This is a genomic window from Arthrobacter agilis, assembly GCF_006494655.1.
GTDB classification, from domain to species: Bacteria; Actinomycetota; Actinomycetes; order Actinomycetales; family Micrococcaceae; genus Arthrobacter_D; species Arthrobacter_D agilis.
In genome coordinates this window covers 1-114,734 of the sequence record NZ_VHIM01000008.1, presented here as the reverse complement: position 1 = coordinate 114,734, position 114,734 = coordinate 1, and the positions used below count along the sequence as shown (strand labels likewise).

Genomic DNA, 114,734 nt, shown 5'->3' with positions numbered 1-114,734 from the left:
CTTGGTCAGGAACGCCTTGTCGGAGGCCAGGTCGCGGAAGACGACGGACTGGTACTTGGGGTGGATATCAGACTTCACAGGACTACCTTCTCTGGTTGCCTGGATTTTGCCAGGCACGGGTATACGAAAGAGTGGCGGATGCGCCAGCTGTCCATACTAGCGCAGCAGTCAGCACGGCACTAAACCGCGGGCGGTCGCGTCCGCCCCGTGGGCGCGTAACGGCACTCCCAGAAAGCGACGGCGGCTGCTGCGGCGACATTCAGCGAGTCGACCCCGCCGTGCATCGGGATGGTCAGGGCGACGTCCGCCGCGTCGAGGGCGCCCGGGCTCAGTCCGTCACCCTCCGTGCCGAGGAGCAGTGCCAGCCGCTCGTGGTCACGTCCGGGGAAGTCGCCCATCGCCACTGCGCCCGGGACGAGCGCCAGGGCTGCGACGGTGAAGCCGGCCCCGCGGATCGCCGCCAGGTCGTCCGGCCAGGACGTGAGTCTCACCCATGGCACCTGGAGGACGCTCCCCATGCTCACGCGGACCGCCCTCCGGTACAGCGGGTCGGCGCTGCGCGGGCTGACCAGGACGGCGTCGACCCCGAGTGCCGCCGCAGAGCGGAAGACCGCGCCGAGATTCGTGTGATCCACCATGTCCTCGATGATCGCGATACGGCGGGCGCCGGCGAGCACGCCGGCGAGCGATCGCGCCGGCGGTCGGTTCATCGCTGCCAGGGCGCCTCGGTGGAGGTGGAAACCGGTGAGGGCCTCGAGGGTGTCCTCCGGCGCGACGAACGCGGGGGCGTCCGGGAACCGGCGGATGACGTCCGCAAGGTCCGGCACCCACTTGGGTGCCAGGAGGAAGGAGCGGGGAACATGCCCGGCGTCGATCGCGCGCCGCAGCACCTTGGAGCTCTCGGCGATGTACAGTCCCTCGGCGGGTTCCCTGACGAGCCGCAGCTGGACGTCGGTGAGGTTCCGGTAGTCGGACAGCTGTGGGTCGTCGACGGAGTCGAGGTGGACCAGCACCATCAGGGTCCCGGTTCCGGGCGCGGGCTGCGGGAACCGGGACTCACGCCCGCGCGACCGCGCTGTAGCGGCCGTTCTCCTCGGTGACCTTCAGCGCGACGTCGAACGCGGCAGACAGGTTCTCCTCGGTCAGGACACCGGCGATCAGTCCGGCAGCCACGATCCGGCCCTCCCGGAGCAGCAGTGCGTGCGTGAAGCCGGGCGGAACCTCCTCGAGGTGATGCGTGACGAGCACCATCGCGGGTGCATCCTCGTCCCGGGCGAGATCGGTGAGGCGCCGGACGAGGTCCTCCCGCCCGGCCAGGTCGAGCCCGGCGGCAGGTTCGTCGAGGAGCAGCAGTTCGGGGTCGGCCATGAGCGCGCGGGCGATCTGCACGCGCTTGCGCTCGCCCTCGCTCAGGGAGCCGAAGGGCCGGTTCATGAAACGCGACATCCCCCAGGTGTCGAGCAGGCGGAAGGCACGGCGTTCGTCGAGGCGCTCGTACTGCTCCCGCCACCGACCGGTGACGCCGTAGGACGCGGTGACGACAACGTTCAGCACGGTTTCGTGGTCGGGGACCTGCGATGCGAGCGCGGCGGAGGCGAGCCCGATGCGCGGGCGGAGTTCGAAGACGTCGACAGCACCCATGACCTCGTCCAGGATGCCGACGACACCGCGCGTGGGATGCAGGCGTGCGCCGGCGAGCTGCAGCAGCGTCGTCTTCCCTGCACCGTTCGGGCCCATGACCACCCAGCGCTCACCCTCGCTGACCTGCCAGTCGATCTCGTCGAGCAGCGTCTTGCCGCTCCTCACGAGGCTCACTCCCGCCAGTTCCAGAACGTCACTCATGGTCCTAGACACTAGGCTAAGGAGCGGCTTCGTGGCGAAACCGCCCGGCCGACGACGCCGCCAGCGGCGAGGACGGGAGTGGACGCATGACGGTCGAGGCCAGGGTGGTCGTCTACGCGTCGCGACTGGAGGACGATCACCGCGACCGGCTGGCGACGGCGCTGGGTCGCGTCGACGTCTCCGTCGACGGAGCCTCCTCGGTACGCACCGCGACCTATGAGGTCCTCACGCTGGACGTCCGTATCCCCGCTGGACCCGGCTCGGTCCGCAGGGCGCTCACGGACTGGGGAGCGTCCGCGGCGGTCGGCGCCGCCCTCGTGCCCCGGCGCGTCTACGCCCCCGGCCCCAAGCTGCTCATCATGGACGTCGACTCCACCCTCATCAAGCAGGAGGTCATCGAGTTGCTCGCCGCCCACGCCGGACGTGAGGCAGAGGTGAAGGCCGTGACCGATGCCGCCATGCGTGGCGAGCTCGATTTCGCCCAGTCCCTGCACCAGCGCGTCCGGGCGCTCGAGGGCCTCCCGGCATCGGTGATCGACGAGGTGGTCGAACGCATCGAACTCAGCGACGGGGCCGAGCAGCTGGTCGGGGCGTACCTCGATGCCGGGCATGCCGTCGGGGTCGTCTCCGGCGGGTTCTCGCAGGTCCTCGCCCCGCTCGCAGAGCGGCTCCGGCTGTCGTTCGGACACGCCAACCAGCTCGGCATCCACGGCGGGGTGCTCACCGGACGCGTCTCGGGTGCGGTCGTCGACCGTCGTGAGAAGGAACGCGTGCTGCGCTCCGAGGCCGCGCGCGCGGGCGTGGACCTCGCCTCGACCATCGCGGTGGGCGACGGCGCGAACGACCTGGACATGCTGGCGGCGGCGGGGCTCGGCGTCGCCTTCAACGCCAAACCGGCGGTACGCGCCGTCGCCCACGCGGCCCTCGACCTGCCCGACCTGGATGTCGTCCGGCACCTCGCCGGCCTCTAGGAGACCTGCGGACCGCCGGACGGAACGAACGGCGTGGCGTCAGCTCTTGGCGAGGAAGTCCTCCGCGCCCCCCACGTACTCCGTATGGCCCGTCGGCACGTCCGCCGTCGCCATCCGGACGATCTCCGTGGCGAACTCGGAGACGGAGTACAGGCGCCCTGCTTCCTGTCGGCGCGCCTCGATCGCACCCGGGGTCGCACGGTCCAGCAGGGTCGCCGTGACGGTTCCCTCGATCATGTCGCCGGAGACGACGACGAGCGAGATTCCCTTCTCGGTCAGGCTCGGAATGAGCTCGCGGAGGGCGTCCTCACCGGCTCGCTTGCTGCGGGCGACCGGTTCGTAGGCGTCCATCGTCCGGACCTTCTCGATGAAGTGCGCCTGGTGGCTGGTGATGAACACCACGCGCGAACCGGCCGGCATGACGTCCGTCGCGGCGGTGAGCATGGCGACCTGGGCGTCGCGGTTGAGTCGCAGGGCGTAGTCCTCGCCCATCGACGTCTCCATGCCGCCGGACGCGTTGAGCACCAGCAGGTTCAGGGTGCCGAGACCCGATGCGGCGTCGACGAGCGCGGCCGGGCCCTCCGGCGTGGTGAGGTCGGCGCCGACCGCGACGGCCCTGCCGCCGGCCGCCTCGATGCCCGCGACCACCTTGGTGGCGCGGGGTGCCTTCTGCCTGTAGTTGACGACGACAGCGGCGCCCTGCGCTGCGAGCTGCTGCGCGACGTCGGCGCCGATGCCGCGTGACGAGCCGGTGACGATTGCTGTGGTTCCCTCGAGGGTGGCCATGATGCTCCTTCTGGTGTAAGGGACGTCGGGTGGTGCGGGGTGCTGCAGGGCGAGGTCAGTGGCCCATGCCGAGTCCGCCGTCGACCGGGATGACCGCCCCGGAGATGTAGCCGGCGTGCTCACCGGCGAGCCATGACACGACGCCGGCCACTTCCTCCGGCGAGGCGAAGCGACCCGCGGGGATGGTCGCGAGGTAGCTCTTACGGGTCTCCTCGGTCAGTTCCGCGGTCATGTCGGTGTCGATGAACCCCGGGGCTACCACGTTCGCCGTGATGCCACGCGAGCCGAGCTCGCGGGTCAACGAGCGTGCGATGCCGATGAGTCCCGACTTCGACGCCGAGTAGTTGATCTGGCCGGGCGCGCCGTAGAGGCCGGTGACGCTCGAGATGAGGATCACCCTGCCGCGCTTCAGGCGGATCATCCCGCGGGAGGCCCGCTTCACCACGCGGAAGGCGCCCGTCAGGTTGGTGTCGATCACGTCCGTGAAGTCGCTCTCCGACATGCGCATGAGCAGGGTGTCGCGGGTGATGCCGGCGTTGGCCACGAGGACCTCGACGGGTCCGTGCTCGGCCTCCACGCGGGTGAAGGCCGCATCGATCTGGTCCTCACTGGTCACATCGGCCCGTACTCCCAGCATTCCCTCCGGAACCTCGCCACTTCGGTAGGTGATGGCAACCTTGTCGCCGTTGGCTACGAATACCTTGGCGATGGCCAATCCGATCCCGCGGTTCCCTCCGGTGATGAGGACGCTCCGGCCGGTAGCCGTCGTCGTGCTGTCCGTATCAGGTGCCAAGGGGAAACTCCTCTGTCTGCGAGCCGAAAGGGGGCCCAGCTGTCCATGCCGACGACCACGGGGCCGATGAGTCGGGGCGGTCACGTATCAACGGGACGCTGTCCGCGGCTCCTCGTCAAACTATCCCGACGATCCTAGCGGCGCATCCCCCGACTTCGGGAACGAAGCCGGAAGTGGGATAATAGAAGCAGTCTCTTTGGAGTGTGATGAGTAAACAATCGAAGCACAACACAGACGTCCACAGCATCTCAGACGCTCGTGAATCACACAGCGACGAAATGCGTACCAGAATGATCCGCTACACCGTCTCGATGAGCATCCGCCTCGTCTGCTTCATCCTCGTGTTCGTGGTCCCCTACGGCTGGCTGTCCTGGGTCATGATTGCGGGAGCGGTGTTCCTGCCCTATTTCGCGGTCATCGTGGCCAACGGCGGGAGCGACACGAGCAACATCCGGCACAGCGACGCGCTGATCGATCGCGCGCCGGTCCGGGAGATCGAGGCGAGGGTGGCCGACGCGGATCCCGCCGACCCCGAGGACGACATCCTGAGCGGCGAGATCATCGACGACACCCCTCCGACCGCGCACCACGGTTCGTGGGCGGCCGGATCAGGGAGACCGGGTGCGAATGCCTGACGCACCGCTCGGCGGACCCGCGGTCGGTTCGACTGCGGGTCTGAGCCTGTTCGGGACCATTCCGGACCAGGGAGCGGCGCCGATCTGCTCACGCAAGGGGTGCCGAGCCGGGGCGGCGTGGCGGCTGCTGTGGAACAATCCGAGGATCCATACGCCGGACCGCCGAAAGGTGTGGGCGTCCTGCCCCGACCACGTCGAGTGGTTCGAGGAGTACCTGAGGGATCGCGGTCTCTGGAAGGAGACGCGTCCCCTGACCGATGAGAACAGTGACGAGAACACCGGTGGGAGCATCGGCGGGATGACCGGGGAGGCCCAGTAGGTGTACCGCTTCCTCTTCTCCGCGCGATGGTTCGGCTGGCTCGTCATGGTGATCGTCATCGCGGCGGGCTGCGTCGGGCTGGGGCGCTGGCAGCTCGACCGCCGCGAAGCCGTGGTCGAGAACATCCACCGCATCGAGGCGAACTACGACGCGACCCCCCAGCGGTACGTGCCGGGAAGTTTTGTTCTCGACGGCTACGACCCGGCGACGGAGTGGACGCCCATCACGTTCGTCGGCACCTACGACGTCGAGAACCAGGTGATCGCGCGCAACCGGCCGCTCAGTGGTCAGCCCGGGTACGAGGTCCTTACTCCCCTGCGGCTCGAGGACGGAAGCGCCGTGATCATCGACCGCGGCTGGCTGCCGATCGGCAACGACGAGGCGGGGCGTCCGGACGACATTCCCGAGCCCCCTCCGGGGGAGGTCGAGGTGACCGCCAGGGTCAAGCCCGGCGAGCCCGCGGTCAAGCGCGGAGCGCCCGAGGGCCAGGTGGCGTCGATCGACCTCACTGCGCTCTCGGACCGACTGGACTACGCGCTGCAGGACGCGGCCTACGGCCTGCTCGCGCTCGAACGTCCGGCCGCCGCCGAGACACCCCTCGCGGCCCCGAAACCATCGATCGACGAGGGCCCGCACCTGTCCTATTCCCTGCAGTGGTTCGCCTTCGGCGTGCTCGCCTTCGTGGGACTCGGCTACGCGGCGCGCGAGCAGCGCAGGGCCAACGCCGAGCAGGCCGGCACTGCTGTGAGACGCCCCGGACGGCAGCGCCGTCGTCCGTCCTCGGAGGAGGAGGAGGACGCGATCCTTGACGCCCGGGGGATCCGCTGAGCGCGGCGCTCACTGTCGCCTGCTCAGTCTCGCGCTCCGGCAGGCTGGTCGATCAGCTCGGGGAGTCTCCGCCGGACCAGCCCAGGGCCCGCCGGTGCGCTGCGGGCAGCGAGGCGACGACGAGGTCGTAGGAGTCCTCGATGAGGTCGGCGACCGTCGCGGCGGTCAGGGCGCCGTCGAGCCGGACGCCGTTCCAGTGTTTCTTGTCGAGGTGCCACGCGCCGGTGATCTCCGGGTGCGCTGCGCGCAGGGGGATCACGAGGGCCGGTTCGCACTTGAGGGAGACCGACGGCGGGACGGCGTCGACGCCTGCGAAGGCGAAGACCTTCCCCGCTCCGGGGCCGGCGATCCGCTCCGGGATCCTCACGCGGAACGTGGCGGTTTCGGGGCCGAAAGGATAGTCCTCATAGGCGCCGGGAAGGGCGAGGCAGGCCCGCCGGAGCCAGTCGAAGTCCACCGCTTCCGCCCTCTCTCCCGACGCCGGGACACCCCTTCGGACACCGGAACATTCCTTCGGACACCGGGCGCACCCCGCACGGTCAGGCGAGGGTGACGAGCTCCAGGTAGTCCTGGTTCCACAGGTCCTCGACACCGTCCGGCAGCAGGACCACCCGTTCCGGGTCGAGGGCGTCCACTGCGCCCTCGTCGTGGCTGACCATCACCACAGCGCCACTGTAGTTCTTCAGTGCGCCGAGGATCTCCGCGCGGCTCGCGGGGTCGAGGTTGTTGGTCGGCTCGTCGAGTAGCAGGACGTTCGCCGACGACGCGACGATCGTGGCCAGTGCCAGCCGTGTCTTCTCGCCACCGGACAGGACACCGGCAGGCTTGTCGACGTCGTCGCCCGAGAAGAGGAACGAGCCGAGGATGCCGCGCACTTCGGCGTCCTGCATGTCCGGGGCGGAGGACTTCATGTTCTCGAGGACGGAGCGCTGCGTGTCCAGCGTCTCGTGCTCCTGCGCGTAGTACCCGACTTTCAGGCCGTGGCCGGCGATCACCTTGCCCGTGTCCGGTGCATCGACGCCGGCGAGCATGCGCAGCAGCGTCGTCTTCCCGGCACCGTTGAGGCCGAGGATCACGACCTTCGACCCCCGGTCGATCGCGAGGTCCACGTCGGTGAAGATCTCGAGCGAACCGTAGGACTTGCTGAGTCCCTCGGCCGTCATGGGTGTCTTGCCGCAGGGTGAGGGCTCGGGGAAGCGGAGGGCTGCCACGCGGTCCGAGGCGCGGACGGCGTCGAGCCCGCCGAGGAGGCGTTCGGCGCGCTTGGCCATGTTCTGCGCCGCGACGGCCTTCGAGGCCTTGGCCCGCATCTTGTTGGCCTGGTCCATGAGGACCTGGGCCTTCTTCTCCGCGTTGGCCCGCTCGCGCTTGCGCGCCCGCTCGTCGGTCTCGCGCTGGAGCTGGAAGCGCTTCCAGCCCATGTTGTAGATGTCGATCGTGCCGCGGTTGGCGTCGAGCTGGAACACCTTGTTCACGGTGGCCTCGAGCAGTTCCACGTCGTGGCTGATGACGATCAGACCACCCTGGTGGTTCTTCAGGAAGTCGCGCAGCCAGGTGATCGAATCGGCGTCGAGGTGGTTGGTGGGCTCGTCGAGCAGCATCGTCTCCGCGCCGGAGAACAGGATGCGCGCGAGCTCCACGCGACGGCGCTGGCCGCCGGAGAGGGTCTTCAGCGGCTGGTTCAGGATGCGTTCGGGCAGGGCCAGGTTCGACGAGATCGCAGCGGCCTCGGCCTCGGCTGCGTACCCGCCGCCCGCGAGGAACGCCGCCTCGATGCGGTCGTAGCGCGCCATGGCCTTGTTCCGCACGGAGGTCTTCTCGCTGGCCATGTCCTCCTGGGCTTCGCGGAGTTCGGTCACGACGGCGTCGAGATTCCGCGCCGACAGGATGCGGTCCCGGGCGAGCTGCTCCATGTTCGGCGTGCGGGGGTCCTGGGGGAGATAGCCGATATCGCCCGAGCGCGTCACGGTGCCGCCGGCCGGCAGGGACTCCCCCGCCAGGACCTTCGTGAGGGTCGTCTTGCCCGCACCATTGCGGCCGACGAGCCCGATCTTGTCGCCCCTGTCCACCCGGAAGGAGACCTCGTCCATGAGCAGGCGTGCGCCGGCGCGCAGCTCGAGGTTCGATACGTTGATCACGGTGAGGCCTTTCGATGGTGCCTGAGACGGCGTTTTGTTGTAGGAATCCCACAAGGGTTCCCCTGGTGACCGGCGCTAGTCTCGGTACAGAAGCAGTTGCGGCTGGAGGAAATCGACAAGCCACCGGACGAACCGGTGCACCTCCGGCCTGCTGGAGGAGTGTGCGATGCAGCCGACCGGAGAGACCACCACCGAATCGATCGGCGATCGCCGACCGTCCTCTCGCACGCGGTGGGATGCCACCGATCTGTCGCTGGTCGCGGTCTTCGCCGCCCTCATTGCCGCCCTTGCAATCGTACCCGGTATACCGGTGGGCCCGCTCGGCGTGCCCATCACCCTGCAGACCCTCGGCGTGATGCTCGCCGGCGTCGTCCTGGGACCGGCCCGTGGAACCGCCGCCGTGCTGCTGTACCTGGCCGCCGGACTGATCGGCCTGCCGGTCTTCAGCGGGTTCAGCGGCGGCTTCGGCGTGCTCGCCGGGCCCTCCGCGGGCTACCTGCTCGCCTTCCCGCTCGCAGCGCTGGTGGCCGGAGCCTTCGCCCGGCTGATCCTGCGCGGATCGGCCCGGTTCCGCACGGGCCTGCTGTTCCTCGGCTGTCTCGCCGCGAGCCTGCTCACCATCCATCCGCTGGGCATCGCGGGTCTCATGGTCAATGCCGGCCTGCCCCTCCGCGAGGCGGTCATCGTCGACGCCGCCTATCTGCCCGGCGACGTCGTCAAGAACGTCCTGGCCGCGATCCTCGCGGTATCCGTGCACCGTGCTTTCCCCCGGCTCCTCGGCGGGCGAGGCCGATGAGCCGCGCGGCGCCCGCGGTGATCGAGTTCACCGCCGCGGAAGTCCGGTCGGACAGCGGCCCGGAGCTCATCCTCGGCCCGATCACCCTGACACTGGCCGAGCGCCGCGTGTCGGTCATCGGGGCCAACGGCTCCGGCAAGTCGACGCTCCTGCGCCTCGTCAACGGATTGAGGGAGCCGACGGACGGGGCGGTGACGGTCCTCGGGAGCGACACCCGCTCGGAGGGTCGCGCCGTACGCCGCCTGGTCGGGTTCGTCTTCACCGACCCGCTCTCCCAGCTCGTCATGCCGACCGGCCGGGAGGACGTGGAACTCTCCCTTCGCGCGCGGCGGCTCCCCGCCCGTGAGCGGCGGCGCCGGGCCGAGGAGGTTCTCGACCGATTCGGTGTGGGCCACCTCGCGGATCGCAGCATCTACGACCTCTCGGGTGGTGAGCGGCAGATCCTCGCCCTGGCGGTCGTCCTCGCCGTCGACCCGCGCGTTCTCGTGGCCGACGAGCCGACCACCCTGCTCGACCTGCGCAACGACGCCCGCGTCCGATCGCTCATCGGACGCCTCGACCAGCAGGTCGTCTTCACGACCCACAATCTCGAGTTCGCCCTCGAGGCCGATCGGACGCTCGTCATCGACCGCGGTCGTGTCGTCTTCGACGGCGTTCCCGCGGAGGCCGTCGCCCACTACCGCGCGCTGGCGGCCCGATCCGCGGAGGATCAGCGGTCCCACTCCCCGGAACCCCGGTGAGGGGCTTCGGAAGCACCCTCGGGCTGTTCGTACCGGGCCGGGGTTTCCTCTACCGGATGCCGCTCGCGCCGAAAGCCACGGCCTCACTGGCCTGCGCCCTCGCCGTCGTGGTCTGGCGGACACCGCTCGTCGCCGTGATCGCGCTCGCGATCGCGATCGGCGCCCTGACCGTCGGTGCGCGCATACCGCCCGCACGGATCGTCCGGATGCTGGCGCCGGCGGCCCCCGTCCTGGTGATCCTCGCCGTGTACCAGGGCATCACCCAGGGCTGGGTGCGCGCCTTCGCCGTCGTCGGTGGCATCACCGCCTGCCTGCTGGCGGCACGGGCCGTGACGCTCACGACGCCGGTCCAGGTGCTGCTCGACGGCGTCGCGCGGCTCGCACGGCCGTTCCGACGTGTGGGGGCGGACCCGGAACGCTTCGCCCTGGCCCTGTCGATCATGCTGCGGAGCATCCCCTACCTCGCGGGGATGTTCGTCGACATCCGCGACGCGGCACGTGCGCGCTGGCTCCAGCGGAGTATGCGAGTGGCCGTCACCCCCCTCGTGGTCGGAGCGGTCGCCTACGCCCAGCGGACCGGCGAGGCCCTCGCCGCGCGTGGCCTCGGCGAGCACGACGACGGCGCCCGTGACGGAGCCGGTGACGGTGTCGGTGTCGGCGGAGCCGCAGGGGACAACGCGAGAGGCGACGCTGGTACCAGCGCCACCGAGCCGTCTTGACGGAACCCCGAGGAGCCCCCGCGCGACGACCCCCGGCGCGACGAAGGGCGGCCCCGGCTGTCACCGGAACCGCCCCTGTCGAACACCTAGGCCCTGCACCGGCCCGCCTGGGCTCAGCCGGTATGGCTCAGATGTTGAAGCCGAGCGCCCGCATCTGGTCGCGGCCGTCCTCGGTGATCTTCTCCGGACCCCACGGCGGCATCCAGACCCAGTTCAGGCGCCATTCGTCGACGACGCCGTCCAGGGCCTGGCCCACCTGCTCCTCGAGCACGTCGGTCAGGGGGCAGGCCGCCGTCGTGAGCGTCATGTCGATCAGGAGGGCGCCGTCCTCCGCGTAGGTCAGGCCGTACAGGAGCCCGAGGTCCACGATGTTCACGCCCAGCTCCGGGTCGATCACATCGCGGAGTGCTTCCTCGATGTCCTCCAGCGCGGTCGGCGCCTGCTGTACATCACTCATCGCACGTGTTCCTTTCGAACGGTGTTCCACGGCGACACCCGCAGGTGCCGGCACTCGTGGTGGTCCTAGGCCTCGACCGTGGTCTGCGCCGTGAATCGATCGTAGCCCTCTTCCTCCAGGCGGTCGGCGAGTTCCGGCCCGCCCTGCTCGGCGATGCGTCCGGCGACGAACACGTGCACGAAGTCGGGCTTGATGTAGCGGAGGATCCGCGTGTAGTGCGTGATGAGCAGCGTGCCCATCTCGCCCTTCGAATGCTCGCGGTTCACGCCCTCCGACACGACCTTGAGCGCGTCGACGTCGAGGCCGGAGTCGGTCTCGTCGAGGATGGCGAACCGGGGACGGAAGAGCTCGAGCTGCAGGATCTCGACGCGCTTCTTCTCGCCGCCCGAGAAGCCCTCGTTGACGTTGCGCTGGGCGAAGTCGGCGTCGATGCGCAACGCGGACATGGCCGTCTTGACGTCCTTGGTCCAGTGGCGCAGGCTCGGGGCCTCGCCGTCGAGCGCGGTCTTGGCCGTGCGCAGGAAGTTCGTCATGGTGACGCCGGGGACCTCGACGGGGTACTGCATCGCGAGGAAGAGTCCGGCGCGCGCCCGCTCGTCGACGCTCATGGACAGCACGTCCTCACCGTCGAGGGTGATGGAGCCGCTGTCGACGGTGTAGCGGGGGTGGCCGGCGATGGTCGACGCTAGGGTCGACTTCCCCGAACCGTTCGGGCCCATGATCGCGTGCGTCTCGCCGGTGTTGATCGTCAGCGTGACGCCCTTGAGGATCGGGATGACGCCCTGCTCCGTGTCGATGCTGACGTGCAGGTCCTTGATTTCGAGTGTGGACATCGTGTTCGTTCTCCTTCGCCTGGCTGTCCAGGAAGAGTGCAGGATGAGTGCAGGAAGTGGGTGCGGGGCCCGTCAGCCGAACTGCGGCGCGGGCGCTCCGTTGGTGACCGTCGTGACGTCGACGTAGACGTTGCCCTCGTGGACCTCGAGTGCGAAGACCGGTACGGGTTCGTACGCCGGCAGCTGCAGCGGAGCCCCGCTGCGGAGATCGAACTGGGAGCCGTGCCCCCAGCACTCGATCGCGCACCCTTCGACGTCGCCCTCGGAGAGCGAGATGTCCGCATGGGAACAGGTGTCCCCCAGGGCGTGGATCTCCCCGTCCGAGTCACGCACGACGGCGACGGGGTAGTCGTCGATCAGGACGCGCAGCGCCTGCTTGACCTGGATGTCGTCGACACTGCAGATCAGCTCGCCGTTCGGTTCCGCAGCCATCAGAGGTTGCCCGCCGCGAGCTCGCGCTCGACGGACTCCGACAGGCGCTCCTCGAGGGACGGCACCTTGATCTGCTGGATGACCTCGTTCAGGAACCCGCGCACCACGAGACGGCGGGCCGCCTTCTCGGGGATGCCGCGCGCCATCAGGTAGAAGAGGTGCTCGTCGTCGAAACGGCCCGTGGCGCTGGCGTGGCCGGCACCCTCGATCAGGCCCGTCTCGATCTCCAGGTTCGGCACCGAGTCCGAGCGCGCGCCGTCCGTGAGGATCAGGTTGCGGTTGGTCTCGTAGGTGTCCGTACCCTCGGCGGCCTTGCGGATGAGGACGTCGCCCACCCAGACGGTGTGCGCGTCGTCGCCCTGCAGTGCCCCCTTGTAGGTGACCCGGGACTTGCAGTTGGGCACGGCGTGGTCCACGAGGAGGCGCTGCTCCAGGTGCTGGCCTGCATCCGCGAAGTACAGCCCGTACATCTCCACCTCGGCACCGGGCGCGGTGAAGATCGACGACGGCGTGAGGCGCACGAGGTCGCCGCCGAGGCTGACGACCACATGCTTGTAGCGGGCGTCGCGGCCCACCTTGGCCTGCTGCGAGGAGACGTGCACGGCGTCGTCGTCCCATTCCTGGACGCTGACGACCGTCAGTTCCGCGCCGTCGCCGACCACGATCTCGACGTTCTGCGCCAGCGTTGCCGAACCCTGGTGGTCGAGCACGACGACGGCCTTCGAGAAGGCCTTCGCCTCGATGAGGAGGTGCTGGGCTGCCGCCTCCGCGTGCGCTCCCCTGACGCTGACCATCACCTCGCCGTCGGCCACCGTCTCCTTCGGGATCGTGATCACCGTGGCGTCGCCGAAGGCGTTCCACGCTGCCGCGGACACGCGGTCCTCGGGGGTAGCCGAGGCACCCAGCCGGACGTCGTCGCGACCCACGGTCTCGACCGTGACATTGCCGGCACCCGTGACCTCGACGGCCGGTGCGGTACCGGAGAGTGCCTCGGTGTGCAGGCCGCGCAGCCGCTTCAACGGCGTGAAGCGCCAGTCCTCCTCGAGGCCCGTGAGGGTCGGGAAGTCCGCGATGTCGAAGGACCTGCGCCGCTCGCCTCGGGAGGCCTCCGGGATCACGGGCGCGTTGCCGTGGCTGTGCTTCTTGAAGCCCAGCTGCTCCGTGCCGTCGTCTCCTCCGGGGAGGCGCTCGCCTTCCTCGGTGAAGCCGTCGATCACGGCGCGTTCCCCGGAGGGAGCCCCGAGTCGGGCCTTCTCGTCGAGTTCGCCGAGCTCGCCGTCGAGAGGGGTGTCGGGTGATATTTCCGTGTGGGTGGTCTCAGCCATTGCTAGCCTACGGCCCCTTCCATCTGCAGTTCGATCAGGCGGTTCAGCTCGAGGGCGTACTCCATGGGCAGTTCACGCGCGATCGGCTCGATGAAGCCGCGCACGATCATGGCCATGGCCTCGTCCTCGGGCAGGCCGCGGGACATCAGGTAGAACAGCTGCTCCTCGCTGACGCGGGAGACCGTCGCCTCGTGTCCCATGGTGACGTCGTCCTCGCGGATGTCCACGTACGGGTAGGTGTCCGAGCGCGAGATGGTGTCCACGAGCAGCGCGTCGCAGCGCACAGTGTTGGCCGAGTGCTTGGCACCGTCGCGGACCTGGACGAGCCCACGGTAGGCGGCACGACCACCACCGCGGGCCACGGACTTCGAGATGATGGAGGACTTCGTGTTCGGGGCGATGTGCACCATCTTCGACCCGGTGTCCTGGTGCTGCCCCTCGCCGGCGAAGGCGATGGAGAGCGTCTCACCCTTGGCGTGCTCGCCGACGAGGTACACGGCCGGGTACTTCATGGTGACCTTCGACCCGATGTTGCCGTCGATCCACTCCATGGTGGCGCCCTCGTGGGCGATGGCCCGCTTGGTGACGAGGTTGTACACGTTGTTCGACCAGTTCTGGATGGTGGTGTAGCGGACGCGTGCGCCCTTCTTCACCACGATCTCGACGACGGCCGAGTGCAGGGAGTCCGAGGTGTAGATCGGGGCCGTGCAGCCCTCGATGTAGTGCACGTAGGAATCCTCGTCCGCGATGATGAGCGTGCGCTCGAACTGGCCCATGTTCTCCGTGTTGATGCGGAAATAGGCCTGGAGCGGGATCTCGACGTGGACGCCCTTCGGGACGTAGACGAAGGAGCCGCCGGACCAGACGGCCGTGTTCAGCGACGCGAACTTGTTGTCGCCGACCGGGATGATGGTGCCAAAGTACTCCTTGAAGATCTCCGGATGCTCGCGCAGCGCGGTGTCCGTGTCGAGGAAGAGGACGCCCTGGCGCTCGAGGTCCTCGCGCAGCTGGTGGTACACCACCTCGGACTCGTACTGGGCGGCGACGCCGGAGACGAGACGGGCGCGCTCCGCCTCGGGGATGCCGAGCTTCTCGTAGGTGTTGCGGATGTCCTCGGGGAGGTCCTCCCACGTGTTGGCCTGCTTCTCCGTGGAGCGCACGAAGTACTTGATGTTGTCGAAGTCGATGCCGGAGAGATCTGCACCCCACGCCGGCATGGGCTTGCGGTCGAAGTACTTGAGGCCCTTCAGGCGGAGATCGAGCATCCATTCGGGCTCGTTCTTCTTCGCGGAGATGTCGCGGACGACTTCCTCGCTCAGGCCACGGCGGGCGTTGTCGCTCGCCTCGTTCTTGTCGGCCCAGCCGTACTGGTAGGTACCGATGCCCTCGAGCTCCGGGTTTTTCTCCAGGATGTCGCTGATCACCGACTCCGGCACTGCCGACGCGGCTGGCTTGCGGTCTACTTGATCCGTCATCACGGCCTTCCTTGCTGATGGATAGAAGAGGTTGCTGGATGGCTGGGCGGTGCGACACCCGGCGGAGCCGCAGGAGCGGCGTCACCGGGAGCGTCCGGGGTGACCGGTGCGGCTGGTGCCGCCGTCGTCCGTCCCAGGGGAATGTGGGTGGTGCAGACGTGCCCGCCGGCTGCCAGCGTGGAGAGGCGCCTGACGTCGACGCCGAGCAACCGCGAGAAGACTCGGGTCTCCTGCTCGCAGAAGGCGGGGAAGGCCGACGCCAGCTCCTGGATGGGACAGTGCCCCTGGCACAGCTGGACGCTCAGCATGACCGGCCGGCCGGGCTGCGCCTGCACGGAGGGGAAGGGGGACGCGACCGGGGTGTGCAGAGGCCGGGGAGCACGGGGTGGGCGTGGGCCGACGGTCTTCGTCGACCCGACGAAGCCATCGGCGCTGAGTGCGGCTGCAAGGGCCCCCGCCCGATCCTCGAGTTCCGGGCCTGCCGCCTCGACGATCGGCCGGTAGCGCTCCTCCATGCCGGAGAATCGCGTCCGCGCGAATTCCTCGATGGCTGCGGGACCCGCTGCCTCGCCGAGCTGTACCAGCGCCGCGGTGGCGATGTCGAGGTAGTCGTTGCCCATCCTGGCCTGCCCGCGCTGGCTCAGGACATAGCGTCTAGCCGGCCGGCCCGCTCCCGCGGCGGAGCTGCGCGCGCGCTTGACCTCGATGAGACCGTCGCCGGAGAGCGCGTCGAGGTGCCGCCGCATCGCCGCGGGAGTGAAACCGAGCGTGTCCCCGAGTTCGGCCGCGCTCACCGGTCCCCGCTCGAGCACTGCGGCGAGGACGCGGTCCCGCGTCCGCTCGTCAGGATCGGGTGAGACGATCTGCGCCGTACGGTCGGGAGTGGCTGGGCGGGGGGAAACGCTCACTGTCCACTCCTCACGTCGGTCACCAAATACACAACACAATCATGACCTAATGTATTCCGCCCCACCACTTAGGCGAGGCTACCCATCGGGGCCGCCCCAGTGACTACTACCTGGCGTAGAATAAGAGTGTGTCGCCCACTGCCCCCGCCCTCGAGATCGACGGCCTGATCAAGGACTTCGGTCCCGTCGGAGCCCTCGACGGCCGCATGGTCCGCGTGCTCGACGGCGTCGGGCTGCGAGCGTCGCACGGCGCGGTCACGGTGCTCCTCGGCGCCAACGGCGCCGGGAAGACCACCACGCTCGAATGCGCCCAGGGCCTGCAGCGGGCGGACGGCGGTACGGTACGCCTCCTGGGCGAGGACCCCTCCCGCGCGTCTCCGCAGCTCCGTGCCCGGGTCGGCGTGATGCTGCAGGACGGCGGGCTTCCGCCGTCGGTCAGGCCCCTGGCCCTCCTGCGCCACGTCGCGTCCATGTACAGCTCGCCGCTGCCGGTCGGGGCCCTCGCCGAGCGGCTGGGGATCGACGACTTCGGCGCGGTCTCCATCCGCAGGCTGTCCGGAGGCCAGAAGCAGCGACTCGCGCTCGCCTGCGCGCTCGTGGGACGCCCCGAGGTCGTGTTCCTCGACGAACCGAGCGCGGGCCTCGACCCACAGTCCCGCACCATCGTGTTCGACCTCATCCGCGAGCTGCGCGCGGACGGGCTCGCGGTCATCCTGACCACCCACCTCCTCGACGACGCCCAGCGACTCGCCGACTACGTCTACATCATCGAGGGTGGGCGCACCGTCGCCGAGGGCACCGTCGCGGAGCTGACGGCCGAGACGGACGCCGACGGCGTGCGCGAACTCCGCTTCGAGACCCTCCCCGGCCTCACGCTCCCACCAGATCTCCTGCCGCATCTCCACCAGCTCGAGGCCGAACCCGGCCACTACGTCCTCCGCGGCGTCCTGACGGCGAACGACGTGGCCCGGCTGGCAACGTGGTGGACGGACTGCGGTGTCATGCCGAGCACCATCGCCCTGGCGCCCCGCTCACTGGAGGACGTCTTCCTCGACATCTCGGGACGGAGCATCCGATGACGGCTGATCCGGCAACGCCCGGGGCGCCCGGCACCTCCGCGTCGGTGGCGCCGCACGCCGCAGGGAGCGGCCCGGCGACGGACGCCGCGGCGTCCCTCGCCGCCCGGGTCCTGCGGCACGGCAGGTACGAGGCCCTGGCCATGCTGCGCAACGGCGAGCAGCTGGTCCTCGCGATCGTCCTGCCGCTGCTCGCCCTCGTGGCCCTCGTCATCACTCCCCTGCTGGACGGCTTCGGCCCCAGCCGGATCGATGTCGCAGCACCCGGCGTCCTCGCCCTCTGCACCATGTCCACCGCCTTCACCGGGCAGGGGATCGCCACCGGCTTCGACCGACGCTACGGTGTGCTCCGGTTTCTCTCCACGACGCCCCTGGGCCGCTCCGGACTGATCCTCGGCAAAGCCGTCGCCGTCGCCGGGGTCCTCGGGGTCCAGCTCGTGGTGATCGGAGGCACCGCCGTGCTCCTGGGCTGGGAGCCGCGGACCGTCGGAATCCCGGGTGCGGCACTCCTGCTGCTCGTGGGGTCCGCGGCCTTCACCGCGCTGGGCCTCCTCGTGGCGGGCACCCTCCGCCCCGAGGCCACTCTGGCCGTCACCAACCTGGTGTGGATCCTCCTCGCCGCGGCCGGTGGCGTCATCCTCCCGGCGTCCGCACTTCCCGCCGCCGTCGAGCCGTTCGTCGCCGTCCTGCCGTCCGCCGCCCTGGGCGACGGACTGCGGAGCGCCCTTGTGGACGGCTCCCTCGATCCCGTCGCGTGCCTGGTGCTCCTCGCCTGGGCCACTGTCGCCAGTCTGGCCGCCATCCGCTGGTTCAAATGGAGCTGAAGTCATGACCTTTCCGCTGACCACCCGCCTGATGCAGGGCCTGCCCCGGGACACCACCCCGCTGGTCCGGCGCCTCGCCGTCGCGTCGCTCGTCTCGCAGATCGCGATCGTCGTCACCGGCGGTGCCGTGCGCCTGACGGCCTCCGGCCTCGGGTGTCCGGAGTGGCCGCGCTGCACGGCCGACTCGATCGTCACCACCCCGGAGATGGGCTTCCACGGGGTGATCGAGTTCGGGAACAGGCTGCTGACCTTCGTGCTCGTCATCATCGCCGTCGCCATGATCGTGTCCCTGCTCCGCCTGCGCCGCGGGCGGAAGGACCTGTTCCGGTTGTCGATCGGCCTGTTCCTGGGCATCCCGGCGCAGGCCGTGATCGGCGGCATCACCGTCTGGACCGGCCTCAACCCCTGGATCGTGGGACTGCACTTCATCGTCTCGATGGTCCTTGTGGCGCTGGCGACCGTCCTCGTCAACCGTGCCCGCCTGAGTGCGGCGCAGCACGCGCTCGGGCGTGCACCGGCCGCACCTCCGCTCCTCCGGCAGCTGCTCGTCACCTCCACGGTGCTGACCTCGATCGCGATCGTCCTCGGCGTGGTCGTGACGGGCTCCGGGCCGCACGCGGGCGATCACGGCGCCGCCCGCAACGGGCTGGACTCCGACCTCGTGACGCGGTTCCATGCGCTCCCGGTCTACCTGCTGGTCGCCACGGTCGCCCTCGCCCTCGTGGTCGTGTGGCGTTCGGGGGTCCACGCGAAACTCCGGAAGGCCCTCGTACTACTGGGCGCCGTAGTGCTGGTCCAGGGCGTCATCGGCTACACCCAGCACTTCCTGCACCTGCCCGTCGCACTCGTGGCCCTCCACATGCTCGGGGCGTCCCTGCTCATGGCCGCTGCGGTGCACGCCCAGTACACGGGAACCACACAGCGGACATTGCCCGGCACGACGCTCGATTCGAGGGTCCCGCAGACCGTCGCCTGACCCTCCTCGGTTGCCCTCCCCCGCATCGTTGCCCGGGCGGCGTTCGTGGGTAGTCCGGCGTTCATCGAGACTGTTCCGTCCGCCGGCAGCCCCTCGACCATCCCCGGCCGCGTGCGCCTCAGTCGTCGCCGAAGGTCGACTCGAGCACGTCCAGGAGCCGGCCGAGCTCGCGCAGTTCGGACCCGGGGCTGGGTAGCAGCGGGGGCCGCGGGTCGCCCGCGGCGATGCCGCAGGCCCGTGCCAGCAGGTGTAGGCCGCTGATCTTCCGAAGCCCGGCGACGTGGTCGACCAGAGGCGCCAGGACCTGGCGGACACGCTCCGTCTCCTGCCGGTCGCCCGCCACGACGGCGGACCTCAGGCGGGCGTAGTAGGCGGGGAGCAGTGCCGCCGGGCCGCTGTGCCAGGCATCCGCCCCGACCTCGCCCGTCATCATCAGCGCGTCCCCGCTGACACCGTGGCTGAAGCCCGCAGGCACGAGACCCGCCAGCTCGTCGTGGCGGGCGTTGAAGGTGGCCGCGTCGGGAGCCGTGTCCTTGAAGGCCACCACGCGGGGCACGGTTGCGAGTTCGGCGACCACGGGGAGGGAGTAGTCGAACTGGGTGGTACCGGGGTTGTTGTACAGGCAGACGGGCAGACCGGACTCGGCGCAGACGGCACGGACCTGGGCCATCACCTCGTCATCCGTGAGCGGGACATAGGAGACGGGCGAGAGGACGAGGCCAGCGGCACCCGCCGCCTCGGCGTCGACCGCGGCCTCCAGAACCTCGCGCGTACCCACCGCGCTGATGCCCACCGCGACCGGGACGCGCCCCGCGACCGTCTCGATCGCGGTCCTCGCGACGAGTCGCCGTTCCGCCCGGTCGAGGTAGGCGAAGCTTCCGGAGGATCCGAGGACGGTCAGCCCGTCGACCCCCGTCGGGACCAGTGCGTCGACGAGGCCGCGGAGTTCCTGGACGGCGACCGAGCCGTCGTCGAGGAAGGGGGTGATGGGGTAGGCGATCAGGCCGGTGAAGTCCATGCCTGCCAGCCTAGGGGCTCGCCCCTGTGTGCGCCCGCTACCGCCGCGACCGACGGACCCGCCGGCTGGGTGGGGCGGTGTCAGGAAAGGACGGCACTTCCGACGAACGGATCGACGGCCAGGGCGAGGAACAGCACCGTGAGGTAGCTGATGGAACCGTGGAAGACCTTCATCGCGGCCCTGTTGCTCAGCTCGCCGCGCTGCGCCAGCGCGTAGAGGCGGTGCGATTCGCGGATGAACCACGCCCCGCCCAGGAGAGCCGCGACGGAGTAGACCCAGCCGGCTCCGGCCGGGACGAGCAGCAGCGAACAGGCCACCATCGCCCAGGCGTAGAGGACCACCTGGACCGAGACGACCCGTGCACCGGCGATGGCCCCCAGCATCGGGACACGGGCGGCGTTGTAGTCATCGCTGTACTTCATCGACAGCGGCCAGTAGTGCGGCGGGGTCCAAAGGAAGATGATGAGGAACAGGACGACCGCGGGCCAGTCGACCGATCCGGTGACGGCGGCCCAGGCGATGAGGACGGGCATGCACCCCGCGGCGCCGCCCCAGACGATGTTCTGCGACGTCCGGCGCTTGAGCACGAGGGTGTAGACGACGACATACAGGAAGATCGCGGCGACACCGAGCAGACCCGCGAGCGGATTGGCCCCGAACCAGAGGACGGCGATCGCGACGATGCCGAGGATCCAGGAGAACACCAGCGCCTCACGGGGGGAGACCTCACCCGTGACCAGCGGCCGGTTCTCCGTCCTGTGCATCAGTTTGTCGATGTCCCGGTCGATGTAGCAGTTGAAGGCACCGGCACTTCCGGCCGCCAGCGCTCCGCCGATCATGGTCGCGAGGATCAGTCCCAGCGAGGGGAACCCGCCCTGGGCGAAGATCATGGTGGGCAGCGTGGTCACCAGGAGAAGCTCGATCACACGCGGCTTGGTCAGGGCGAGATACGCCCTGGCTTTGCGGCCGAGACCCGGACGGGCCTGCGGGGAACGTGCCGGAGCAGGAGCCTGCTGGGTCTTCACAAGGCAACACTTTCGTTTCTTCCGGAGTAAAAGACAATCTTCATCATACCCTTTTACGCTCTGTAGAAATTGGGGCGGATATCGACGTCTCGCCGGACGCCGGGCGCTCCACGGACCCGTGGACGACGTCGTGTTCCCCGCGGGCGGCGGTGTGCAGCCTGCCCGCGGTGGCTGCGCGCGTGGGGCGGCGCGCGGCGTCGACCGCGCAACGCATCCGCGGCTACCCGGCCGCAACCGGAAAACGTGACGGACGACATTCTTCGTCTCCCTCGCGTCGAGCCTGCGGGAAAGGGATAGTGTGGTTTCGAAAGCCCGCTGAAGATGCATGCCCGGAATCCGGACCAAAGGATCCGGTGCACGTGCCGTCGTCGAGCGGAGCCTTATGTGCAGTATTCAACGGCGAACGGCCAGGCCGACGGCATGCCAACAGGTACGCCCCGTCATCAGCTGGATGGCCGTTCCGGACAGAGAGGGGCCCGGAAACGTGCCACAGACGCAAGAGCAGGAACTGACCTGGACAGAGCTCGACCAGAAGGCCGTGGACACCGTCCGTGTCCTCGCGGCCGACGCGGTGGAGAAGGTGGGCAACGGCCACCCCGGTACCGCGATGAGCCTGGCGCCCGCGGCGTATCTCCTCTTCCAGAAGCTGATGCGGCACGACCCCTCCGACCCTGAGTGGACCGGCCGCGACCGCTTCGTCCTCTCCCCCGGCCACACGTCGCTCACCCTGTACATCCAGCTCTACCTGTCGGGCTACGGGCTGGAACTCGACGATCTGAAGGCGCTGCGGACGTGGGGATCGCTCACGCCGGGGCACCCCGAGTACCGCCACACCAAGGGCGTGGAGATCACCACCGGACCCCTCGGCCAGGGTCTCGCGACGTCCGTCGGCTTCGCCTACGGCCAGCGGCGCCAGCGCGGCATGTTCGACGCCGACGCCCCCGCAGGCACCAGTCCGTTCGACCACACCATCTGGGTGATCGCCTCCGACGGCGACCTCCAGGAGGGCGTGACCGCGGAAGCGTCCTCGCTCGCGGGCCACCAGGAACTCGGCAACCTCGTGGTCATCTACGACCAGAACCACATCTCCATCGAGGACGACACCGACATCGCGTTCTCCGAGGATGTCCTCAAGCGCTACGAGGCGTACGGCTGGCACGTCCAGCGCGTCGACTGGACGAAGACCGGCGAGTACGTGGAGGACGTCGCCGAGCTCTATTCCGCCCTGGTCGACGCCAAGAACGAGACCTCCAGGCCCTCGATCGTCGCGCTCCGCACCATCATCGGCTACCCGGCTCCCACCAAGCAGAACACGGGCAAGATCCACGGCTCGGCACTCGGCAAGGACGAGGTCGCGGCGGTCAAGGAAGCCCTGGGCTTCGACCCCGAGAAGCACTTCGACGTCGACCCCGAGGTGCTCGACCACGCCCGCGGTGTCGTGCAGCGCGGTTCCGACGCCCACGCCGAGTGGCAGAAGGGCTTCGACGCCTGGAAGTCCGGGCACGCGGACGAGGCGGCCCTGCTAGAGCGCATCCAGGCCCGTACCCTCCCCGAGGGCTGGGAATCGAGCCTGCCGAGCTTCGAGGCGGGCAAGGACGTCTCGACCCGCGCGGCGTCCGGCAAGGTCCTCACGGCGATCGGTCCCGTCCTCCCCGAACTCTGGGGCGGCAGCGCGGACCTCGCCGAGTCCAACAACACCACCATCGAGGGATCACCCTCCTTCATCCCGGAGAGCCGCCAGACGGACGCCTGGTCGGGCAACCCGTACGGTCGTGTCCTCCACTTCGGGATCCGCGAGCACGCCGCGGCGGCGATCGTCAACGGCATCGTGATGCACAGCAGCACGCGTGCCTTCTCGGGGACCTTCCTCATCTTCAGCGACTACCAGCGGCCGGCCGTCCGGCTCGGAGCGCTCATGGGCGTTCCCGCGATCTACGTGTGGACGCACGATTCCATCGGCCTCGGCGAGGACGGCCCCACCCACCAGCCCGTGGAGCAGCTCTCCTCGCTGCGCACCATCCCCGGACTCGACGTCGTGCGCCCCGGTGACGCGAACGAGGTCGCCATCGCATGGCGCACCATCCTCGAGAACACCGCCAACCCGGCCGGCATCGTCCTGACGCGCCAGAACATCCCGACCTACCAGCGGGGCGACGGCGCGGCCTCGGGCGAGACGTTCGGCTCGGCCGAGGGCGTGGCCAAGGGCGGGTACGTCCTCGCCGAAGCGAAGAGCGGCACTCCCGACGTGATCCTGATCGGCACGGGCTCCGAGGTCCAGCTCGCCGTCGAGGCTCGCGAGCAGCTCGAGTCGGAAGGTATCTCGGCGCGCGTCGTCTCGATGCCGTGCCTCGAATGGTTCAACGCCCAGGACGCCTCCTACCGTGACAGTGTGCTGCCGCGCACCGTGCGTGCCCGGGTCTCCGTCGAAGCAGGTGTCTCGCAGAGCTGGCACGGCCTGATCGGGGACGCCGGACGAAGCGTCTCCCTCGAGCACTTCGGGGCCTCCGCCGACTACAAGACGCTCTACCGCGAGTTCGGCATCACGACCGACGCCGTCGTCGCGGCCGCGAAGGACTCCCTCGAGGCCGCCGCAGCCGATCCGCTGGCGCCCAACGGCACCGCTGCCATGGCGTCCGGCCACCAGGCTACCGAGACCGGCGACCAGCAGTAGCCTGCACTCCCGCCCCCACACCAGCACCCACCAGCACTCATCCGCAGCAGCGGACAAGGAGCACATCATGACTACAACACCCACCGCCGATCTCTCGGCCGCCGGCGTCTCCATCTGGCTCGACGACCTCTCGCGGGAACTCCTCAACTCGGGAGGCTTCAAGCACCTCATCGAGGACTTGAACGTCGTCGGCGTGACCACGAACCCGAGCATCTTCGCCGCCGCCCTGAAGAACGGCGACTCGTACGCGACGCAGGTCGGTGCCCTCGCCGAGTCCGGCGCCGACGTCGACCAGGCGGTCTTCGACATCACGACCCACGACGTCGCCCAGGCCTGCGACCTCTTCGCCGAGGAGGCCAAGCGCACCGGCGGAGCCGACGGCCGGGTGTCCATCGAGGTGGACCCCCGCCTGTCCCGCGACACGGCGGGCACCATCGCGGAGGCCAAGCGCCTGCACGCCAAGGTGCAGCGGACCAACGTGCTCATCAAGATCCCCGCGACGGTCGAGGGCCTGGAGGCCATCTCCGAGACCCTCGCTGCCGGAATCAGCGTCAACGTCACCCTGATCTTCTCGCTCGAGCGCTACCGTGCAGTGATCAACGCCTTCATGATCGGGCTGGAGCAGGCGAAGGAGAACGGGCACGACCTCGCCAAGATCCAGTCGGTGGCGTCCTTCTTCGTCTCGCGCGTCGACGCGGAGATCGACGCGCGGCTCGACGCCATCGGCACCCAGGAGGCGACCGCGCTCAAGGGCAAGGCGGGTCTCGCCAACGCACGCCTCGCCTACCAGGTCTTCCAGGAGCAGTTCTCCTCGGAGCGGTGGCAGGTCCTCGAGGCGGCCGGGGCCCATGCCCAGCGTCCCCTCTGGGCCTCGACGGGCGTCAAGGATCCGAACCTGCCGGACACGCTCTACGTGGTAGGCCTCGTGGCGGGGAATGTCGTGAACACGATGCCGGAGAAGACGCTCGACGCCATGGCCGACCACGGCGTGGTCGAGGGCGACACCATCACCGGCGCCTACGACGAGTCCAACGAGGTCCTCGACAAGCTGGACGCCGTCGGGGTGTCCTACCAGGAGGTCGTCGACAAGCTGGAGACGGAGGGCCTCGACAAGTTCGTGGCCAGCTGGTCGGAGCTCCTCGAGACCGTCCAGACCGCCCTCGACGCAGCGAAGGGCTGATCCCATGGGCTCCTTCGCTCTGACCGCGTCCGGTGCGGCACTCGCCGCAGTCGACTCCGCAGTACCCGTACTCGTCGCCGATCGGTTCGCCTCGCGGCTCATGGCGAAGGACGCCACCCTGTGGGGTGCGGACGCCGAAGCCGAGGCCTCGATCAGGCTCGGCTGGCTCGACCTCTTCGAGGCCTCCCGCGCCCTCCTGCCGGAGATCGCCGGCCTGCGCGCGGACCTGAACGCCGAGGGCGTCGACCGCATCGTCTTGTGCGGCATGGGCGGCTCGTCGCTCGCGCCCGAGGTCATCACGCGGGAGGCCGGCGTGGAGCTGGTCGTCCTCGACGCCACCGACCCGCAGCAGGTGAGGTCCGCTCTCGAGGCGGACCTGCAGCGCACGGCCATCGTGGTCTCGTCGAAGTCCGGCTCCACGGTGGAGACCGATTCCCAGCGCCGCGTCTTCGAACAGGCCTTCACGGACGCGGGGATCGACGCGGCGTCCCGCATCGTCATCGTGACCGATCCGGGCTCACCCCTGGAAGAGGCCTCGAGGGCTGCCGGATACCGCAGGATCTTCACCGCGGACCCGGGCGTGGGTGGGCGCTACTCCGCCCTGACCGCCTTCGGCCTCGTTCCGTCCGGGCTCGCCGGCGCGGACATCGAGACGCTCCTGAACGACGCCGAGGACAGCGCCGAGTTCCTGGGCGACGACGACTCCGGCAACGTGGGGCTGCAGCTGGGGGCGGTCCTCGGCGGGACCGCACCGCTGCGCGACAAGATCGTGTTCGCCGACGCGGGATCCGGGCTTCCGGGATTCGCAGACTGGGCGGAACAGCTCATCGCGGAGTCCACCGGCAAACTCGGAACGGGCCTCCTCCCCGTCGTCGCGTCGACCGATGCCCCCGAGCTGGCCGACGTGGCCGACGACGTGCTCCCGGTGATCCTCGCCCCGTTCGACGAGGCACCGAGCGAGGAGTCGACCACGGGGACGCGGGTAACCGTCAGCGGGAGTCTCGGCAGCCAGATGTTCGTCTGGGAGTACGCGGTGACCGTGGCCGGCCGGCTGCTGGGCATCAACCCGTTCGACCAGCCCGATGTCGAGGCCGCGAAGAAGGCCGCCCGCGGCATGCTCGACGCCCAGCCCGAGCCCACCCCCGCCGCTTTCACGGACGGCGCCATCGAGGTACGGGGCGACGACGACCTGCTCGGCTCCTCGACGACGGTCCGCGACGCCCTCGAAGCACTGCTGGCCGCGATCCCGGCCACCGGGTACCTGTCCGTCCAGGCGTACCTGGACCGCCACGCACAGGCGGCGCTCGAGGGCGTCCGCGCGCCGCTCGCCGCAGCGACGGGCAGGCCCGTGACCTTCGGCTGGGGACCGCGGTTCCTGCACTCCACCGGCCAGTACCACAAGGGCGGCTCCCCCATCGGCGCCTACCTGCAGCTCACCGGCGCCAGCAGTACCGATCTCGCGATCCCGGACCGCCCCTTCACCTTCGGGGAACTCATCGCTGCGCAGGCGGCCGGCGACGCCCAGGTCCTCGGTGATCACGGTCGGCCGGTACTCCGCCTGCACCTCGCCGATCGGGCCGCAGGCGTCGCCCAACTGACGGACGTCGTCGCCTCCCTCGCTGCCGGCGACACCCGGCGCGGGAACGGCTGAGGATGGCTGACACAACGGCGACGCGGGGGGCCAACCCCCTGCGCGACACCCGCGACAGGCGGCTCAGCCGGATTGCCGGCCCCTCGTCCCTGGTCCTGTTCGGGGTCACCGGGGACCTGGCACGCAAGAAGCTGATGCCCGCCATCTACGACCTCGCGAACCGCGGGCTCCTCCCGCCGAGCTTCGGCCTGGTCGGCTTCGGCCGTCGGGACTGGAGCAACGAGGACTTCGTCGAGCAGGTCCGCGACTCGGTGACACAGCACGCGCGGACGCCGTTCAACGAGACCGTGTGGGAACAGCTGTCGGCCGGGATCCGCTTCGTCCAGGGTGAATTCGACGACGACGACGCCTTCAAGAACCTGAAGGAGTGCATCGAGGAACTCGACACGAATCGGGGAACTCGGGGCAACCACGCGTTCTATCTCTCCATCCCGCCGAACGCGTTCGAGGCGGTGTGCCAGAAGCTGTCGGAGCACGGCCTGGCGCAGCCCGAGGACGGCCAGTGGCGACGCGTCGTGATCGAGAAGCCCTTCGGCCACGATCTCGCCTCGGCACGCGAGCTCAACAGCATCGTGGAGGAGGTCTTCCCACCCGACGCCGTGTTCCGCATCGACCACTACCTCGGCAAGGAGACGGTCCAGAACATCCTGGCCCTGCGCTTCGCCAACCAGCTGTTCGAGCCTCTGTGGAACGCCAACTACGTGGACCACGTGCAGATCACCATGGCGGAGGACATCGGGATCGGCAGTCGGGCAGGGTACTACGACGGCGTGGGCGCGGCCCGTGACGTCATCCAGAACCACCTGCTGCAGCTCCTGGCGCTCACGGCCATGGAGGAGCCCATCTCCTTCGACGCCGACCACCTCCGGTCGGAGAAGGAGAAGGTCCTCGCGGCTGTCACGCTGCCGAGCGATCTCTCCGGTCGCTCCGCCCGCGGACAGTACGAGGCCGGCTGGCAGGGTGGTGAGCGGGTCAACGGGTTCCTCGAGGAGGACGGCATCCCCGACGACTCGACGACCGAGAGTTTCGCGGCGCTACGCCTCGACATCAACACGCGCCGCTGGTCCGGCGTCCCCTTCTATCTGCGGGCGGGCAAGCGCCTGGGCCGCAGGGTCACGGAGATCGCCGTCGTCTTCAAGCGCGCGCCGAACCTGCTGTTCCGTGACCACAACGAGGAGGACTTCGGCCAGAACGCCGTCGTGATCCGTGTGCAGCCGGACGAAGGCGTGACGATCCGGTTCGGGTCGAAGGTGCCTGGCACGCAGACCGAGGTCCGCGACGTCACCATGGACTTCGGGTACGGCCATTCCTTCACCGAGTCCAGCCCCGAAGCCTACGAGCGCCTCATCCTCGACGTGCTCCTCGGCGAGCCGCCCCTGTTCCCGCGGCAGGAGGAGGTGGAGCTGTCCTGGAAGATCCTCGACCCGTTCGAGGAGCACTGGGCCACCCTCGAGGGCCAGCCGGAGCCCTACGTCCCGGGCAGCTGGGGCCCGTCATCCGCCGACGCGCTGCTCGCAGCCGATGGACGCACCTGGAGAAGGCCATGATCGTCGACCTGCCCGACACCACCACCTCCAAGGTGTCCAAGGAACTGATGTCCATGCGTGAGCGCGGCGGCGTCGTCGCTCTCGGCCGGGTGCTGACACTCGTCGTGATCACCCGCTCGGGGTTCGAGGAGGAGGCCATCGACGCGGCGAACGAGGCGAGCCGGGAGCACCCCTGCCGCATCATCGTCTTGGCCGAGGGATCGGCCGACGGGTCCACGCGGCTCGACGGACAGATCCGCGTGGGCGGGGACGCCGGCGCGTCGGAGGTGATCGTCCTGCGGGGGTACGGCGAGCTGGCGGACGAGAGTGAATCGCTCGTGTCCGCTCTCCTCCTGCCGGATGCCCCGATCGTCGCGTGGTGGCCCCACGGGGTCCCGGACGCCGCGGCCCAGACGTCGATCGGCGGGATCGCGCACCGCCGCATCACCGACTCGGCCAACGAGGAGGATCCCACGGCGGCGCTCTTCAACATCCGGCGCACCTACACGGCCGGCGACACCGATCTGGCCTGGACCCGGCTCACGAACTGGCGCATCCAGCTGGCAGCCGTGCTGGACCAGGTGGAGGGCGACCAGCCCGTCACCGCCGTCACGGTCGAGGGTGCGTCCGATTCACCGAGCACGGTGCTGCTCGCTGCCTGGCTGACCCTGGCACTCGACGCCCCGGTCACCAACGTCGCGGGACCGGCCGGAACCGGCCTGAAACGCGTGCGCCTGACACGGAGCGGTGGCGACATCGAACTGCACCGCCCCGACCAGGACGTCGCCGAGCTCTACCAGCCGGACCAGCCCGTCCAGCGCATCTCGCTCCCCCGACGCGGATTGCGCGACTGCCTCGCGGAGGAACTGCGGCGGCTGGACCCGGACGAGGTCTTCGGCGAAGTCATCACGGAGGGCCTTGCCCGGACCAACCTGAGGAGTGTGCGAACGAGTGACCGCTGAACCGAAAGTCAGCATCCATCCTTCCCAGACGTCGCTCGCGGCAGCCGTCGCGGCACGTCTGATCACGCGGCTCGTGGACGTGCAGAGCGATCGCGGCACGGCCACGGTCGTCCTGACGGGTGGGTCCATCGGGACGGCAGCCCTGCAGGCGGTCGCCGAATCCCCGGCGCACACCGCGGTGGACTGGAGCAACGTGCATGTCTGGTGGGGGGACGAACGCTTCCTCGCCGGGGACGATCCGGAGCGCAACGCCGTCCAGGCACGCGCCGCCCTGCTCGATCGGGTCGGGGCGGATCGGACGAAGGTGCACGAGTTCGGCTCGACCGATGCGTTCTCCGACGAGAACGCCGCAGCGGTGGACTACGCGGAGCAGCTAGCGGCCCAGGCCCGGGCGGAAGCCGAGGCGGATCCGGACACGGTTCTTCCCGATGCCCGGCTTCCACGCTTCGACGTCCTCCTGCTGGGCGTGGGGCCGGATGCGCACATCGCCTCGCTCTTCCCCGAGATGGCCGGTATCCGGACCCGCGATGCCACCACGGTGGGCGTCGCCGATGCTCCGAAGCCGCCGCCGCAGCGTGTGTCCCTGACCCTCGAGGCGATCAACACGGCGCAGGAGGTCTGGTTGTCCGTCAGCGGCAGTGACAAGGCCGGCGCCGTCGGGCTGGCCCTCGCGGGGGCGGGTCACGTCCAGGTACCGGCAGCCGGCGCGCGCGGACGGCGGAAGACCCTCTGGCTCATCGACCAGGACGCCGCCCAGCAACTGCCCGGTCGACTGATCGACCACGAGGACGAGCCCGTGGCCTGAACCGGCCGTCATACCGCTCGGCACCGTACGACAGAGCCCCCGCTTCCAGGAGAAGCGGGGGCTCTGCTGTATGCGGAGAAGGTGGTGCGGGCGTCAGGAGTCCGCGAAGCGCTGGATGAGCCCGAGCGCCACGATGACGACACCCCACGCGAGTCCGAGGGCCACCGTGAACCGGTTGAGGTTACGCTCGGCGACGCCCGAGGAACCCATGCTCGAGGTCATGCCGCCGCCGAACATGTCCGACATACCGCCGCCACGGCCCTTGTGCAGGAGGATCAGCAGGGTCAGCAGGAGGCTGGTGATCCCGAGCAGGACGAGCAGGATGATACGAAGGATTTCCACGGGGCCCTTTCAAGGCTCGAGAGCCGCTCGTCAGGAGCGGTAGGCGCAGGAACTAGTCTGTCACCAGATGCTGTTCGAACCTGACAATACTAGCAAATTCGGACACGTCGAGGCTCGCACCGCCGACGAGGACGCCGTCCACATCACGTTCCTTGAGGATGCTCGCGGCGTTGGCGGCCTTGACCGACCCGCCGTACAGCAGGCGCGCCCCGGCCGCCGTCCCGGCGTCGAAGAGGCCTTCGAGTTCCGTGCGGATGGCGGCGCACATCTCCTGCGCGTCCTCCGGTCCGGCGACCTCTCCCGTGCCGATCGCCCAGACCGGCTCGTAGGCGATCACAAGGGTCGCGGCCTGCTCTGGGGAAAGCCCGGCGACACCCTTGCGCAGCTGCGCCAGCGTGTGGTCCACGTGCGTACCCGCCTGGCGGATCTCGAGTCCCTCGCCGACACAGAGGACGGGAACCAGTCCGTGGCGGTAGGCGGCGTGGACCTTGCGGTTGAGCAGCTCGTCGGATTCGTGGTGGATGGTGCGGCGCTCCGAGTGACCCACGAGCGCGTAGGTGCAGTCGAGTTTTCCGAGGAACTGGCCGGAGATGTCACCGGTGTAGGCTCCGGCGTCCTCGGGCGAGAGGTCCTGGCCGCCGTAGACGACCTCGAGGTTGTCGCCCTTCACCAGGGTCTGCACACCGCGGAGATCCGTGAACGGAGGGAAGACCGAGACCTCGACGCGGGAGAAGTCGTGTCCCGCGTCGTCGAGGGTCCAGGCGAGCTTCTGCAGGAAGGTGATGCCCTGCATGTGGTCGAGGTTCATCTTCCAGTTACCCGCGATGAGCGGTCGGCGGTCGAAGGTTCCGTTGGTCGAGGTGGTCATCTCTACTCCATCATGTTCGTGTCATGGCAGCGGGATCCGCGAGGTCCTGGCCCCGCGGATCCCGCCGGTGATCGGTCTACGGCCCGACGCCCTGCCGGACGGTGTCCGGCAGGGCGTCGGTGCTAGTCCCGCGCGAGCGCGGTCAGCCCGGGCAGTTCCTTGCCTTCGAGGTACTCGAGGCTTGCGCCGCCTCCGGTCGAGATATGGCCGAACTGCTCGTCGGTGAATCCGAGGCCGCGTACCGCGGCGGCCGAGTCTCCACCGCCCACCACCGTGAGGGCACCGGCCGCCTGCGCTTCGACGAGGGCCTGCGCCACGGCACGTGTACCACCGGCGAACGAATCGAATTCGAAGACACCCATGGGCCCGTTCCAGAACACGGTCCTCGCCTCGGCGATGTTCGCCGCGAAGTCGGCGCCGGTCGCCGGTCCGATGTCCAGGCCGAGGCCCGTGGAGCCGTAGGCTCCCGACTCCATGGCGTCCGCGGCGATGACGCTGTGGCCGGCGTCCGCGGCGAACTTCTCGGCGACGACGATGTCCGTCGGCAGGACGAACTGCGTCCCGTCGCGGGCGCCGCGCTCTAGGTAACCCCGGACGGTCTCGATCCGATCCTCCTCCAGCAGGCTCGCGCCCACCCGGTGCCCCTGGGCGGCGAGGAAGGTGAACACCATCCCGCCACCCACGAGGATGCGGTCGGCGGTGCCGATGAGGTTCTCGATCACGGCCAGCTTGTCCGAGACCTTCGATCCGCCGAGCACGACGACGAAGGGACGCTCCGGCTCCTTCGTCAGCTTCTCGAGGACCACGAGCTCTGCCCGTACCAGGTCGCCCTGGTAGGCGGGCAGGAGCCCTGCCACATCGAAGACGCTCGCGTGCTTGCGGTGGACCGCCCCGAAGGCGTCGTCGACGTACGCGCCGGCGTCTCCTGCGAGGTCCGCCAGTTCCTGCGCGAACGACCGGCGTTCCGCCTCGTCCTTGCTCGTCTCACGGGCATCGAAACGCACGTTCTCGAGAACGAGCACCTCACCCTCAGCGAGAGCCGCGGCCGCACTCCGCGCGCCCTCCCCCGTCGTGTCGGGGGCGAGCGCGACCGGGAAGTCGGCGAGGTCCCGCAGGACGTCGACGGCCGGCGCCAGCGAGTACTTCGCCTCGGGTGCGCCCTTGGGCCGGCCAAGGTGGGCCATGACGATCACGGCCGCGCCCGCCTCGGTCAGCTTGCGCAGGACGGGCAGGGACGCACGGACACGTCCGTCGTCGGTCACGGTCAGGGACGGGACCTCGCCCTCGAGGGGCACGTTGAGGTCCGAGCGCACGAGGATGCGGCGCCCCCTGACGCCTTCGGCGAGGAGATCGTCGAGCGATGCGTAAGCCACGGGCGGTCCGCCTAGGAGAGCTTGGCAGCGACGATTTCGGTCAGGTCGACCAGGCGGTTCGAGTAGCCCCACTCGTTGTCGTACCAGCCGACGACCTTCACCTGGTTGCCGATGACCTTGGTCAGGCCGGAGTCGAAGATGCAGGACGCCGGGTCCGTCACGATGTCCGAGGAGACGATGGGCGCTTCGGTGTAGGAGAGGTAGTCCTTGAGCGAACCGTCCGACGCGGCCGCCTTGAAGGCCGCGTTCACGTCCTCGACGCTGACCTCGCTGCCCACGGTGACGGTGAGGTCGGTCGCGGAGCCCGTGGGCACTGGCACGCGGACCGCGTAGCCGTCGAGCTTGCCCTTGAGTTCCGGCAGGACGAGGCCGATCGCCTTCGCCGCACCGGTGGAGGTGGGGACCATGTTGATGGCTGCGGCGCGTGCCCGGCGGAGGTCCTTGTGGGGGCCGTCCTGCAGGTTCTGGTCCGCGGTGTAGGCATGGATCGTCGTCATGAGGCCACGCTCGATCCCGAAGGAGTCGTTGAGGACCTTGGCGAGGGGGCCGAGGCAGTTCGTGGTGCAGGACGCGTTGGAGATGATGTGGTGGTTCTCGGGGTCGTAGTCGCCGTCGTTGACGCCGAGGACCACGGTGAGGTCCTCGTCCGAGGCGGGGGCCGAGATCAGGACCTTCTTGGCGCCGGCGTCGATGTGCTTCTGCGCGTCGGCGGCCTTGGTGAAGAATCCCGTGGACTCGATGACGATGTCGACGCCCAGGTCCTTCCAGGGCAGGTTCGCGGGATCGCGCTCGGCCAGCACCTTGACGCGCTTGCCGCCGACGACGAGGTCACCGCCGTCGACCTCGACGGAGGCCTTCAGACGCCCCGTGACGGAGTCGTACTTCAGCAGGTGGGCGAGGGCCTCGGGGCTCGTGAGGTCGTTGACGGCGACGATCTCGAGGTCGGCGCCCTGCTCCAGCGCCGCACGGAAGTAGTTGCGGCCGATGCGGCCGAAGCCATTGATTCCAACACGTGTAGTCACGGGTTTCCATCTCCTTCATAGGTGGTGCCGCCGGCCGTCCCTTCTCGGGTTGCACCGGCGACGAATACATCTTGTACCGGGCACCCCTTCGTGCCGACATGGATCGGGTCCTGCGGGCTCCCTGCGGAACCGTGTCCGTGCAGGAGCCGTGCCGGGATCGCTCCCTGCACGGCTCCAACCTTACTCAGCGCGGCGCTCGCGCACGTACTGATGACGCCGGTTGCTGCGGACGGGTACACGTGATGCCCCCGGCCGCGGTGTGCGTCGGTGGTGCTAGTGGCCGGGGGTGATGAGGGTGCTGGCCCCGCTGGTCGCCGCCTGGAAGCGGGACTGGACATCGGCCCAGTTCACCAGGTTCCACCACGCCTTGACGTAGTCGGGCTTCACGTTCACGTAGTCCAGGTAGAACGCGTGCTCCCACATGTCCAGCATCAGCAGCGGAATGGTCCCCACAGGCACGTTGCCCTGCTGGTCGTAGAGCTGCTCGATCACGATGTTCTTCCCCAGCGGCTCGTACGCCAGCACAGCCCACCCGGAGCCCTGCAGGGACGTCGCCGCCGCCGTGAAGTGGGCCTGGAACGCGTCGAAGGACCCGAACGCATCCGCCAGGGCCGCCGCGAGCTCACCCTCGGGCTTGTCGCCGCCCTCGGGAGACATGTTCTTCCAGAAGATGCTGTGGTTGACCACACCACCCACATGGAACGCGAGGTCCTTGGAGAGCTTCGGGATGGTCGCGAACGACCCCTTCTCCCGGGCCTCGGCGAGCTGCGCCAGGGCGTCATTGGCGCCCTTGACGTAGGTGGCCTGGTGCTTGGAGTGATGCAGCTCCATGATCCGGCCCGAGATGTGCGGCTCCAGGGCCGCGTAGTCGTAGTCAAGATCCGGCAGTACGTATTCGCTCACGTCATCCTCCATGTAGTGATCCCGTACCCGCTGTGCGCACGGGCCTTCCCAGGCTCCGGGCTGCGGGCGCCCCGCTCGCTCACTGCTCGATCACAAGCGGGCTTGCTGTTCCATCCTATGCACTTCTTCACTCGTCGAGCATGTCCGCGGTCACATTGGCGTCGGTCCCCGGGATCCCGATATCGGACGCTCTCTTGTCGGCCATCGCGAGCAGGCGGCGGATGCGCCCGGCGATGGCATCCTTCGTCATCGGCGGGTCCGCCAGCCGCCCCAGCTCGTCCAGGCTGGCCTGCTTGTGCGCCACCCTCAGCTCCCCGGCGTAGCGCAGGTGCTCCGGCACGGCTTCTCCGAGGATCTCCAGTGCTCGCTCCACACGGGCTCCGGCGGCGACGGCGGCCTGCGCCGACCGTCGCAGGTTCGCGTCGTCGAAGTTCGCGAGGCGGTTCGCCGTCGCCCGGACCTCCTTGCGCATCCGGCGCTCCTCCCAGACCATGAGGGCGTCGTGCGCTCCCATGCGGGTCAGGAGGGCCGCGATCGTGTCGCCGTCCCGGATGACCACGCGGTCGACGCCGCGCACCTCGCGGGCCTTCGCGGCGATGTCGATGCGGCGCGCAGCTCCGACCAGGGCCAACGCGGATTCGGGGCCGGGGCAGGTGACCTCGAGGGAGGAGGAGCGCCCCGGTTCCGTGAGGGACCCGTGGGCCAGGAAGGCTCCACGCCAGACCGCCTCGGCATCCGCCGTCGAACCGTTCACGACGGCGGAGGGCAGGCCTCGAACGGGTCTCCCCCGCGTGTCCAGCAGGCCGGTCTGGCGGGCGAGCGACTCGCCGTCCCGCACCACGCGCACCACGTACCGGTTGCCGCGCTTGAGGCCACCACCGGTGACCACGATGATCTCGCTGTTGTGGCCGTACACCTCGGCGATGGCAGCACGGAGCCGGCGGGCCGTCGAGGCGAGGTCCACTTCGGCCTCGATGACGATCCGGCCGGAGATGATGTGGAGTCCCCCGGCGAACCTCAGCAGCGCGGACACCTCGGCCTTGCGGACCGAGGACTTCTTGACGTCGAGGTGGGACAACTCCTCTTTGACGTCGGCGGTCAGGGCCACAGATACACTCCTAGTTCTCGCCGAACATGTCGTTGTACGACGTCGCCAGCCGCAACGGATCGTGGACGGGCTTACCGGTCGAAACTCCCACTGTACCGAAGACCGCGCGGCCGCCCATCCCCGCGACGGCCTTCTCGAAGGCGGCCCGATCCGCTACCACGGCGGGATCCACGAGGACGACGTCGACCGTGAGATCCGGTGCGTAGCGCGAGATCACGGTGAGGTGGTCGATCGCACTCATGCCCTGGGTCTCCTTCGTGTCGTTGCTCAGGTTCATGGTGAGGCAGCGCCGGGCGGACGTGCGGCAGAGGGCGTCCCGCAGTTCGGGGAGAAGCAGGTGGGGCAGCACGGAGGTGTACCAGGAGCCGGGCCCGAGGACCACCCAGTCGGCCAGTTCGATGGCCTCCAGCGCATCCTGGCAGGCGGGCGCTGCCGCCGGGAGCAACCGGACGTTGCTCACGTTGCCGCTCTCGGCCGCGACGGCGAGCTTGGCCTGACCGGAGATGGTCGTGACGCGCAACGAGCCGTCCACCTCGCTGAGGACGTCACCCTCGATGGTCAGCGGGACGCTGGCCATCGGTAGGACGCGCCCCCGCGCCCCGAGCAGCGCGCCGGCCCACTGCAGGCCGGCGACGGGGTCTCCCAGCAATTCCCACAGCGTCACGATGAGCAGGTTCCCCATGGCGTGATCGTCGAGCGACCCGTCGACGCCGGGCCGCGAGGCGAACCGGTGCTGCATCACGTCGCGCCAGGTGCGCCCCCAGTCGGTGTCGTCACACAGGGCCGCCAGGGCCATCCGGAGGTCCCCCGGCGGCAGCACCCCCAGCTCGTGGCGGAGCCGCCCGGAGGAACCGCCGTCGTCGGCCACGGTCACCACGGCGGTGAGGTCCTGCGTCAGGAGACGCAGTGCGGAGAGGGAGGCGGACAGGCCGTGGCCGCCTCCGAGGGCGACGACGGAGGGTCCGGCGCCCTGCCCCTCAGCTCCCCTGCGCGAGGCCGGCGGGATGAGGGGCAGAGGGCCGGAGAACAGCGCCATTACTCACGCCCGAGGTCGCGGTGGTGCGCGGTGACCTGCACGCCGGGCAGCTGCGCCAGGCGCTGGGCGATCTCCTCCGTCACGGCGACGGACCGGTGCTTGCCGCCCGTGCATCCGACGGCGATCGTCGCGTAGTGCTTGTTCTCCCGGCGGTAGCCGTCGAGGACGGGGACTAGCGCATGCACGTAGCGGTCGACGAAATCGCCCGCTCCCTGGGCGGCCAGGACGTAGTCGCGGACCGGTGCGTCGAGGCCCGTCTGCGGGCGGAGGACCGGGACCCAGTGCGGATTGGGGATGAAGCGCACGTCCGCGACATAGTTCGCGTCCACCGGCAGTCCGTACTTGAACCCGAAGCTCACGACGTTGAGGCGCAGCACGATGGGCCCGGACTCCGAGAACAGCTCGGTGACGCTGGTCGCGAGGGCATGGACATTGAGCTCGCTCGTGTCGATCACGATGTCCGAGGAGTGCTTCAGCTCGGTGAGGACCTCGCGCTCGGCGGCGATCCCGTCGAGGATCCGCCCGTCGGCCTGCAGGGGGTGCGGGCGCCGGCCCTGCTCGAACCTCCGCACGAGGACGGCGTCGTCGGCATCGAGGAAGAGCACCCGGTAGTTGACCCCGGCTGCCCGGAGGGCGGCGAGGGACGCCCGGATGTCGTTGAAAAGTTCCTTGCCCCGCACGTCGATGACCACCGCGAGTTTCGGGATGGATTGCGGGGTGCGCGCGACGAGTTCCGTCAGCGTGGACAGCATCTGCGGCGGCAGGTTCTCCACCACGTACCAGCCGTGGTCCTCGAGCGCGTTGGCGGCCGTGCTGCGGCCGGCGCCCGACATCCCGGTCACCACCAGCAGCTCGGACTCGGTGGGTTTGACCGGAGTCAGGCTCGTGGCCTCAGTCATCGTGGTGCATCCGTTCCGGCTGGACGGCGCGCCCGGCATGCCGGAACGCCCCTGTGTGCGGTAAGTGCTGTCTGAAGTGCGCGGCGCCTCTCGGCCCACGGACTTCAGCCTAGCTAATCATCGATGATCTCGCCCGTGGTCATGTTGACCGCAGGTACGGCGTCCGCCCCGGCGGCCAGCGACGAACGGATGGACTCCGCGAGGGCGGGGCCGACGCCGGGCACGGCGACCAGCTCGTCGAGGGACGCGGCCCGGATCTTCTTGACCGAACCGAACTGCTTCAGCAGGGCCTTGCGCTTGGCGGGTCCCAGCCCGGCGATCTCGTCCAGTGCGGACGCCGTCATCGATTTCCCGCGCTTCTGCCGATGGAACGTGATGGCGAACCGGTGGGCCTCGTCGCGGATCCGCTGCAGCATGAACAGCCCCTCCGATGCCCGCGGCAGGATCACGGGGAACTCGCTGTCCTGGATCCAGACCTCCTCCAGGCGCTTGGCGAGTCCGATCACGAAGACGTCGTCGATGTCGAGGTCCCGGAGCGCGCGGGCGGCCGCGGCGACCTGGGGAGGCCCGCCGTCCACGACCACGAGGCTGGGCGGGTAGGCGAAACGGTTCCGGCTGATCGTCGTCGTCGTATCCCGGAGGGGCGTTTCCTCTCCCGCGACGTCCGGATGGTCGAGCACGGAGCTCTCGTCCTCGACCGGGTCCACCTCGGGGTCGGGAGCGGCGGCATCGCGCGGCTCCCCGGCCGTCCCCGCGAGGTAGTTGCGGAAGCGCCGGTAGATGACGTCGTACATGGACGCGGTGTCGTCACGCGCGGCGTCGCCCGTGATGGAGAACTTGCGGTACTCGGACTTCCGGGGCAGTCCGTCCTCGACGACCACCATCGAGGCCACCACATGGGTGCCCTGGACGTGCGAGATGTCGAAGCATTCGATCCGCATCAGCGGCTGCGGGAGGTCGAGCGCCTCCTGGAGCTCCTGCAGCGCGGCGGAGCGCGTGGTGATGTCGCCGGCACGCCTGCTCTTGTGGAGCCGCAGCGCGTCCGCGGCATTCTGCTCCACCGTCCCCATCAGCGTGGCCTTGTCGCCGCGCTGCGGCACCCTGACGTCGACACGCGAGCCCCGGAGCCCGCGGAGCCACTCGAGCATCTGCTCGCCGTTGGCCGGCAGCACGGGCACGAGCACCTCACGCGGGATCTGCTCGTTGCTGCTGTTGCCCTCGCCGTAGACCTGCTGCAGGAGGTGCTCCACGAGATCCGGCGTGTCCATGTCCTCGACCTTCTCGACGACCCACCCACGCTGCCCCCGGATCCTGCCGCCGCGCACGTGGAAGACCTGCGCCGCGGCCTCCAGCTCGTCCTCCTTGATCGCGAAGATGTCGGCGTCCGTGTCCTCGCTGAGCACCACCGTGTTGCGCTCGAACACACGGCGGAGCGCGGCGATGTCGTCGCGGAGCCGTGCCGCCGACTCGTAGTCGAGTTCTGCGACGGCGTCCGCCATGCGCCGCTCGAGGCCCGCGATGAATTTCTTCGAGTCCCCCGCCATGAAGTCGCAGAAGTCGTGCGCCAGGGCCCTGTGGTCCTCGGGCGTGATCCGGCCGACGCAGGGCGCGGCACACTTGTCGATGTAGCCGAGCAGGCACGGTCGTCCTGTCCGCTCCGCGCGCTTGAACACGCCTGCGCTGCACGTGCGGACGGGGAACACCCTGATCATCGTGTCGACGGTCTCGCGGATGGCCTTGGCAGGATAGAACGGCCCGAAGTACCGGGTGTCCTTCTTCTTGTCGCCGCGCATGACCTGAACGCGCGGGTACTTCTCCCCCATCGTGACGGCGAGGTACGGGTAGGACTTGTCGTCACGGAACATGACGTTGAAGCGCGGATCGAATTCCTTGATCCACGTGTACTCCAGCTGGAGCGCCTCGAGCTCGCTGCCGACGACCGTCCACTCGACACTCGCCGCCGTGAACACCATCGTCCGCGTCTTCGCCAGCAGGCCCTGCGGGTTGGCGAAGTAGGAGTTGAGGCGCGAACGGAGGTTCTTCGCCTTACCGACGTAGATGACCCGGCCGTGTTCGTCACGGAAACGGTAGACCCCCGGATCGAGCGGGATCTCGCCGGTCTTCGGACGGTACGTCACTGGATTTGCCACGGCATCAATCCTAGGGCGGGCCGCCGACATGCCCTTCCCCCGGGGGCCCCGTCCGCTCAGCGCGGATCCCGCCGGCGCGCCGCTCCGGCGGCATCCGTCCACCACGGGCGACGACGAACGCCTACTCCACCGCGGGGCTCTGGTTGTAGTGGGTCGCCCGCTCCTGGCGGCTGAGCGCGGCGATGCTGTCCATGATGGCATCGGTGGCGTTCCGCCGGGCGGGCAGCGGATGTCCCGGTCCGGTCTTCGCGAAGACCAGCGGCCGCCCGATCCGCAGTGTGAAGTGCTGAGGTCGGATGCCCTTCTTCCCGGCAGGCTGCAGGGCCTCGGTCCCCACGAGGCCGACAGGCACCACGGGCGCCCCGGTGGTGAGGGCCAACCACCCGACCCCGGTCCTCCCGCGGTACAGCCGACCGTCGCGCGAGCGGGTCCCCTCCGGGTAGATGCCGACGCCGTCGCCTTCCTCCAGCAGATCCAGGAGTGTCTTCAGGGCGGCCACGCTCGCCGCCTGCTGTCCGCGTTCCACCGGGATGGAACCGACGCCCTCGAAGAAGGACCTCATCAGCGCTCCCTTGACCCCGGTCCCCCTGAAGTACTCGGCCTTGGCGAAGAACGCCACGGGCCTCGGCATCAGGGCCTGAATGAGCACGCTGTCGAGGAAGGAGAGATGATTCGACGCGACGATGAAGGGGCCTGCCGCGGGGACATGGCGGAGCCCCTCGACGGTGGGGCGGCAGAGACCGGCGATGAGCCCACGCGTTGTGCTGCGGGTCAGGTCATAGACCCCCACGGAGGACCTCCAGCAGCTCGTCCGCGGAGCGCACCACGATGGCGGCGCCGGCGTCGTCCAGTTCCCCGTCCGCCGCGAATCCCCAGGCCACCCCGATGCAGGGTATGCCGTTGGCGACCGCGCCCTCGACGTCGTGCCGCCGGTCACCCACCATCACGGCGTTCCCTGCGGCGCCGGGGTGGGCGTCGAGGGCGGCCCGGATGATGGGTTCCTTGCCACTGACGGTCGAGCTCTCATCGCGCGGGGACCCGTGGACGGACGCGAAGAGCCCCAGCAGACCCTGGGCGCGGAGGAGTTCCTCGGCGAGCCACTCGGGCTTCTGCGTCGCCACGGCGACCACGGCGCCCTCCGCAGCAAGTGCCCGGACGCACGCGGCCATTCCGGGATAGGGACGGCTCTGCGCCATGCCGGTGGAGACATACCCGGCGCGGTAGGTGGACATGACGTCGAGCACGCGGTCCGGCGGGACCCCGACCACCGAGGTCAGCGATGCGAGCAGTGATGGACCGACCATCGACTGAAGGGTCTCGTCGTCGGGCCGCTCGAAGCCGTGCGCAACGAGCGCAGCGCGGATGCCCCCGGTGATGGCCCCTGCCGGGTCGACAAGGGTGCCGTCGAGGTCGAACAGGATCAGCGAGTGCGAAGGAGCCACCGGGCAAGCTTGCCATAACGCCGTCGAGGGCATGCGCCATGCGTGCCCTCGACGGCGGATCGGCCGGAGGGGCGGCTAGCGCGCCGCCTTCTCGAAGATCTCCTTGAGGAAAGTCCCCGTGTAGCTGCGATCGCTCTTCGCGACCTGCTCGGGAGTTCCCGTCGCGATGATCTGTCCGCCGCCCGAACCGCCGTCCGGACCGAGGTCGATCACCCAGTCGGCGCTCTTGATGACGTCGAGGTTGTGCTCGATGGTGATCACCGTGTTGCCCTTGTCGACGAGCCCCTGGAGCACGAGCAGCAGCTTGCGGATGTCCTCGAAGTGCAGTCCGGTCGTCGGCTCGTCGAGCACGTAGATACTGCGCCCGTTGGACCGCTTCTGCAGCTCGCTCGCGAGCTTGACCCGCTGGGCCTCGCCACCGGACAGGGTGGTGGCGGGCTGCCCGAGGCGGACGTAGCCGAGACCCACCTCGACGAGGGTGTTGAGGTGTCGCGCGATCGGGCTGAAGGCGGCGAAGAAGTCCGCACCCTCCTCGATGGGCATGTCGAGGACGTCGGCGATGGTCTTGCCCTTGTAGTGCACCTCGAGCGTCTCGCGGTTGTACCGCGCGCCGTGGCACACCTCGCACGGGACGTAGACGTCGGGCAGGAAGTTCATCTCGATCTTCAGCGTGCCGTCGCCCGAGCACGCCTCGCAGCGCCCGCCCTTGACGTTGAACGAGAACCGTCCCGGCAGGTACCCGCGGACCTTCGCCTCCGTGGTCTCCGCGAAGAGCTTCCGGATGTTGTCGAACACGCCGGTGTAGGTCGCGGGGTTCGAGCGGGGTGTCCTCCCGATCGGGCTCTGGTCGACGTGGATGACCTTGTCCAGGTGCTCCAGCCCGTCGATGCGCTTGTGCCGCCCGGCCACCTGCTTGGCGCCGTTGAGCTTGTTCGCCAGCACCTTGTAGAGGATGTCGTTGACGAGGGTCGACTTGCCCGAGCCACTCACGCCCGTGACGGCGGTCAGGACGCCGAGGGGGATCGTCGCATCCAGGTTGGTCAGGTTGTGCTCGCGCGCACCGACGATCTTCAGCTGGCGCGAGCGGTCGATCTTGCGGCGCTTCTTCGGGATCTCGATCCTCCGGCGCCCCGAGAGGTAGTCGCCCGTCAGCGACCTCTCGTTGGTCAGGAGATCCTCGAGGAGGCCGGAGTGCACCACCTCGCCGCCGTGCTCGCCGGCGCCGGGTCCGATATCCACGATCCAGTCGGCCTCGGCGATGGTGTCCTCGTCGTGCTCGACGACGATCAGCGTGTTGCCGAGGTTCCGCAGCCGCGTCAGCGTCTCGATGAGCCGGCGGTTGTCGCGCTGGTGCAGGCCGATGGACGGCTCGTCGAGGACGTAGAGCACGCCGACCAGGCCGGAGCCGATCTGGGTGGCGAGGCGGATGCGCTGGGCCTCGCCACCGGACAGCGTGCCGGAAGCGCGCTCCAGGTTCAGGTACTCGAGTCCGACGTCGAGGAGGAACGTCAGGCGGGCCTGGATCTCCTTGAGCACCTGGTTCGCGATCTGCGCCTCGCGGCCGGTCAGGACGAGGTTGTCGAGGAAGTCGGCGCAGTCGCGCATCGGCATCGCCGAGACCTCGGCGATGGAGCGTCCGTTGATGAGCACCGAGAGTGACGCAGGGTTGAGCCGCGCTCCGCCGCAGGTGGGGCAGGGGATCTCCCGCATGTACTCCTCGTAGCGGTCCCTCGCGTGATCCGATTCCGTCTCGAGGTGCTTGCGGTGGATGTACTGGATGGCTCCTTCGAATCCCGTGCTGTACTTCCGCTCCCTGCCGAAACGGTTCTTGTACTGCACCACCACCTTGTGGTCCTTGCCGTACAGGGCGGCCTCGCGGGCACGGTCCGGCAGCTTCCGCCACGGGGTGGTGATGTCGAAGCTGAGCTCCGATGCCAGTCCCTCGAGGAGCCGCGTCCAGTACTCGAGGGTCGCCGTCCCCAGTGACCATGGGGCGATGGCCCCCTCGGCCAGGCTGAGGTCGGGGTTCGGGACCACGAGCTCCTCGTCGACCTCGAGCTTGGTACCGATACCCGTGCAGGCCGGGCAGGCGCCGAACGGGTTGTTGAAGGAGAAGGAGCGCGGCTCGATCTCGTCGATGGCGAGCGGGTGCTCGTTGGGGCACGCCAGGTGCTCCGAGAACGCGTGCAGGCGTTTCTCGTCGTCCTCCGGCAGGTCCACGAATTCGGCGAGCACCCGACCGTCGGCCAGCTTCAGGGCCGTCTCGACCGAGTCGGTGAGGCGCTGCTGGATGCCGCTCTTCACCACGAGGCGGTCGACGATGACCTCGATGGTGTGCTTGTACTGCTTGCCGAGTTTGGGCGGGTCGCTGAGCTGGATGAGCGTTCCGTCGACGCGGGCGCGCGAGTAGCCTTTCGCGGTCAACTCCTGGAAGAGGTCCACGAACTCGCCCTTGCGTGCGCGCACCACCGGAGCCAGGACCTGGAAGCGCGTGCCCTCGTCGAGTTCCAGCAGCTGGTCGACGATCTGCTGCGGGGTCTGCTTGGCCACGGGCTCGCCGCAGACCGGGCAGTGCGGGCGGCCGACACGTGCCCAGAGCAGGCGCATGTAGTCGTAGATCTCGGTGATCGTGCCGACCGTGGAGCGGGGATTCTTGCTCGTCGACTTCTGATCGATCGAGACCGCGGGTGAGAGACCCTCGATGAAGTCGACGTCGGGCTTGTCCACCTGCCCCAGGAACTGGCGTGCGTAGGCGGACAGCGACTCCACGTAGCGGCGCTGGCCTTCGGCGAAGATGGTGTCGAACGCGAGGGAGGACTTGCCCGAACCGGAGAGGCCCGTGAAGACGATCATGGCGTCGCGCGGGAGGTCCAGGTCGACGTTACGCAGGTTGTGCTCGCGAGCGCCCTTGACGATCAGTCGGGACAGGTCCTGGGGAGCGGGCTCAGGATCGTGGGCGTGCTGCTCGAGGGAATTTGCTGTAGACACCCGATAACTGTAGGGGAAAGAGTGTTCGAAGACATCTTCGAATCGACCCCCTTCCGCGCCGGGACGGCGCGGGCGGGTGACCCGTTCACGCTCGGCGCAACGCTGCCCGCACGAACGCGACCGCGTCGGCCTCGGACAGGCCCGCCGACTGCACGACGGCGGCGAACTCCGCCGCAGCATCGCCCACCCGGCGGCGGGCGTCGTCACCCCCGGCCGTGATGACCGTCCCCGCCCGACCGCGGGTCTCGACGACCCCCGCCTGCTCCAATTCGCGGTACGCCCGCGCCACCGTATTCGCGGCGATCCCGAAGTGGGCGGCGAGCGCCCGCACCGACGGAAGGCGGGTCCCGACGGCGGCCGAGCCGGAGTTGGCCGCGGAGAGGATGGCTTGCTTGATCTGCTCGAACGGCGGACGTCCGCCCGCCTCGTCCAGCCTCAGCCACCGGGGAATCTCCTGCTGCACGGTGTCGCCTCTCCACCCGGGATGGTCAGGGGCCTCCGGCCCCGTTCTCCCTGCACCCTACCGCCGTCGGACCCATCCCGGGCCCGGGGGCGGGCGAGACCGGCACCGGAGCCGCCCGGCCGGCCGGGCGGCTGCCTAGACTGGGCGCATGCACCAGCTCAGCGAACTGACCATCCGTTCCATCGCCGTGTCCGAGATGGACAACAACGTCTACCTCCTCACGTCCCGGACCTCGGGCGCGCAGGTCCTGATCGATGCGGCGGACGACGCTCCGGCGATCCTCGCCCTGCTCGCCGATGCGCAGGAGGACACGGACGCCGAGGCGCGCGTGGCCCTCATCGTCACCACCCACGCGCACTGGGACCACGTCCGGGCGCTGGCCGAGGTGAAAGACGCGACGCACGCCCGGACGGCGGCCGGCGCGGACGACGTCGCGGACATCGCCGTGCCCACCGACGTCCCCCTGCAGCACCACGACATCGGGTCCTTCGAGGGCTTCGAGCTGGAGGCGATCCATCTGCGGGGGCATACTCCCGGCTCCATCGCCCTGCTGTACCGCGACCCGCACGGTCCCGCCCACCTCTTCACCGGTGATTCGCTCTTCCCGGGTGGTGTGGGCAACACGCAGGGCGACCCGGACCGCTTCGCGTCGCTGATCGACGACGTCGAGACCCGCCTCTTCGACTATCTGCCCGACGACACCCTGGTGCACCCGGGTCATGGCGCCGGGACGACGCTCGGCGCCGAGCGCGGCTCGCTCCCCGAGTGGAAGCAGCGCGGCTGGTAGCCGACGCGGGTCGCGCTTCCGACCGCGGCGGCAGCGCGTCGGGTCGATCGATGCACGGTCCCAGCGGATGCTCCGGCGTGGCCCGTCCGGTCCTCCCGCTCGCGGGCGGGAGGCCGCCCACCGGTAGGCTGGTCGCATCATGAGGATCCAAGAGCACCTTCCCCGGCACGACGACGGCCGACTGACCGCGGACGCGGTCTATGAGGCCTTCACGGGGTGGGCCACCGGGCGCGGACTGGCCCTCTACCCGGCCCAGGACGAAGGGGCCATGGAGCTCGTCTCGGGGAACAACGTCATCCTCGCCACGCCCACGGGGTCCGGGAAGTCCCTCGTCGCCGTCGCCGCGCACCTGAAGTCCTTCGCCGAGGGCCGCACGAGCTACTACACCGCACCCATCAAGGCCCTCGTCTCCGAGAAGTTCTTCGCACTCTGCGAGATCTTCGGGCCCGAGAACGTTGGCATGATCACCGGCGATTCCGGCGTCAACCAGAACGCCCCCATCATCTGCTGCACCGCGGAGATCCTTGCGAACCTCGCCCTCAGGGAAGGCTCTGAGGCCGACGTCGACACCGTGGTCATGGACGAGTTCCATTTCTACTCCGACCCGCAGCGCGGTTGGGCGTGGCAGGTCCCGCTGCTCGAACTCCCCCAGGCCCAGTTCCTCCTGATGTCGGCAACCCTCGGCGACGTCTCCCGCTTCGAGAAGGACCTCACCGACCTGACAGGGCGCGCCACCGCGACCGTCACCTCTGTCGAACGGCCCATCCCGCTGCACTTCTACTACGTCGAGACACCCGTGCAGGAATCGCTCGAGGAACTGCTGTCCACGCGTCAGGCGCCGGTCTACGTGGTGCACTTCAGCCAGGCCGAGGCCATCGAGCGGGCCCAGAACCTCATGAGCATCACCATCTGCTCACGGGAGGAGAAGGACCGCATCGCCGAGCTGATCGCCACCTTCCGGTTCTCGGCGGGCTTCGGCAAGACCCTGAACCGCCTGGTCCGCCACGGTATCGGGGTGCACCACGCCGGCATGCTGCCGAAGTACCGGCGCCTCGTCGAGCAACTCGCCCAGGCCGGACTGCTCAAGGTCATCTGCGGGACGGACACGCTCGGCGTCGGCATCAACGTGCCCATCCGCACCGTGCTGCTGACCGCGCTCAGCAAGTACGACGGCGTTCGGACGCGCCTCCTGAACTCGCGTGAGTTCCACCAGATCTCGGGCCGCGCGGGCCGCGCCGGCTACGACACAGCGGGTACCGTCGTCGTCCAGGCCCCCGAGCACGTCGTCGAGAACGTGAAGGCGATGGCGAAGGCCGTGGGCAAGTTCGGCGACGACCAGAAGAAGCTGCGCCAGGTGGTCCGGAAGAAGCCGCCCCAGGGTTTCGTCTCCTGGGGCAAGCCCACCTACGAACGACTCGTCGAGAGCGTCCCCGATCCCCTGACGTCGTCGTTCTCCGTCAGCCACTCCATGCTGCTGAATCTGCTCGAGCGGCCCGGCGATCCGTTCGCCGCTGCGAAACGCCTGCTCACCGAGAACCACGAGACGCGCGCGGCCCAGCTGCACCTCATGCGGCGGGCCATCGGCATCTATCGCGAACTCGTCGCGGCGGGCATCGTGGAGAAGCTCACCGAGCCCGAGCCCGACGGCCGGACGGTCCGCCTCAAGGTGCACCTGCAGGCCAACTTCGCCCTCAACCAGCCGCTCTCCCCCTTCGCCCTCGCCAGCCTGGAGCTCCTCGACCCGGAGGCGCCGGGGTACGCGCTCGACGTCGTCTCGGTCATCGAGGCGACGCTCGAGAAACCCCGCCAGGTGCTGAACGCGCAGGAGAAGAAGGCGCGCGGAGAGGCCGTGGCCGCGATGAAGGCAGAGGGCATCGACTACGACGCCCGGATGGCCCGCCTTGACGAGGTGACCTATCCGAAGCCGCTCGAGGACCTGCTGCAGCAGGCGTTCGACGTCTACCGCTCCTCGGCACCGTGGCTCGGAGACTTCGAGCTCGCCCCCAAGTCCGTGGTGCGCGACATGTACGAACGGGCCATGAGTTTCGGCGAGTACGTGGCCTTCTACTCCCTGACCCGCTCCGAAGGCATCCTGCTGCGGTACCTCGCCGACTGCTACAAGGCACTGCGGCACACCGTCCCGGTGGAAGCCCTGCGGGAGGACCTCAGCGACACCATGGAGTGGCTCGGTGAGCTCGTCCGCCAGGTGGACAGCAGCCTGCTCGACGAATGGACGCAGCTCTCGGCCGGGATCGACGCGGGCGCGGCCGCCGCAGCCGCCGTCGACCTGCCGGAGGAACCGCCGTCGGTCACGTCCAACGAGCGCGCCTTCCGCGTCATGGTGCGCAACGAGATGTTCCAGCGGGTGAAGCTGTTCGCGGACGAGCAGGACGAGGCACTCGGCGCCCTCGACGCCGGCTCGGGCTGGACCGCGGATCGGTGGGCCGAGGCCCTCGACGGGTACTTCGCCGACTACGAGGACATCGACGACGGCCCGGAGGCCCGCGGGCCGGCACTCCTGCTCATCACGACGACCCCGGGAACGTGGCGCGTCCGCCAGATCCTCAAGGACCCCGAGGGCAATGGGGACTGGGGCATCAACGCGGAGGTGGATCTGACGGCGTCGGACGAGGCCGGAAGCCCGGTGATCCGCATCCTCGGCGTCGGAGCGCCCGCGGCCTGAGCGCCTGCACTCCCCTGTCCGTCCGTCGTCCGCAGGCTACCGCGTCTGCCGGGCCCGTGCATCTGGCTAGGCTTGCGTCATGACCATCCGCGAAGCACGACCGGCAGACGTCCCCGTGATCCTCCAGCTCATCCACGATCTCGCTCTCTACGAGAAGGAGCCCGACGCGGTCAGGAACACCGCGCCATCCCTTGAGCGCGCACTCTTCGGCGACCGACCCACCATCTACGCCCACGTGGCGGAGGAGCAGGGCGCGGTCCAGGGCTTCGCCCTCTGGTTCCTCAACTACTCGACCTGGGAGGGCGTCAACGGCATCTATCTGGAAGATCTGTACGTCCGCCCCGAAGCTCGCGGCGCCGGGCACGGCAAGGCCCTCCTGGCGAATCTCGCCCGCATCGCGGCGGACCGCGGATACGCGCGCGTCGAGTGGTCGGTCCTGGACTGGAACGAGCCGTCCATCCGCTTCTACGAGAGCCTCGGGGCGCGCCCCCAGTCGGGATGGAGCACGTTCCGCCTCACCGGCAGCGCGCTCAGCGACGTCGCGGCGCTCTGATGCGATCCTCCTCATCCCCCTCCGCGGGAACAGCACCGAGTGCGCCCGACCACGTCGCCGGCCCGACGGCGGTGATGCGGGGGCTGCGCGCAACCGGTCACGTCTTCCGGGTTCCGCTGGACCACGCGGAGCCCGGCTCGCCGCTCATCGAGGTGTTCGCGCGCGAGTACTCCTCGCTGGAGCACGACGACGACGCCGTCGCGCGCCTGCCGTGGCTCCTCTTCCTGCAGGGGGGCCCGGGCGGCAGGGGTGTCCGGGCGACACAGCTGAGCGGATGGATGAAGGCAGCAGCCAGGGAGTTCCGCATCCTCATGCTCGACCAGCGGGGCACCGGCCTGTCGACGCCCGCCGATGCCGCAACCCTCGGCCGGCTGCCGGACCCCGCGGACCAGGCCGACTACCTCGCCCACTTCCGGGCGGACTCGATCGTCGCGGATGCGGAGTTGATCCGCGACCGGCTCGGTAGCGGCCCCTGGACGGTCTTCGGCCAGAGCTACGGCGGCTTCTGCACCCTCACCTATCTGTCGCTCGCGCCGGAAGGGATCGAGAGGGCCCTCATCACGGGCGGCCTCGCGCCGCTGTCCGGTCCTCCCGATGACGTCTACCGCGCCACCTTCGCCCGGGTCGAGGCACGCAACCGTGAATACTTCTCCTGGTATCCCGGCGATCGCGACATCGTCACACGCATCGCCCGTCACCTCGACCGGGTCGAGGAGCACCTGCCCGCCGGCGAACGCCTGACCGCCCGGCGGTTCCAGATGATCGGTGCCTTCCTCGGCGGCAATACGAGGATTCATGCTCTCCACTATCTGCTCGAGGACGCCTTCGTGGACCTCGCAGGGGAGCCGCGGCTCTCGGCTACCTTCCTCGAGCAGGTGCAGGGCCTGGTGAGCCGCGCGGCGCAGCCGCTCTACGCCGTCATGCACGAGTCGATCTACTGCCAGGGCTTCGCGTCCGGGTGGGCCGCCGAACGGGTGCTGACCCAGTATCCCCAGTTCCTGCCGACTGCCGAGGAGCCCCTGCTCACCGGCGAGATGGTGTATCCCTGGTACTTCGAGGAGGATCCGGCGCTCCGCCCCCTGCAGCCCGTCGCGGAACTGCTGGCGAGGAGGGAGGATTGGGGCCCCCTGTACGACACCGACGTCCTGGCCACGAATGTGGTTCCCGTGGCCGCAGCGGTGTACCGGCACGACATCTACGTGGACCGCGAGTTGTCGCTCCGCACCGCGGCGGCGATCCGCAACCTCGAGGTGTGGGAGACGGACGAATTCCATCACGACGGCATCTCCGACGACGGTGAAGCGATCTTCGACCGTCTGCTCGGCATGACGCGTCGCTGACGGCCCCACGTGCCGCCCTGACACAGGAAGACCCCGCACGTCGTGCGGGGTCTTCCTGCATCATGCTGCGTAAGGGGTGTCGTCGCCGTCGGGCGATGCCACGTCGTGGGTCTAGTGGCGGCCTCGGCCCTTGGTCCCTGCGTCGTCGGCGGCCCGGTCGAGTTCCTCGTCCACCGCGGGATCGTCGGCGACCTCACCGGCTGCATCGGCCCGCGCAGCGGCATTGTCCGTCACGCGCGAGCGGACGAGGCTGGCGATCACGGCGATCACGATCGTCGCCAGGATAACGGCCAGGGACACGAACGTCGGGATCTCGGGAGCCCACTCGATGTGCTCGCCGCCATTGATGAACGGCAGTTCGTTGACGTGCATCGCGTGCAGGACCAGCTTCACGCCGATGAAGGCGAGGATCACGGACAGCGCGTGCTTCAGATAGATCAGGCGCGTCATCAGACCGCCCAGCAGGAAGTAGAGCTGCCGCAGGCCCATCAGGGCGAAGATGTTCGCGGTGAACACGATGAACGCACTCTGTGTCAGACCGAAGATGGCCGGGATCGAGTCGACCGCGAACAGGAGATCCGTCAGCCCGATCGTCACGAAGACGATGAGCATGGGGGTGAAGACCTTCTTGCCGTCGACGACGGTGCGGATCTTGTTCCCGTCGTAGGACTCGGACATCGGCAGCACCGACTTGAGCTTGGAGATCAGCTTGTTGTCGCCGGCGTGTTCCTCGTCCTCGCCCGAGTCGGTGGCCTGCTTGTAGGCCGTGTAGAGCAGGAAGGCGCCGAAGATGTAGAAGATCCAGCTGAAGTTCTCGATCACTGCCGCCCCGAGAGCGATGAAGATCCCCCGCAGGATCAGGGCGATGATGATGCCCACCATGAGGACTTCCTGCTGGTACTTCCGGGGCACCGAGAAGCGCGCCATGATGATGATGAAGACGAAGAGATTGTCGATGCTCAGGCTGTACTCGGTGATCCAGCCCGCGACGAACTGGCTTCCGTACTCCTGCCCGGTGAAGACGAACATGAGCGCCGCGAAGACGAGGGCGAGACCCACGTAGAACGCCACCCACAGTCCTGCCTCCTTCATGGAGGGCTCGTGGGGTCGCTTGACCACGAGCAGCAGGTCGAACAGCAGGATGATGCCGAGCACCACGAAGGTGCCGATCTCAAACGCTACGGGCAATTCGGGCATGGAGTACCTTCCGAAAGGTGCGGTCGATTTCCGTAAGTCTCTCCGCCGCGGCTCGAGCCGACTGACCGCTACGCCCGGCCGGGCGTCTGTGCCCCGCGTGTTGACGTTCGTAGCGCTTGGGATACTCCCTTACGTTCGGTCCATGCTACCTGCGCGGTTACGCGGTGGGTGACCCGAACCGCGCGGATGACGCTTGATGGATCCCCTTGACGCCGCGATCCTGCTCCCAGCGTCCGTCGACGGCTGGCGTTGCCGAGGGGGGTGAGCCCCAGCCCGACGCGGCGTGCCCTCCGGGGTACGTCGGCGTCAGGCGTGCCCGGCGGACTGCATCTGGCGCAGTTCCTTCTTCAGGTCTCCGACCTCGTCGCGCAGCCGGCCTGCCAGCTCGAACTGGAGTTCGCCGGCCGCCGCGTGCATCTGCTCCGTGAGCTGCTGGATGAGGTCCGCGAGATCCGACGCCGGAACGGACGCCAGTCCGTCATGCCTGCCGGCACCCTTCTGCGCGGTCCGGCCCTTCCCCGCCTGCTCGAGGAGGGCGCGGGTATCGGCGTCCTCCCGGTTGATGGTGTCCGTGATGTCCGCGATCCGCTTCCGGAGGGGGGTCGGGTCGATGCCGTGTTCCAGGTTGTGGGCCACCTGGATGGCCCGCCGCCGCGTGGTCTCGTCGATCGCCCGCTCCATCGAGTCCGTGATGCGGTCGGCGTACATGTGCACCTGGCCGGACACGTTGCGAGCCGCGCGACCGATCGTCTGGATGAGGGACGTGGAACTGCGGAGGAAGCCTTCCTTGTCCGCGTCGAGGATGCTCACGAGCGACACCTCGGGAAGATCGAGGCCCTCACGCAGGAGGTTAATCCCGACCAGCACGTCGAACGTCCCCATCCGGAGTTCCCGCAGCAGCTCGACACGCCGCAGCGTGTCGACGTCGGAGTGCAGGTACTCCACCTTCACGCCGTGTTCGAGGAGGTACCCCGTGAGGTCTTCCGCCATACGCTTGGTGAGGGTGGTGACGAGGACACGTTCGTTGAGCTCCGTGCGCTTCCGGATCTCGCCGAGGAGATCGTCGATCTGCCCCTTGGTCGGCTTGACGACCACCTCGGGATCGATCAGCCCCGTGGGACGGATGATCTGCTGCACGAACCCGTCGGACTTCCCCAGCTCGTACTTGCCGGGAGTCGCGGAGAGGTAGACGGTCTGGCCGATCCGTTCGAGGAACTCGTCCCACTTCAGGGGGCGGTTGTCCATGGCCGACGGCAGTCGGAACCCGTGGTCCACGAGGGTGCGCTTGCGGGAGGAGTCTCCCTCGTACATGGCACCGATCTGCGGGATCGTGACGTGGGACTCGTCGACGACGAGCAGGAAGTCGTCCGGGAAGTAGTCGAGCAGGCAGTGGGGAGCGGATGCGGGTCCGCGGCCGTCGATGTGCCGTGAGTAGTTCTCGATGCCGTTGCAGAATCCCATCTGCTGCATCATCTCGAGGTCGTAGGTGACGCGCATGCGGAGCCGCTGGGCCTCGACGAGCTTGTTCTGCGACTCGAGTTCGGCCAGCCGCTGCTGGAGTTCGTCCTCGATGTCCTTGATGGCCCGGGTCATCCGATCCTCGCCGGCCACGTAGTGCGAGGCCGGGAAGACGTACATCTCCTCCTCCTCGCGGATCACGGTGCCGGTCAGCGGATCGAGCGTGTAGATGTTCTCGACCTCGTCCCCGAAGAACTCGATGCGGAGGGCATGCTCCTCGTACATCGGGATGATCTCCACGGTGTCGCCGCGCACGCGGAAGGTCCCGCGGTGGAAGTCTATGTCGTTGCGGGTGTACTGCATGCCGACGAATCGGCGCAGCAGCTCGTCCCGGTTCATCTGGTCCCCCCGGCGCAGGGTGACCATCTTGTTGATGTACTCCTCCGGAGTACCGAGGCCGTAGATGCAGGACACGGTGGCGACCACGATGACGTCCCGGCGGGTCAGCAGGGCATTGGTCGCCGAGTGCCGCAGCCGCTCGACCTCCTCGTTGATGGAGGAGTCCTTCTCGATGAAGGTGTCGGTCTGCGGGACGTAGGCCTCGGGCTGGTAGTAGTCGTAGTAGGAGACGAAGTACTCGACCGCGTTGTTGGGGAGCAGCTCCCTGAACTCGTTGGCGAGCTGCGCAGCGAGGGTCTTGTTCTGCACCATCACGAGGGTGGGCCGCTGCACCTGCTCGATGAGCCAGGCCGTCGTGGCGCTCTTTCCCGTGCCGGTGGCTCCGAGCAGGACGACGTCCTTCTCACCGGCGTTGATGCGTTCGGCGAGCTCCTTGATAGCCGTGGGCTGATCGCCTGCCGGCGTGTACTCGCTGATGACCTCGAAAGGCGCCACGACACGCTTGATATCCTGCGCAAGACTCATGCTTCAACGGTAGTCCCTGGCAGTGACAGTTCGACGCCGTTCTCCTGGGGGCTGAACAGTCGCGGGGCCCGGGTCTCAGCCGCGGGCGACGGGGTCGGCCGTGGCAGTGGAATCGGCTGTGGAGAGGGTGACGGCAACCTCGACCGCGGGGTCGGCGGATCCGTGCAGGCTCAGCCCACGGTGCGTACCACCGTCCACACCAGCGTCGCCGTGAAGGTGCTGCGCTCCCGCCCGGGCACCCGCGCCCGTCCGAGCACCACGAGGCTCCGGCGGAAACCCTGCCGCCGAGACGGACTCGGCCACGGCTTCCGGGTCGTCCCCCGGAGCGAGCCGGACGACCAGGTGCGCCCTCACGACGTCGTCGTCCACGCCCGGCGCCGACGCCTCCGCGCCGTGGGAAGCGCCGTTCGAAGGTCCGACCACAAGGCCGTGCGAAGGGCCGTCGACAGGGCCGTTCGAAGGGGCGTCCACAGGGCCGTGCGAAGGGCCGTCCACAGGGCCGACCGCCTCGATGGTGCTGCCGGCTGGCAGGACGGCGGCAAGCTTCGCGGTCGTCCGTCCGCTCAGCCCACGAGTACCGGCGAGGCCCGAGGCATCACGCTCGGGCGTCAGGGGCGACGAATCCTGCCCGGGAGCCGACTCCACGCGGGGTGCGGCTACGGGTGTGCATCCGCCGTTCCGTGCGGCAGGCCTGCCCTCTGCCAGGTTGCGTGCGAAGGGAAGCACCCGCCCGCTCCACAGGGCTGCCGTCGCGGCGAGGAGGTCCTCCAGGGCGAGGTCGTTGACGAGCAGCGCGTCCGCTGCCGCCAGCCGCTCGGAGCGCGAGGCCTGGGCTGCGATGCGCTGGACCGCGTCACCACGATCCATGCCGCGGTGCCGGACCATGCGTTCGATCCGCAGCTCGTCCGGCGCATCGACGACGAGCACGAGGTGGAAGCGGGCGGCCTGCTGCGTCTCCACCAGGAGGGGGATGTCCTCGACGACGACGGCGTCCGCCGGCGCGGAGGCGATCTGGCGTGCCGCCTCCGCGCGGACGCGGGGATGGACGATGCCGTTCAGTCGCTCGCGCGCGGCGTCGTCGCCGAAGACGAGGCGACCGAGCACGGGCCTGTCGAGCGCACCATCGGGTCCGAGGACGCCGTTACCGAAGGCCCGGACCACCTCCTCGAGCCCCGCCGTCCCGGGCGCGACGACGTCGCGTGCGATTACATCCGCGTCCACGATCACCGCCCCGAGCCGTCCGAGTTCGGCGGCCACAGCGGACTTGCCGGCGGCGATCCCCCCTGTCAGTCCGATGCGCAGCATGAGGCCACCCTAGCCCGTCCTTCAGTCAGGCGGACCCGGCTGTCAAGACACCTGCTTCGCACGATCGGGGCTCGGGAATCGTCGCCCGCCGTGAATAAGCTAAGTGCACTTACCTTTTGGAGGAGGACCGTGTCCATCACCCTGCATGACCTTCGGGAAACCGCTGCTTCCACCTTCGGGTGGGAGGATCTCCGCTCCGGTCAGGAGCACGCCATGAAGGCTGTCCTCGAGGGCCGGAGCGTCCTGTGCGTGATGCCGACCGGGTCCGGGAAGTCGGCCATCTACCAGGTGCCCGCCGTGGCACTGCCCGGCGTCGCGGTCGTGATCTCCCCCCTCATCGCACTCCAGCACGATCAGGCCGACGCCATCAACGCCCGCGCGGGCGCCACCCGCGCCCACGTCATCAATTCGGGGATGCGGAAGAAGGACCTGCGGGCGGCGTGGGACGCTGCGGAGGATCCGGACGAGGCAACACGAGCGAAGTTTCTCTTCCTCGCTCCCGAACAGGTGGCCCGGGATGATGTCGCCGCCCGCCTGCGCTCCCTCGACGTGTCGTTCGTCGTGGTCGACGAGGCACACTGCGTCTCCTCGTGGGGTCATGATTTCCGCCCCGACTACCTGCAGCTCGGCCATCTGGTCCGGGACCTGCGCACCCCGGTGGTCGCCCTGACCGCGACGGCATCGCACCCCGTGCAGAAGGAGATCGTCGAGCGTCTCCACCTGAAAGATTCCCTCGTGATCGTCGAGGGTTTCGACCGTCCCTCCATCCACCTCCAGGTGCTCCAGCATGTCGAGGATGCGGAGAAGTACGAGGCCGTGCGCGAGCAGGTCCTCGGCCTGCCCGGACCCGGGCTCGTCTATGTCGCCACCAAGAAGGCTGCCGAGCGTCTCGCCTCGGACCTGCAGGAGAGTGGTCGGCGCGCCGACGCCTACCACGCCGGGCGGCGGGCGAAGGATCGGGAGGCCGTGCACGACGGGTTTCTCGACGGCTCGATCGACGTGGTGGTGGCGACGACCGCCTTCGGGATGGGGATCGACAAGCCGGATGTCCGGTTCGTGATCCACGCGGAGATCTCCGACTCGCTGGACAGCTACTACCAGGAGATCGGCCGCGGCGGACGGGACGGACTCCCGGCGCAGGCAGTCCTGCACTACCGCCCCGAGGATCTCTCCCTGCGCCGCTTCTTCGCCGCGAAAGCAGCCAGTCGCACCCAGCTCGGCGACCTGTTCCGTCTCATCAGCGCCCAGGAGAAACCCGTGAAGGCGAAGAAACTGAAGGAGCTCTCCGGTCTGTCGTCACGCAGGCTGACAGGTCTGCTCAACCTGCTCGTCGCGGGTGGATGCATCGGCGACGGCGTCAAGGGCTACCGGGCGCGGACCATGCGCGTGGATGAGGCGGTGGAGCGCGCCGTGGAGCAGGCCGAGATCCGGGAGCGGATCGACGAGTCCCGCGTCGACATGGCTCGTCGATATGCGGAAACGAGGGGCTGCCGCCGCCAGTTCCTCCTCTCGTACTTCGGCGAGGAACTCTCCGCCCCCTGCGGCAACTGCGATACGTGCGAGCGGTCGCGCTCGGTGGGTTCACCCGGGCCGGGAGCGACGGCGGAGGAACACGTCCCGTTCGCGGTCGACACAGCCGTCGACCACGTGGAGTGGGGACGGGGCACCGTGATGGGCTACGAGGAGGGAATCGTGACCGTCCTGTTCGATACCGCCGGCTACAAGACCCTCTCCACAGCACTCGTCGAGGAGAAGGACCTCCTCACCGCGAGCCGGCTCCCGGCGTAGCGGCGCGGGTCCCGGGCAGACCCACGCCGCTACGACTCGTACCCGCGACTCGCACCCGCCGCAGGCTACCTCGGCTGGGCGGGGTTGGTCGGGACTCCCTGGGACGGCGGATTGACGGGCGGGCCGGATGTCGCCGGGCTGACCGGTGAGCCGCCGGATGTCTGCGCCACCTCGGGCCGCGACGTGCCTGCGGCCTCCGACACCCGCGCGCCGCCCCGGACGGCCTCCAGCCGCTGCTGCAGGACCAGCTTCACGGGAAGACGATCGCCATGTGCTTCCTCGTAGTCGATCAGCGTCCGGAGACCGGCCTCGTCGAGCCCGGTGATCCTCGTCGGCAGGGTACCGAGGGGTATGTGGTCGTAGTCGGGAAGCGGCAGGGCGTCGTGGTCTGACGATCCGGTCATGGCGAGTCCTCCTGAGGTCGATCGATACGCTTGGTGATTCCACCCTAGGGAGCGCGGGACCCTGGCGGCAAGGACGTTCTCGCGCCGTCGTCGTCCTGTCAAACGCCTCTTCCCGCGTGATCGTGACGGCCCTTCGAGCCTGTTGTCGAGGCCCTGGCCGGTCCCGGTTGGAGCGATACCCAGAAGCCTCCGCTGTGTATCCTGATACTTTGTACCCGATCGCCATGATCCCGTTGCCGAGGCTGTGACTGTGACTTCACCGATGGAAGACCTGACGGTCGTCTTCGCCAGACTGAAGGGCCTCCTGTTGACGGAGGCGAAGGCAGGCCTGGCCGTCGAGGACCTCGCCGAAGCGATCAAGAAGTCGATTCCGGGCTCCCTCGGCGCAGGCGTCTCGCTGATGGACGACCAGGGACGCCGGCGAAGCACCGGCTACACCGACGACGTCGTGGCGGCTGCGGACGAACTGCAGTACGAACTGGGGCAGGGTCCCTGCCTCACCGCGTGGGCGGCGGAATCGACGGTGCAGATCGACGACGTCCAGGCGGACGAGCGGTGGCCGTTGTGGCGACAGGCCGTCGCGGACCTCCCACTGCGCTCCACGCTGAGTACGGCGCTGCTCCACGACGGGACGAGTATCGGGGCGCTGAAGATCTACTCGCCCCTGCCCGCGGCGTTCTCCGCCCAGGACCGCAAGCAACTCATCCTGCTCGCGACGCCCGCTGCCACCCTTCTCGGCAGTGCCCAGCCGGAGAGCGCCCCTGCCGCCGCCAACCGGGCCCTGCAGGAAGCGCTCGGGACACGCGACCTCATCCACACGGCGAGGGGCATCCTGATGGAGCGTCACGGACTGGACGCGGAGGGGTCGATGCGGCGGATGCTCTCCGAGGCGTCGTCGACGCCGATGGATCTACGATCGGTTGCCCTCAGCGTCATCAACGGCACCGCCGGTAGCTCGCACTAAGGCCTAGCCCGTGGAGAACCAGCCGGATCACGAATATCAGCGAACGCACCTCCTCCGTGCGATCCGCCATGCCCAGATCGAGGCGAGCGAACTGTGGCTGCACTACTTCGGTCTCGGTGGGGACGCCGGGGAGTACGAGGTGGAGGCGTACCTCCACGGCTCCTTCACCCTTCCGCCCCTCCAGCGGGATCTGCTGGCGCACGCAGCCAACGAACTGATCGACCGGTTGCCGCCTCCTCCCCGGGCCCCCTACAGCACGGACCCGGCCGGCGGCAGCGAGGCTCTCACCGAGGACAACCCGGTGCCGGCGCGGGCCGCGCGGCCCGAGGACGCCGCCGCCGATACACCGCTCGACTGGCTGTTCACCGACACCGACGGGCAGGCCGATGCAGGCAGCACCGACGCCGACGACGGGCCGCGCGAGTCGTGAGCCCCTGTTCCGGTCCGTCCGACCGCCTCGGCGCCTAGGATGGAGCGGGTGACACCGCTGAACCTCGATCTCCTCCGCCGCCGGCCCGACGTCGAAGCTCCGGAACTGGTGGCCGTGGATGCCGCGGACCGCCTGCTGCTCGATCTCGCCGCGGAGGCGCTGCGACGACCCGGGCGCATCGTAACCCTCAACGACTCCTACGGAGCGCTCACGCTCGGCGCCGCGGCCGCCTCGGGTCGGGAGGTCCGGGCATTCCAGGACGGGCTGGTCAATGAACGCGCGCTCGCCGCGAATGCCGCCGACCTGCACCTGGCCGGAGCATATCGCTCCTGCGCGCTGGGACCCGAACTGTTCGATGGCGTCACCACCGTGCTGATGCGGCTTCCCCGTTCACTCGACGAACTCGACGAACAGGCCCGCCTCATCTCAGCCCATGCCCAGCCGGACGTGCAGGTCCTCGCCGCAGGGCGGCTCAAGCACATGTCAGTGTCGATGAATGCCGTCCTCGCCAGGTCCTTCGGCTCGGTCACCGCCAGCCTCGCCCGGCAGAAGTCCCGGGTGCTCGTCGCAGCGGAGCCGCACCCCGTCACCGCCTCCTCCGGTCCGAGCACCGCACGCTACGACGTCGGCCTGGAGCGCCCGCTCGAACTGCATGCCTTCGCGGCGACCTTCGGCGGCGCGTCGCTCGATCCCGGGACCCGCCTGCTCCTGCCCCACCTGCGGGGTATCGAGCAGCGACCGGCGGGCAGTGCCGGCAGGAACGCCGACATCGTCGATCTCGGCTGCGGCAACGGAGCCATTGCGACGTACCTGGCCCTCGGTCGACCGGACGTGCGGATACACGCCACCGACCAGTCCGCCTCCGCCGTCGCCTCCACACGCGCCACGGCGCTGGCGAACGGCGTCGCGGACCGCGTGGCCGTCGACAGGGATGACGCGCTCTCGGCCGTACCGGACGCATCCGCGCAGGTGATCGTCCTCAACCCTCCGTTCCACATCGGCAGCACGGTCCACGAAGGAACCGCCCACCGTCTGTTCGATGCCTGCGCGAGGGTCCTCGCTCCGGGTGGCGAACTCTGGACGGTGTGGAACAGCCACCTCCGCTACCGGCCGGTCCTCGAGCGCACCATCGGACCGACCCGCCAACTCGACCGCACCAGCCGCTTCACCGTGACGGTCTCGACCAGGCGATAGACCCGCCGCGCACACCCGGTCTCCCCGAGCCCGCCACGCACACGCCGCACACACCCGGTCTCCCCGAGCCCGCCGCGCACTCCCGGTCTTCCCGAGTCGGCCGTGCACGGGCATCAGTGCTCGCCCCGACACGCAAAAGGCCCCCATCCGAAGATGAGGGCCTTTTCGACGATGCTGAGGTGGCTTACGCCCCGGTCAGCTTCTCGCGGAGTGCTGCGAGTGCCTCGTCGGACGCGAGGGTTCCCGAACCGGAGTCCGTGACCACGGGGTCGGACGAGTAGCTGGTCGAGGTGGACTCGGCCGGCTCGCTCGCGGCAGCGGCGTCGTCGGACGCGTGCTGCACGACCTGCTTCTTGTGCGATTCCCAGCGGGACTGTGCCTCGGCGTACTGGGCTTCCCAGGCAGCACGCTGCGTCTCGTAGCCCTCGAGCCATTCGTTCGACTCGGGGTCGAAGCCCTCGGGGTACTTGTAGTTGCCCTCTTCGTCGTACTCGGCGGCCATGCCGTAGAGCGCGGGATCGAACTCGGTGCTGTCCGCGTCGACGCCCTCGTTGGCCTGCTTGAGGCTGAGGGAGATCCGGCGGCGCTCGAGGTCGATGTCGATGACCTTGACGAAGAGCTCGTCGCCGACCGAGACGACCTGCTCTGCGAGTTCGACGTGGCGGACTGCCAGCTCCGAGATGTGGACCAGGCCCTCGATGCCGTCCTCGACGCGAACGAACGCGCCGAACGGAACCAGCTTGGTGACCTTACCCGGGACAACCTGGCCCAGCGCGTGCGTGCGGGCGAAGGTCTGCCAGGGATCTTCCTGCGTGGCCTTGAGGGAGAGCGAGACACGCTCGCGGTCCAGGTCGACCTCGAGAACCTCGACGGTGACTTCCTGGCCGACCTCGACAACCTCGGACGGGTGGTCGATGTGCTTCCAGGACAGCTCGGAGACGTGGACGAGACCGTCGACGCCACCGAGGTCCACGAATGCACCGAAGTTGACGATCGAGGAGACGACGCCCGGGCGGACCTGGCCCTTCTCCAGCTTGTTGAGGAACGTCGAGCGCACCTCGGACTGGGTCTGCTCGAGCCACGCACGACGCGACAGCACGACGTTGTTGCGGTTCTTGTCGAGCTCGATGATCTTCGCTTCGATCTGCTGGCCGATGTACGGTGCCAGGTCGCGGACGCGACGCATCTCGACGAGGGACGCGGGCAGGAAGCCGCGCAGGCCGATGTCGAGGATGAGACCACCCTTGACCACCTCGATGACGGTGCCGGTGACGACGCCGTCCTCTTCCTTGACCTTCTCGATGTCACCCCAGGCGCGCTCGTACTGAGCCCGCTTCTTGGAGAGGATCAGTCGGCCTTCTTTGTCTTCCTTGGTGAGCACCAGGGCCTCGACCTGATCGCCCACGGAGACGACGTCCCCGGGATCGACGTCGTGCTTGATGGAAAGCTCGCGGGAAGGAATGACACCCTCGGTCTTGTAACCGATGTCGAGCAGGACCTCGTCGCGATCGACCTTGACGACGGTACCCTCGACGAGATCGCCGTCGTTGAAGTACTTGATGGTCGCGTCGATAGCTGCGAGGAAGTCCTCAGCGGTGCCGATGTCGTTGATCGCGACCTGCGGGGCACCTTGCTTCTCGGTGGTGGTGATGGTCATGTAGTTGGGACTCCGTTGTGGATGATGAAGTGTTCCGGTCATGGCGAACACCACGGTTCCAGCGGGGCCGGGCGTGGGTCCGTCTGTCCGGATGTGGACGAAATGGACAGAATCTCGGAAGATTCACGAGTGGTAGTGCCCTGCAGAGGACGTCGGCTTGCACCGGAACCCGCACGAGCGCACTACGCGCCTCCCTAGTCTAGCCTCGGCCCCTGACACCGTCAAAGCACATCGCGGATTTCCGCGCCATGCCGCACGCGGCGGGCGAGCCGCGACGGAGCAGCATCGGAGTGTCAGAAATGCGTGATGCAGTACGGTTCCTGCGGCAGTCCGAACAGCGTGTCGAGCAGGTCGACGGCGTCGTCCGCGTGTGCGGTCAGAGCACCGGCCGCGGCGAGCGCGGAAGCCTGGACTCCCCCGAGGTACAGCGATCCGAGCGCGTTCACGGTGAGCGTCGCGTCGGGCGCGGCGGCAGTGTCCACGTGCTCGACCTGCGCCACGCCGTCGACGACGGTCAGGACGAAGGAGCCGCCGGCGATCCCGAGCGGGTCCAGCACGTCCAGGACGATGCGGCCGCTGCCCCGGTAGGACCGCGCCCCGAGTGCTGCCGGTACGTCGAGCATGCGGACCCAGAGGACGTCGTCCGTCCCCTTGACGCTGTAGCACCGCCTGTCGCGGAGCGACCAGGGCAGCGCGTCGTCGCGTCGGGCCCCATCCCATGTGACCACCTGAACGAGGTCGAGCGACCCGAGATAGCGCCACAGCTCGAGGTAGGCGGAGGGTGTGGAGGCCACGAGATCGACGATCTTCATGGTGTAGGGCGTGGTCTCCCAGCCGGCGAAGCGGTAGGAGACGTACCCGGCCGGTGTACCCGTCGCGTCGTAGTGCACTGCGAACCGGACGTTGCGGTCCTCGATGGGCCGCTCCCTTCCCCACTCGCCCGAGGCGCGGCGCGGGTAGGCGTACTGACGGTCGACTGAACCGAAGGTCGAGGCGTGGAAGCCGTCGAAGATCTGCTGGGCGAGACGGACGGCGTGCTCCCGGGCCACGAGCGTCGTCGTGCCTGTTCGCGGTGCGGTCACCTCGAACCGCTCACGGACATCCACCTCGACACTCTGCGTGAAGGTCGCGCAGCCGAACCCGAAACGACCGTAGATCGTGGCCTCGGATGCGGTCAGGATGGCCAGCGGGAGCCCCCGTTCCGCCGCCTCACCGAGGTCCCTCGTCATCATGGAGCGCAGGATGCCGTTGCGCCGGTGGCTCGACCGCACCGTGACCGCCGTGATCTGGTGGGCCTCGACCAGTCCCGCTCCCACATTGAGCGAATGCACCATGGTGCCGTAGGTGGCCACGGGGTGGTCCGCACCGAGGGCTTCGGCTGGCTGGGCGCGGTCGTGGACGCCCCAGAGCACTCGCTGGTCCGCCCGGTACGCCGCAAGGTACGTCGGGATGTCCTCGGGATCGAAGGTGCCCTCGTGGAATCCGATCCCCTCGGCATCGAGCCACTTGGTGAAGCGGCCGTCCGCCGTGGCGTCCTCATCTGCCGCAGGCGTGAAGATCTCGGTGTGCAGGTCCGGTGCGGTGTCGTAGCTCACCCGACCACACTAGTCGGGGCTGTCCCGCGTGTACCAGAACCGCCACCCGGGCCGGCCGGCGGTCAGCACGACGCCGGCGCCCTTCGGCGGTCGGTACGACACTTGTGCCTGGACGCGGTCGGTACGACACCGGCGCCTCGAAGTGGGCGGCACGACACCGGGGCCCTTCGGCGGTCGGCCCGACGTCGGCGCCTGGATGCCGGGACCCACACCCGTACGCCTCTGTGGACAGGAGGAACCGACTTGTCCTCCACAATCTCCTACAGACGAGCGAATAGTACATATGTTCGATAAAATTGGTGTATGGCCATCTCCCCGATCGAGAGCTCCGTCCGGACACCGGGTTCAGCAGACTCGGCCTGCGTCGCGCTCGCCGAATGCAGCCGTCAGGCGAGCCGCGACGACCTCCTCATGTCCGAGCCGGAGGCGCTGCAATTCGTCCTCGACGTCGAACGGGCCTCGAAGATCGTCGACCAGCTGCAGATTCGAGCAGCCCGGCTGGCCGAGGATCTCGTCGCTTCCGCCCAGCAGGAATCCGGGCCTGGTGAGACTGCGGTGCGGGGTGCATCGACGAGCCTTGGCTTCCGGGACTGCGCGGACTTCCTGCGCGCGACCCTGGGCATCAGCCGGGCCGAAGCCAGACGTAGGCTGGATCTCGCCGAGGTGCTGCTGCCGACCGTGTCTCCGACCGGCGCCCCCGTGCCGCCCCGCCTGGAGACTCTGGGTGCCGCAGCAGGCGCCTGAGTCGTCAGTGGCCGGGCCGCGACCGTCGTCTGCCAGGCGCTGCAGCGGGTGCGGTCGTTCGCGACCCCGCAGCAGCTCGAATCGATGGAGTGTCACCTCACAAGGCAGGCCGTGGAATCCGACGAGGACATCCTCCGGGTGCTCGCCCGACGGTGGGAGAGCGTCCTCGATCAGGATGGCCAGGAACCCTCCGAAAAGGTGCTGCGCGCACGACAGGGCGTCTTCCTCAGGGGCCGACGCCACGGGCTGCACATGCTGGAGATCGGCGCGACCGACGAGCAGTTCGAGCACCTGGCCACCGTCATGAACGCCACCGCGAACCCTCGCATCGGGACGACCCGCCCCCTCGATTCCGATGCCGCCGCTGGTGGTGGCCCGGGCCGCGTGAAGATGTCCGTCGGTGATCCGGAGGGGCCGACGAGGGCTCAGGCACTTCTCGACGGCCTTGTCACAGCCTGCAGGATCGCCCTGACCACGGCGGCCCTCCCCGCTACCGGCGGTCATCGCCCCCAGGTGATGGTGACGATCGACTACAAGGACCTGATCAGTGATATCCAGAGTGCCGGCCATGTCCATCAGGCCGGGCATGGCATCTTCTCCGGCCAGCTCAGCGCCAGGACGATCAGGCGGATGGCGTGCGATGCCGACCTCATCCCTCTCGTACTCGGCAGCGCAGGTCAGGTTCTCGACGTCGGGCGAGCCCAACGGTTCTTTCCTCCGCACCTGCGCCGGGCACTCGTCGCCAGGGACAAGGGCTGCGCTTTCCCGGACTGCTCCATCCCGGCCAGCTGGTGCGAAGCCCACCACGTCAATCCGTGGTCCCGAGGCGGACGAACGAGCATCGGCAACGGAGTGCTGCTGTGTTCGAGACATCACCACGTCATCCATCAGGGCGCGTGGGCCGTCGAGACACGACGGGGCATTCCCTGGTTCCGTGCCCCTGAAAATACCGGCCGGGCCGGTAAGGCGCGAAGGAACAGCTACTGGCAGGCCGGACGAATCGTCCGTGAAGAACAATCGGACAAGCAGTCCGGCGAGAACGATGCGGGCCCGGGCTGAGGCCATGGACCATGTCACGGGAACCCCTCACGAGAGGCACGCGCCCTGCCCTTGCCGACCCGGGCAGGTGCACCGGGTCAGCCACCGCCCGGACATGATGGACCACCACATCCTCGAGACCGCAGGAGAGCGCGCTACCGCACGATCAGTGCGCGGCGTCGTGCCAGCTGGCTCCCGTACCCACGGACACGTCGAGGGGAACGGAGAGATCCGCGGCACCCGCCATCTGTTCACGGACCAGCGCCTCGACCTCCGCCGTCTCGCCCTTGGCGATCTCGAGGACCAGCTCGTCATGCACCTGCAGCAGCATGCGGGAGCGAAGACCGCGCTGGGTCAGCGCCTCGTCCACGCCGAGCATCGCCTTCTTGATGATGTCGGCGGCCGAACCCTGGATCGGCGCGTTCAGCGCAGCACGCTCCGCCATCTCCCGCAGCTGCCGGTTGTCGCTGGAGAGATCCGGCAGGTAGCGGCGCCGTCCCTCGATGGTGGAGGTGAAGCCGTCCTTCCTGGCCTGCTCGACGATGCCGCGCAGGTAGTCACGCACCGCGCCGAAGCGCTCGAAGTAGTCGCGCATGAGCGTCCGCGCCTCGTCCACCGAGATCGCGAGCTGCTTCGACAGTCCGAAGGAGCTGAGGCCGTAGACCAGGCCGTAGGACATGGCCTTCACTTTGGATCGCATGGCGTTCGTGACGTCTTCGGGCGCGACACCGAAGATGTGCGAACCCACGAAGCGGTGGAGGTCCTCCCCTTCGAGGAACGCCGAGATGAGGCCCTCGTCGCCGGACAGGTGGGCCATGATGCGCATCTCGATCTGCGAGTAGTCGGCCGTCATCAACGTCTCGTACGGATTTCCGTCCCGGCCGTGACCGACCACGAACACCTCGCGGATCCGGCGCCCCTCGTCGGAGCGGACCGGGATGTTCTGCAGGTTCGGGTTGGTCGAGGACAGCCGTCCGGTCGCCGCGACGGTCTGCAGGTAGGTGGTGTGGATGCGGCCGTCGTCGCCCACGGCCTTCCGCAGCCCTTCGACGGTCTGCCGAAGCTTCGTCGCGTCACGGTAGGCGAGCAGCTGCTCGAGGAATGGATGCCCGGTCTTGGTGATGAGGTCCGTCAGGGCGTCCGCGTCGGTGGAGTACCCGGTCTTGATCTTCTTGGTCCTGGGAAGTTCGAGTTCGTCGAAGAGGACGGTCTGCAGCTGCTTGGGCGACCCGAGGTTGATCTCCTTGCCGATGATCCGATAGGCCTCGGAACCGGCGGCACTAATGGTCTTCGAGAAGTCGTCGAGGAGGCGCTCCAGTCCCTCGACCGAGACGGCGACACCGGTGAGCTCCATGCGGGCGAGGACCTCCGCGAGCGGGAGTTCGAGGCCGCCGAGCAGCTGGTTGGCGCCGCGCTCCACGAGTTGTCCGGCGAAGTGCTCGCTCAGCTGCAGGGCTGCGTAGGCGGCGACGACGGCGGGCGAGGCGACGTCGTTGCCCCCGAGGTCGAGCGCCTGCTGGCCGGAGGAGTCGTTCGCGGACGCCGTGATGGAGAGACGGAGATGGTACTGCGCGAGGTCGGCCAGCTCGTAGCTGCGGCGATCGGGCTGGATCAGGTAGCCGGAGATCGCGGTGTCGTCGACCTCTCCGGCGAGGTGGAGGCCGCGGGCGGAGATCAGCTTGAACACGGTCTTGAAATCGTGGACGATCTTCGGCGCGTCAGTACTGGCCAGCCAGTCCCCCAGGACCTTCTCGGCGTCCGCGTCGAGTGGCTCGAGCGGGATGAAGGCGGCAGCCGAGGACGTCACGACGGCGATCCCGACGACGTCGGTGGTCCCCCCAGTCGTCTCGGTCGCGAGGGCGACGGACGCCTGCGCCTGGTTGGTCCCCGCAAACCACTGCGTCAGCTCGCCGGCTTCCTCGAGCAGCACATGCGGCGGGGCACTCTGCTCGTCACTCTCCTCCTCCGACTCCTCCTCGCCGAAGAGGTCGAACAGGCGCTTGCGCAACGTGTTGAACTGCAGCGAGTCGAAGAGGTCCTCGATCGCGGAACGGTCGGGATGCTGCGACACCATGGCATCGAGATCCACCGGGAGGTCGAGGTCGGTGAGCAGGCGGTTCAGGCGGCGGTTGCGCTTCACGTCCTCGATGTTTGCCCGGAGCGAGTCGCCGACCTTGCCACCGATCTTGTCGAGGTTCTCCAGAATGCCTTCGAGCCCGCCGTACAGCTTGATCCACTTCGCCGCGGTCTTCGGACCGACGCCCGGCACCCCCGGGAGATTGTCCGCACTCTCCCCCACCAGGGCGGCGAGGTCCGAGTACTGGTGCGGCGGCACGAAGTACTTCTCCTCGATGGCTTCCGCGTCCATCTGCGGGATGTTCGTGACGCCCTGCTTGGGGTAGAGCACCGTGACGCGGTCGTTCACGAGCTGGAACGCATCACGGTCCCCGCTGACGACCTGCACGTCCCAGTCCGCACCGGCAGCCTGGTAGGCGAGGGTCGCGAGGATGTCGTCCGCCTCGTACCCGTCGAGCGAGATGGTGGGGATGCGCATGGCCTCCATCACCTTGATGATCAGGTCCACCTGCCCGTGGAACTCCTCCGGGGTCTTGGAACGGCCACCCTTGTACTCCGTGTACTCCTCCGAACGGAAGGTCGGCGTGTCGAGGTCGAAGGCAACGGCCACGTGACTCGGCTTCTGGTCCTTGATGAGGTTGATCAGCATGGCGGTGAAGCCGTACACAGCATTGGTGTGCTGGCCGGTGTCCGTCGAGAAGTTCTCGGGCGGGAGCGCATAGAACGCCCGGAAGGCCATCGAATGGCCGTCGATCACCAGGAGCCTGTTGCGTGACCCGTCGGCGCGGCGGCCACCGCGCCCCTGCTGCTCCGGCGAGGGTTCGGACCCTTCGGGCGTATCGTCGGTCGACGACGCCATGGTCAGGGTGGCAGCAGGTTTGGTTGTTTCACTCACAGGTGCCAGCCTAGTTGCCATGACAGACAACCGCACTCGCGCCGACGCCCTTCAGCACCCCTCCGAGGAGCGCCTGGCCGAGCTCGTGGCCGCCGGCGTGCCGACAGAGATGCACGGCTGGCTGGGGCGGTACGGGGTGGGCGCCCTGACGGTCAAGATGGGCATCGTCTTCCAGGAGATGAGTGCGGAACGCATGGTCGCGACCATGCCCGTCGACGGGAATCAGCAGGTAGCGGGGATCCTGCACGGCGGTGCGCACGTGGTCCTCGCCGAGACTCTCGGCTCCTTCGCCGCCGGCCTCCATGCGGGACCCGGCCGGCAGGCGGTCGGTATCGAGGTGGGCGCGACCCACCACCGCAGTATCGACACAGGGCTCGTCACCGGGACCGCGACGGCCATCCATCTCGGACGCACTCTCACCACCCACGAGGTCGTGATGACCGACGAGCAAGGCCGGCGGCTCTCGACGGCCCGCATCACCAACTTAATCCGCGACGTCCGGCAGTAGCGAACCGCTCTGCCCGGGGACAGCCCGGGAGCAGGTCAGGATCTGATTGCAAGCGTTCTTTCCGCGTGCACGCCCCGTTGCCGGCGTTTCCGGCGGATCCCTACGGTGATACGTCTAGGAAGATCACTCGAGCATCGGACGGAGCCATCATGACTGACAGATCACTCAGGACCACGGCCGCCCTCCTCGCCGCAGGAGCCCTCTTCCTCGGCGGGTGCGATCTCGGTAACCAGGACGGCGACACCTCGGAGACCGACACGGGGAACTACGACGACAACAACGGGATCGACACGGACCTCGGGGACGACTCCCGCGGGCAGGAACTCGAGGACGATCCCGACGGGGAGGACGACTAGTGGACGGACGTGCAGCGGCCCTCCGCCGGTCGGCGCTGCGGGGAGTCGCAGCAGGCCTGGCGGGAACCGCCGCGATGACTGCCGGCGAGCTGGTCGAGCAGCGCCTGAGCGGTCGGCTGGATTCGCACGTCCCCGGGCGCACGCTGCGGATCCTCCTCGGCAGGCCGGCGGACCAGGACCGGGCCTATCCGGTGTGGAACCACGTCATGCACTGGCTCACTGGCGCTACTCTCGGTGCCCTGCGCGGACTCTGGTCGGTGACGGGGCTGCGCGGACTGCCGGCCTCGGGCGCGCACGCGCTCGTCCGGCTGGCCTTCGACCATACCCTGGAGAACGCGACCGGCGCGGGAGCAGCTCCGGCTCTCTGGCCGGCCGGCAAGAAGGGCGTCGACTACGCGCACAAAGCCGTCTACGCCGGTGTCACCCCGAGCCGGCAGTGCCCCGAGTCGACACGGCGCTGCGAGGTAATTCGGCGCTGCGAGTCATACCTCGGCAGCCGCTGTGCCCTCCTTGAGATGTCGCCTCAGCTCGGCCGGACGGAAGGGCTTCCTCAGGTAACGGTCGGCCCCTGCCTCGAACCCTCGCTTCTCGTCCGACGGGTCGGTCCGTGCGGTGAGCATCACGATGAACGTCGCCGAGAATCGGCGGATCCGCTGCGCCACCTCGAAGCCGTCGATGTCCGGCAGCCCGACATCCAGGGTGACCACGTCCGGCATCAGGCGCCGCACCATCTCGACACCCGCGAGGCCGGCCGGCGCGGTGTGGACGCGATAGCCGGAACCCGTGAGCACGGTGTGCAGGAGGTCGCGCACGTCGTCGTCGTCCTCGATGACCACTGCGGTGCGGGAGTGGTCGGAAAGAGACATGGCACGAGCTTACTCCGGCACGTCGTCCTGATGCCTAGGACTCAGGCTGCACCAGCGCCTCGACAGGCTCCGCTCCTCCGGCGGGTTGCACCGTCACGGCACTGATCGTGTCCGGGATGTCGGGGAAGCCACCGATCATCAGGAGGTCGGTCGTGCTCCCGGGTACCGCTGCCCCGCTGTACTCCTCGACGAGTCCCACCACCTCGGGGTTCGGCTCGCCGTTGTTCGCCGCTGCACCCCACTCCTCGATCACCGTGGCAGCTGCCCTGAACTCCAACTCCTGGCCCTCGGGCGTGGAGACCGTGACGGCGTCGATCTCCAGGGGCAGGCCATCGTCCGGGTTCTGCACCGTCACGCGCGCGTAGGTCACGTCGTCCTCGGCCAGCTCCGTCCGGAGGTCTTCGACGTCCTGCGGGCCCTCGGCCGGGAGGACGATGTCTCCCGTCGCATCGTCGAGAACGAAGGTGAAGACCCCGCTGGCCGCGTCGGCGAGCCCGTCCACCGAGGGAGCGTCCGATGGCGCCGCCTGCGTCGTCTCCGCCGGATCGGGCGTGGGGCCGGGCTGCTCAGGACCCGTGGCAGGATTGCCGCCGCATCCCGTCAGCAGGAGCAGCGCCAGGATCGATGGTAGGACGGTCTTCTTCATGGTTCTCCCAACTGCCGGTCACGGACCGGCGCGGCGTCAGGCCCGGCTCGTGCCGGGGCGCGGCAACGTTCCCTCCTGTTCTACCAGCGCGCGATGCGCCCGCGGCGGGTGGACTGCGCCCCCGGCTGCCGTTGACAGGCCTGTTCAGTCGCGGGTACGCGCACGGCTCGGCTGTACGCGCGGGGGCTCTCCGGGCATCTTGGGGAAGTCGGGTGGGAAGGGTAGCTCGCCGAGACCCTGTTCCACATCGCGCTCCCACCAGGCCTGCAGCACGTCGATACCGCCCGGCGCGGCGTGCAGGTCCGCCCACGGATCTCCGATCGTCCGCAGGCGGTCTGGCACGGTGACCACGGTGAAGGCTGCCGGGTCGACGTCGTCAAGCTCCTCCCAGGTGACGGGGCAGGACACGGGGGCGTGCGGCAGGGCCCTCGGGCTGTAGGCGCCCGCCATCGTGCGGTCCCGGTTCGCCTGGTTGTAGTCGACAAAGATCCGTTCGCCGCGTTCCTCCTTCCACCACGCGGTGGTCACGCGGTCCGGCATCCGGCGCTCGAGCTCCCTGGCAGCCGCGATCACGGCATGGCGCACATCGAGGAACTCGTGCATAGCGTCGATCGGGGAGAAGACGTGGAGCCCGCGGTTCCCCGAGGTCTTCACGAAGCAGGTGAGTCCCGCCTCCGCGAGGACGGAGCGCAAGGCATGGGCAGCGGCGACGACGTCGGCGAATGCCGTTCCGGGCTGCGGGTCGAGGTCGATCCGCAGTTCGTCGGGCAGGTCCGGGGCATCGGCTTTCGAGGCCCACGGATGGAAAACCACCGTGTTCATCTGTGCGGCCCAGACGATCGACGCCGGCTCGTCCAGCACGAGCTGCGGGTGCGAGCGACCGCTGGGATAGGTGACGGTGACGCTCCGGACATAGTCGGGCGCACCCTTCGGCGGGTTCTTGCTGAAGAAGGATTCCCCCTCCACGTCGCCACCGAAGCGCTGCAGCGAGACGGGTCGCCGGCCGTTGGCTCGGAGGAAGGCGGGGGCGACGTCGATGAAGTAGCGGGCGAGATCGAGCTTCGTCAGTCCGAGGTCCGGCCAGAGCACCCTCGAGGGGCTGGACAGGCGGACCGACCGCGAACCTTCCGGTCCGTCGACGTCGAGAATCATCGCTTCGCTGGCCATGGCCTCACAGTACCTGCGCGCGGGCGCTGCGGTCAGGTACCGGGGGCGGAGGATGCGGCATCCGGAGTCCCCGGCCTCTGACCAGGCCTTTGATGTGCCCGAAGTGGGACTCGAACCCACACACCTCTCGATACTGCATTTTGAGTGCAGCGCGTCTGCCAATTCCGCCATTCGGGCCGTACCCGCCACGGCTGGAAGGATGAAGCCGGACTTCCGCCCTCCGCCGGTGCGCGAAACCACTCTACATGCCGATAGGCTGTTTCCGGGACCGGAGGCACAGCCTCAGGGGACCCACCGGAACGCCGTCATCATCAAGGAGCAACAGTGTCTGAATCCACCGAAACCACGCCCGCCGGACCCGCTCGCCGGGTCATCGTGGCCGAGGACGAGACGCTCATCCGACTCGATATCATCGAGATCCTGCGCGGCGAGGGCTACGACGTCGTGGCGGAGGCGGACAACGGTGAGAAGGCCGTGGCCCTTGCGACCGAGCACAAGCCCGATCTCGTCCTCATGGACGTCAAGATGCCCGTCATGGACGGCATCACCGCGGCCGAGCAGATCGTGAAGGCGCGGATCGCCCCCGTGGTCCTCCTCACGGCCTTCAGCCAGAAGGAACTCATCGAGCGCGCCCGCGACGCCGGCGCCATGGCCTACGTGGTCAAGCCCTTCACCCCCGCGGACCTCATTCCCGCGATCGAGATCGCGATGTCGCGGCATGAGGAGATCAAGGCCCTCGAGGCCGAGGTGTCCGATCTGCAGGAGCAGTTCGCGACCCGCAAGCTGGTGGAGCGTGCCAAGAGCCTCCTGACCACCAAGATGGGGCTGACCGAGCCCGAGGCCTTCCGCTGGATCCAGAAGACCTCGATGGACCGCCGCCTCAGCATGCGCGAGGTCGCCGAGACGATCATCAACCAGGTCAACTGACGCAGGACCGCTTCCGGGTCCCGCCCGCAGCCGACAGACGAGAAGACCCCCACCCGATCGGGTGGGGGTCTTCTCGTTCAGGCGTGGACCGCTACTTCTTCTTGACCGGCCAGGGGCCGACGCCCTCCTTGATGAAGGAGGTGTGGCCGTCCGGCAGTTGGCCCGCGTCGGTGATGTCGCCGACACGGTGCACCTTGATGGAGTTGGTGGAGCCGGCCTGTCCGGGAGGGGAACCGGCGGCGATGACCACGAGGTCGTCCACCTCCACGAGTCCCTGCTCGAAGAGTACGCGGTCCACCTGGGACGTCATCTGGTCCGTATGCTCGACGAACTCCACGAGCTTCGGCTGGATACCCCAGATGAGCGACATCGCGTTGAGGGTCGACTGCACGGGGGTGAAGGCGAAGACGGGCTTCTTCGGGCGGAGGCGGGACAGCCGGCGTGCGGAGTCACCGGACTGCGTGAACGTGCAGATGTACTTGGCATCGAGCTGGTCCGAGATCTCGACGGCTGCGCGGGTGATCGCGCCGCCGCGGGTCTTCGGCTTGCTGCCGAGCGGCGGCACGCGCTCGAGGCCGTGGCGCTCGGTGGACTCGATGATGTCCGCCATGGTGCGCACGGTCTCGATGGGGTACTTGCCGACACTGGTCTCGCCGGAGAGCATGACGGCGTCCGCGCCATCGAGCACGGCGTTGGCGCAGTCGGAGGCCTCCGCCCGTGTGGGACGGGGGTTGTCGATCATGGACTCGAGAACCTGGGTGGCCACGATCACGGGCTTCGCCCAGCGGCGCGCGAGCTCGACGGCCCGCTTCTGCACGATCGGGACGTCCTGCAGCGGCAGCTCCACGCCAAGGTCCCCGCGAGCCACCATGATGGCGTCGAATGCGTCGATGATCTCCTCGAGGGCGTCGACGGCCTGCGGCTTCTCGATTTTGGCGATGACGGGGACCCTGCGGCCCTCCTCGTCCATGATCTCGTGCACACGCCGTACGTCTCCGGCGTCACGGACGAAGGACAGCGCGACCATGTCGACGCCGATCTGGATGGCCCAGCGGAGGTCCTCCTCGTCCTTGTCGCTGAGGGCGGGGACGTTGACGGCGACGCCGGGCAGGTTGATGCCCTTGTTGTTGGACACCATGCCACCGACGACGACCTCGGTGGTGACCGAGACGTCGTCGACCGCCGTGGCGCGGAGTGAGACCTTGCCGTCGTCGATCAGGAGCATGTCGCCGACGTTGACGTCGTGCGGGAGTCCCTTGAAGGTGGTGGAGCAGATGTCCTGCGTGCCCTGGATGTCCTCCACCGTGATGGTGAAGACATCTCCCGGGGCGAGGGCGTGGGGGCCGTCGGCGAAGCGGCCGAGGCGGATCTTGGGGCCCTGCAGGTCGGCGAAGATGCCGACGGGCCTGCCGAGCTCCTCCGACGCGCGTCGCACGTTGTCATAGGTGCTGCTGTGCACGGTGTAGTCGCCGTGGCTCATGTTCATCCGGGCTACGTCGACGCCCGCCTCGAGCACGGCGAGCGTGTTCTCGTAGCTGGCGATTGCGGGGCCGAATGTTGCAACGATTTTTGCGCGTCTCATAAACCTAGCCTAGTCGTGTTTGGGTCGAGGGGATGGTGTGGGGGCCGGTCAGAGCACGGCGATGGAGCGGTCCGAAGGTGCCACGGGAGCGGGGAGCTTGGTCGATCCCATGAGGTACTTGTCCACCGCTGCCGCGCACGCGCGGCCCTCGGCGATGGCCCAGACGATGAGCGATTGTCCGCGGCCGGCGTCGCCCGCCGAGAAGACACCGGGCGTGTTCGTCATGTAGTAGCCGTCGCGGGCGAGGTTGCCACGATCGTCGAAGGCGGCCTCGACCTGCTCGGTGATCCCGGCGGGCTCGGCCCCGGTGAAGCCGAGGGAGAGGAAGACGAGGTCGGCCGGGATCTCGCGTTCGGAACCGGCCTTGGGGACACGCCGTCCGTCGACGAACTCGGTCTCCGCGACCTTGATGCCCCGGAGGACGCCGTCGTCACCCACGAACTCGACGGTGGACGCGAGGTAGCGCCGCTCACCGCCTTCCTCGTGGGCGCTGGCGATGTCGAACAGCGTGGGGAACGTGGGCCAGGGCTGGTCCGGGCGGCGTTCCGTGGGGGGCTGCTGGCCGATGGCGAGCGTGGTCACGGAGGCGGCCTGCTGGCGGTGTGCGGTGCCGAGGCAGTCGGCGCCGGTGTCGCCGCCGCCGAGGATCACGACGTGCTTGCCCTCGGCGTGGATCTGGTCCTCGACGGCCTCACCGGCCACCACGCGGTTCGCCTGTACAAGGTAGTCCATGGCGAAGTGCACGCCCTGCAGGTTGCGGCCCGGGATCGGCAGGTCACGCGGGACGGTGGCCCCGGTCGCGACGACGACGGCGTCGTAGCGCCGCTTGAGCTGTCCCCAGCTGATGTCCTTGCCGACGTCGACGCCGGTCCGGAAGCGTGTGCCCTCGGTCTTCATCTGGTCGATGCGCCGCTCCACGTGGATTTTCTCCATCTTGAAGTCCGGGATGCCGTAGCGCAGGAGACCGCCGATGCGGTCGTCGCGCTCGTACACGGCGACGGTGTGGCCGGCGCGGGTGAGCTGCTGGGCGACGGCGAGTCCGGCCGGGCCGGAGCCGACGACGGCGACGGTGCGGCCCGTGAGGCGCTCCGGCGGGTGCGGCTCGACCCAGCCCTCCCCGAAGGCCTGGTCCGCGATGGACACCTCGACCTGCTTGATGGTGACGGGCGGCTGGTTGATCCCGAGTACGCAGGACGACTCACACGGTGCCGGGCAGAGCCGCCCGGTGAACTCGGGGAAGTTGTTCGTGGCGTGGAGGCGGTCGATGGCCTCCCGGCCCTTCTCCCGGAACGTGAGGTCGTTCCACTCCGGGATGAGGTTGCCGAGCGGGCACCCCTGATGGCAGAACGGGATACCGCAGTCCATGCAGCGGCCGGCCTGGGCCTTCAGGACGCCCTTCTCCTGCGCCTCGTACACTTCCTTCCAGTCCATGATGCGCACGGGAACCGGGCGCCGGGGCTGGGTCTGGCGCTCGCGCACCTTCATGAATCCGCGTGGGTCAGCCACCGGTAACCTCCAGGATCTTGGTCCACGCCTCTTCGCCGTCAGGATCGAGTCCCTGCTCGACGGCGGTGGCGCGGGCGTCCAGCACCGCGGCGTAATCGCGCGGCAGGACTTTCGTGAAACGCGGGATGATGTCCTCGAAGGACTCGAGCAGACTCTCCGCGAGGGTCGACTCGGTCTCCTCGACGTGCTGGATCAGCAGCCGCCGCACGATCTCGATGTCCTCCGCGTCGAGCTCGACCAGCAGGAGCTCACCGTTCTCGAGGCTCTGCTTGTTGACGCGGGCCCGGTCGAGGTCCAGCACGAAGGCCGTGCCACCGGACATTCCGGCACCGAAGTTGCGGCCGGTCCTGCCGAGGATCAGGGCCTGGCCACCGGTCATGTACTCGCAGCCGTGGTCGCCGATCCCCTCGGCCACCGCCGTCGCGCCGGAGTTGCGGACCAGGAACCGCTCCCCCACCTGGCCGCGCAGGAACATCTCGCCGCTCGTGGCGCCGTAGCCGATGACGTTGCCCGCGATCACGTTGTGGTCGGCACGGAACAAGTTGGCGCGGTCGGGCCGCACGATGATGCGTCCGCCCGAGAGGCCCTTGCCCACGTAATCGTTCGAATCTCCCAGCAGCCGCAGGGTGATGCCGGCCGGCAGGAACGCACCGAGCGACTGCCCGGCCTGCCCCGTGAGGGTGATGTCGATGGTGTCCGTGGCCAGCGTGTCGAGCCCGAAGGTACGGGTAACCTCGTGCCCGAGCATCGTCCCGACGGAGCGGTCGGTGTTGACGACGTCCACCGAGATGCGGACCGGCGAGCGGTGGTGCAGCGCATCGGCGCTCATCTCGATGAGCTTGTTGTCGAAGTGCTGGTCCAGCTCGTGGTTCTGCTTCGTCGTGTTGCGCATCGGCTCGCCGGAATCGAACTCGTTGCCACGGAGGATCGGGTCGAGGTCCAGGCCGTCGGCCTTCCAGTGCTCGATGGCCTTGCGGGCATCGAGGAGCTCGCTGTGGCCGATGGCCTCCTCGAGGGTCCGGAAGCCGAGTTCCGCCAGGATCTCGCGGACCTCCTCCGCGATGAACTCGAAGAAGTTGACGACGAACTCCGGCTTGCCCGTGAAGCGGCTCCGCAGTTCAGGATTCTGGGTCGCGACGCCCACCGGACAGGTGTCGAGGTGGCAGACACGCATCATGATGCAGCCCGAGACCACGAGCGGTGCGGTCGCGAAGCCGAACTCCTCGCCGCCGAGCAGGGCGGCGATGACGACGTCGCGCCCGGTCTTGAGCTGGCCGTCCACCTGGACCACCACGCGGTCGCGCAGCCCGTTGAGCATGAGGGTCTGCTGCGTCTCGGCGAGACCCAGCTCCCAGGGGATGCCCGCGTGCTTGAGCGAGTTGAGCGGGCTGGCGCCGGTGCCGCCGTCGTGACCTGACACCAGGACGACGTCGGCCTTGGCCTTCGTGACGCCCGCGGCGACCGTGCCGATGCCCACCTCGGACACGAGCTTGACGTGGACCCGGGCTCTCGGGTTGGACCGCTTGAGGTCGTAGATGAGCTGGGCGAGATCCTCGATCGAGTAGATGTCGTGGTGCGGCGGCGGGGAGATGAGCGCGACGCCGGGCGTGGAGTGCCGCGTACGGGCGATCCACGGGTAGACCTTCTGGCTCATGAGCTGGCCGCCCTCGCCGGGCTTGGCTCCCTGCGCCATCTTGATCTGGATGTCATCGGCGTTGGTCAGGTAGAGGCTCGTGACGCCGAACCGCCCGGACGCCACCTGCTTGATGGCCGATCGGCGCTCGGGGTCGAGGAGCCGCTCGACGTCCTCGCCACCCTCACCCGTGTTCGACTTCCCGCCCAGGCGGTTCATCGCGATGGCGAGCGTCTCGTGCGCCTCCTGCGAGATGGAGCCGTAGCTCATGGCTCCCGTCGAGAAGCGCTTCACGATCTCGGAGACGGGCTCCACCTCGTCAATGCCGATCGGGGTGCGATCGTCCCGGAGCCGCAGCAGGCCGCGGAGCGTCATGAGCTCGCGCGACTGGTCGTCGACGCCCTGTGTGTAGGCCTTGAAGATGTCGTAGCGGCGCTCACGCGTGGCGTGCTGCAGCCGGAAGACGGTCTCGGGGTTGAACAGGTGCGGCGGACCCTCGCGGCGCCACTGGTACTCGCCGCCGTTGTCGAGCCCACGGTGCGGGTCCTCGATCCCGTCCTGCGGGTACGCCGAATCATGGCGCGCAGCGGTCTCGGCGGCGATGACGTCGAGGCCGACGCCGCCGAGCTGGGTCTGGGTCCCGTGGAAGTACTCGTCCACGAGCTCCTGGGCCAGGCCGAGCGCCTCGAAGGTCTGCGCCCCGCAGTAGGAGCTCACGGTGGAGATGCCCATCTTGGACATGATCTTCAGGACGCCCTTGCCGAGCCCCTTGATGAGGTGCGCGACGGCGGTCTCGGCGGTGACGCCGGTGATGTCTCCGTTGCGGACGAGCTCCTCGCAGCTCTCCATCGCCAGGTACGGGTTCACGGCGGAGGCGCCGTAGCCGATGAGCACGGCGACGTGGTGGACCTCGCGCACGTCGCCGGCCTCGACCACGAGGGACGTCTTGGTGCGGTTGGCGCTCTTGAGGAGGTGATGATGCACGGCGCTGGTGAGAAGCAGCGACGGGATGGGAGCCCACTGCGCGTTCGAATCACGGTCGGAGAGCACCACGTACTCGACGCCGCGGTTGAGCGCGCTGGAGACCTGCTCGCAGATCTCGGCGAGACGCGCGCGCAGGGCGGCCTCTCCGCCGTCGTGCCGGTACAGGCCGCGGACCCGGACGGTGAGGCGGTCGCCGTCGTCGGTCTCGAGATTGGCGATCTTCGCCAGCTCGTCGTTGGTGATGACGGGGAACTTCAGGGCGATCTGCTTGGACCGCACCTGCCCGGTGGAGAGCAGGTTGCCGTCGGGGCCGATCGTGACGCCCATCGACGTGACGAGCTCCTCGCGGATCGAGTCCAGCGGCGGGTTGGTTACCTGGGCGAAGGACTGCACGAAGTAGTCGAAGAGCAGGCGCGGTCGCTTGGACAGGACGGCGATGGGCGTGTCGGAGCCCATGGCACCCAGGGGCTCCGCACCGTTCTTCGCCATGGGGCCGAGCAGGATGCGCAGTTCCTCCTGCGTGTAGCCGAAGGTGCGCTGCCGGCGGTTGATCGAGGCCTTGGTGTGCACCACGTGCTCGCGCTCCGGCAGGTCCTCGAGCTGGATCAGGTTCTCCTTGACCCACTCGCCCCACGGGTTGGCGGCGGCGACCTCGGCCTTGATCTCCTGGTCCTCGATGAGCCGGCCCTCCTCGGTGTCGACGAGGAACATCTTCCCGGGCGAGACCCGGCCCTTGCGGACAACACGGGACGGTTCGACGTCGAGCACGCCCACCTCGGAGGCGAGGATGACGAGGCCGTCCTCGGTGACCCAGTAGCGCGCCGGGCGCAGGCCGTTGCGGTCCAGGACCGCGCCGACGAGGCGGCCGTCCGTGAAGGACACCGCCGCAGGGCCGTCCCAGGGCTCCATGAGCATGGAGTGGTACTGGTAGAACGCCCGGCGGGCGGGGTCCATCGTGGCGTGGTTCTCCCACGCCTCCGGGATCATCATCATGATCGAGTGGGTGATGGGCCGTCCCGACAGCGTGAGGAGCTCGGCCACCTCGTCGAAGGACGCGGAGTCGGAGGCACCCGGCGTGCAGATGGGGTAGAGCTCCTCGGGGGAATCGCCGAGCAGCGGATTGGACAGCTGCGACTGCCGGGCACGCATCCAGTTCCGGTTGCCCTTGACCGTGTTGATCTCGCCGTTGTGGGCGATGGTGCGGAACGGCTGGGCCAGCGGCCAGGACGGGAACGTGTTGGTGGAGAAGCGTGAGTGGACGATCCCGAGGCGGGTCTTGAAGCGCTCGTCCGAGAGGTCCGGGTAGAACGGTTCGACCTGTGCCGTGGTGAGCATGCCCTTGTAGACGATGGTCTTCGAGGACAGGGACGGGAAGTAGACGCCGTACTTGTTCTGCGCCCGCTTGCGGACGCGGAACGCGCGTCCGTCGAGGTCCGGCGCCTCGCCGTCCGCAGGGGCCAGGAACAACTGGACGAAGTGGGGCATGCACGCCCGGGCCATGGCGCCGACGAGATCGGCCACGACCGGCACCACCCGCCAGCCGAGCACCCGCAGGCCCTCGGACTCCGCGATGGACTCGAGGCCCGCGCGCGCCGTCTCCTCCTCCTTCGCCTCGGTGGGGAGGAACGCCGTGCCGACCACGTAGGAGCCCGCTGCGGGCAGGTCGAAGTCGACGACGGCACGGAAGAACTCGTCGGGGATCTGGGTGAGCAGACCGGCGCCGTCGCCGGTGCCCTCGTCCGCCCCGACGGCACCGCGGTGCTCGAGGTTGCGCAGCGCGGTCAGCGCGGCATCGACGATGTCGTGTCCGGGTTCGCCGCGAAGGGTCGCGATGACGGCGAGGCCGCACGCGTCCTTCTCGTTCTCGGGGTCGTACAGCCCCAAGGCCTCCGGTATCGAGGCGAACCGTGAGAAGGGGGACTCGACGGCGTCGGCGGCCGACGTCGTCGTCGTGCCGTGGTGCGCCTGCAGCGGCTTTCCTGGCGTCAAAGCAGTCATAGAAGGGATCCTTCCCCCATGATGGAGCGTCGGGAGGGGACAGCCTTGGCCCCGCGGGCACCGCTCCGAGAGGAACGGGCACCGTCTGTCTATCTCGTGCACACCGCCTGCGCCCGCGCCACCCGGCGCGGTTGGCGGGCAGTCACTGTGGTCATCCTGCGCTGGTCAGGGCGGTGTCGGTGCAGGTTCGGAAGGTGATCCGGCCGTCGCACCTGAAGTCCACGCCTGTGTGGTGTTGCGTCCTTGAGGGGCGGTGGCCCGGGGACTGCTGGTCGGGGACCGACTCCCGTGGCTCCGCTCTCGCGGGGTCCTTCGAACGCTCGTCGTTCCTCAGGAGCCGTTTGTTTCGGAAAGATTACCACGATCATTCCGCCCGTCCGGCGCTGCGTCCGCGGCGTGGCTACCTGTGGCTGAAGCGTTATGCGCGCCCTCACCCGCCCCTTGTCCGGAGAGGGCGTCGGAGGGTTTTCCGGGTCCGGTCGGCGCCCCGTCGGACGCAGCGGAGACGGCATCGGAGGGGGCTGCAGCGGGCTCGCCGGACGTGTCTGCCTCGGAGCGGTCGGCCGACGCCGTCGCACCGGCGGCGGCCTCGGATGCCGGTCCGGCGGCCCCGCTGTCCGCGTCGCCGTCGGGTGCCCGGCCGGGCAGGTAGACGGACGGCTCGGCGGCCGGGCGCCGCGCGACCGCGAGGTAGACCAGCACGGCCAGCGCCACCAGGAAGACGGCGATGCTGGTCCAGACGTTCAGGCGTTGGGTGACGCCGAACAGTGAGACCATCTCGGCGTCGTCGATGCGCAACGTCTCGATCCAGACACGACCGAGTGTGTAGTAGGCCGCGTAGAGCCAGAACATACGGCCGCCGCGGAGGTTGAGTCTGCGTGCCAGGAGCAGCAGGATCGCGACTCCGACGAGGTTCCACAGGAGCTCGTAGAGGAACGTGGGGTGGAACCGGGTGCCGGGGTCCTGGTCGAGCGGGAAGTTCGCATTGTCGGCGTCGATCTCCAGGCCCCAGGGAAGAGTGGTGGGAGCGCCGAACAGCTCCTGGTTGAACCAGTTGCCGAGGCGGCCGACGGCCTGAGCGAGGAGGACGCCGGGCGCCGCTGCGTCGGCGAACGCGGAGAGCTTGACGCCGGCCCGGCGCGCGCCGATCCATGCACCCAGCGCTCCGAGCGCGATGGCACCCCAAATGCCGAGACCCCCCTGCCAGATCTGCGGTATCCGCGCGAGGTCACCCTCTGGACCGAAGTAGGCGTCCGGCGAGGAGACGACGTGGTAGAGCCGCCCGCCGATGATCCCGAAGGGGATGGCCCAGATGGCGATGTCCCACACGGCGTCGGCGTGCCCGCCGAAGGAGACGAAGCGTTTCTGGGTCAGGACGAGCGCGAGGATGATGCCCGCGAGGATGCAGAGCGCGTAGGCGTGGATGGTGACCGGTCCCAGCCCGAAGCTCGCCCACTCGGCGGGAGGGCTCGGGATGGACGCCGGAACGAATCCTTGCAGCGCAAGCAGGCTCACGCAGTCCCTCCGCCCGACACCTTGGCGGTACCGGTGCTGAGTTCCCGTGTGAGCTCCGCGACGGCCTGCACGCCACCGTCGCGCAGCGCGGCGACGAGGGCCGTCCCGACGATCACGCCGTCGGCGTAGGCGCCGATCTCACGGACCTGGGCGGACGAGGAGACGCCGAGTCCCACGCACACCCGCTCGGCGCCGGCGTGGTGGGCGGCGTCGACCACAGCGCGGGCGGCAGCGCCCACGGACGTCCGGGCACCGGTCACGCCCATCACGGAGACCGCATAGACGAATCCCCTGCTGGCGTCGACCGTGTTCTGCATGCGTTGCGGCGACGTGGACGGTGCCACGAGGAACACCCGGTCGAGACCGAGTTCCTCGGAGATCTCGAGCCACTCCGTCGCTTCGTCAGGGATGAGATCGGGCGTGATGAGCCCGGCTCCCCCGGCGGCGGCGAGGCGTTCGGAGAACTCGCGGACGCCCATCCGCATCACGGGGTTCCAGTAGGTCATGACGAGGACCGCGGCGTCGGTCTTCCGGGTGATGCCCTCGACGACATCGAAGATCCTCGGGACGGTGAAGCCGTTGGCGAGGGCCTCGACCGTCGCCTCCTGGATGACGTGGCCGTCCATCACGGGATCCGAGTACGGGATACCGATCTCGATGAGGTCCACGCCGTTCTCCGCCATGGCGATCCCGGCGTCGATGGTGGTCTGGACGTCGGGAAATCCTGCCGGCAGGTAGCCGATGAGTGCCGCCCGGCCTTCCCGGCGGGCCTTCTCGATGGCGGCGGCGGCCTTCGACGGCGCAGCTGCTGCGACGCCCGCTCCCGCTGCCTGCTGGTCGGTCGAGTGTGGTGTCACAGCTGCTCCCCCTCCTGGGCGATCTCCTGCTCGACGCTGTCGTCGGGAAGCAGGTCGAAGTAGCCCGCGGCGGTTGCCACGTCCTTGTCGCCACGACCGGAGAGGTTGATGACGATGATCTTGTCCGACGCCTTCTCGCCCGGACCGAGGTCCGCAGCGAGGCGCTGCCCTACCTTCATCGCTCCGGCGAGGGCGTGGGCCGTCTCGATGGCAGGGATGATGCCCTCGGTCTGGCTGAGAACCTTGAAGGCCGCCATGGCCTCGGCGTCGGTGATGGGCTCGTAGTTCGCGCGGCCGATATCCGCCAGGTAGGCGTGCTCGGGGCCGACGCCCGGGTAGTCGAGTCCGGCGGAGATGGAATGGGATTCCATGGTCTGGCCGTCCTCGTCCTGCATGAGGTACGAACGTGCGCCGTGCAGCACACCCGGGCGGCCGAGCGTGATGGTGGCCGCGTGCCGTCCGGTCTCGACGCCGTCGCCGCCTGCTTCGAAGCCGTAGAGGGCCACGCCGCGATCGTCGAGGAAGCCGTGGAACATGCCGATGGCGTTCGAACCGCCGCCGACGCAGGCGCAGACGGCGTCGGGGAGCCGGCCGGTCTGCTCGAGGATCTGCTCACGGGCCTCGTCGCCGATGACCTCGTGGAAGAACCGCACCATGGAGGGGAACGGGTGGGCCCCCGCGGCGGTGCCCAGGAGGTAGTGCGTGGTCTCGACATTCGCCACCCAGTCCCGCAGGGCGTCGTTGATGGCGTCCTTGAGGGTCTGCGAGCCGTTGGTCACGGGGATGACCGTGGCACCCAGCAGTTGCATGCGGGCGACGTTCAGGGCCTGGCGACGCGTGTCCTCGGCGCCCATGTACACCACGCACTCGAGTCCGAGGAGGGCGGCCGCGGTGGCACTGGCCACACCGTGCTGGCCGGCACCGGTCTCCGCGATGACGCGGGTCTTGCCCATCCGCTTGGCGATCAGGGCCTGACCGAGCACATTGTTGATCTTGTGCGACCCCGTGTGGTTGAGATCCTCACGCTTGAGGAAGACGCGCACGCCTCCGCAGTGCTCGGCGAAACGCGCGGCCTCGGTGAGCAGCGACGGCCGACCGGCGTAGTTCTTGTTGAGCTCCGCCACCTGGGCCGTGAATTCGGGATCGGCCTTGGCCTTCTCGAAGGTGTCCTGCAGCTCATCGAGCGCGGCGATCAGGGATTCGGGCATCCAGCGCCCGCCGTACGCGCCGAAGTAGGGACCGGGGGCGTGGCGAAGGCTCTGATCGTGGCTGAGGAACGCGTCCGCCGTCCCGGCGTCGATGGCGTCCGCTGCTCCGGCGTCCGCGCCCGTCAGGCCGGTGTCCTGGTGCATATCAGTCATGACTTCAGCAATCCTGTCCTGTTGGTCCTGGCCCGGGAGGGAAGCCTCCCGGGATCCTGGCGGTCCGGGGTGACCGGGCCGCATCCTGCTCGCTGGTCCTGCTGGTGCCGTCCCCGGAAGGACGGTGCTTGGCGCGGCGACGATCCGCCGCGTTCGTCAGCTGTTCGCTGCCACGCCGGCCGCCTGCCAGGCCGCCCGCCCTGCCGCGGTGAACTCGGTGATGGTGGCCGATGGATCCGCGTGCCGCACGAGCGCCTCGCCGACGAGGACGGCGTTCGCCCCGCTCGCTGCGTAGCCGGCGACGTCGTCGACGTCGCGGACCCCCGACTCGGCGATGACGACCGTTCCGGCGGGAACGAGATGCGCGAGGCCGGCGAAGACGCGCCTGTCGATCTCGAGGGTCTTCAGGTTGCGGACGTTCACGCCGATGATGGACGCCTCGGCCGCGACGGCCCTGCGGACCTCGCCCTCCGTGTGCGTCTCGACGATCGCGTTCATGCCGAGCTCGTGCGTCAGGTCGAGGAAGGACCTTAGGTCGTCGTCACCGAGCGCTGCGACGATCAGCAGGACGACGTCCGCGCCATGGGCCCGTGCCTCCCAGATCTGGTACTCGTCCACGGTGAAATCCTTGCGCAGCACCGGGAGGCCCACGGCTGCACGGACGGCGGCGAGGTCGGCGAGCGAACCGCCGAACCGCCGCGCCTCGGTCAGGACCGAGATCACCGCGGCACCGCCGCGCTCGTAGGAGGCCGCGAGGGCTGCCGGGTCCGCGATGTCCGCCAGGGCTCCCTTGGACGGGCTGCTTCGCTTCACCTCGGCGATGACGGCTACCTCGCCGCCGAGACCGCCGCCGAGGGCGGCGAACGCATCGAGTGGGGCGGGTGCCGCGAGGGCGTCCTGCCGGATCTGCTCCAGGGACACGTGGCGGCGCCGTTCGGCGAGATCCTCGCGGACGCCACCGATGATGTCGTCGAGGACCGTCATCTAGTGGCCGTTGTTCTTCAGTTTCGAGCCGCCGACGCCGTAGCCCATCCTGCGCATGAAGAACCCGACGAGGAGCCCGACGAACATGACGGCGATACCGGCCCAGAAGAGCAGCGTGCCGAAGTCGTGGTTACCCTCGGTGCTCGCGAGGATGTAGGCGAAGGACGCGACGGCGGCGCCTGCCAACATGATGAGCACGCATGTCCATGCTGCGGGGCTGTTTCCGTGGCCGATGGTCTCATCTCCCATGCGGGCGTGGTTGGCGGGGGTGTTGCGCGTCGTAGAGGTGGTTGCCTCGGATGCCATGGTCGATCTCCTTCGGGTGGGTCGTGTCCCATTCTGCCATTGATGGGGCGGTCGGGTCGCACTGCGTCGACGTGCCACGTGCCGCGTGCAAGGGTGGCCGTCCGACCGTTCGGGGCATTCCGGGTCGGCCGGGTCGGGGCAGCTAGCCGGGGCAGCCGGTCAGGGCCGCCGGTCAGCGCGTCGGATCGTTGCCGCGCGAGAGTTCGTCCCAGCTGTCGATCTCGTCGGCGTGCGCGCTGCCACGCCCACGCGCGCCTCCGGCCGCACCGCCGCGCCGCCCGTTCCCGAGATCCGGTCCGTCCTGCCCGTCCTGCGCGTCCTGCCCGTCCTGCGCGTCCTGCCCGTCCGGTCCGTCGGGTCCGTCGGGTCCGTCGGGTCCGTCGGGTCCGTCGGGTCGATCCGGTCCGTCCTGACGGTCCTCCGCCGCACCGGCAGGCGTCGACCCAACTGCCCCAGTATCGCGGGCACCACCGGGTTCTGCAGGTTCCCCAGGAACCCGAGGAACCCGAGGAACCACCGGATCCCCGGGCACGACGCCCGGCGCGACATCGCCCGTCGAGGGCAGTGGCGCCCCGGGCTGGGCGTCACCCGCGGCGGGACGGACGGCGCGGGACGCTCCGGCGTCGTAGCGCCGGTTGACGCCCCAGGTGCGTCCGGCGAGGACCACCCACGCGGCCGCGACGACCAGCAGGACACCGGCGATGACGGCGATCCACGGCATGGCGCTCGCGGACGCCTCGGCGCCGGACACCCCGCTGACACCGATCGCGGCGCCGATCGCCGGCTCGGCGGCCGCCTCCGGGTCGAGGGCCACGGAGAGACTGGAGAGGACGATGCCCACGCCGGACAGGACGAGGATGACGGCGACGATCCACCGCGCCACCCGGCCCGCGATCGACACGGCGAGTGCCGCGGCCAGTGCCACGAGGGCGAAGGCGGTGACCGGGGTCGAGGCGTCGCTCCCGGCGATCATGAGGTCCGGGGTCTGCACGGCTTCCTGGGGCAGCCGAACGGTCAGCCACGTCTGCGTCGTCGAGCCGAACGCGAGCAGCGCAATCGCCACGATACCGAGCACGACTGCGCCGCGGCGGGTGGAGCGGGGGGCGTCGGTAGAAACGGGCGTACTCACGAGGCCTCCACCTCCAGCGGGCGCAGGGCGGCCGCCGTCAGGGCTGCGCGCAGCGGCGCGGCAGCCTTGTTCACGGTCTCCAGGGCTTCGGTCTCCAGCACGGAATCCGCGACGATCCCGCCGCCGGCCTGCACGTACGCCTTGCCCTCGCGCAGGAGCGCCGAGCGGATGGCGATCGCCATGTCCATGTCCCCCGCGAAGTCGAGGTAGCCCACCACTCCCCCGTAGATGCCCCGTCGGTGGGGCTCCACCTCGTCGATCAGGCGCAGCGCGCGCGGCTTCGGTGCTCCCGAGAGCGTCCCCGCGGGGAAGGTCGCAGCGAGGACGTCGTAGGCGGTCTTCGACGGCGAGAGGCGTCCGACGACGGTGGAGACGAGGTGCATGATGTGGCTGAACTTCTCCACCTCCATGAACTGGGTGACGTCCACGCTGCCGGGTGTGCAGACCTTCGAGAGATCGTTGCGGGCGAGGTCCACCAGCATGAGGTGCTCCGCCATCTCCTTGGTGTCGGCCCGCAGTTCGACGGCGAGGTCGCGGTCCTCCTCGGTGGTCCCCCCGCGCGGGCGGGACCCGGCGATGGGATGCGTGATGACCTCGCTGCCCGTCACCGTCACGAGGGCCTCGGGCGAGCTCCCGACGATGGAGTAGCCGCGTCCGTCCGCGTCCTCCAGGCTGAAGAGGTACATGTAGGGGCTGGGATTGGTGGTGCGGAGGATCCGGTACACGTCCAGCGCGGAGGCGTCGCACTCGATCTCGAAGCGCCGGCTGATGACCACCTGGAAGACGTCGCCGTCGACGATCGCCCGCTTGCCGCGCTCGATCGCCGTCAGGTAGTCGGGCTCGAACCACGACTCCCGCACCCGGTCCATGGACTCCTCGGCCGTCGGCGCGTCGTCGGCCATGACGGACACCGCCAGCTCGGCGGGCTCCACGAGCCGACCGAGCATCGCGTGGACCCGTCCGACGGCGTCGTGCCACGCCTCGTCCACGCGCTCGTCCGTCCCGTCGATGTTGATCGCGTTGGCCACCAGGGTCAGGGAGCCCTCGGCGTTGTCGTGGATGGCGAGGTCGGAGACGAGGCACATCGCGAGCTCGGGCAGCAGGAGATCGTCCTCCGGTGGGCTCGTGAGCCGCTCCCAGTGCCGGACCGCTTCCCAGCCCACGAAGCCGACCATGCCGGAGGTGAAGGGGGGCAGGTCGGCGAACCGTTCCGTGCGCAGGGCCTCGACTGTGCGGCGCAGGGCTTCGACCGGGTTTCCGTCGACGGGGACCCCGGCAGGAGGCTCCCCGAGCCAGTGGGCCTCGCCGTCGCGCGTGGTCAGCGTGGCTCGGGACCGCGCTCCGATGAAGGAGTAGCGGGACCAGACGCCGCCGACTGCCGCCGATTCCATGAGGAAGGTGCCCGGCTGGCCCGCGGCGAGCTTGCGGTAGATGCCGATCGGGGTGTGGGCGTCCGCCAGCACCTTCAGGTGCACGGGGACCACCCGCCGGGCTTTCGCCAGGTCACGGAACTCTTCGAGGGTGGGGCTAATGGCGCCCAGGCGCTGCATGCGTCAGTGTCCTTCGGTGTCGGGACGGTCGGCGGTCACGGCGGGCAGGTCGCGGCCGTCGAAGCAGGTGCGGGTGCCGGTGTGGCAGGCCGCACCCTCCTGGTCGACCGTGACGAGCAGGGCATCGCCGTCACAGTCGAGCGCCACCCCCCTGACCCACTGGCGATGCCCGGAGGTGTCGCCCTTGCGCCAGTACTCCGCACGCGAGCGGGAATAGAAGGTCACGCGGCCGGTGGTCAGTGTCCGCCGGAGCGCCTCCTCGTCCATCCAGCCCAGCATGAGGACCTCGAGGGTGTCGTACTGCTGGACGACAGCGGCGACCAGCCCGGCGTCGTCCTTCTTCAGGGCGCGCGCAACAGCGGGATCGAGGGCGGGAAGGCCGTCGCCGCTCCCCCGGGCGGGGTCGGTCGTGGCGTCGTTCGGCGGGAGCGTGGTGGAAGGCATCACCCCTGATTCTAGTGCGGCACCCGCGGCTGCGCGGCGCTGCTGCCCCGCCCGGCGCAACATGCTAGTTTCAGCAGTGATGCGCTACGTAACTCCGTCCCGCGAGGTCCTGGCCGAGACGCTCCTGGCAGCCGGCCCCGATGCCCCCACGCTGTGTGAGGGGTGGAGGTCGCGCGACCTCGCCGCCCACCTCTACCTCAGGGAGCACAAGCCCGCACTGGGGCTCGGGATGGTGGTGAAGAAGTTCGCGCCCGTGACCGAGCGCGCTACCCGCGAGACCGCGGAACGTGCGGCATCGCCGGCCGGGTACGAGGCGCTCGTGAACCGCTTCCTCGCCGGGCCGCCCGCCCTCTCGCCGATGCGGATCAACTCGATCGACAAGAGCGCCAATCTGATCGAGTACTTCGTCCACACCGAGGACGTGCGCCGCGCCACGTCGCGGTGGGCCCCGCGCGCCCTCGACGAGGACTACGCGAGGGCCCTCTGGGAGGAACTGATCAAGCGCGCAGCCATCCTCTACCGCGGTGTGGACCTCGGGATCGTGCTCGTGCAGCCCGGCGGCCCCCGCCATGTCGCCAAGCGCGCCCCCGTCTCCGTGGCCATCATCGGGGAACCCGGCGAACTCCTCATGCACGCGCATGGCCGGCGTGCGCAGGCGCTCGTCACGGTCGAGGGCCAGCCGGACGCCGTCGCCCTCCTCGAGAGCGCGGACGTCGGACTCTGACCCGTCCGGCCCGCACGCTCCGGGCTGCTCGTCGTCGGACGCCGGCGGGACCCTAGCGGACGGGGAAACCGGCCGCGCTGATCGCTGCCTTCACGCGTGCGATGGCGTCCACCGGCCCGAAGTGGAACACCGATGCGGCCAGCACGGCATCCGCGCCGGCCTCGACGGCGGGTGGGAAGTGGTCCGGCTCGCCGGCGCCGCCCGACGCGATGAGCGGTACTCCGACCGCGGCGCGCACCGCGCGGATGAGTTCGAGGTCGAATCCGTCCCTGGTGCCGTCCGCGTCGATGGAATTGAGCAGGATCTCCCCCACCCCGCGGTCAGCGGCCTCCCTGGCCCAGGCGACGGCGTCGATCCCCGTGCCCTTGCGGCCCCCGTAGGTGGTCACCTCGAACCCCGACGGCGTGCGGCCGTCCCGCGTGCGGCGGGCATCCAGGGAGAGGACGAGGACCTGGGCGCCGAAGTGCTGCGTGATCTCGTCGATGACGGCGGGCCGGGCCACGGCCGCGGTGTTGATGGAGGCCTTGTCCGCGCCGAACCGGAGCAGGCGGTCGACGTCGGCGATCCCACGGACTCCCCCGCCCACCGTGAGCGGGATGAAGACCTCCTCGGCCGTGCGGGAGACGACGTCGAACGTGGTCTCCCGGTTGCCCGACGAGGCGGTGACATCGAGGAAGGTGAGCTCGTCGGCGCCCGCGCGGTCGTAGCGGTGGGCGAGTTCCACCGGGTCCCCGGCGTCGCGCAGGTCCTCGAAGTTGATGCCCTTCACCACGCGGCCGGCGTCGACGTCGAGGCACGGGATGACGCGGATGGCGCGGATGGCGACACTCATGGCTGCGCGCTCCCTAGATCCGGCAGGCGTGGATGGAGCTGACGAGGATGGCGCGCGCGCCGAGCTCGTACAACTCGTCCATGATGCGGTTGGTGTGGTTCCGCTTGACCATGGACCGCACGGCCACCCACTCGGAGTCGCGGAGCGGCGAGACCGTCGGGGATTCGAGTCCCGGCGTCAGTGCGGCGGCCGCGTCCACGAGGTCCTTCCGGACGTCGTAGTCCATCATCACGTACTGGCGGGCCACGAGGACGCCCTGGAGGCGGCGCAGGAGGACGTCCAGCCCCACCGGAGCCTCGATGCCGCGCCGGCCGATCAGCACGGCCTCGCTCCGCAGGATGGGCTCGCCGAAGATCTCCATCCCGGCGGCCCGCAGCGTGCTGCCGGTCTCGACGACGTCGGCGATCGCATCCGCGACCCCGAGACGCACGGAGGACTCCACCGCGCCGTCGAGACGGACCACGGACGCCGTCACGCCGCGCGCGGCGAGGTAGTCCTTCAGCAGGCCCTCGTAGCTCGTGGCGAGGCGCTTCCCTTCGAGCTGGCCGAGGGAGTCGAAGTCTCCGACGGGACCTGCGAAGCGGAAGGTGGATGCGCCGAAGCCGAGCTGCATGAGCTCCTCCGCCTCGACCTGGGCGTCGAGGAAGAGGTCGCGGCCGGTGATGCCGACGTCGAGCGTGCCCGACCCCACGTACACCGCGATGTCGCGGGGACGCAGGAAGAAGAACTCGATCTCGTTCTCGGGGTCCACGAGCACGAGCTCGCGTGGGTCGCGGCGCTGGCGGTAGCCCGCCTCGGCGAGCATGGCGGAGGCGGCCTCGGAGAGGGCGCCCTTGTTGGGGACTGCTACACGGAGCATGGGAGTTCTTTCGCGTCGGGAGGGAGGAACGGGCAAGCGGAGCCGCGGGCCGGTGGGCCGGCGCGGCTAGAGATGCTTGTAGACGTCCTCGAGCGTGAGGCCCTTCGCGATCATGAGGACCTGCAGGTGGTAGAGCAGCTGCGAGATCTCCTCGGCGGCCTCGTCCGTCGACTCGTACTCGGCAGCCATCCACACCTCGGCGGCCTCTTCGACGATCTTCTTGCCGATACCGTGCACGCCCGCATCGAGTTCGGCGACGGTCCGGGAGCCCGCCGGGCGTTCGACGGCCTTGGCGCCGAGTTCCTCGAACAGGGAATCAAAGGTTTTCACATCCCCTAGGCTATCGGCTCCCGGCGCCCTCCCGGCACGCGCGAGCCCTCCTGTGACGGACGGCTCGGCGCTCACGGTTTCCACGAGCGCAGGACGGACGCCGTGGCCAGCGCGGCGGTGACGGCCTCGTGTCCCTTGTCCTCGGAGGAGCCGGGCAGGCCCGCACGGTCGAGGCCCTGCTGCTCGGTGTCACACGTCAGGACCCCGAAGCCCACCGGCACTCCCGTCCGGACACTGACGTCGGTCAGGCCGGACGTCGCTGCCTGGCAGACGTACTCGAAGTGCGGGGTACCGCCGCGGATGACGACGCCGAGGGCGGCGACGGCGTCGAAGGCGGGGGCCATGCGCGCAGCGGCGACGGGCAGCTCGAAACTGCCGGGAACCCGGACCTCGGTGACGTCCGCTCCCGCCTCGGCGGCAGCGCGCCGTGCTCCGTCGAGCAGTCCGTCCATGATCTGGGTGTGCCAGCTCGCCGCGATGATCGCGAGGCGCAGGGGTGCGCCCTCCTCGGTGGTGAATCCGCTGACGTCGATGGTGGGTGCTCCGTGGCCGCTCATGGCTGCTCCTTCTGTGGTGGTGTGGTCGTGGTCGGTCGTGGGGTGCCGGGCTGCGCTGATGACGTCCCGGTCACCCCGGCAGGAATCGCCCCGCCGGCGTCGAGATGGGCGACGAGATCCTTGATCGAGACCAGCGGGATGCCGTTCGCGTCGGCGAATCGACGCAGGGCCGGCAGCCGCATCATGTCGCCGTCGTCGTGCACGAGCTCGGCGATGACGGCTGCGGGACGCTTTCCGGCGAGGACGCTGAGTTCCACGCCCGCCTCGGTGTGCCCGGGGCGCTCGCGCACACCACCCGGGGCGGCGCGGAGCGGGAAGACGTGCCCGGGTCTCGTCAGCTGCGCCGGCAGGCTGGCTGCATCGGCGAGGACGCGGACGGTCCGGGCCCGGTCGGCGGCGCTGATGCCCGTGCTCACCCCGGTCGCGGCATCGCAGGACACGGTGTACGCGGTGCCCTTGGAGTCCTCGTTGACCGCGGTCATCGGCGGGAGGAGGAGCCGGTCGGCGTCCTCGGCGAGCATCGGCACGCACAGCACCCCCGAGCTCCACCGGACGGTCCAGCCGACGAGCTGCGGCGTCGCGTCCTCCGCCGCGAAGACGATATCGCCCTCGTTCTCGCGGTCCTCGTCGTCCACCACGACGACGGCGCCTCCGGAGGCGATCGCGTCGACGGCGTCCTGCACGGGGTCGAGGAGGATCTGCCCCGGTGCGGACTCCCCGGTCACGGCGTTGCTCCGGCGGCGTCCCTGCGGGTGTCGGCCGCAGCGAACCCGAGCAGGCGCTCGGCGTACTTCGCGAGGACATCCATCTCCAGGTTCACGGGATCACCGAGGGCCTTTGTGCCGAGCCCCGTCTCCTTCAGCGTGGTCGGGATCAGCCCGACCTCGAACCACTGGTCGCGGGCCTCGGCGGCGCTGACGGCGGTGACCGTCAGGGACACGCCGTCGATCGCGACGGAGCCCTTCTCCGCGGCATACCGGCCGAGTGTCGCGGGCAGGCCGAAGCGGAGGCGGTGCCAGGCGCCGAGGTCCTCACGGTCGAGGAGCACGCCGATCCCGTCCACGTGGCCCTGGACCACGTGCCCGTCGAGCCGGCCTCCGGCGGGGACGCAGCGCTCGAGGTTCACGGTCGCCCCCGGCTGGAGGCTGCCCGTGGTGGTGCGGCGGAGGGTCTCGCCCATGACGTCGACGCCCACGCGACCGCCGTCGAGCGTGACCGCGGTGAGGCAGACGCCGTTGACGGCGATCGACGCACCGGGGGTGAGGTCCCCACCGGTCGCCGGAGCCTCGAACACGAGCAGTGCGCTCTCGCCGTCGGGCGTGACGTCGAGTGAGACCACGCTGCCCTGCTCGGACACGATTCCTGTGAACACGGGTACTTCCTTCGGGTGGGTCGGGAGGGAACGGGGTGGGTCTGGCGAGATCAATGGTGCGACGCCGCCGGGACGCCCGGTGGCGGGCGCAGGTGCAGGCGGACGTCAGTGCCGAGTCGCTGGACGGCGGGACCGCCGGCGTCGTCCAGCACCCAGCGGGGCGCTGCGGCGAGGGTGCCGATACCGAGGCCTGGAAAGGCCGGGGCGCCCTCCCCGAGGACGAGGGGTGCCACATAGCTGACGAGCTCGTCGACGACACCGGCACGCAGGAAGGCGCCGGCTATGCGTGGACCGCCCTCGACGAGGAGGTGCCGCACGCCCCTCTCGACGAGCTGATCGAGGGCGGCTCCGACGTCCCGGGTGGGCAGGTGGATGAAGCCTTCGCCGCGAATCGCCGCCCCGGCGGGTACCGGAGTCAGGCCCATGGCGACGCGCAGGGCCATGCCCGACACCGGAGCTGCAGCTCCTGCGCGTACCGTGAGGCGCGGGTCGTCGTCGCGCACGGTTCCGCTGCCCACGAGCACGGCATCGGCGATGGCCCTGAGGCGATGGCCGTCCGCGCGCGCTTCCGCGCCCGTGATCCACTGGCTGGTGCCGTCGACCGCGGCCACCCTCCCGTCGAGGGACTGCGCCGATTTCAGCGTCACGAAGGGCCGGCGCTCGGCGACGGACACGCTCCAGCGCTCGTTCAGCTCGAGCGACGCCTCCCGCCCCACGCCGCCGACGGCCTCCACGCCTGCCGCCCGGAGGCGCCGGGCACCGCCGGAGGCCGATCCGTTGACGTCCTCCGCGGCGAACACCACCCGGGCGACACCGGCATCGAGGAGGGCTTCGCTGCAGGGACCGGTGCGGCCCGTGTGGTTGCACGGTTCGAGGGTCACGACCATGGTGGCGCCGCGGGCATCGTGACCGCGCTCGCGGGCGTCGGCGAGGGCTGCGGGTTCCGCGTGGGGCGTGCCGGCACCCCGGTGGTACCCCTCCCCGAGCACCGTCCCGTCGGGGGCGAGCAGGACGGCGCCGACGAGCGGGTTCGCTCCGCGCACGCCCAGCCCGGCGAGCTCCAGGGCCCTCAGCATCGCGCCGGTCTCCGCAGCCGCGACCTGCGGCGCCGTGCTGCTCATCGCAGCGTCGGATCCGGCAGGAGGGTCTCGATGCTCGGCGTGGCGGTGCGCTGTGCACGGGCCCACACGAAGAAGCCGACCAGGGTGAAGACCCCGTAGAAGACGTACATGAAGGCACTCGCGTAGTAGCCGGCGCTGAAGAGCAGCGGGACGCCCACGATGTCGACGGCCACCCAGACGAGCCAGAACTCGACCCATCCCCTGGCCATGCCGAAGGTGGCCAGCAGGGAGCCGACGAACGTCCAGGCGTCGGCCCAGACGGGCTCGTAGGACCCGAGCATCCGGAACAGCGGGGTGAGGGCGAACGTGCCGACGATCAGGAAGGACACCATGCCCAGGCGGGCCCTGCTTCCGGCCCAGCGCGGGGTGACCGCCTGACCACCACGGTCCCGGCTCGCCTGCCACTGGCGCCACCCGTAGATGGAGACGGCGATGAACATCATCTGGCGGCCGGCCTGGCCGAGCAGGGTGGCGGCACCCGCTCCTCCGAAGATGGAACCGACGAAGACGGTGAGCAGCAGGAGGTTGCCGAGGATGCCGACCGGCCAGGCCCAGACGCGGCGCCGCATGCCGCCGAGTGCGCTGAGGAGACCGAAGACGTTGCCCACGACCTCACGGAGCAGGAGGGAACCATTGCCTACGGGAATGCGGGCTTCGAAGAGCCACTGCAGAAAGTCCAATGCCGATCCTTCGCCGATACGACGGCTCCGGGTGATGGCGGCAGGGCACCACGCCGCGACGAACCAACGACGCAGCCGCCGTCCGAAAGAGGACAGCGGGCAGGGCCCTGCTGTGCGTGCTTCTCCCATCCAGACTTTGACTGTCGGTCCCGGAATTCCACCGGCTCAACCGCCCTCGTCCCGCGGATGCAGGACGACGAAGCGGGTCGCGGACTATCACCGCCGGTTCGGACTTACACCGACCCCGGAGCACGTACTGGGTCGATTATTTCACAGCGCCCCGCAGCTTCCCGCCGGATCGTCACAATTCGTCCGAGGGCGATCAGCGCCGGGCACCGGAACGATGCATCATCGCCCACAGGAAGGGACGGGACCCCCGCGGGTGTCCCGTCCCTGGCGCCCGACGTCGGTCAGCCGGCCGTCTGGTCGGCCTTCGGCTTCGCGTCGGGGTCGGCTTTCGGCTTCGCGTCGGGGTCGGCTTTCGGCTTCGCGTCGGGGTCGGCTTTAGGCTTCGCGTCGACGCCGGCCTCCCTGCGCTGCTGCGCGGTGATCGGCGCGGGCGCCGCGGTCAGCGGATCGTAGCCGCCGCCGGACTTCGGGAACGCGATGACGTCGCGGATGGAATCCGTCCCGGCCAGCAACGACACCACGCGGTCCCACCCGAGGGCGATCCCGCCGTGCGGCGGCGCGCCGAACTTGAAGCCCTCGAGCAGGAAGCCGAACTTCTCCTGCGCCTCCTCGGCGCCGAGGCCCATGACCGCGAACACCCGCTCCTGCACGTCGCGCTGATGGATACGGATGGACCCTCCGCCCAGCTCGTTGCCGTTGCACACGATGTCGTACGCGTAGGCGAGGGCCTTCTCCGGGTCCGTGTCGAACGTATCGAGGAACTCCGGCTTCGGTGAGGTGAAGGCGTGGTGAACTGCGGTCCACGCCCCGCCGCCCACCGCGACGTCACCCGCGGCCACCGCGGCCGAGGCGGGTTCGAACATCGGCGCGTCGACGACCCAGACGAATGCCCAGTCACCCTCTTTGATGAGACCCGTGCGTCGGCCGATCTCGACCCGCGCGGCACCGAGGATGGCGCGCGACGACGCAGCGTCACCGGCAGCGAAGAAGATGCAGTCGCCCGGGTCGGCACCGACGGCCCCGGCGAGTCCCTCGCGCTCGGCATCGGTCAGGTTCTTCGCCACCGGGCCGCGGAGACTCCCGTCGACGTCGATCAGGACGTACGCGAGGCCCTTGGCACCGCGCTGCTTGGCCCATTCCTGCCAGGCGTCGAGCTGTCGACGGGGCTGCGAGGCTCCCCCGGGCATGACCACGGCACCGACGTAGGGGGCCTTGAAGACGCCGAAGCCGGTGTCCTTGAAGAACTCGGTCAGCTCGGTCAGCTCCAGCCCGAAGCGCAGGTCCGGCTTGTCGGAGCCGTACTTCGCCATCGCGTCCGCGTAGGTCATGCGGCGGATGGGCAGCGGGATCTCGACGTCGATCAGCTTCCACAGGCGGGAGACGAGCTGCTCACCGAGGGCGATGATGTCGTCCTCCTCCACGAAGCTGGCCTCGATGTCGAGCTGCGTGAACTCGGGCTGGCGGTCAGCACGGAAATCCTCGTCGCGGTAGCAGCGGGCCAGCTGGTAGTACTTCTCGAAGCCGCCCACCTGCAGAAGCTGCTTGAACAGCTGCGGCGACTGCGGCAGGGCATACCAGGAGCCCGGCGCGAGGCGCGCGGGCACGAGGAAATCGCGGGCGCCCTCGGGCGTGGACCTGGTCAGCGTGGGGGTCTCGATCTCCACGTAGCCGTCCTGGTGCAGCAGCTCGCGGGCCACGCGGCTCGCCTCCGACCGCAGGCGCAGGTTGGCCTGGGGACCGGGGCGGCGGAGATCGAGGTAGCGGTGGCGCAGGCGCGCCTCCTCACCGACCTCGACGTGCTCGTCGATCTGGAACGGCAGCGGGTCCGAGGTGTTGAGGATGGTCACGGTGTCCGCGATGACCTCGATGGCACCGGTGGGCAGGGCCGGGTTGTCGTTGCCCTCGGGCCGCTGCTGGACCGTCCCCACGATCTGCAGGACGTACTCGTTGCGAAGACTCGAGAACACGTCCTCCTCGCGCACCACGACCTGCGCGACGCCGGAGGCGTCACGGAGGTCGAGGAATGCCACGCCGCCGTGGTCCCGGCGGCGTGCCACCCAGCCTGCCAGGGTGACGGATTGTCCTACGTGCTCGGGCCGAAGGGAGCCGAGTTCATGCGTGCGGAGCACAGCATTCCTTCCCACAGATGTGTCGGATGAGTCGCAGGCATCGTTTCGCCTGCCTACAGTTGATGCAAACCCCGACAACTTTACCGGTCCGCCCCTCGGCGGCCCGACAGCGGTTCGCCGCGGGTGGCGACGGCACTGCGTTCCCCTGCCGGATCCGGTGCACGACACGAGGAGGACCATGTCCCAGCAACCGCCGCTCCGCCGGGCGATGGGTGGCTTCGACGCGACCACCGTGGGTATCGGGGCGATGATCGGCGCCGGAGCGTTCATCGTCCTCGCTCCCGCCGCCGCCGCTGCAGGAGCCCTGCTGCCCCTGGCGATCGTGATCGCCGGCGTCGTCGCCTACTGCAACGCCTCGGCCACCGCGTCGCTGGCCGTCCGCTATCCCTCCAGCGGAGGGACCTACGTCTACGGCCGCGAACAGCTCGGGCACTGGCCCGGGTTCCTCGCCGGCTGGAGCTTCGTGACGGGCAAGCTGGCCTCGTGCGCGGCGATGGCCCTCACCTTCGGCCTCTACGCTGCTCCCGGAGCGGGGAAGGCCGCGGCCGTCGCCGCCGTCGTCGGGCTGACGGTGGTCAACCTCCTCGGCGTGACGCGCACAGCCATCGCCACCCGCGTGATCGTCTCGCTCGTGGTCCCCGTGATCGCCTTCGTGATCGTGGTGGCCTTCAGTGCACCCCCGGTGCAGGACACGGGCGCCGTCGCGCCAGGGGGTGCAGGCGGCGTACTGCAGGCGTCCGCGCTGCTGTTCTTCGCCTTCGCCGGCTACGCGCGGATCGCAACCATGGGCGAGGAGGTGCGCAACCCCCGCAGGAACATCCCGCTGGCCATCCTGGGCGCCCTCGGCTTCACCCTCGTCCTGTACCTCCTCCTCGGCGTGTCCCTGCTCAGGGCGCTGGGACCCGCCGGTCTGGCCGAGGCCACCGCACCCCTGCGGGACGTCTTCGATGCTGCCGTCCCCGGTGAGGGGTCGATGGGGCGCGGCGGCGCCGTCGTGACCCTCGCCGCCGCGCTGGCCAGCCTGGGAGCGCTGCTCGCCCTCATCGCCGGGGTCGGCCGGACGGGCCTCGCGATGGCGCGCGGCGGCGACCTGCCCCGGGTCCTGGCACGCGTCTCCCGCCGCTACGGGGTCCCCTGGGTCGCGGACATCGCCACCGCCGTGGTCGTGGTGGTGCTGCTCCTGACGACGGACGTCCTCACGGTGGTCGGCTTCTCGAGTTTCGGCGTCCTGCTCTACTACGCCATCGCCAACATCGCGGCCTTCACCCTGCCGGAACGGCAGTGGTACGCGCCGCGGTGGCTGAACGCGATCGGCGCGCTCGCCTGCCTCGTGCTCGCCTTCACGCTCCCGACGACGTCGGTGGTCACCATGCTCGTGGTGCTCGGCGTCGGTCTCGCCGGCCGTGCAGCGGTCCTGGCACGTCGGCGCGTCCGGGGCTGACCCTCGTCAGGCCCGGGCGACGACCGGACGCAGGTCGTCGGCCGGAGGTGTCCACGAGCCCGGATCCGCCGCGACCTGGTCGCCCGATCGGATGTCCTTGACCTCGTGCGTGCCGTCCGGGGCGGTGAACCAGACGAACGGGATACCGCGCCGGTCCGCGAACTTGATCTGCTTACCGAACTTCTCGGCACCCGCTGCCACTTCCGCGGAGATGCCGCGGCTCCGGAGTGCCGTGGCCACGTCCTGCGCCTCGGACCACGCGTCGTCGTCGGCGAGGGTCACGAGGACCGCCGTAGGCACGGCGCGGGAGACGGTCGCGAACCCCTGACTGAGGATCCGGGAGACGAGGCGCGTGACGCCGATGGACAGCCCGACGCCGGGGAAGGTGCGGTTGCCCTTCCGTGCGAGGGCGTCGTAGCGACCGCCGGAGCAGATGGACCCGAGACCCTCGTGCCCGTCGAGGACGGTCTCGTAGACCGTTCCCGTGTAGTAGTCGAGTCCGCGGGCGATGCTGAGGTCCGCGACCACGCGGCCCGGGGCACACCGCGCCGCTTCGCCGACGACCTGGCGCAGCTCCTCGAGTCCTTCGTCGAGGAGCTCGTTGGTCACGCCGAGGGCGCGGACGCGCTCCACGAAGGAGGTGTCAGCCGTCCGGATGCCGGCGAGCTCCAGGGCGAGGGCCACCTGGGTGTCGTCCGCCCCGGTCTCCTCGCGCAGCAGTGCGCCGACCTTCTCGGCGCCGATCTTCTCCAGCTTGTCGATGCTCCGCAGCACTGCCGCGGTGTCCTCGAGGCCGATCCCGCGGTAGAAGCCCTCCGCCAGCTTGCGGTTGTTGACGCGGAGTGTGAAGGCCGGGATCGGCAGGGCTCCCAGTGCCTCGACGACGGCGAGGGCGAGTTCGACGTCGTACCGGAACGGCAGGACGCCGTCACCGACGACGTCGATGTCCGCCTGGGTGAACTCGCGTGCCCTGCCCTCCTGCGGGCGCTCGCCGCGCCAGCACTTCTGGATCTGGAACCGGCGGAAGGGGAAGGCGAGGTGGCCCGCGTTCTCGACGACGTACCGTGCGAACGGGACGGTCAGATCGTAGTGGAGGGCCAGGCCGCTCTCGGACGCAGAGGCCTCCTCGGCCTGGAGGCGGGAGACCGCATAGACCTCCTTGTCGATCTCGCCCTTGCGCAGGAGGTGGTCGACGGTCTCGACGGCTCGCGTCTCGATGCTCGAGAAACCGTGCAGCTCGAAGGTGCGCTGCAGGACCTCGAGGACGTGGAGCTCGATGAGGCGCTCCTCAGGAAGCCACTCGGGGAAGCCGGACAGCGATGCCTTGCGGGCCATGGGTGGTTCTCCTCCTGCACGGGGTCCGACGGGCGCCGGGATCAGGGAAGGGCGGCGGCCCGGTTGTGCGTCCTCAATCCTAGGTGCCGGGCAGGACGGGTGGGAAAAGCGGGCACCGGGAGAAGCGGGTCCCGGGCCGGGAACCCGGGCACCGGGAGAAGCGGGCCCGGGCCGGGAACGTGGGCCGCGGGCCCGAGCCGGGCCGTACCGGCCCACCGTGCGCCTCCACAGGTGGGCTCGCCCTCCCGACCGTGACGCCGACCGGAGGGCAATGGGTAGAGTAACCACAGGGTCAGGTGGGACGTCGGTCCCCTCGGGACCGATAGACTCCTGACCCCTGTACGAAATGGCCCCGGCGTTGCTCACGGCCATCCGACGAGCGAAAGACTTCTAGCGGTGACAGAGAGTCAGAAATCCGACGACACGACCATCGGCCTCGAGGCGCAGCAGGACGCTGCGGAGGCCGACGGCACCACGCCCGAGCCTGCGGTCCCGGGCTACAACGACGCGGCCGCGCCCCCTGCGGACGAGGCCGATCCCGTGGCGCACGAGGGTGGGCAGGCTACGGACGACGCCTCCGGCGTGGCCCTGCCCGACGAGGCCCCCGCTGGGACCGCCGCGCCGCTCACAGCCGCCCCGGTGACCGGGACCGACGACGCCCCCGCGGAGACGACCGCCCCGCCGCTCGCAGCCGCCCCGGTGACCGGGACCGACGACGCCCCCCACGGAGACGACCGCCCCGCCGCTCGCAGCTGAGCCGGCCCCCCTGAGCACCCCCTCGCCCCGCCTCGCCGCGTCCAGGCCGCCGCTGCCGACGGCGATGGCACAGAAGCCGCTCAAGAAGGCGGCGCAACCGCTCTCCTCCCCTCCGGCGCACAGCACGTCCCTCGAGGATGCCGCGAAGTTCGCCCGGGTCGAGGAGGACGGCCACGTCTTCCTGCTCGTCGACGGCACCGAGCACCCTGTGGGCCAGTACCCCGACGCCACGCGGGACGAAGCCCTCGCGTACTTCGTGCGCAAGTACGACGACGTCGCCAGCCAGGTGGCACTGCTCGAGCAGCGCGTGCAGGCCAAGGCGCCGGCGTCGGACATGACGAAGACGGCCCGGCACCTCCGGACGCAGGTCGGCGAGCGGAAGATGGTCGGCGACGTCGTCGCGCTCGAAGCGCGGATCGATGCGCTCCTCGAGGCGATCGGCGGTCTCGAGAAGGCCGAGCGTGCCGTGCACGACGAACTGAAGGCGAAGGAGCTCGCTGCCCGCGAGGCCATCGTCGCCGAGGCCGAGGAGCTTGCGGGCCGGGATCCCTCCACCGTGCAGTGGAAGGCCAGCAGCACCCGCATGAACGAGCTCTTCGAGCTGTGGAAGGCGGCGCAGAAGAACGGACCCCGGCTCGGGCGCGGGACCGAGGACGCGCTGTGGAAGCGCTTCCGGTCCGCTCGCACCGTGTTCGACCGGCACCGCCGCGCGTACTTCTCCCAGCTGGACAGCGACAACGCCGAGGCCAAGCAGGCGAAGGAAGCGCTCATCAAGCGTGCTGAGCAGCTGTCCGGCTCCACCGACTGGGGCCAGACGGCAGCGGAGTACCGCCGGCTGATGGACGAGTGGAAGGCCTCGAAGCGGGCCAGCCGCAAGGATGACGATGCCCTCTGGGCGCGGTTCCGTGCTGCGCAGGACCGCTTCTTCGAAGCGCGCAAGGCGGCGAACGAGGCTGTCGACGAGGAATACGCCGGGAATCTCGTGGCGAAGGAGGCCCTGCTGAAGGAAGCCCAGCAGATCCTCCCCATCCGCGACCTCGGTGCCGCGAAGAAGGCACTCCAGTCCGTCCGTGACCGGTGGGACGAAGCCGGCAAGGTACCGCGCGGTGACATGGGCAGGATCGACGCCGGGCTCCGGCAGGTCGAGGATGCCGTCAGGGCGGCCGACGACGAGCACTGGACGAAGACGAATCCTGAGACGAAGGCGCGGACCAACAGCGCCCTCAGCCAGCTCGAGGCGACCATCGCCCAGCTCAAGGAGGACCTCGCGGACGCCGAACGCGCGGGTAACGCGAAGAAGATCGCCACGGCCCGTGAAGCCCTGGCGGCCCGCGAGCAGTGGCTCGAGATGCTGCAGAGGTCGGCCCAGGACTTTTCCTAGGAGGCGTGCTCCGGCGAGGCCAGGCCTGACCACGCCGGACCGGTCGGCTCCCCGCACGAGCCCTTCGGCGCCGTTGTCCACATCGGCCCCGGGGGGCTTTTGCATGCCGCGTCCACTCGCGATGCTGGAGCGATGCCGCCTCTCGACAGTGCCGATGTCGCCGCACCCCCCGAGCGCCGGGTGGGCGCAGGCTCCTCGCCGGTGACGTCGACCGGTGGAGCACTCTTCCACGCCGGGGAGATCTTCACCTCCGCCGAACTGCAGGCCATGCGGCTCGACGGGCTGGTGCGGCTCGTGATCGGCGATTCCTATCTGCGGAGTGATTTCCGGGAGGACGCCGCGACGCGGTCGCAGGCCGCGGCGCGGTGCGTCCCCCACTCCCTGCGCTCAAGGGTGGCTCTCGGACGGACCTGCGCGGCGTGGGTGTACGGCTGCGCCCCTGCGCCGACCCTCATCAGCCTCGTCACGGATCACCGACGCCGCACCACGGCCCTGCCACCGTTCAGCCGTGCCGTGATGCACCAGGTGGCGCTGGGTCCGTTCGACGTGAACCTGGTGGGTGGGGTCTCCGTGACCACACCGCTGAGGACGGCCCTGGACGTCGCCGTGCACGGCGAGGACGGCGAAGCGGTGGGTATCCTGCGCGCCATCGCGTCCGGGGACCTCGACTGTCCGCTGCGGCTCGTCGAGGCTGCACTCGACGGTACCTCCCGCGTACCGGGGAAGGCACGCGCACTCGCGCGCCTACGGGCAGCCCGAGCTCTCGGGACCCACACCCGTGGGTGACGGAACGATCCGCACGCGACCCCGCGTCAGGACCGCCGCTGCGACCCCGTGGTCCGGTAGACGTCGAAGACGCCGTCGATGCGCCGCACCGCACTCAGGATGTGGCTCAGGTACTTCGGATCCCCCATCTCGAAGGCGAAGCGGGACATCGCCACGCGATCGGACGAGGTGTTGACGCTGGCCGCCAGGATGTTCACGTGGTTCTCGGCGAGCACGCTCGTGACGTCCGAGAGGAGGCTCTTGCGGTCCAGCGCCTCGACCTGGATCTCGACGAGGAAGACGCTCGACTGGGTGGGAGCCCAGTCGACCGGGACGATGCGGTCCGGCTGGTCACGCAGGTCCTGCACGTTGCGACAGTCCGTCCGGTGCACGGAGACGCCGGAACCCCGCGTGACGAACCCGATGATGGGATCCGGCGGCACGGGGGTGCAGCAGCGTGCCAGCTTGACCCAGACGTCGCCGACGCCGCGCACGGTGACACCCGAGTCGGAGAACTTGGGCCGCCGGGGCTGGGTAGCCACCGCCGTCTCCGCGATGTTCTCCACGGCCCCCTCGTGCCCGCCCATGAGGGCCACGAGATGCTCGATCACGTTCTGCGCCGACGTGTGCCCGTCACCCACCGCCGCATAGAGGGCGGAGATGTCCTGATGGCGGAGCTCCTCGGCGACCGACATCAGGGCACTGTGGGTCATCATGCGCTGCAGCGGCAGATTCTGCTTGCGCATGGCGCGCGTCAGCAGATCCTTGCCCTTGTCGATGGCCTCTTCGCGGCGCTCCTTGGTGAACCACTGGCGGATCTTGTTCCGGGCACGCGGGCTCTTGACGAAGCCCTGCCAGTCCTGGCTGGGGCCGGCGCCCTCGGCTTTCGAGGTGAAGATCTCCACCCAGTCACCGTGCGAGAGCTCACTGTTGAGGGGGACGAGCTTGCCGTTGACCCTCGCACCGATGGTGCGGTGCCCCACCTCGGTGTGCACGGCGTAGGCGTAGTCGACCGGCGTCGATCCGGCAGGGAGGGCCATGACCTCACCCTTGGGAGTGAAGACGAACACCTCGCGGGCATTGATCTCGAACCGGAGCGAATCGAGGAGCTCGTTGGGGTCCGACGTCTCCTGCTGCCAGTCGACGAGGCTTCGGAGCCAGCCCATGTCACCGTTCTCGGGGACGTCGGGCTGCCGGTTGCCGCTCTTGTATTTCCAGTGGGCAGCAACACCGTACTCGGCCCGGCGGTGCATGTCGTGGGTGCGGATCTGGATCTCCACGGGCTTCCCGCCCGGGCCGATCACCGTGGTGTGCAGCGACTGGTACATGTTGAACTTCGGCATCGCGATGTAGTCCTTGAACCGCCCGGGGAGGGGATTCCACCGTGAGTGCAGCGAGCCGAGGGTGGCGTAGCAGTCTCGGACGCTGTCCACGAGGACGCGGACGCCCATGAGGTCATGGATGTCGTCGAAGTCCTTACCCCGCACGATCATCTTCTGGTAGATGGAGTAGTAGTGCTTGGGCCGGCCGGTGATCGTCGCCTTGATCTTCACGGCGCGCAGGTCCTCCTCGACCTGGTTCCGCACGAGGCTGAGGTGCTTCTCCCGCTCCGGTGTCCTGTCCCCCACCATGCGGACGATTTCCTCGTACACCTTCGGGTGGAGCGCTGCGAAGGAGAGATCCTCCAGCTCCCACTTGATGGTGTTCATGCCCAGCCGGTGTGCCAGCGGCGCGAAGATCTCCAGAGTCTCGCGAGCCTTCTTCGCCGACGACGCCGGTGAGACGAAACGCCAGGTGCGCGCGTTGTGCAGCCGGTCCGCGAGCTTGATCACGAGGACGCGGATGTCCTTGGCCATGGCGACGACCATCTTGCGGACGGTCTCCGCCTGCGCGGCATCGCCGAAGGAGACCTTGTCCAGCTTGGTCACGCCGTCCACCAGCATCGCGACCTCGGGCCCGAAGTCGCGCTTGAGCTCATCGAGGGTGTACGAGGTGTCCTCGACGGTGTCGTGGAGCAGGGCCGCAGCGAGGGTGGTGCCGGTCATCCCGAGTTCGGCGAGGATGGTGGCCACGGCGACGGGATGGGTGATGTACGGGTCCCCGCTCTTGCGGGTCTGGCCGTCATGGCTGCGTTCGGCGACGAGATACGCCCGCTGGATGAGGTCCAGGTCCTCTTTAGGGTTGTTGGCCCGGACGGTGCGCAGGAGGGGTTCGAGGACCGGCGAGTACCCGGAGGAGCCCCGGCCGGTGAGTCTGGCGATCCTGGCCCGTGTGCGGCCGCGGCGGCCGGGCGCTGCCTGGTCGGCGCTCATGGCCGACGGCGCTGAGGCGGGTGACGCCGGCTGCACGAGGCCGCGGGGCTGGTCCGCGCCGGAGTCGTCGGTCGTCACGGCGCCGGACAAGTCGGTCGTCACGGCTCCGGAGGAGTCGGTCGCGGTGTCGCCGTTGCCTTCCGCGGGCCGCTCCGCGGGGTGCACCGCTTCAGCCATTCACAGCCCCTCAATCTCGATCTCGGTTCCCGGAAGCACTCAAGATGCCACAGGTAACGCGACAACTCCAAGTCTAACCGGGGTTCGGACGCCGACGGCCGCAGGATGCGGGAGACCTGCGGCCGGTGGGGTCAGACGCTCGCGGCTTCCAGCTCGCGCCGGTTGTGGACCTTCTTCTCCTGCTTCCTCAGCTCCGGCTCACCCAGCCGCAGTGCCGCGTAGAGCGGAGCCGCGATGAAGATGGTGCCGAGAGTCCCGAGGATGATCCCGATGAACAGGGCCAGCGAGAGGTCCTGCAGGGTTCCGGCACCGAGCAGGAACGCGCCGATGAACAGGATGGAGGCGACCGGGAGGATCGCCACCACCGAGGTGTTGATGGAACGCACGAGGGTCTGGTTCACGGCGAGGTTCACCTGCTCCGCGAAGGTCCGCTTGGTGGAGATCGCGATGTCCGCCGTGTTCTCCCGGATCTTGTCGAACACCACCACGGTGTCGTAGAGGGCGTAGCTGAGGATCGTCAGGAATCCGATGATCGCCGACGGCGTCACCTCGAAGTCACTGAGCGAGTACAGGCCCGCCGTGACCACCATGACCACCACGAGGGCGGTCATGGCCGCCAGCGACATCTTCCAGGTGCGGAAGTAGATGCCCATGAGGATCGCGGCGAGGACCACGAACACGCCGAACCCGATCAGGGCCTGGCGGCTGACGTCCTCGCCCCAGGTGGGCCCCACGAAGCTCGAGGTGACCTGGTCCTCGCCGACCCCGTATCCGGTGACCAGGTTGTCACGCACGCTCAGCGTCTCGTCGTCGGAGAGCCGCTCGGTCTGGATGCGCATGGTGTCCGCGGCGATGTTGGTGACGCGCGGGACGGCGTCCGGAACCACATCGGTGACGGCGCGCTCGCCGACCGCGATCTCGGTGTTCTCCGTGGCGGAGATCGTGAACTCGGACCCGCCGCGGAAGTCGATGCCGAGGTTGAAGCCGCCCTTGACGACCGGGATGACGATCGAGATCAGCACGGCGATGCCGGCGATCAGGAACCAGAGGTTCCGCTTGGCGACGAACGGGTAGGAGCGCTTCCCGGAATACAGCTCGTTGCCGAAGGTGGCGAAACTGGTGCGGCTCATTCGTTGATCTCTTTCTCGGTGGAACCGGGCCGGTCGATCACGGTGGATCCCGTGCGCCCGGCGAGTGCCTTCTGCTGCTCCGCGCGCCGACGCTCGGCGATGGTGAGGCGCCGCTCGGCCTCGGCCGACGCGCCCTTGTTCTTGGTCCGGGCGGCCGCAGCCGGGACGGGAACGGTGGCCCCCGGTTCCCGGAGCCGACCGGCCCCGCGGTAGAGCGGGATTCCCCCGAGGCGGCTCGGATCCAGCCCCGACCAGGGGTGTCCCTCGCCGAAGAACTTCGTGCGGGCCAGCAGCCGCAGGACCGGGTGGGTGAAGAGGAAGACGACCACCAGGTCCGCGATCGCGGTCAGCCCGAGCGTGAAGGCGAAGCCCCGGACGTTCCCGACCGCGACGAAGTACAGCACGAGGGCCGCCAGGAGGTTGACGGCCTTCGACGCGAGAACCGTGCGCTTGGCCCGACGCCACCCGTTCTCGACGGCCGTGATGAGCCCGCGCCCGTCGCGCAGCTCGTCGCGGATGCGTTCGAAGTACACGATGAAGGAGTCTGCCGTCTGGCCGATCGCCACGATCAGTCCGGCGACGCCGGCGAGGGAGAGCCGATAGTTCTCCGTCCAGCCGAGGATGCAGATGGCCAGGTAGGTGAGGATGCCGGCCACGAGGAGCGAGGCGATCGTCACGAGTCCGAGGAGGCGGTACTGGAACATCGAGTAGGCGGCAACCAGCAGCAGGCCGATCAGACCGGCGATCAGGCCGAGCCGTAGCTGGTCGGCGCCCAGGGTCGCCGAGATCTGCTGCTCGCTCTGGATCTCGAAGCTGATCGGCAGCGCGCCGTACTTCAGCTGCTCGGCCAGCGCCGCCGCGGATTCCTCCGTGAAGTTGCCCGTGATCTGCGGGTTGCCGTCCGGGATGACCACGTTGGTTCTCGGCGCGGAGACGATCCGTCCGTCGAGCACGATGGCGAACTGGTTCCGCGGGTCGTCCTGGCCGAAGGCGAAGAGGCGCTCGGTGACGCCACGGAAGATGCGGGTGCCCTCGTCGTTGAAGTCGATGGTGACGGCCCAGGTGTTCAGGGCCTGGCCCTGCGGGCTGCGCTGCAGGCCGTAGCTCGCGGTGGAGATGTCGGTTCCCGGTACCTCGACGGGACCGAGGATGTACTTGCCCTGCGTGTCCGGCTCGCACGCGACCATCGGCTGGTCGGCGGGAGCAGGCTCCTCTGTCGGCTCGAGGGCCGCCGGGTCGAGGCAGTTCAGCGCTTCGAACTCCTGGTAGAGCTCGGGGGTGATCCAGTTGGGATCGCTCCCGTTCTGGGGTTCGGCAGCCGGCTGTGGCAGGTCTTCCTCCGGCGTCGGCGTCTCGGCGGCCGGAGCCTGGCCCGGGCCTCCCGCGAGGACCGGGCGGAACTCCATCTGTGCCGATGCCTGGATGAGGTCCCGGGTCTGCGGGTCGGGAGTGCCGGGCAGGGAGACGATCACGTTCTGCCCGGACTGCGTGTTGATCTCCGCCTCCGCCACGCCGGACCCGTCCACGCGCTGGCGGATGATCTCGACGGCCTGGTCGAGCTGCTCCGCAGTGATCTCGCTGCCGCCCTGGACCCGGGGCGCCAGGATCATCTGGGTTCCGCCCTCGAGGTCGAGGGCGAGCCGGGGACTCCAGCTCGCCGTACTCCAGATGGAGCCCGATCCCAGCAGGATCGCGAGAAATGCTGTCAATACGCCCAGCCAGACTAGTGTCCGCTTGGCTGCCGTCCCGGGACCGGTACGAGGCATGGTGAGGTGTCCTTATGCTGTGGCGCTGATGACGCGCCTGATGAATCCTGACGGGGCTGCCGCGAGGGCGTACCCCCGGGAATGCTAGTTGTCCGTGGTGCCTTTGGGGTCGCGTGCGTCCCGCGCGTCGCGATTCTCGCGCGCTGCCTGGTCACCGGTGAGCGGATCGCCGGCCGTGCCGTCGAGGTCATCGGCACCCACCGTGGTGGCGGCGGCCGGCCCGGCGGCCGTGGCACCGGCCGACGGTGTGCGGTCGACGCCGTCGATCGAGGACGCGTCGTCGGGCACTGCGGTGCCGTCGAAGGCGTCGAGATCGCGGGCGGCCTCGTCGTCGGACCGGCCGGTCGCGTCGTCGGCCACCGCGGGTTCCTGCTGCACCACCTTGGAGAGGGCCTGCGTGTGCACGGTCGCGGTGTTGCCCGGCGAGAGTTCGAGGACGGCCTTGTTGTTCTCCTGATCGATCGACAGGATGGTCCCGTACAGGCCGAACTGCGTCATGACCTCGGTGCCCGGCTCCATCTGCGTGCGCATCTCCTTCACCTGCTGCTGCGACTTACGCTGCCGCCGGAACATGGTGAAGATCAGGAAGGCCAGCGCCAGCGGCAGCAGCAGCGAGAAGATGTCGAAGGAAGGAGCATCCTCGGAGGCGGTCTGGGCAACTACATGTGCAAGCACTGGAAAATCCGTTCCTCTGACTGGGTGTGGCGGCAGGGCTGTGCCCTGGCACACGTTTGAAGACACCAGTGTAGAGGGGAATGCTGGACGTTCCTGCGTCAGGAGTCCGGCTGGGCCCAACTGTCGAGCGCGGATTCGCTGCCCATCAGATCGTCCGGGGCCACCGAGAACAGGTCCTCGGGCATGGCTGCTGCGACAGTGGCCGGCATCACCAGGCCCAGGTGTTTCCAGGCCGCCGCCGTCGCGATCCGGCCGCGCGGGGTGCGCCCGAGCATCCCCTCCCGGACGAGATAGGGCTCCGCGACCGTCTCGACGGTCTCGGGCTCCTCGCCGACGGCGATCGCGAGGGTCGAGAGGCCCACGGGCCCGCCGTTGAACTTCGTGATGAGCGCCGTGAGGACCGAGCGGTCGAGGCGGTCGAGACCCCGCGCATCCACCTCGTACATGTCCAGCGCCGCACTCGCTGAGCGGGCGTCGATCAGGTCGATCCCGTGCACGAGCGCCCAGTCGCGGACGCGGCGCAGCAGGCGGTTCGCGATGCGGGGCGTCCCCCGCGAGCGGCCGGCGATCTCCGCGAAGGACGCGGAGTTGACCTTCATGTCCATCAGCATCGCCGAGCGCCTGAGCACGAGTTCCAGTTCCTCGGTGGAGTAGAACTCCAGATGCCCGGTGAACCCGAAGCGGTCCCTCAGCGGTCCCGGCAGCAGGCCCGCCCGGGTGGTCGCCCCGACGAGGGTGAACGGCGGCAGCTCCAGCGGGATCGCGGTGGCGCCGGGGCCCTTGCCCACGATGATGTCGACCCGGAAGTCCTCCATGGCCATGTACAGCATCTCCTCGGCGGGGCGGGACATGCGGTGGATCTCGTCGAGGAAGAGCACCTCACCCTCCGTGAGGGAGGAGAGGATGGCCGCGAGATCGCCGGCGTGCTGGATGGCGGGGCCCGACGTGATGCGCAGCGGGGCGTTCATCTCTGCAGCGATGATCATCGCCAGGGTCGTCTTGCCGAGACCGGGGGGTCCGGAGAGCAGGACGTGGTCGGCGCTCCTACCACGAAGGCGGGAGGCTTCCAGGACGAGGGAGAGCTGGCGCCGGACACGCTTCTGGCCGACGAAGTCGTCGAGGTTCTTCGGCCGGAGCGCGGCTTCGACGGCGCGGTCCTCGGGATCGGCCGACGGCGCGACGAGCGGCGCGTCCTCGTGGGGGTCGTGGTGATCGGTCACGAGCCCGCCTCCGTCGCGACGGCGGCACGGTCCGGAGCGGCATCGACCGCACCGGTCGGTGTACGGGCGGCACCGCGGGTCGACGTCCGCGCCGAACTGCGGGCGCCGTCCTGGCCGAGCCTGCGCAGCGTGAGCTTCAGGATCTGCCCGACATCGCCGGTCGCCGCGACCTCCGGGGCGTCGGCGACGGCGGCGTCGATGGCCGTCCCGGCGTCCTTCTCCGACCAGCCGAGTCCCATCATGGCGGTGAGTACCTGGCCCTGCCACGACTGCGGCGACGTTCCGGGCTTCGATTCGAGGGGCACGAGCTTGCCGGCGAGTTCCAGCACGATCCGGCGAGCACCCTTGGGGCCGATGCCCGGCACCTTGCTGAAGGCCTTGTCGTCGCCCGACGACGCCGCGACGCGCACGGCGTCAGGGGTGTGGACGGCCAGGACGGCCAGCGCCAGGCGCGGACCGACGCCGCTGACGGCGAGGAGCGTCTCGAAGACCTCGCGCTGGTCGGCGTCCTCGAACCCGAAGAGCGTCATGGAGTCCTCGCGGACGATCATCGCGGTGGCGACGGTCGCCTGCTCACCCGTACGGAGGCCGGCGAGCGTCTGCGGCGTGGCCTGGACCTGCATGCCGAATCCGTTGACGTCGATGACGGCGGAGTGCAGGCCCACGTGGGTCACTGTCCCGCGCAGGGAACTGATCATGAGGCGCTCCAGGGGCAGGTGGGATGGGGAGGCCCGGGCCAGGACCCGGTGTCGAACATACGTTCTATTGCTCTACGGTACCGGTCAGCTGCGGCCCGATCGAGCCGCCACACCGCGCCGAGCAGCTACCGCCGTCGCGCTTTGGCTTCCGCATCCGCCCACAGGCGCTGCGCCGGCGTGAGCGAACCGGCCGCCGCAGCGCCTCCCTGCTGCCCCACTCCCCTGCGCCAGGCGTGGGTGATCGCGAGGGCCAGCGCGTCGGCGGCGTCGGCAGGCCGCGGCGCGGTCTCCAGCCGGAGGATCTTGGTGACCATCTTCGTGACGGCCGCCTTGTCCGCCTGCCCGTTGCCCGTGACGGCGGCCTTGACCTCGGTCGGGGTGTGCAGGGCCACGGGAATCCCCCGGCGGGCGGCCGAGACGATGACGACGCCGGACGCCTGGGCGGTCCCCATGACCGTGCTGACGTTCAGCTGGCTGAAGACGCGTTCGACGGCGAGGACCTGCGGCTTGTGCAGATCCAGCCAGGTGTCGACCGCCTCGGAGATGACGAGCAGGCGCTCATCGAGGCTCCGACCCGCCTCCGTCCCCACGACGCCCACGGCCACGAGGGTGGAGCGGCGGTTCGGTTCGATGTCGACGACCGCGAGACCGCACCGGGTCAGTCCGGGATCCACGCCCATGACCCGGTAGGTCATCGAGCGGCTCGAGAGTGTGCGGCGACGGCTGCCTCAGGGACGATGTCAGTCGTCCTCGAGCTCGGCCAGGACCTCGTCGGGGAGATGGGCATTCGAGTACACGTTCTGGACGTCGTCGAGCTCCTCGAGTGCGTCGACGAGCTTCAGGAATTTGCGGGCACCCTCTGCGTCGAGATCCACCTGCATGGACGGGACGAACTCCACCTCGTCGGTCTCGTACTCGATGCTGCTCCCGTCGAGCGCCTCGACCACGGCACGGAGGTCCTGCGGCTCGGAGACGATCTCGAAGGTGTCGGCGGATTCCTTGACCTCGTCGGCGCCGGCGTCGAGCACGGACATCAGGAGTTCGTCCTCTGTGAGGCCGTTCTTCGGCAGCGTGACGACCCCCTTGCGTGCGAACAGGTAGGCCACGGACCCGGGGTCGGCGATCGTACCGCCGTTGCGGGAGATGCCGAGGCGCACCTCGGAGGCCGCGCGGTTCTTGTTGTCGGTGAGGCACTCGATCAGGAGGGCCGACCCCTGGGGGCCGCGCGCCTCGTACATGATCGTCTGGTAGTCGACGGCCTCGCCGAGCAGGCCGGCGCCGCGCTTGACCGCGCGGTTGATGTTGTCGATGGGGACGGACGTCTTCTTGGCTTTGGAGACGGCCAGCTCGAGGCCGGGGTTACCGGCGACGTCGGCGCCGCCGGCGCGCGCCGCGACCTCGATGTTCTTGATCAGCTTCGCGAACGATTTCGCGCGCTTGGCGTCGATCGCGGCTTTCTTGTGCTTGGTGGTTGCCCACTTGGAGTGCCCCGACATGCTTACGCTTCTCCTCTGATCATCCGAATAAACAGTTCGTGGACCCGCCGCTCACCCGTCACTTCCGGGTGGAAACTCGTGGCCAGCAGGTTCCCCGAACGCACTGCGACAATTCTAGCGACCGGCTCCAACTCCGGATCGGCGACTGCACCGGAGCGTCGACCGACGCCACCCTGCGGCCCCGCCTGGGGCGTCTCCGAGGCGGGGACCTCTGCCAGCACCTCCACGCCCTCACCGACCTTCTCGACCCACGGCGCCCTGATGAAGACGGCCCGTACGGGATCGTCCCCCCGGACGCTGCCCGTCGTGGCGAGTCCCGTGAAGTCGAGATCCGTCTCGAAGGACTCGCGCTGGCGGCCGAAGGCGTTGCGCCGGACCACCATGTCCAGCCCGCCGAGGGTCTGCTGCGGCGCGCCCGACCGGTCGGTGGAGGGGTCGGCGACGACGTCCGAGAGCATGATCATGCCCGCGCAGGAGCCGTACACGGGGAGTCCTCCGGCGATCAGCTCGCGCAGTGGGCCGGACAGCCCGAAGGTACGGGTCAGCTTGTCGATCGTGGTCGACTCGCCGCCCGGGATGATGAGGCCGTCCACCGCTGCCAGCTCTGCCGGTCGCCGCACCGCGACGGCGCGCCCGCCGAGCGACTCGATCGTCGCGATGTGCTCACGCACATCGCCCTGGACCGCGAGGACGCCGACCACGACGTCCCGGCGTGCGCCGGCGCCCACCGCTGCTCCTCCAGGCACCCGGTCCAGCACCTTGAACGGGGTGCCGGACCGGGTGCCGGGCGCGGCGTCCGCCACGGTCCCAGCAGAGGGCGCACCGGGCGTGGCAGGAGGTACGGCGCCGTCGGACGGCGGGACCGACGTCGGCAGGGGCGCCGAGAAGGACGAGGAAGTCATCCCCCGATTCTAGGTCGTCACGGCACCGGGTCCGATCGCCGCACGCCCCGTGGAAGCGCCCGCTCCGACCCCACCTGCCGTGTCCCCGGGCTCACCGGCGATATCGTGGAGGCATGAATCCCCTACCAGTCCTCGTGGGCAAGGCCGTGCGCATCGCGTCCCGTCTGCGCGGCGGCGGCTCCGCCCTCCCCGGTCTCGTGGTCGAGCGCCTCGATCCCGGCTTCATGGGCCGCGCGCTCTCCACACTCCCCCGCGGCGTCGTCGTCGTCAGTGGCACCAACGGCAAGACGACCACCACCAAGATGCTGGTCGAACTGCTGGAGGGCCAGGGCCTGACCGTCTTCACCAACCGGACCGGCAGCAACTTCACCCGCGGGGTCGCGGCAGCCCTCCTCGGCGAGGTCGACTGGCGAGGTCGCCTGAAGGCCGACGTCGCCGTCCTGGAACTCGACGAGGCCCATGCCGTGCACTTCGTCAGGCTCGTCCCTCCGCGCTACTCCCTCCTCCTCAACGTCCTCCGCGACCAGCTGGACCGGTTCGGCGAGATCGACGCCACCACACGCCTGCTCGAGCGCATCGCGGTCGCCACCACGGACACGGTGGTGCTCAATCGCGAGGATCCGCGTGTCGCGGGGATCGCCTCCTCGGTCACGGCCGCGGACGTCGTCTACTTCGGCCTCGACGAATCCCTGCGGAGCACCTTCCCGAACGACGACGAGCTGCGTGGTGCCGAGGGCACAGCCCCCGCCTCGGCCCTGCCCGCCGACGTCGTCCTCCGGTCCGTCGACGGCAGCTCCGCCACCTTCGAGGCGGACGGCACCGTCACCGGCACGGACCTGCGGCTTCGCGGCGTCTACAACATCTTCAATGCGGCCGCCGCGCTCGCCGCGGCACGCGCGGTCCTCGGGGGCACCGCCGATCAGGGCGCACTCTTCTCGTCCCTGGCCGCCGTCGAGCCGGCGTTCGGCCGCGGCGAGAGCCTCGTGGTGGACGGCCGGCCCCTGGAACTCGTCCTCGTGAAGAACCCCAGCGGCTTCCGGCTGGGACTGAAGTCCTTCGATCCGGCGGGCTGCGCGACCATGATCGCGATCAACGACAACTACGCCGACGGGCGGGACATGTCCTGGCTGTGGGACGTCGATTTCGATTCGCTCGGCCTCGGAGGCGTGGACCTCGTCAGTGGCGTTCGCGCCTACGACATGGCGCTCCGGCTCACGTACGACGACGTCCGCGTGGGCGCCGTCGAGCCCGACATCACCGACGCCCTCAAGCAGTTCATCGGCGGCGCGGCGGGCCGCCCCAAGCGCATCTTCTGCACCTATACGGCGATGCTCGCCGTGCGCCGCGAACTCTCCAAGATCACGAAGGTCGAGGTGGTCTCCTGATGACCGATGCACCGTCCGCCAGTTCCCTCAGCGAGGCTCCCTCCGACCCGGCCAAGGGAACGCTGCGCATCCTGCAGCTGTATCCGCGCGAGATGAACATCTACGGCGACTACGGGAACGTCCTCGTGCTCAGGCAGCGCCTCGCGTGGCGGGGCTACGGCGCCGAGATCCTCGAGCACAACGCGGGTGACGCCTTCCCGGACGACGTCGATCTGATCGTCGGCGGCGGTGGACAGGACAGCGGCCAGGTGGTCATCCAGGAGGATCTCCACGGGATCGCGCCCCGGCTCCGCGACCTGGCCGAGGACGGCACGCCGATGCTGCTCATCTGCGGCCTGTACCAGCTCTTCGGAAACGAGTTCCGGACTAACGACGGCACCGTGATTCCAGGGATCGGGGTGCTGGACCTCGAGACCCGCGGGGGCACGGAACGCCTGATCGGCAACGTCGTGGCCACCAGCGAGGAATTCGGCGAGATCCACGGCTACGAGAACCACAGCGGCCAGACCTTCCTCGGCGAGGGACTGAAGCCGCTCGCGACCGTCCTCAAGGGCGCCGGGAACAACGCCGAGGAGAAGCACGAGGGCGCCCGCTACCGCAACATCGTGGCCAGCTATCTGCACGGTTCGCTCCTGCCCAAGAACCCGGCGATCGCGGACTTCCTGCTGAGGACCGCCGCGGAGCGGAAGTTCGGCTCCTTCGAGGACGGCGGCGTGGACGACTCCCTCGCCGAGCTCGCGCGCCGACACGCAGGCGCACGCCCCCGCTAGATGTACTGTCCAGGGACGTTGGTTGATGTGTGAGGACGCGTCGTAGGTTCTGGACGCGAGGAGGACCTCCGATCGAGAGTGGAGCTGTCTAGGTTCCGGTTTTCGATCAGGAGGTCCTCGTGTCTCACGCTAATGC

Annotated in this window: 103 protein-coding genes, 1 tRNA gene, 2 pseudogenes and 1 riboswitch (1 of these 107 running past the window's edge); of the genes and pseudogenes, 37 read left to right on the top strand and 69 right to left on the bottom strand. The window is 69.2% G+C overall.

Annotation, left to right across the window (positions count from 1 at the left end):
* From FJV46_RS12950 to FJV46_RS12940, 3 genes are all read right to left on the bottom strand, one after another.
* Positions 1-78 carry the beginning of a type B 50S ribosomal protein L31 gene (locus FJV46_RS12950; RefSeq protein WP_055773464.1) on the bottom strand. It extends 180 nt beyond the left edge of the window, so only the first 78 of its 258 coding nucleotides appear in the window; its start codon is at positions 76-78; its stop codon lies off the left edge, out of view.
* A 101-nt stretch (positions 79-179) separates the two neighbouring features.
* Positions 180-1,016 (bottom strand): TrmH family RNA methyltransferase, encoded by an 837-nt coding sequence (locus tag FJV46_RS12945; RefSeq protein WP_087026955.1) that lies wholly within the window; start codon positions 1,014-1,016, stop codon positions 180-182.
* Between the two features lie 40 nt (positions 1,017-1,056).
* Positions 1,057-1,842 (bottom strand): ABC transporter ATP-binding protein, encoded by a 786-nt coding sequence (locus FJV46_RS12940; RefSeq protein ID WP_087026957.1) that lies wholly within the window; start codon positions 1,840-1,842, stop codon positions 1,057-1,059.
* 86 nt (positions 1,843-1,928) lie between these two features.
* Here FJV46_RS12940 and serB point away from each other — a divergent pair, with 86 nt between their 5' ends.
* Positions 1,929-2,813: a phosphoserine phosphatase SerB gene (serB, locus tag FJV46_RS12935; protein WP_087026959.1), complete on the top strand. Its 885-nt coding sequence runs from the start codon at positions 1,929-1,931 to the stop codon at positions 2,811-2,813.
* A gap of 39 nt (positions 2,814-2,852) precedes the next feature.
* On the opposite strand, the gene FJV46_RS12930 is transcribed toward serB, so the two are convergent.
* Both FJV46_RS12930 and FJV46_RS12925 read right to left on the bottom strand, forming a co-directional pair.
* A complete protein-coding gene (locus FJV46_RS12930) occupies positions 2,853-3,599 on the bottom strand; it encodes an SDR family oxidoreductase (protein WP_087026961.1) in 747 nt (248 codons plus the stop codon).
* A gap of 55 nt (positions 3,600-3,654) precedes the next feature.
* Entirely contained in the window at positions 3,655-4,392 is a 738-nt protein-coding gene (locus FJV46_RS12925) for a beta-ketoacyl-ACP reductase (protein WP_087026963.1), read from the bottom strand.
* Positions 4,393-4,598: 206 nt separating this feature from the next.
* Between FJV46_RS12925 and FJV46_RS12920 the strand changes: the two genes are divergently transcribed.
* The 3 genes from FJV46_RS12920 to FJV46_RS12910 are packed head-to-tail and all read left to right on the top strand — an operon-like array spanning position 4,599 to position 6,174.
* On the top strand, positions 4,599-5,027 hold the full coding sequence (locus FJV46_RS12920) for a DUF3099 domain-containing protein (RefSeq protein ID WP_087026965.1): 429 nt from the start codon (positions 4,599-4,601) through the stop codon (positions 5,025-5,027).
* On the top strand, positions 5,020-5,346 hold the full coding sequence (locus tag FJV46_RS12915) for a hypothetical protein (protein ID WP_232008642.1): 327 nt from the start codon (positions 5,020-5,022) through the stop codon (positions 5,344-5,346). Before FJV46_RS12920 ends, FJV46_RS12915 begins: the two co-directional genes overlap by 8 nt.
* Entirely contained in the window at positions 5,347-6,174 is an 828-nt protein-coding gene (locus tag FJV46_RS12910; RefSeq protein ID WP_087026966.1) for an SURF1 family cytochrome oxidase biogenesis protein, read from the top strand.
* Positions 6,175-6,226: 52 nt separating this feature from the next.
* Here FJV46_RS12910 and FJV46_RS12905 read toward each other — a convergent pair whose 3' ends face one another.
* Positions 6,227-6,631, bottom strand: coding sequence for an MmcQ/YjbR family DNA-binding protein (locus FJV46_RS12905; protein ID WP_087026968.1), 405 nt, complete (start codon positions 6,629-6,631; stop codon positions 6,227-6,229).
* A gap of 82 nt (positions 6,632-6,713) precedes the next feature.
* Positions 6,714-8,312 (bottom strand): ABC-F family ATP-binding cassette domain-containing protein, encoded by a 1,599-nt coding sequence (locus FJV46_RS12900; protein ID WP_087026970.1) that lies wholly within the window; start codon positions 8,310-8,312, stop codon positions 6,714-6,716.
* Positions 8,313-8,478: 166 nt separating this feature from the next.
* Here FJV46_RS12900 and FJV46_RS12895 point away from each other — a divergent pair, with 166 nt between their 5' ends.
* From FJV46_RS12895 to FJV46_RS12885, 3 genes are read left to right on the top strand one after another with little or no spacing between them, the layout of a single operon-like run.
* The gene (locus tag FJV46_RS12895) at positions 8,479-9,108 is read left to right on the top strand and encodes a biotin transporter BioY (RefSeq protein ID WP_087026972.1); all 630 of its coding nucleotides are present in this window, start codon (positions 8,479-8,481) and stop codon (positions 9,106-9,108) included.
* Positions 9,105-9,848, top strand: coding sequence for an energy-coupling factor ABC transporter ATP-binding protein (locus FJV46_RS12890; RefSeq protein ID WP_087026974.1), 744 nt, complete (start codon positions 9,105-9,107; stop codon positions 9,846-9,848). Before FJV46_RS12895 ends, FJV46_RS12890 begins: the two co-directional genes overlap by 4 nt.
* A complete protein-coding gene (locus tag FJV46_RS12885) occupies positions 9,845-10,567 on the top strand; it encodes an energy-coupling factor transporter transmembrane component T family protein (protein WP_087026975.1) in 723 nt (240 codons plus the stop codon). Before FJV46_RS12890 ends, FJV46_RS12885 begins: the two co-directional genes overlap by 4 nt.
* Before the next feature lie 127 nt (positions 10,568-10,694).
* Here FJV46_RS12885 and FJV46_RS12880 read toward each other — a convergent pair whose 3' ends face one another.
* The 6 genes from FJV46_RS12880 to FJV46_RS12855 all read right to left on the bottom strand — a co-directional run bounded on the left by FJV46_RS12880 (position 10,695) and on the right by FJV46_RS12855 (position 15,997).
* On the bottom strand, positions 10,695-11,024 hold the full coding sequence (locus FJV46_RS12880) for a metal-sulfur cluster assembly factor (protein WP_087026976.1): 330 nt from the start codon (positions 11,022-11,024) through the stop codon (positions 10,695-10,697).
* Positions 11,025-11,089: 65 nt separating this feature from the next.
* On the bottom strand, positions 11,090-11,857 hold the full coding sequence (gene sufC, locus FJV46_RS12875) for a Fe-S cluster assembly ATPase SufC (RefSeq protein WP_087026978.1): 768 nt from the start codon (positions 11,855-11,857) through the stop codon (positions 11,090-11,092).
* 72 nt (positions 11,858-11,929) lie between these two features.
* Positions 11,930-12,289 carry a non-heme iron oxygenase ferredoxin subunit gene (locus FJV46_RS12870; RefSeq protein ID WP_087026980.1) on the bottom strand — a complete coding sequence of 120 codons (360 nt, stop codon included), beginning with the start codon at positions 12,287-12,289 and terminating at the stop codon, positions 11,930-11,932.
* Entirely contained in the window at positions 12,289-13,614 is a 1,326-nt protein-coding gene (sufD, locus tag FJV46_RS12865) for a Fe-S cluster assembly protein SufD (protein ID WP_087026981.1), read from the bottom strand. The genes FJV46_RS12870 and sufD overlap by 1 nt, the downstream gene beginning before the upstream one ends.
* Positions 13,615-13,616: 2 nt before the next feature.
* Positions 13,617-15,089: a Fe-S cluster assembly protein SufB gene (sufB, locus tag FJV46_RS12860; protein WP_087026983.1), complete on the bottom strand. Its 1,473-nt coding sequence runs from the start codon at positions 15,087-15,089 to the stop codon at positions 13,617-13,619.
* Positions 15,089-15,997: a helix-turn-helix transcriptional regulator gene (locus tag FJV46_RS12855; RefSeq protein ID WP_087026985.1), complete on the bottom strand. Its 909-nt coding sequence runs from the start codon at positions 15,995-15,997 to the stop codon at positions 15,089-15,091. Before FJV46_RS12855 ends, sufB begins: the two co-directional genes overlap by 1 nt.
* 128 nt (positions 15,998-16,125) lie before the next feature.
* Here FJV46_RS12855 and FJV46_RS12850 point away from each other — a divergent pair, with 128 nt between their 5' ends.
* From FJV46_RS12850 to FJV46_RS12840, 3 genes are read left to right on the top strand one after another with little or no spacing between them, the layout of a single operon-like run.
* Positions 16,126-17,076, top strand: coding sequence for an ABC transporter ATP-binding protein (locus FJV46_RS12850; protein ID WP_232008641.1), 951 nt, complete (start codon positions 16,126-16,128; stop codon positions 17,074-17,076).
* Complete coding sequence (locus FJV46_RS12845) at positions 17,073-17,897, top strand: ABC transporter permease (protein WP_087026987.1); 825 nt, start codon at positions 17,073-17,075, stop codon at positions 17,895-17,897. The genes FJV46_RS12850 and FJV46_RS12845 overlap by 4 nt, the downstream gene beginning before the upstream one ends.
* A gap of 4 nt (positions 17,898-17,901) precedes the next feature.
* The gene (locus tag FJV46_RS12840) at positions 17,902-18,873 is read left to right on the top strand and encodes a COX15/CtaA family protein (protein WP_087026989.1); all 972 of its coding nucleotides are present in this window, start codon (positions 17,902-17,904) and stop codon (positions 18,871-18,873) included.
* A 118-nt stretch (positions 18,874-18,991) separates the two neighbouring features.
* Here FJV46_RS12840 and FJV46_RS12835 read toward each other — a convergent pair whose 3' ends face one another.
* A complete protein-coding gene (locus FJV46_RS12835) occupies positions 18,992-19,891 on the bottom strand; it encodes a dihydrodipicolinate synthase family protein (RefSeq protein ID WP_087026991.1) in 900 nt (299 codons plus the stop codon).
* An 80-nt stretch (positions 19,892-19,971) separates the two neighbouring features.
* Positions 19,972-20,916 carry a heme o synthase gene (locus tag FJV46_RS12830; protein WP_087026993.1) on the bottom strand — a complete coding sequence of 315 codons (945 nt, stop codon included), beginning with the start codon at positions 20,914-20,916 and terminating at the stop codon, positions 19,972-19,974.
* Between the two features lie 451 nt (positions 20,917-21,367).
* Between FJV46_RS12830 and tkt the strand changes: the two genes are divergently transcribed.
* The 6 genes from tkt to pgl all read left to right on the top strand — a co-directional run bounded on the left by tkt (position 21,368) and on the right by pgl (position 29,711).
* On the top strand, positions 21,368-23,587 hold the full coding sequence (gene tkt, locus FJV46_RS12825; RefSeq protein WP_087026995.1) for a transketolase: 2,220 nt from the start codon (positions 21,368-21,370) through the stop codon (positions 23,585-23,587).
* Between the two features lie 67 nt (positions 23,588-23,654).
* Positions 23,655-24,767, top strand: coding sequence for a transaldolase (gene tal / locus FJV46_RS12820; RefSeq protein WP_087026997.1), 1,113 nt, complete (start codon positions 23,655-23,657; stop codon positions 24,765-24,767).
* A gap of 4 nt (positions 24,768-24,771) precedes the next feature.
* Complete coding sequence (locus tag FJV46_RS12815; protein ID WP_087026999.1) at positions 24,772-26,418, top strand: phosphoglucose isomerase-related protein; 1,647 nt, start codon at positions 24,772-24,774, stop codon at positions 26,416-26,418.
* A gap of 2 nt (positions 26,419-26,420) precedes the next feature.
* Complete coding sequence (gene zwf, locus FJV46_RS12810; RefSeq protein ID WP_087027001.1) at positions 26,421-27,965, top strand: glucose-6-phosphate dehydrogenase; 1,545 nt, start codon at positions 26,421-26,423, stop codon at positions 27,963-27,965.
* Positions 27,962-28,906, top strand: a complete 945-nt coding sequence (locus tag FJV46_RS12805; protein ID WP_087027003.1) for a glucose-6-phosphate dehydrogenase assembly protein OpcA — start codon at positions 27,962-27,964, stop codon at positions 28,904-28,906. Before zwf ends, FJV46_RS12805 begins: the two co-directional genes overlap by 4 nt.
* Positions 28,896-29,711 carry a 6-phosphogluconolactonase gene (gene pgl, locus FJV46_RS12800; RefSeq protein WP_087027005.1) on the top strand — a complete coding sequence of 272 codons (816 nt, stop codon included), beginning with the start codon at positions 28,896-28,898 and terminating at the stop codon, positions 29,709-29,711. The genes FJV46_RS12805 and pgl overlap by 11 nt, the downstream gene beginning before the upstream one ends.
* 93 nt (positions 29,712-29,804) lie before the next feature.
* Here pgl and secG read toward each other — a convergent pair whose 3' ends face one another.
* The 13 genes from secG to FJV46_RS12735 form a co-directional block, all read right to left on the bottom strand.
* Complete coding sequence (gene secG, locus FJV46_RS12795) at positions 29,805-30,053, bottom strand: preprotein translocase subunit SecG (protein WP_087027007.1); 249 nt, start codon at positions 30,051-30,053, stop codon at positions 29,805-29,807.
* Positions 30,054-30,105: 52 nt separating this feature from the next.
* Positions 30,106-30,921 carry a triose-phosphate isomerase gene (tpiA, locus tag FJV46_RS12790; RefSeq protein WP_087027009.1) on the bottom strand — a complete coding sequence of 272 codons (816 nt, stop codon included), beginning with the start codon at positions 30,919-30,921 and terminating at the stop codon, positions 30,106-30,108.
* A 122-nt stretch (positions 30,922-31,043) separates the two neighbouring features.
* Positions 31,044-32,294: a phosphoglycerate kinase gene (locus FJV46_RS12785; protein ID WP_087027010.1), complete on the bottom strand. Its 1,251-nt coding sequence runs from the start codon at positions 32,292-32,294 to the stop codon at positions 31,044-31,046.
* A gap of 11 nt (positions 32,295-32,305) precedes the next feature.
* Positions 32,306-33,316, bottom strand: a complete 1,011-nt coding sequence (gene gap, locus FJV46_RS12780; RefSeq protein WP_087027012.1) for a type I glyceraldehyde-3-phosphate dehydrogenase — start codon at positions 33,314-33,316, stop codon at positions 32,306-32,308.
* A 273-nt stretch (positions 33,317-33,589) separates the two neighbouring features.
* Complete coding sequence (locus FJV46_RS12775; RefSeq protein WP_087027147.1) at positions 33,590-34,219, bottom strand: superoxide dismutase; 630 nt, start codon at positions 34,217-34,219, stop codon at positions 33,590-33,592.
* 127 nt (positions 34,220-34,346) lie between these two features.
* On the bottom strand, positions 34,347-35,327 hold the full coding sequence (gene whiA / locus FJV46_RS12770) for a DNA-binding protein WhiA (protein WP_087027014.1): 981 nt from the start codon (positions 35,325-35,327) through the stop codon (positions 34,347-34,349).
* A 10-nt stretch (positions 35,328-35,337) separates the two neighbouring features.
* On the bottom strand, positions 35,338-36,363 hold the full coding sequence (locus tag FJV46_RS12765) for a gluconeogenesis factor YvcK family protein (RefSeq protein WP_087027016.1): 1,026 nt from the start codon (positions 36,361-36,363) through the stop codon (positions 35,338-35,340).
* On the bottom strand, positions 36,363-37,262 hold the full coding sequence (rapZ, locus tag FJV46_RS12760) for an RNase adapter RapZ (protein WP_087027018.1): 900 nt from the start codon (positions 37,260-37,262) through the stop codon (positions 36,363-36,365). Before rapZ ends, FJV46_RS12765 begins: the two co-directional genes overlap by 1 nt.
* A gap of 113 nt (positions 37,263-37,375) precedes the next feature.
* Entirely contained in the window at positions 37,376-39,412 is a 2,037-nt protein-coding gene (gene uvrC / locus FJV46_RS12755) for an excinuclease ABC subunit UvrC (protein WP_087027020.1), read from the bottom strand.
* A gap of 121 nt (positions 39,413-39,533) precedes the next feature.
* The gene (locus FJV46_RS12750; protein ID WP_087027021.1) at positions 39,534-40,202 is read right to left on the bottom strand and encodes a lysophospholipid acyltransferase family protein; all 669 of its coding nucleotides are present in this window, start codon (positions 40,200-40,202) and stop codon (positions 39,534-39,536) included.
* A complete protein-coding gene (locus tag FJV46_RS12745; protein ID WP_158250096.1) occupies positions 40,189-40,854 on the bottom strand; it encodes an HAD hydrolase-like protein in 666 nt (221 codons plus the stop codon). The genes FJV46_RS12750 and FJV46_RS12745 overlap by 14 nt, the downstream gene beginning before the upstream one ends.
* Positions 40,855-40,929: 75 nt before the next feature.
* Positions 40,930-43,842 (bottom strand): excinuclease ABC subunit UvrA, encoded by a 2,913-nt coding sequence (gene uvrA / locus FJV46_RS12740; protein ID WP_087027023.1) that lies wholly within the window; start codon positions 43,840-43,842, stop codon positions 40,930-40,932.
* A gap of 85 nt (positions 43,843-43,927) precedes the next feature.
* Positions 43,928-44,305, bottom strand: a complete 378-nt coding sequence (locus FJV46_RS12735; RefSeq protein ID WP_232008639.1) for a GntR family transcriptional regulator — start codon at positions 44,303-44,305, stop codon at positions 43,928-43,930.
* A 148-nt stretch (positions 44,306-44,453) separates the two neighbouring features.
* On the opposite strand from FJV46_RS12735, the gene FJV46_RS12730 reads away from it, so the two are divergent.
* The 4 genes from FJV46_RS12730 (at position 44,454) to FJV46_RS12715 (ending at position 49,668) form a co-directional block, all read left to right on the top strand.
* On the top strand, positions 44,454-45,092 hold the full coding sequence (locus FJV46_RS12730; protein WP_087027025.1) for an MBL fold metallo-hydrolase: 639 nt from the start codon (positions 44,454-44,456) through the stop codon (positions 45,090-45,092).
* 139 nt (positions 45,093-45,231) lie between these two features.
* The gene (locus tag FJV46_RS12725; RefSeq protein ID WP_087027027.1) at positions 45,232-47,775 is read left to right on the top strand and encodes a DEAD/DEAH box helicase; all 2,544 of its coding nucleotides are present in this window, start codon (positions 45,232-45,234) and stop codon (positions 47,773-47,775) included.
* A gap of 79 nt (positions 47,776-47,854) precedes the next feature.
* On the top strand, positions 47,855-48,328 hold the full coding sequence (locus FJV46_RS12720; protein WP_087027029.1) for a GNAT family N-acetyltransferase: 474 nt from the start codon (positions 47,855-47,857) through the stop codon (positions 48,326-48,328).
* The gene (locus tag FJV46_RS12715; RefSeq protein WP_087027031.1) at positions 48,328-49,668 is read left to right on the top strand and encodes an alpha/beta fold hydrolase; all 1,341 of its coding nucleotides are present in this window, start codon (positions 48,328-48,330) and stop codon (positions 49,666-49,668) included. Before FJV46_RS12720 ends, FJV46_RS12715 begins: the two co-directional genes overlap by 1 nt.
* Before the next feature lie 111 nt (positions 49,669-49,779).
* On the opposite strand, the gene FJV46_RS12710 is transcribed toward FJV46_RS12715, so the two are convergent.
* The 3 genes from FJV46_RS12710 to coaE form a co-directional block, all read right to left on the bottom strand.
* Positions 49,780-50,865, bottom strand: coding sequence for a TerC family protein (locus FJV46_RS12710; protein ID WP_087027033.1), 1,086 nt, complete (start codon positions 50,863-50,865; stop codon positions 49,780-49,782).
* Between the two features lie 306 nt (positions 50,866-51,171).
* Positions 51,172-53,247, bottom strand: coding sequence for an excinuclease ABC subunit UvrB (uvrB, locus tag FJV46_RS12705; protein WP_087027035.1), 2,076 nt, complete (start codon positions 53,245-53,247; stop codon positions 51,172-51,174).
* A gap of 75 nt (positions 53,248-53,322) precedes the next feature.
* Positions 53,323-54,552 carry a dephospho-CoA kinase gene (gene coaE, locus FJV46_RS15415; RefSeq protein WP_197715712.1) on the bottom strand — a complete coding sequence of 410 codons (1,230 nt, stop codon included), beginning with the start codon at positions 54,550-54,552 and terminating at the stop codon, positions 53,323-53,325.
* A 129-nt stretch (positions 54,553-54,681) separates the two neighbouring features.
* On the opposite strand from coaE, the gene FJV46_RS12695 reads away from it, so the two are divergent.
* Positions 54,682-56,340, top strand: coding sequence for a RecQ family ATP-dependent DNA helicase (locus FJV46_RS12695; RefSeq protein ID WP_232008638.1), 1,659 nt, complete (start codon positions 54,682-54,684; stop codon positions 56,338-56,340).
* A gap of 65 nt (positions 56,341-56,405) precedes the next feature.
* On the opposite strand, the gene FJV46_RS12690 is transcribed toward FJV46_RS12695, so the two are convergent.
* Positions 56,406-56,744, bottom strand: coding sequence for a DUF8129 domain-containing protein (locus tag FJV46_RS12690; protein ID WP_087027037.1), 339 nt, complete (start codon positions 56,742-56,744; stop codon positions 56,406-56,408).
* Positions 56,745-57,006: 262 nt separating this feature from the next.
* On the opposite strand from FJV46_RS12690, the gene FJV46_RS12685 reads away from it, so the two are divergent.
* From FJV46_RS12685 to FJV46_RS12675, 3 genes are read left to right on the top strand one after another with little or no spacing between them, the layout of a single operon-like run.
* Positions 57,007-57,708 carry a GAF and ANTAR domain-containing protein gene (locus FJV46_RS12685; RefSeq protein WP_087027039.1) on the top strand — a complete coding sequence of 234 codons (702 nt, stop codon included), beginning with the start codon at positions 57,007-57,009 and terminating at the stop codon, positions 57,706-57,708.
* Positions 57,709-57,718: 10 nt separating this feature from the next.
* The gene (locus tag FJV46_RS15640; RefSeq protein ID WP_232008637.1) at positions 57,719-58,138 is read left to right on the top strand and encodes a hypothetical protein; all 420 of its coding nucleotides are present in this window, start codon (positions 57,719-57,721) and stop codon (positions 58,136-58,138) included.
* 39 nt (positions 58,139-58,177) lie between these two features.
* On the top strand, positions 58,178-59,332 hold the full coding sequence (locus FJV46_RS12675; RefSeq protein WP_087027041.1) for a class I SAM-dependent methyltransferase: 1,155 nt from the start codon (positions 58,178-58,180) through the stop codon (positions 59,330-59,332).
* 184 nt (positions 59,333-59,516) lie between these two features.
* Here FJV46_RS12675 and rpsA read toward each other — a convergent pair whose 3' ends face one another.
* The gene (gene rpsA / locus FJV46_RS12670) at positions 59,517-60,989 is read right to left on the bottom strand and encodes a 30S ribosomal protein S1 (RefSeq protein WP_087027043.1); all 1,473 of its coding nucleotides are present in this window, start codon (positions 60,987-60,989) and stop codon (positions 59,517-59,519) included.
* A gap of 293 nt (positions 60,990-61,282) precedes the next feature.
* On the bottom strand, positions 61,283-62,584 hold the full coding sequence (locus FJV46_RS12665) for a GNAT family N-acetyltransferase (protein ID WP_087027045.1): 1,302 nt from the start codon (positions 62,582-62,584) through the stop codon (positions 61,283-61,285).
* 303 nt (positions 62,585-62,887) lie between these two features.
* Between FJV46_RS12665 and FJV46_RS12660 the strand changes: the two genes are divergently transcribed.
* From FJV46_RS12660 to FJV46_RS15710, 3 genes and pseudogenes are all read left to right on the top strand, one after another.
* Positions 62,888-63,328 (top strand): hypothetical protein, encoded by a 441-nt coding sequence (locus FJV46_RS12660; RefSeq protein ID WP_087027047.1) that lies wholly within the window; start codon positions 62,888-62,890, stop codon positions 63,326-63,328.
* A gap of 15 nt (positions 63,329-63,343) precedes the next feature.
* A pseudogene (locus tag FJV46_RS15715) lies at positions 63,344-64,066 on the top strand (DUF222 domain-containing protein); the annotation flags it as partial.
* Complete coding sequence (locus FJV46_RS15710; protein WP_269461569.1) at positions 64,052-64,387, top strand: HNH endonuclease signature motif containing protein; 336 nt, start codon at positions 64,052-64,054, stop codon at positions 64,385-64,387. The pseudogene FJV46_RS15715 and the gene FJV46_RS15710, both read left to right, overlap by 15 nt.
* Before the next feature lie 145 nt (positions 64,388-64,532).
* Here FJV46_RS15710 and polA read toward each other — a convergent pair whose 3' ends face one another.
* Positions 64,533-67,358 (bottom strand): DNA polymerase I, encoded by a 2,826-nt coding sequence (gene polA, locus FJV46_RS12650; RefSeq protein WP_179195190.1) that lies wholly within the window; start codon positions 67,356-67,358, stop codon positions 64,533-64,535.
* Between polA and FJV46_RS12645 the strand changes: the two genes are divergently transcribed.
* Together FJV46_RS12645 and FJV46_RS12640 are read left to right on the top strand one after the other, a co-directional pair.
* A complete protein-coding gene (locus tag FJV46_RS12645; protein WP_087027052.1) occupies positions 67,357-67,845 on the top strand; it encodes a hotdog fold thioesterase in 489 nt (162 codons plus the stop codon). The two genes, polA and FJV46_RS12645, sit on opposite strands and share 2 nt — an antisense overlap.
* Before the next feature lie 149 nt (positions 67,846-67,994).
* Positions 67,995-68,201: a hypothetical protein gene (locus tag FJV46_RS12640; RefSeq protein WP_087027054.1), complete on the top strand. Its 207-nt coding sequence runs from the start codon at positions 67,995-67,997 to the stop codon at positions 68,199-68,201.
* A 482-nt stretch (positions 68,202-68,683) separates the two neighbouring features.
* Here the strand turns inward: FJV46_RS12640 and FJV46_RS12635 are convergent, their stop codons facing one another.
* The 4 genes from FJV46_RS12635 to FJV46_RS12620 all read right to left on the bottom strand — a co-directional run bounded on the left by FJV46_RS12635 (position 68,684) and on the right by FJV46_RS12620 (position 71,057).
* Positions 68,684-69,067 (bottom strand): response regulator transcription factor, encoded by a 384-nt coding sequence (locus FJV46_RS12635; RefSeq protein WP_087027056.1) that lies wholly within the window; start codon positions 69,065-69,067, stop codon positions 68,684-68,686.
* A 34-nt stretch (positions 69,068-69,101) separates the two neighbouring features.
* On the bottom strand, positions 69,102-69,713 hold the full coding sequence (locus tag FJV46_RS12630) for a hypothetical protein (protein WP_087027058.1): 612 nt from the start codon (positions 69,711-69,713) through the stop codon (positions 69,102-69,104).
* A gap of 144 nt (positions 69,714-69,857) precedes the next feature.
* Positions 69,858-70,880, bottom strand: a complete 1,023-nt coding sequence (ligD, locus tag FJV46_RS12625) for a non-homologous end-joining DNA ligase (RefSeq protein ID WP_087027060.1) — start codon at positions 70,878-70,880, stop codon at positions 69,858-69,860.
* A gap of 95 nt (positions 70,881-70,975) precedes the next feature.
* Positions 70,976-71,057 (bottom strand) — tRNA-Leu (locus tag FJV46_RS12620).
* A 147-nt stretch (positions 71,058-71,204) separates the two neighbouring features.
* Here FJV46_RS12620 and FJV46_RS12615 point away from each other — a divergent pair.
* Complete coding sequence (locus FJV46_RS12615) at positions 71,205-71,807, top strand: ANTAR domain-containing response regulator (protein ID WP_087027062.1); 603 nt, start codon at positions 71,205-71,207, stop codon at positions 71,805-71,807.
* A gap of 91 nt (positions 71,808-71,898) precedes the next feature.
* Here FJV46_RS12615 and pyk read toward each other — a convergent pair whose 3' ends face one another.
* The 11 genes from pyk to hisI all read right to left on the bottom strand — a co-directional run bounded on the left by pyk (position 71,899) and on the right by hisI (position 87,656).
* Positions 71,899-73,389 (bottom strand): pyruvate kinase, encoded by a 1,491-nt coding sequence (gene pyk / locus FJV46_RS12610; RefSeq protein ID WP_087027064.1) that lies wholly within the window; start codon positions 73,387-73,389, stop codon positions 71,899-71,901.
* A gap of 48 nt (positions 73,390-73,437) precedes the next feature.
* Positions 73,438-74,895, bottom strand: a complete 1,458-nt coding sequence (locus tag FJV46_RS12605; protein ID WP_087027066.1) for a glutamate synthase subunit beta — start codon at positions 74,893-74,895, stop codon at positions 73,438-73,440.
* Positions 74,888-79,510 (bottom strand): glutamate synthase large subunit, encoded by a 4,623-nt coding sequence (gene gltB / locus FJV46_RS12600; protein WP_087027068.1) that lies wholly within the window; start codon positions 79,508-79,510, stop codon positions 74,888-74,890. Before gltB ends, FJV46_RS12605 begins: the two co-directional genes overlap by 8 nt.
* 330 nt (positions 79,511-79,840) lie before the next feature.
* Complete coding sequence (lgt, locus tag FJV46_RS12595) at positions 79,841-81,025, bottom strand: prolipoprotein diacylglyceryl transferase (protein ID WP_087027070.1); 1,185 nt, start codon at positions 81,023-81,025, stop codon at positions 79,841-79,843.
* Complete coding sequence (gene trpA / locus FJV46_RS12590) at positions 81,022-81,882, bottom strand: tryptophan synthase subunit alpha (protein ID WP_087027072.1); 861 nt, start codon at positions 81,880-81,882, stop codon at positions 81,022-81,024. Before trpA ends, lgt begins: the two co-directional genes overlap by 4 nt.
* Positions 81,879-83,234, bottom strand: coding sequence for a tryptophan synthase subunit beta (gene trpB, locus FJV46_RS12585; RefSeq protein WP_087027074.1), 1,356 nt, complete (start codon positions 83,232-83,234; stop codon positions 81,879-81,881). The genes trpA and trpB overlap by 4 nt, the downstream gene beginning before the upstream one ends.
* Before the next feature lie 165 nt (positions 83,235-83,399).
* Positions 83,400-84,227 carry an indole-3-glycerol phosphate synthase TrpC gene (gene trpC / locus FJV46_RS12580; protein WP_087027076.1) on the bottom strand — a complete coding sequence of 276 codons (828 nt, stop codon included), beginning with the start codon at positions 84,225-84,227 and terminating at the stop codon, positions 83,400-83,402.
* Positions 84,228-84,533, bottom strand: a complete 306-nt coding sequence (locus FJV46_RS12575) for an HGxxPAAW family protein (protein ID WP_087027078.1) — start codon at positions 84,531-84,533, stop codon at positions 84,228-84,230. It abuts the gene before it with no gap.
* A gap of 172 nt (positions 84,534-84,705) precedes the next feature.
* On the bottom strand, positions 84,706-85,662 hold the full coding sequence (locus FJV46_RS12570) for a Trp biosynthesis-associated membrane protein (protein WP_087027080.1): 957 nt from the start codon (positions 85,660-85,662) through the stop codon (positions 84,706-84,708).
* Positions 85,659-87,212 carry an anthranilate synthase component I gene (locus FJV46_RS12565; RefSeq protein ID WP_087027082.1) on the bottom strand — a complete coding sequence of 518 codons (1,554 nt, stop codon included), beginning with the start codon at positions 87,210-87,212 and terminating at the stop codon, positions 85,659-85,661. Before FJV46_RS12565 ends, FJV46_RS12570 begins: the two co-directional genes overlap by 4 nt.
* Positions 87,213-87,215: 3 nt before the next feature.
* Positions 87,216-87,656, bottom strand: coding sequence for a phosphoribosyl-AMP cyclohydrolase (hisI, locus tag FJV46_RS12560; protein ID WP_087027085.1), 441 nt, complete (start codon positions 87,654-87,656; stop codon positions 87,216-87,218).
* Positions 87,657-87,735: 79 nt separating this feature from the next.
* Here hisI and FJV46_RS12555 point away from each other — a divergent pair, with 79 nt between their 5' ends.
* Entirely contained in the window at positions 87,736-88,380 is a 645-nt protein-coding gene (locus FJV46_RS12555) for a TIGR03085 family metal-binding protein (RefSeq protein ID WP_087027087.1), read from the top strand.
* Positions 88,381-88,432: 52 nt separating this feature from the next.
* Here the strand turns inward: FJV46_RS12555 and hisF are convergent, their stop codons facing one another.
* From hisF to aspS, 9 genes are all read right to left on the bottom strand, one after another.
* The gene (gene hisF, locus FJV46_RS12550) at positions 88,433-89,212 is read right to left on the bottom strand and encodes an imidazole glycerol phosphate synthase subunit HisF (RefSeq protein ID WP_087027089.1); all 780 of its coding nucleotides are present in this window, start codon (positions 89,210-89,212) and stop codon (positions 88,433-88,435) included.
* A gap of 13 nt (positions 89,213-89,225) precedes the next feature.
* Positions 89,226-90,071, bottom strand: coding sequence for an ATP phosphoribosyltransferase (gene hisG / locus FJV46_RS12545; RefSeq protein ID WP_087027091.1), 846 nt, complete (start codon positions 90,069-90,071; stop codon positions 89,226-89,228).
* 66 nt (positions 90,072-90,137) lie between these two features.
* Positions 90,138-90,401, bottom strand: a complete 264-nt coding sequence (locus tag FJV46_RS12540; protein ID WP_087027093.1) for a phosphoribosyl-ATP diphosphatase — start codon at positions 90,399-90,401, stop codon at positions 90,138-90,140.
* Between the two features lie 71 nt (positions 90,402-90,472).
* A complete protein-coding gene (gene ribH, locus FJV46_RS12535; protein ID WP_087027094.1) occupies positions 90,473-90,958 on the bottom strand; it encodes a 6,7-dimethyl-8-ribityllumazine synthase in 486 nt (161 codons plus the stop codon).
* The gene (gene ribB / locus FJV46_RS12530; protein WP_197715711.1) at positions 90,955-91,683 is read right to left on the bottom strand and encodes a 3,4-dihydroxy-2-butanone-4-phosphate synthase; all 729 of its coding nucleotides are present in this window, start codon (positions 91,681-91,683) and stop codon (positions 90,955-90,957) included. The genes ribH and ribB overlap by 4 nt, the downstream gene beginning before the upstream one ends.
* Positions 91,680-92,330, bottom strand: a complete 651-nt coding sequence (locus tag FJV46_RS12525) for a riboflavin synthase (protein ID WP_087027096.1) — start codon at positions 92,328-92,330, stop codon at positions 91,680-91,682. The genes ribB and FJV46_RS12525 overlap by 4 nt, the downstream gene beginning before the upstream one ends.
* Positions 92,331-92,380: 50 nt before the next feature.
* Positions 92,381-93,451: a bifunctional diaminohydroxyphosphoribosylaminopyrimidine deaminase/5-amino-6-(5-phosphoribosylamino)uracil reductase RibD gene (ribD, locus tag FJV46_RS12520; protein ID WP_087027098.1), complete on the bottom strand. Its 1,071-nt coding sequence runs from the start codon at positions 93,449-93,451 to the stop codon at positions 92,381-92,383.
* Complete coding sequence (pnuC, locus tag FJV46_RS12515; RefSeq protein WP_087027100.1) at positions 93,448-94,131, bottom strand: nicotinamide riboside transporter PnuC; 684 nt, start codon at positions 94,129-94,131, stop codon at positions 93,448-93,450. The genes ribD and pnuC overlap by 4 nt, the downstream gene beginning before the upstream one ends.
* A gap of 113 nt (positions 94,132-94,244) precedes the next feature.
* A riboswitch (FMN riboswitch) is annotated at positions 94,245-94,387 on the bottom strand.
* Positions 94,388-94,541: 154 nt separating this feature from the next.
* Positions 94,542-96,389 (bottom strand): aspartate--tRNA ligase, encoded by a 1,848-nt coding sequence (gene aspS / locus FJV46_RS12510; protein WP_179195191.1) that lies wholly within the window; start codon positions 96,387-96,389, stop codon positions 94,542-94,544.
* A 178-nt stretch (positions 96,390-96,567) separates the two neighbouring features.
* Here aspS and FJV46_RS12505 point away from each other — a divergent pair, with 178 nt between their 5' ends.
* Positions 96,568-97,830, top strand: a complete 1,263-nt coding sequence (locus FJV46_RS12505; protein WP_087027105.1) for an APC family permease — start codon at positions 96,568-96,570, stop codon at positions 97,828-97,830.
* A 6-nt stretch (positions 97,831-97,836) separates the two neighbouring features.
* Here the strand turns inward: FJV46_RS12505 and hisS are convergent, their stop codons facing one another.
* Positions 97,837-99,165, bottom strand: a complete 1,329-nt coding sequence (hisS, locus tag FJV46_RS12500; protein ID WP_087027107.1) for a histidine--tRNA ligase — start codon at positions 99,163-99,165, stop codon at positions 97,837-97,839.
* Between the two features lie 396 nt (positions 99,166-99,561).
* Between hisS and FJV46_RS12495 the strand changes: the two genes are divergently transcribed.
* The 3 genes from FJV46_RS12495 (at position 99,562) to FJV46_RS12485 (ending at position 102,088) form a co-directional block, all read left to right on the top strand.
* Entirely contained in the window at positions 99,562-99,921 is a 360-nt protein-coding gene (locus FJV46_RS12495) for a hypothetical protein (protein WP_087027109.1), read from the top strand.
* Between the two features lie 64 nt (positions 99,922-99,985).
* Positions 99,986-101,302 carry a DUF349 domain-containing protein gene (locus tag FJV46_RS12490; RefSeq protein WP_087027111.1) on the top strand — a complete coding sequence of 439 codons (1,317 nt, stop codon included), beginning with the start codon at positions 99,986-99,988 and terminating at the stop codon, positions 101,300-101,302.
* Between the two features lie 132 nt (positions 101,303-101,434).
* Positions 101,435-102,088, top strand: a complete 654-nt coding sequence (locus FJV46_RS12485; protein ID WP_087027113.1) for a hypothetical protein — start codon at positions 101,435-101,437, stop codon at positions 102,086-102,088.
* 26 nt (positions 102,089-102,114) lie between these two features.
* Here the strand turns inward: FJV46_RS12485 and FJV46_RS12480 are convergent, their stop codons facing one another.
* From FJV46_RS12480 to pdxT, 9 genes and pseudogenes are all read right to left on the bottom strand, one after another.
* A complete protein-coding gene (locus tag FJV46_RS12480) occupies positions 102,115-104,379 on the bottom strand; it encodes a RelA/SpoT family protein (RefSeq protein ID WP_087027154.1) in 2,265 nt (754 codons plus the stop codon).
* 308 nt (positions 104,380-104,687) lie between these two features.
* Positions 104,688-105,686: a protein translocase subunit SecF gene (secF, locus tag FJV46_RS12475; RefSeq protein WP_087027115.1), complete on the bottom strand. Its 999-nt coding sequence runs from the start codon at positions 105,684-105,686 to the stop codon at positions 104,688-104,690.
* Positions 105,683-107,452 carry a protein translocase subunit SecD gene (gene secD, locus FJV46_RS12470; RefSeq protein ID WP_087027117.1) on the bottom strand — a complete coding sequence of 590 codons (1,770 nt, stop codon included), beginning with the start codon at positions 107,450-107,452 and terminating at the stop codon, positions 105,683-105,685. The genes secF and secD overlap by 4 nt, the downstream gene beginning before the upstream one ends.
* Before the next feature lie 84 nt (positions 107,453-107,536).
* A complete protein-coding gene (gene yajC, locus FJV46_RS12465) occupies positions 107,537-108,127 on the bottom strand; it encodes a preprotein translocase subunit YajC (RefSeq protein ID WP_232008634.1) in 591 nt (196 codons plus the stop codon).
* Between the two features lie 98 nt (positions 108,128-108,225).
* A complete protein-coding gene (gene ruvB, locus FJV46_RS12460; protein ID WP_087027119.1) occupies positions 108,226-109,347 on the bottom strand; it encodes a Holliday junction branch migration DNA helicase RuvB in 1,122 nt (373 codons plus the stop codon).
* 71 nt (positions 109,348-109,418) lie between these two features.
* A pseudogene (gene ruvA / locus FJV46_RS12455) lies at positions 109,419-110,045 on the bottom strand (Holliday junction branch migration protein RuvA); the annotation flags it as partial.
* Between the two features lie 125 nt (positions 110,046-110,170).
* Positions 110,171-110,740: a crossover junction endodeoxyribonuclease RuvC gene (gene ruvC / locus FJV46_RS12450; protein WP_087027123.1), complete on the bottom strand. Its 570-nt coding sequence runs from the start codon at positions 110,738-110,740 to the stop codon at positions 110,171-110,173.
* A 45-nt stretch (positions 110,741-110,785) separates the two neighbouring features.
* Positions 110,786-111,541: a YebC/PmpR family DNA-binding transcriptional regulator gene (locus tag FJV46_RS12445; RefSeq protein ID WP_087027125.1), complete on the bottom strand. Its 756-nt coding sequence runs from the start codon at positions 111,539-111,541 to the stop codon at positions 110,786-110,788.
* Between the two features lie 2 nt (positions 111,542-111,543).
* Positions 111,544-112,443: a pyridoxal 5'-phosphate synthase glutaminase subunit PdxT gene (pdxT, locus tag FJV46_RS12440; RefSeq protein WP_087027127.1), complete on the bottom strand. Its 900-nt coding sequence runs from the start codon at positions 112,441-112,443 to the stop codon at positions 111,544-111,546.
* 113 nt (positions 112,444-112,556) lie between these two features.
* On the opposite strand from pdxT, the gene FJV46_RS12435 reads away from it, so the two are divergent.
* Both FJV46_RS12435 and FJV46_RS12430 read left to right on the top strand, forming a co-directional pair.
* On the top strand, positions 112,557-113,828 hold the full coding sequence (locus FJV46_RS12435) for a Mur ligase family protein (RefSeq protein ID WP_087027129.1): 1,272 nt from the start codon (positions 112,557-112,559) through the stop codon (positions 113,826-113,828).
* Positions 113,828-114,598 (top strand): type 1 glutamine amidotransferase, encoded by a 771-nt coding sequence (locus tag FJV46_RS12430; protein ID WP_087027131.1) that lies wholly within the window; start codon positions 113,828-113,830, stop codon positions 114,596-114,598. Before FJV46_RS12435 ends, FJV46_RS12430 begins: the two co-directional genes overlap by 1 nt.
* Positions 114,599-114,734 lie beyond the last annotated feature (136 nt).

Excerpts from the sequence above, each read along its gene's own strand:
- FJV46_RS12945 (WP_087026955.1), bottom strand. The coding sequence starts at position 1,016 with ATGGTGCTGGTCCACCTCGACTCCGTCGACGACCCACAGCTGTCCGAC.
- FJV46_RS12940 (WP_087026957.1), bottom strand. The coding sequence starts at position 1,842 with ATGAGTGACGTTCTGGAACTGGCGGGAGTGAGCCTCGTGAGGAGCGGC.
- serB (WP_087026959.1), top strand. The coding sequence starts at position 1,929 with ATGACGGTCGAGGCCAGGGTGGTCGTCTACGCGTCGCGACTGGAGGAC.
- FJV46_RS12930 (WP_087026961.1), bottom strand. The coding sequence starts at position 3,599 with ATGGCCACCCTCGAGGGAACCACAGCAATCGTCACCGGCTCGTCACGC.
- FJV46_RS12920 (WP_087026965.1), top strand. The coding sequence starts at position 4,599 with ATGAGTAAACAATCGAAGCACAACACAGACGTCCACAGCATCTCAGAC.
- FJV46_RS12915 (WP_232008642.1), top strand. The coding sequence starts at position 5,020 with ATGCCTGACGCACCGCTCGGCGGACCCGCGGTCGGTTCGACTGCGGGT.
- FJV46_RS12895 (WP_087026972.1), top strand. The coding sequence starts at position 8,479 with ATGCAGCCGACCGGAGAGACCACCACCGAATCGATCGGCGATCGCCGA.
- FJV46_RS12890 (WP_087026974.1), top strand. The coding sequence starts at position 9,105 with ATGAGCCGCGCGGCGCCCGCGGTGATCGAGTTCACCGCCGCGGAAGTC.
- FJV46_RS12880 (WP_087026976.1), bottom strand. The coding sequence starts at position 11,024 with ATGAGTGATGTACAGCAGGCGCCGACCGCGCTGGAGGACATCGAGGAA.
- sufC (WP_087026978.1), bottom strand. The coding sequence starts at position 11,857 with ATGTCCACACTCGAAATCAAGGACCTGCACGTCAGCATCGACACGGAG.
- FJV46_RS12870 (WP_087026980.1), bottom strand. The coding sequence starts at position 12,289 with ATGGCTGCGGAACCGAACGGCGAGCTGATCTGCAGTGTCGACGACATC.
- sufD (WP_087026981.1), bottom strand. The coding sequence starts at position 13,614 with ATGGCTGAGACCACCCACACGGAAATATCACCCGACACCCCTCTCGAC.
- sufB (WP_087026983.1), bottom strand. The coding sequence starts at position 15,089 with ATGACGGATCAAGTAGACCGCAAGCCAGCCGCGTCGGCAGTGCCGGAG.
- FJV46_RS12845 (WP_087026987.1), top strand. The coding sequence starts at position 17,073 with ATGACGGCTGATCCGGCAACGCCCGGGGCGCCCGGCACCTCCGCGTCG.
- FJV46_RS12840 (WP_087026989.1), top strand. The coding sequence starts at position 17,902 with ATGACCTTTCCGCTGACCACCCGCCTGATGCAGGGCCTGCCCCGGGAC.
- FJV46_RS12835 (WP_087026991.1), bottom strand. The coding sequence starts at position 19,891 with ATGGACTTCACCGGCCTGATCGCCTACCCCATCACCCCCTTCCTCGAC.
- tkt (WP_087026995.1), top strand. The coding sequence starts at position 21,368 with ATGGCCGTTCCGGACAGAGAGGGGCCCGGAAACGTGCCACAGACGCAA.
- tal (WP_087026997.1), top strand. The coding sequence starts at position 23,655 with ATGACTACAACACCCACCGCCGATCTCTCGGCCGCCGGCGTCTCCATC.
- FJV46_RS12815 (WP_087026999.1), top strand. The coding sequence starts at position 24,772 with ATGGGCTCCTTCGCTCTGACCGCGTCCGGTGCGGCACTCGCCGCAGTC.
- zwf (WP_087027001.1), top strand. The coding sequence starts at position 26,421 with ATGGCTGACACAACGGCGACGCGGGGGGCCAACCCCCTGCGCGACACC.
- FJV46_RS12805 (WP_087027003.1), top strand. The coding sequence starts at position 27,962 with ATGATCGTCGACCTGCCCGACACCACCACCTCCAAGGTGTCCAAGGAA.
- tpiA (WP_087027009.1), bottom strand. The coding sequence starts at position 30,921 with ATGACCACCTCGACCAACGGAACCTTCGACCGCCGACCGCTCATCGCG.
- FJV46_RS12765 (WP_087027016.1), bottom strand. The coding sequence starts at position 36,363 with ATGGCGCTGTTCTCCGGCCCTCTGCCCCTCATCCCGCCGGCCTCGCGC.
- rapZ (WP_087027018.1), bottom strand. The coding sequence starts at position 37,262 with ATGACTGAGGCCACGAGCCTGACTCCGGTCAAACCCACCGAGTCCGAG.
- FJV46_RS12730 (WP_087027025.1), top strand. The coding sequence starts at position 44,454 with ATGCACCAGCTCAGCGAACTGACCATCCGTTCCATCGCCGTGTCCGAG.
- FJV46_RS12725 (WP_087027027.1), top strand. The coding sequence starts at position 45,232 with ATGAGGATCCAAGAGCACCTTCCCCGGCACGACGACGGCCGACTGACC.
- FJV46_RS12720 (WP_087027029.1), top strand. The coding sequence starts at position 47,855 with ATGACCATCCGCGAAGCACGACCGGCAGACGTCCCCGTGATCCTCCAG.
- FJV46_RS12715 (WP_087027031.1), top strand. The coding sequence starts at position 48,328 with ATGCGATCCTCCTCATCCCCCTCCGCGGGAACAGCACCGAGTGCGCCC.
- FJV46_RS12710 (WP_087027033.1), bottom strand. The coding sequence starts at position 50,865 with ATGCCCGAATTGCCCGTAGCGTTTGAGATCGGCACCTTCGTGGTGCTC.
- uvrB (WP_087027035.1), bottom strand. The coding sequence starts at position 53,247 with ATGAGTCTTGCGCAGGATATCAAGCGTGTCGTGGCGCCTTTCGAGGTC.
- coaE (WP_197715712.1), bottom strand. The coding sequence starts at position 54,552 with ATGCTGCGCATCGGACTGACAGGGGGGATCGCCGCCGGCAAGTCCGCT.
- FJV46_RS12690 (WP_087027037.1), bottom strand. The coding sequence starts at position 56,744 with ATGACCGGATCGTCAGACCACGACGCCCTGCCGCTTCCCGACTACGAC.
- FJV46_RS12685 (WP_087027039.1), top strand. The coding sequence starts at position 57,007 with ATGGAAGACCTGACGGTCGTCTTCGCCAGACTGAAGGGCCTCCTGTTG.
- FJV46_RS12675 (WP_087027041.1), top strand. The coding sequence starts at position 58,178 with ATGGAGCGGGTGACACCGCTGAACCTCGATCTCCTCCGCCGCCGGCCC.
- rpsA (WP_087027043.1), bottom strand. The coding sequence starts at position 60,989 with ATGACCATCACCACCACCGAGAAGCAAGGTGCCCCGCAGGTCGCGATC.
- FJV46_RS12660 (WP_087027047.1), top strand. The coding sequence starts at position 62,888 with ATGGCCATCTCCCCGATCGAGAGCTCCGTCCGGACACCGGGTTCAGCA.
- FJV46_RS12645 (WP_087027052.1), top strand. The coding sequence starts at position 67,357 with ATGACAGACAACCGCACTCGCGCCGACGCCCTTCAGCACCCCTCCGAG.
- polA (WP_179195190.1), bottom strand. The coding sequence starts at position 67,358 with ATGGCAACTAGGCTGGCACCTGTGAGTGAAACAACCAAACCTGCTGCC.
- FJV46_RS12640 (WP_087027054.1), top strand. The coding sequence starts at position 67,995 with ATGACTGACAGATCACTCAGGACCACGGCCGCCCTCCTCGCCGCAGGA.
- FJV46_RS12635 (WP_087027056.1), bottom strand. The coding sequence starts at position 69,067 with ATGTCTCTTTCCGACCACTCCCGCACCGCAGTGGTCATCGAGGACGAC.
- FJV46_RS12630 (WP_087027058.1), bottom strand. The coding sequence starts at position 69,713 with ATGAAGAAGACCGTCCTACCATCGATCCTGGCGCTGCTCCTGCTGACG.
- ligD (WP_087027060.1), bottom strand. The coding sequence starts at position 70,880 with ATGGCCAGCGAAGCGATGATTCTCGACGTCGACGGACCGGAAGGTTCG.
- pyk (WP_087027064.1), bottom strand. The coding sequence starts at position 73,389 with ATGAGACGCGCAAAAATCGTTGCAACATTCGGCCCCGCAATCGCCAGC.
- gltB (WP_087027068.1), bottom strand. The coding sequence starts at position 79,510 with ATGACTGCTTTGACGCCAGGAAAGCCGCTGCAGGCGCACCACGGCACG.
- trpB (WP_087027074.1), bottom strand. The coding sequence starts at position 83,234 with ATGCACCAGGACACCGGCCTGACGGGCGCGGACGCCGGAGCAGCGGAC.
- trpC (WP_087027076.1), bottom strand. The coding sequence starts at position 84,227 with ATGACGGTCCTCGACGACATCATCGGTGGCGTCCGCGAGGATCTCGCC.
- FJV46_RS12575 (WP_087027078.1), bottom strand. The coding sequence starts at position 84,533 with ATGGCATCCGAGGCAACCACCTCTACGACGCGCAACACCCCCGCCAAC.
- FJV46_RS12565 (WP_087027082.1), bottom strand. The coding sequence starts at position 87,212 with ATGCAGCGCCTGGGCGCCATTAGCCCCACCCTCGAAGAGTTCCGTGAC.
- hisI (WP_087027085.1), bottom strand. The coding sequence starts at position 87,656 with ATGCCTTCCACCACGCTCCCGCCGAACGACGCCACGACCGACCCCGCC.
- FJV46_RS12555 (WP_087027087.1), top strand. The coding sequence starts at position 87,736 with ATGCGCTACGTAACTCCGTCCCGCGAGGTCCTGGCCGAGACGCTCCTG.
- hisF (WP_087027089.1), bottom strand. The coding sequence starts at position 89,212 with ATGAGTGTCGCCATCCGCGCCATCCGCGTCATCCCGTGCCTCGACGTC.
- hisG (WP_087027091.1), bottom strand. The coding sequence starts at position 90,071 with ATGCTCCGTGTAGCAGTCCCCAACAAGGGCGCCCTCTCCGAGGCCGCC.
- ribH (WP_087027094.1), bottom strand. The coding sequence starts at position 90,958 with ATGAGCGGCCACGGAGCACCCACCATCGACGTCAGCGGATTCACCACC.
- ribD (WP_087027098.1), bottom strand. The coding sequence starts at position 93,451 with ATGAGCAGCACGGCGCCGCAGGTCGCGGCTGCGGAGACCGGCGCGATG.
- FJV46_RS12505 (WP_087027105.1), top strand. The coding sequence starts at position 96,568 with ATGTCCCAGCAACCGCCGCTCCGCCGGGCGATGGGTGGCTTCGACGCG.
- hisS (WP_087027107.1), bottom strand. The coding sequence starts at position 99,165 with ATGGCCCGCAAGGCATCGCTGTCCGGCTTCCCCGAGTGGCTTCCTGAG.
- FJV46_RS12490 (WP_087027111.1), top strand. The coding sequence starts at position 99,986 with ATGGCACAGAAGCCGCTCAAGAAGGCGGCGCAACCGCTCTCCTCCCCT.
- FJV46_RS12485 (WP_087027113.1), top strand. The coding sequence starts at position 101,435 with ATGCCGCCTCTCGACAGTGCCGATGTCGCCGCACCCCCCGAGCGCCGG.
- FJV46_RS12480 (WP_087027154.1), bottom strand. The coding sequence starts at position 104,379 with ATGAGCGCCGACCAGGCAGCGCCCGGCCGCCGCGGCCGCACACGGGCC.
- secF (WP_087027115.1), bottom strand. The coding sequence starts at position 105,686 with ATGAGCCGCACCAGTTTCGCCACCTTCGGCAACGAGCTGTATTCCGGG.
- secD (WP_087027117.1), bottom strand. The coding sequence starts at position 107,452 with ATGCCTCGTACCGGTCCCGGGACGGCAGCCAAGCGGACACTAGTCTGG.
- ruvC (WP_087027123.1), bottom strand. The coding sequence starts at position 110,740 with ATGACCTACCGGGTCATGGGCGTGGATCCCGGACTGACCCGGTGCGGT.
- FJV46_RS12445 (WP_087027125.1), bottom strand. The coding sequence starts at position 111,541 with ATGTCGGGGCACTCCAAGTGGGCAACCACCAAGCACAAGAAAGCCGCG.
- pdxT (WP_087027127.1), bottom strand. The coding sequence starts at position 112,443 with ATGACTTCCTCGTCCTTCTCGGCGCCCCTGCCGACGTCGGTCCCGCCG.
- FJV46_RS12435 (WP_087027129.1), top strand. The coding sequence starts at position 112,557 with ATGAATCCCCTACCAGTCCTCGTGGGCAAGGCCGTGCGCATCGCGTCC.
- FJV46_RS12430 (WP_087027131.1), top strand. The coding sequence starts at position 113,828 with ATGACCGATGCACCGTCCGCCAGTTCCCTCAGCGAGGCTCCCTCCGAC.